We start from the raw sequence: 115,343 nt of genomic DNA on the forward strand, positions 1-115,343 counted from the left end.
TAGTACGGCCCTGGCCACAGGAATCGGTCCATTTATTGGTTTAGTTTTGAGTCGAAATTCAAACTTTGATATGATTTTTTCTTTAAGTCTATTGCTTGGAGTTTTTAGCTTAGCAATCGCATTTTTTCTGAAGTTTCCCGCAACATACAAGATGGAGAACAACAATAAAAAGGGAATAAAAATCTCTGACTTTATTGAGCCAAAAGCAATGCCGATCGCAATTATTATTTTTTTTATGACTTTTTGTTTTTCCGGTATAGTTTCATATTTAAATATTTATGCTTTGGAGTTAGGGTTGATAGACACAGCAAGTTTCTTCTTTATGGTTTATACTTTTTTTGTCTTAATATCACGACCTTTTACTGGACGAATAATGGACAAAAGAGGAGCTAACATTATTATATATCCGGCTCTTATTATATATGGAGTAGGGTTGCTTCTTTTAAGCTCAGTTAACAGTAGCTTTACATTGTTATTGGTAGGAGCATTAGTTGCATTGGGATTTGGTAATATTTCTTCCGTAACTCAAGCCATAGCCATTAATTTGGCTGAACCTCACCGAGTTGGCTTAGCAACTGCGACGTTCTTTATATTTTATGATCTCGGGAACGGATTTGGCCCATCTATTATCGGTTTGATAATTCCAGCTACAGGATATAGTGGTTTGTATGTAATACTCGGATTAATTGTTTTAGCTACATTTTTTCTATATTACATCTTGTATGGAAAGAAAGAAGGTAAAATCCAAAATCAAGTGGTGGACTAAAGAGGTAGTCGGTCAAGAGGACCGGCTACTTTTGTTCAATTTTGGTAGACGATTTCAATTCCTTATTGGCAAACATTAAATAATTAAATATTTTTGCATAATTTTATCATGGTTGTTTAAAAATGAGTAAGGATCATATGCATGAACGCTCAGTGACTAGATACAAATAAATAATCGGAAATAGCACGTAAAAGGCTATTAGCTTAGAGGAGTGATACAGCAATGAAAGCAGTTGTGATTAATCAATATGGAAGTAAAGAAGAGTTAGTTGAGCAGGAAGTAAATAAACCGAGGGCAGAAGCCAATCAAGTGGTTGTAAAATTAGAGGCTACATCCATTAATCCAATCGATTGGAAATTAAGAGAGGGTTACTTAAAAGAAATGTATGATTGGGAATTCCCTATTATCTTAGGGTGGGATGTAGCCGGGGTCATAACTGAAATTGGTTCAAACGTTACCAAATGGAGAGTTGGGGATCGAGTATTCAGTCGTCCTGATACAACACGTTTCGGTTCGTATGCTGAATATACAGCAGTTGATGAGCACCTTCTGGCAAAACTACCTGATTCAATCTCATATGAGGAGGCTGCGGCTGTACCTTTGGCTGGTTTAACAGCATGGCAGGTACTGTTTACTCATGGCGATCTAAAAGAAGGTGAAACCGTACTTATTCACGCTGGAGCTGGTGGTGTAGGTATGTATGCCATTCAATTAGCAAAAAATGCCGGCGCTCATGTTATTACAACAGCAAGTGAAAAAAATCATGAACTTCTTTATTCTTTAGGTGCTGATCAGGTCATTGATTACAAAAAGGAAAACTTTGAAGAGATTCTAAAAGATATAGATTTAGTGTTTGACACGATGGGTGGAGAAGTAGCTGAAAATAGCTATAAGGTGCTTAAGCCAAATACCGGAAGACTGATTACCATTGTTGGTGAACCCAATCATGATACGGCTAAGTCTCACAATGTTTTAGCAAAGGGGATTTGGCTACAGCCAGATGGTGATCAATTGCAGAGAATGGCAGATCTGATGGAAGAGAAAAAGATAAAGTCGATTGTAGGGGCCACATTCCCGTTTAGTAGACAGGGGATTTATGATGCACATGCTTTGAGTGAAACTCACCACGCTGTAGGTAAGATTGTCATTACATTTTAAAAAAGGACCGTAAGTGTTCATCTTCCATCGATGAATGCTTTCGGTCTTTTTATGTTCATCCTGTACTAATGAACGACGGGATCGGTTTCCGCCTCTCTTTGTTAACGTCTTCGAAAGGCTCCGCAAAACCCGCAATAATGTTCCCAAGTACACCACCCGGTACGTCCCGCCCAATCAAGTTGCCGCTTAACCAGCCAATAAGTCCACCAACAATGAGTACCCAGAGCAGATCCATGGATTTTTCTCCTTTCTTCGAGTTTATTACAAGTTATGTTGGGCTGAGTGGAATATACCTCACCTTCCAGTTGGTGGAGGAATCTAAAGTGTCTGTGCTAAGATGGGTTAATAGTTGATTGAAGCTGGTGAAAACAAGGCTAGATAGGGGTGTACAGTTGAAGAAAATCCTAGTCATTGATGATGAAATCGCAATTCGAGATTTAATTGAGCTGGTGCTAAGGCGAGAAAACTACGATGTGCAGACCGCAGAGGACGGCAAAACGGGCTTGCAGCTGCTCGACTCTTTTCAACCCGATATAGTGGTGCTTGATTTGATGTTGCCTGACTGCTCCGGATATGACCTATGCAAGGAAATCACCGGGAAACGTGCCGTTCCTGTGATCATGCTCTCTGCCAAAAACGAGGTAATCGACAAGGTGTTGGGTCTAGAGCTAGGGGCGGAAGATTACATGACCAAACCCTTTGACAATCGTGAATTGCTCGCTCGGATCAAGGTGATTCTGAGAAGAAACGAGAGCAAGGAGGAATCAAGTGAAGGAACAGAAGTGAAATCTACACGCATCATTCATGAAGAGCTGACATTTGATCTGGAAAGCCGCAGGGTGCTAAAAAACGATGTACCCGTGTCTTTAACGGCCAAAGAGTTTAAAATTCTGGAAACGTTACTCAAAAGGCCAGACAAAATCTTTACCCGGGATGAGCTGCTACAGATCGGATGGGGATATGATTTTATGGGAGACAGTCGCAGTGTAGATATGACCATCATGCGATTACGGAAGAAGCTGGAGGATAACGCGGACGAACCGAAGTATGTCAGGACAATCTATGGATTTGGCTATCAACTTGGAGGTGGCGAGGCCTGAAGTACGCAACCCGGTTACTGCTGAATTATTTGTTTTTCTCCGTGCTTTCCTTTGGCATCATCATTTTTGCGGTGAATAAAGCCATCGATTACTACAGCTTCATTACCATTGAGAAACAGATGATGGAGAAGGCGGATCTGTCCGAATTGTCCTTCCGTGAGGTGTTATCTCAGCATAGGTCATCTTCAGGAGAGCCCCAGACCAAGGAAATTGTCAGACTTGCTCTAGAGAAGCTGAAAGCTTCGGGCAAGGAAGTACGTATCTATGACAGCTCCAAGCAGTTGATAGGCTTAGCTGTGGATGGCATCATCATTAATGATGGCAAACCTCTTATTTTTGAAAAAAATATTGAGAAAGCCCTGAGCGGCAGTTATGCCTACACTGTAACGGAAGATCATCTGCTTTATTTTGCGACTCCCATTCAGGATCAATTCTACGAGAACGCTTATGTGTATGAGTTCGTGGAGGACATTTCCTACTTTTATGCGATTATGGATCAAATCCGTTATATCCTGTTTGCGGGTGCAGGCGGATTTATTGTACTGATTACGTTATCCAGTCTGTGGATTGCCCGCAACACTACCAAGCCGATTAAACTGTTGCTTAGCGCTACGCAAAGTTTCTCTAGACAGGAGTTTCGGAGAGTTCATCTCAATCGGAAGGATGAGCTGGGCATGCTGGCAGATGGGCTGGATTCCATGGGGCGGCAGCTTCATGATTACATTCAGTACCAGAGGCAATTCGTCTCCAACGTATCTCACGAGTTAAAAACACCCTTGGCAGCCATTCGTGGTTTCTCTCAATACTTGGTTGAAGGGGAAAACGTGGACAAGGAGTTGCAAAAAATCTATGCTCATCTGCTGCAGGAATCAGATCGGCTGACACGTTTGATTAATGAACTGTTGTTGTTATCCCGATTCGACAAGGCTGGTTCTAACGATTTGGAAGTCGAGAAAACGGAAATGAATGAACTGATTCAGCAAGTCGCAACGAGTATGGGGGCCAAGGCCAAAGATAAAGGAATCGAGATTATGTTCAGGGAGGATGAAGCGGAATCGGAGGATAAGCTTCTGACGAAAGTCCACGCCAACGTGAATCCAATGCTAATGTCCCATGCGATTGCGAACCTTGTGGACAATGCCATCAAATATTCAGGCAGTTCATCGCTAATTGAATTGAAGTTGGAACATACGCCAAGCGAGATAGTTATACGGATACGTGATCAAGGTATCGGTATCGCGGGCGATGAGCTGGATAGAGTGCAGGAACGTTTTTATCGGGCGAAAAATGCAAGCACAGCGAACGGTTCAGGTCTTGGACTTTCCATTTGCAAAGAGATTGTAGAGCGGTTTAATGGATATATCGACATGGAAAGTCAGATCGGGGAAGGAACGACCGTTACGATTGTGTTGCCCCGTGCGGAAACACAATCGTAAATAATTAACGTTACAAGATTGGTACATTTCTGTTATGAGACTAACAAATGTTTTATTTATAATCACTTCATAAGAACAAATCACACATTTATGGAGGGATCATGATGAAATTGATAAACAAAGCAACAGGTGTTATCGTACTAGGTGCTCTACTAACGGTGGCATTAGCGGGCTGTCAGTCCAGTGATGCTACATCTCCAGCAACCGGACAGAACACAGCGAATGAACAAAGCAAAGGCGAAGGAGCAACAAATGCTAATGCGCCTGCTTCCGAAAGTTCTGAAGAAAAGGGTACTGAAGCTATTAAGGAAGGTTCGATGGAGAAGGAAGGTAATGTGGTGCTGAAGGAGCTTGCTTTTGTCTATAATGAGCACACCATTGCGATTTCGGATACAGCGAATGAAGATCAGATGGAACAGATGCTGGGCAAACCGGATAACCTGAAATCTCATACGTATAGTGCCGACGATGGAACAAACATGGATACGTTAATCGGTTTTACAGAAAAGGTCTATACGTATCCTGGTCTGGAGATTAAAACAATCAGTATACCAGAGGGAAAACAAGACTCCATCTTTCATATCGAAATCACAGATCCCAAGTACGCGACAGTGCGAAACATTAAAGCAGGAGATAGCCTGGATACACTCAAGAACGCCTACCCTGAGGGGAAACTGCTTGGTGATGGAGCCCCTAATGAGGAGGATGACTTCCGTTACGAGCCATCCAATTATGTGGATGTGATGTCGTTCCATATCAAGGATGCCAAGGTGGAGAGCATTCAGATCTACAGCCTTTTGGACTAATATTTAATCGATAGACAAGAACATAGTTCTATTGAAGTCGCTAATTTAGCGGCTTTTTTTCTTTGATCGCCATCTTTATGGGACGTGATCTATGAATGAGCTTCGTGCTAGTCTAACATGATTTTCTCGTTAACCATTTGATAGTAATACTCATCCATCTGTTCTGCCGTAACATCTTCTTCAAGATGATATATCCACCACGTCACAAGTAAACTAATGACCCCTGAATGATATTCGGCTAAGAGTTCTATGGGAGGTGAAAATGGTTTACCTCTTCTTTTTAATTCCAGAAAATCTCTTCTGGATATATCTCCGATATAGTTTTTGAAAAAGTCAGTAAATCCCTTGTCATTCTTCTGCTTTTGAACAATCGGCTCCAGTAAATTCTCCAACATGAATCTAGATAGGCTTTGCAAGGGCTGCCGAAGCCGATCTTCTATACTCATTTGTAAATAATCCTGAAGAACCCACGTGAGGGTAGCGGATAACAGAGCAAATTTATCCTCAAAATGTTTGTAAAACGTTGTACGGTGAACCATCGCTTTATCACATATCTCATTAATCGTGATATTGCTGAATAGTTTGCCTTGCTCAGATAACAGATCTCTAAAGGCCGTAATTAACAATTTATGAGTCCTGGCAACTCTTAAATCAAGCTTTTTTTCATTGATTTTCATCTACACCACTTCCATATCGTAGTTTAACTATATGCCATCGCTATATTGATTCTTACTATAAAAGAAATTTTGATTATATATTGGTATTATAAGTAATATTTTGATTGATCTACAAGTGTAGATTAAAATCTAATTTCTAGAAAGGATGAATCTTCAGTGTCTGACATGAAAAAAGCTGTGGTGATCGGAGCAGGGATTGCTGGATTAATTACTGCAAGAATGTTAGCCGATTATTATGAGGAAGTATGTGTGATTGAGAGGGATGAATTCCCTTCGGAGCCAAATAACCGGCAGGGTGTGCCTCAATCTTTTCATCCACACCGTGTACAACCACGCGGCGCGCTGATTATGGAACATTATTTCCCAGGATACAATGACGAATTGATAGAATTGGGGGCGATCTCTTCACACGATGAGAAGCTTATAGTTACTAATCGATACGGTACATTAGTTAACAAGGAGGATCCTTCTTCATTTAAAATTGCATCGTGCAGCAGAGCTTTGCTGGAATGGGTGCTGCGCAAGCGAATCCAAAACCTTCCTCATATAAGCTTTTTAACAAGTATGGAAGTTACCGGACTCATCGTATCTGAAGACCAGCATGCTGTTACAGGCATTTATACCAAAGAAAGAAGCGGTGAAAAAAGGGAAGACCAACTTCCAGTGGATATGGTTATTGATGCCTCAGGACGTTCTTCCAAATTGATTAGGTGGCTTGATAAATTAGGGTTAAATGTGCCAGAACCAGAATTGCTAAAGGTATCTCTTGGTTATAGCACCCGTTATTACAACATAAAATCCTCCATTCCAAACGAATGGGTGATGTCTGATTCAGATCCCGAGCAAGGTATTCGTGCAGGCATATTTACGCGCATTGAGGATGATATCGTTGGACTCATTCTTTTCAATGCTGGAGGAGATGAGTATCCGTCCACTCAGCCGGAAGAATTTCAAGAACAAATCAAGCATCTATTTGCTTCAGATAAAATTGTAAAGTTAATGGAGCAGTTAGAGCCATTGCAAGGGCCTAGGGGGTACCGTATTTCCGAGTCTGTTCGTCAGCATTTTGAACTCATGGAAGATTGGCCCTCTGGTTTACTCGTCCTTGGTGATGCATTTTGTAGCTTTGATCCTATTCATGGACAAGGTATCACCGTTGCTGCGGTCGAAGTTGAGACTATAGGAAAATGTTTGGAAGCACAGCGCTTGCATCCCGATCCGCAGTTTGAACAGAACGTATTGCTACGTATGCAGCAGGCCATCGATCCGGCTTGGTGGCTTAGTTCCGTGGCTGACCTGCGTTGGAGAGGGGTAGAACATGGTGGGCCTTATGAACTGAAAGGAGTGGATTTTGCTCAGAAATATATCAACTTATTTACGAAGCAAGCGATGAAAAAAGCGAATCAGGAAAAAGATAACCATCTCTTTTTTATGCAATTCCTGATGAATGCCTTGATCCTTCCTCCAAGTGAATATTTCAAAGCGGATGTCCTGGACATGATTTTGAACGACAATGGTTCAGAAGAAGAAATGGAATTAAGAGCAGCGCTTCGTGTCCAGGATCCGGAATTGTACCAGCAAAAATTAGATGAGGTAATTCCATTATTCCAACTGGACTATGATGAAGAGATTAAGAAACTGCTGGAAACTCTTCAGCCTGCGATGAGCTAATAAAACAACTTAAAAGCTGTGTGTAGGGGTGAGTACAACCACCACAACTAATAGTCGAGAAACCCAGGTGATTCATAGACCTTGGGTTTCTTTCGTGTTTGAATGAGGACGTACAATTGAATAACGAGGTGACGGTGCTCGCAAGTGAGGAGGCTGCACCCTGTTTGACCGGAGCCATTCCGCTTATTAAAAGTAAAGTTACCCTCGAGCTAGCATGCAGCAATCCTTTGAAACGATGTGTTACTTTTTTGTTACAAATGTGAATCTGTGATACCTAGTACTAAATACGAAATAACATGTATTTTATGAATGAATCTATGTAACATAAGTTGTGAAAACAAATTCATGATAAAAAAACTGATAAAGCGAGATTTGTTTTATATTCAGATCAGCTGAAGGTTTAAAAGAAAGGTGGGCTTACCAAATGAGTCAAACATTTCAATTTCCTAAAGGTTTTTTGTGGGGGGGCTCCGTCGCTGCAAACCAAATTGAGGGTGCATATCTAGAGGACGGGAAAGGACTATCCATTCAGGATATACTGCCAAACGGCATTCAAACACCTCCAATGCCAGAACCAACAGAGGATAATATGAAGTTAATCGCGATTGACTTCTACCATCGATACAAAGAAGATATTAAACTCCTTGCCGAGATGGGTTTCAAAGTTTTTCGCACGTCTATAGCTTGGTCCAGAATCTTCCCCAAAGGGGATGATCTTGAGCCAAACGAAAAAGGTCTCCAATTTTACGACGACCTTTTTGACGAGTGCAGGAAATACGGTATCGAACCACTAGTTACGATTTCTCATTATGAGACTCCATTACATCTCGTTAGAGAATACGATGGCTGGGCGAATCGAAAAATGGTCGATTTCTATGAACGATATGTGCGAACCATTTTTGAAAGATATAAAGACAAAGTAAAGTATTGGCTTACATTTAACGAGATTAATTCGATTCTGGATCACCCGTTTGTAGGTGGTGGGATTAACACACATAAGGATCAACTTAGCAAACAGGCTTTGTACCAAGCGGTTCACCACGAGTTTGTTGCTAGTGCACTGGCGGTGAAAATAGGGCATGAGATTAACCCGGAGTTCAAGATTGGTTGTATGGTCATCGCTATGCCAATTTATCCATTGACTCCTGATCCTAATGATATGATCAGAGTAATGGAAGCTGATCATAAGAACACAGGTTTTACAGATGTTCACGTGCGTGGTTATTACCCAGGTTACATGAAACGTTATTTGAAAGATAACGGGATTACCATTCATTTTGAACCAGGCGACGAAGAAATTTTGAAAAACACCGTTGATTTTATTTCCTTTAGCTATTATCAAAGTTGTTGTGAAACAGCTGATCCTACAAAGCAAATTAAAGGTGAAGGAAATCTGATTGGTGGTGTTCCAAATCCGCTCTTGACCGCGAGTGATTGGGGTTGGCAGATCGACCCTCAAGGTTTACGGTACATCATGAATGCAATGTATGATCGTTATCAGAAACCAATGTTCATTGTTGAAAATGGTTTAGGAGCCGTAGATGAACTCATCACGGACGAACATGGCAACAAAACAGTTATTGATGATTATCGCATTAACTATTTGAAGGAGCACTTGCTTCAAGTGGCTGAAGCCATTCAAGATGGTGTTGAATTAATGGGATATGCTTCATGGGGTTGTATTGACTTGGTGAGTGCAACAACCGCAGAAATGAAAAAACGGTATGGATTCATCTATGTGGATCGTCATGATGATGGTTCAGGAACATTGGAACGTTATCGTAAGAAGTCATTCCATTGGTATAAAGATGTCATTCAGAGCAACGGGAGTAGCTTGTTTCGTGAATAGTGACAGGCACTAATGTTGAAAAAACGCTTTATTACATCTCAGCGTACAGGCCTACAGAATAAAACTAAGAAAGGGCCGCCAGTTGCGGCTCTTTCTTATTCTAATAATTAATATTTGAACGATTAGGGAGCAGAAGATGAGAAAAAAAATGTTTTTAATTATTGCATTATTTGTTGCTACATTGAATTTGCGCCCGGCTATTAATTCCATATCTCCGCTGTTAGATACGATTCGGGAAGATCTGGGTATGAGCGCTGCACTAGCTAGTTTGCTAACTTCAATACCTGTACTATGTATGGGCGTATTTTCACCTTTTGCCGTCAAAGCAAGTGGGAAATGGGGAATAGAACGAATCATTGGCTATTCCCTGATTGTGGTGGGAATCGGAATAGCCACTCGGCTATTTACACAGTCTACGTTCGTTTTACTTTTATCTGCATTGATCGTAGGTATCGGGATCGCTTCGATTGGCCCGTTAACTTCAGGTTTTATTAAAAAGTATTTTCCCGCTCATGTCCCATGTATGATTGCACTCTATAGTATTGCCATCACTGTAGGGGCTGCCGTCAGTTCAATGGTATCCATTCCCTTAGAGGCATACTTCAATTCTTGGCAGATAGCAGTAGGAGGGTGGGCAGTAATTGCTTTTGTAGCAGCGATCATTTGGTGGATCATGGTGAAGCCGCGATCTGAATCTGCTCATGTGAGTGAAATCAAAGAACGTCCGCAAATTAAACTTCCCTGGGGAAATAGAAGCGCATGGACGCTTACGCTTTCATTTGGATTAATGGCTATGTTGTTTTATTCTTTTACAGCGTGGCTCCCGTTAATGATTCAGGAAATGGGGTATAGCAAATCCTATGCAACGCTTTGTCTGACCATATTTGTTGTCATCCAAATCCCGATTAGCTTTGTACTTCCTCTATTATTGAAGAACTTTCCTTCAAGAAGAGTATGGATGGTTGGTGAATCTCTGTTCATGATTGTTGGGTTGATTTTATTGATGATGAATTTCATACCGATGGTTTCCGTTGTTCTCTTTGGAGTTGGAGCAGGGGGCTTGTTCACTTTAAACCTGATGTTACCGATTGATTCTACAACCAATGTAAACGATGCAACTTCCTGGTCAGCGATGCAACAATCTGCCGGGTATGTCATTGGAGCATTGGGACCAATATTGCTAGGTTGGATTCATGATGCTTCCAATAGTTTCACACCTGCTATGATTGGAATGATTGTGATCATCATCCTAATGATTCTAACGCAAATTGCAGCAACACGAGGGGAAAAAGTAATGGAAAGAGTCTAATGTAGTCATCCGTTAAGAGCCATAACAACCAGAAAGAGAGTCCAAATGACTCTCTTTCTGGTGCGTATTTTTAGAAAGAACGAGTTCTCTTTTATAGCTCTGATTCTGTATTTACCATTTCTTTGAAGACCTCTCGTCCCAGCCATTCTAAAAGGAACGTAACAGGAACCTGAGTGGTGATGTTAGTGGATTCGTAATACTCTTCTTTTACATAATAAGGGATACTCACATCTGATATTTTAGCCATGGTGGATTGGCGATTGTTCGTTATCGCCACAATTTTATGTTGCTCCTGCTTGATCCGTTGGAGATAAGGTAGAACATACGGGTTTTCACCTCGCGTAGATAATGCAATCGTAACGCTGTCTTTTTGCATTTTGATATGAACAGGATAATGAGGATCTTTTATGTAGACGGAGCAGATCCCTAGATTTGAGAAAAATCGGGCTCCATACTCACCCATGATTCCAGAGCTCCCGATACCAATAAAAATGACGCTACTGGCTTTAGCAATTAACTTTGCTGCCGTTTGAATTTTTTCCTCCAATTCAGGAGATTGAGAACGTTCAAAAAACTCATACACAGCATGATGTGGACTTTTTAACTCCTGCTTCGTTAGTTTATCCTTTTGGGAAATGAGCATCTTAAGTTTTACTTTAAATTCCGAAAATCCCTCACATTGATTCTTTCTGCAAAATCGCATAATGGTGGCTGTAGATACATGAGTTTCATCGGCCAGCTCTCTAATCCGCATGTACGCCACTTTTTCCATGTTCTGAGAAATATAGTTATATAAAGATAGTTCCAATTCATTATAGGATGAGATTTGTTCACTGGTGAACATGGATATGCACTCCCTTAGACCATAATAAAAATAATAGGTAACCTGCTTAGGCAGTATACATTACCTGTATTCAAAAAACAACACGTTACATTTTTGTTACAAAAATCATTTCGTGTCAAAGGAAACTAAACACTTAAACAATATATATTTTCTTCTCTGTTCTGAGTAACATGACGTTATAACATATGTTTCGCACTTCCATTATAACTGGCTAACGCGTCCATGGTCAGAGAACGAAGGTGGCAACGAATAAACCAACCTACCCTTAACTAGTTCCAGTTTCAAGCTTGTTGAGCTTCCTTAGTCTGCTTAAGAATGTCACAATAGCTGTCATATGAAAACATAATGAGTTTGTTTTGCCATCCTCAAAATTCAGCTTTACTACCTTAATATACGTCGAAGGAGCCTTACATCATGGATAAACAACAATTGTCCAAAGATATTCTCAAACTGGTTGGTGGGGAAGAGAATATCGATCAAGTTACGCACTGTATGACTCGACTCAGATTCAATCTAAACGATAACAATCTAGCAGACAGAACGACGTTAAAAAACACACCTGGCGTTATGGGTGTAACGGAAAACGGTGGACAGTTTCAGGTGATTATTGGCAGTGAAGTTTCCGAAGTGTACAAAGCACTAGTGAACAATATGAGCATGAAGCCTAACGCAGAGAGTGCTCCAAAAGGCGGAAAGAAACAAAGGAATCCGATCAGCGCATTATTTGATTTCATATCGGGCATGTTCACGCCAATCCTGCCAGCAATTGCTGGCGCAGGTATGATCAAAGGGATCGTGTCCATCCTGGTGGCTCTTGGTTGGATGACAAATACAAGTTCAACCTATATCATTTTGTCTGCGGTTGGCGATGGCGCATTCTACTTCCTGCCCATTATTCTGGCCATTAGTGCTGCGAAGAAAATGGGGAGCAATGTTTATGTAGGTGCTGCACTAGCGGCTGGTCTCATGCATCCAACCATTACAGCGTTGCTTCAAGAGGGTAATACTTCGTTTGCAGGCATTACGGTTATTGCCACATCCTATGCATCATCGGTTATTCCCATCGTCATTGCAATCTGGATCGCCGCTTACGTGGAGAGAGCGATTGACCGCATCACTCATTCTTCACTGAAACTGATTGTTGTACCAACTGTTACGTTACTCATCATGGTACCACTAACCTTGATCGCGATCGGGCCACTGGGTGGCATTATTGGAAACGGTTTATCTGGGGGTATCCGATGGTTATTTGATAACGCATCCATTTTGGCAAGTATCTTGATTGGTGGCACAATGTCTGTGCTGATTATTACAGGCATGCATTATGCACTGTTGCCGCTTGCAGTTGGTTCGATTGCAACACTTGGTTACGATTTTATCGTTCCGTTAATGTTCGCAGCTAATATGGCCCAGGGTGGTGCTGCATTTGGTGTGGGCTTCAAGTCTAAAAACACCCAAACCAAATCACTTTCATATTCTACAGGACTGACCGCTCTTATGGGAATTACGGAGCCTGCCATGTACGGAATTAACATGAAATTCAAAAAACCATTTATTGCAGCGCTCATTGGGGGCGCAGTCGCTGGGGCGTTTCTGGGAACCTTTTCTGTTAAAGCCTATTTCATTAGCACTGTAGGTCTTCCGGGAGCTGCCTCATATGTCGGTCCAGACATTAGCAACCTGCTCTTTGCACTGATTGCTGCTTTAATTGCATTCGTTGTAGCTAGCGTAATTACTTATTTTCTGGGCTTCCAGGAAGAGGTACCTGCACTATCAGCAACGTCTGCAACTATACCTGTAGTAGCTGAAGACACTAAATTACAGGATGAACAAATATTCAGCCCTATGAGTGGGGAAGTTAAGCCACTTAGCCTAGTTCCAGATCCTGCTTTTTCAGAAGAAATGATGGGTAAAGGATTTGCCATTCAACCTTCAGAAGGACGTGCAGTTTCCCCAGTTAACGGCACAGTATTCTCTGTTTCTAAGAGTGGTCACGCTATTGGTCTCGTAAGTGATCTTGGCGCAGAGATGCTGATTCACATCGGGATTGATACGGTAAAGCTGAAAGGCCAATTTTTCTCGCCCAAGATTCAGGCAGGAGCAAAAGTATCCGTAGGTGATCTATTGATGGAATTTGACCGTGAAGAGATCGAAAAAGCGGGTTACAATATGATTACCCCGGTCATTATTACGAACATGGTTCAATATACCGATGTCCAATCGGCTGGGCGTACCACAATTAATAAAAAAGAATTGATGTACACAGTCAAAGCCTAATTTGATGTTATTAATAGCGGCAGTGATTCCAAGTTATTTCTGGAACGCTGCCGTTTTTAATAAAACACTGCGTTACTTTTGAGTAACAAATGTGATCTCATGTTAATTCAAACTAAAACGCCGAAATGTATATATTTATTTGAATAATAAAAGTAACATAAGTTTTGCAAAACAAAATTTATTATAGACGGATAAGTAGGATTACTCTGAATGGAGAAATCTCTTACGGAGTTAACACTGAAAGGTGGAACACACAAATGAGTCTAACCATTCAATTAGCGGATGTTTTAATGTGGGAAGGTCTTTAGCTACTAATTCAATAGAAGGGTCTTATATAGAAAATGGTTTTGTCCCAGATGAGTGAATGTAGAATATTTATTTTAGTGAATAGTTAATTAATCTATTTTTCTAGAAATACAGAAATAAGAAGGTGCAATTGTTGAAAAATATGTGGAAAATATATTTATTAGCTGTAATTAGTTTTCTTAATGGCGCATCAGAATATGTTATTGCCGGGATCCTAGACAAAATTGCTGAATCTAGCAACATTTCAGTTTCTTCTGCTGGACAGCTAATTACAGTGTTCTCTATAGCATTTGGCGTAGGTACTCCTTTTTTAATTGCTTTCACATCTAAATTAGATCGAAAAAAACTCTTAGTTTATGCATTAACTGTATTCTCTGTTATTAACATTTTAATTGCAACGATAACAGGATATGAGATGCTTATCGTAGCTAGAATTATTTCAGCACTTAGTGCCGGTGTTATTCAGGTTACGCTCCTTACACTTGCTGCGGTTTTGGCTGCTCCAGGAAAGCAAGGCAGTTCAATTGCTACTGTTATTATGGGAAATAGTACGGCATTAGTTATCGGTGTACCCATAGGCAGGGTTGTAGCTTCCCATTATGATTGGAACATCATATTTATTGGTCTTGGAGTAATAGGACTTATTCTCTTATTCCTAGCGCTGCTGATCATCCCCAAAGTGGTTGCTGAAGAAGTTGTTCCTTTGCGTGATCAGTTTAAATTCATCATGCAACCGCGTATCGCAGCAACGTTACTGATTACGTTCGTGTGGTTAGGCTCATATTCCATTTTATTTACGTACATTTCACCGTATCTCCTTGATATATTTAGCATGAGTGATCAAGGTGTAACGTTAGCCCTGTTTATATTTGGTATCGCTAGTGCTATTGGTTCCAAAATAGGAGGACTCAGTACAGATAAATGGGGTACATTCCGTACACTAGCTGGTGGAATGATACTCCATGCCACTGCATTACTGTTGTTCCCGTTTATAGGCCAATCCATATTTCTTCTATATATATTACTTATTTTCTGGGCAATAGCAGCCTGGTCCTCAGGTACGCCGATCCAATTCCAGCTTATAAGTCTCGCTCCCGCTGCTTCAGGCATTGTACTTAGTTTGCATAGCGCGATTGGACAAGTTGGAATGGCTGCCGGAGCTGGTATCGGGGGTATCGCCGTCAACCACAACCTGTTGAACTACATTCCATGGATCGGTGCGCTTGCCCTTGTGATTGGCATCGTAACAACGCTGCTTGATAACTCGCTATCTAAAAGAAAACAAACGAAACAATCTTTGCAATAAATAAACACTTGTATCATCTTCGTTTGTTACATGCCTCTTAACGATGTATAAAACCTTCTATAACAATAAGAAAGCAGCTGACCCAAGTGATCAGCTGCTTTCTTTGTTTTATAATTCATAACTCATTAACCCAATGATAGTAGGTCCAACTGCACCAAAGTTTGATGTGATGGGATTAAGTTCACAGCGAATGAAGTCAAGCTTATCGACGGTTTCCGCATACATTTATATACCGATTGAGGCGAGTACTAACCTCCAAGCCTTGTTGCACCACAACTAACAGTACGATAATTCCGAGAAAAATCAGCCAGCATACTGGATGACCAAAATTTAATCCCCAGCCGACTCCGAATCTTTTCTCAACGATTAGGTTTGGATCCTTCCGATTGAAATAAATCATACCTAATAGCCATTTATCATCATCATGGACAGGTCTGAAATTGGAGTGATCTGCCGATTGCTCCAATCGGCTTCCGCCCTGACCAGCCCAGAACGATAAGGCTAAGGCGTATAGGATGATAAAGGCTATTATGATTAGGACAATGGGAATAGCGAAATTGATGTTAAGCAGAGATATCATATTTAGTTGCACGACGGACAACAGGATAACTACTAAGAAGCTTGCTGTAATCATAAAACCTGACCAAGTACGGCGGAAAGTTACGTCTTGTCTGATGGAACGGTTCGGATCAGTGGGTTGAACCTGCTGCTTCACTCTGCGAATACTCCAATTCTCAAATATGAACACAAGTATTAAGAACACTTGCATTATCGTAGGCATAAACACAGAACTATAAGATTTAGCTGCATAGCCGTCTACGTTCCAACTGCTGTTGTAATGGATCGGAATCTGGTCAGGAATTAGTTCGTAGTTGAGTAGCACAGTTACAATACCAACAACAATAATGAAAACATGGATGAGGAACCACTTACTAGACAAGTTAATGTTTCTTTTCCGAAAACCAGTGTCCACTGCTATGATCGATGGTTCCAGAGCAATAGGCAGCATAGGTAGTAAACTTTTCATTTTGAAATGATAGCTAATGTTTATGACTAGGGAGATTACGACCATGGCGAGTGAATAAGTGACAATGATCCAACTTTGTTGCTTGGAATGTTCATCACCGTATATTAAGCAGATGATACAAACAATGAATAGGATGGTATGCAAGGTAGCACTAATCCTAGCATATGACTTCCGCATCTGGCGCAGAGGTTCGCTGTGAAATTGTACAGCGCTGACGGTGACCCCAAAACTAATCGTCTCTCTTGTTAAATAAGGCATGCTTATCATGAGTATAATGGAAGGTACAAATACAAAGATCATTACTATAACAGGCATTATCGTCATATCTTTCGCCTCCTCTTATACATAAACATAAGTGTGTATTTGAAAACTCTATAACCTTTAGAGCATATGCGATGCATCACTATGTCTTTTTGCGTATGATTATCCTTTTAACTTAGGGTGGGTAATCGACTTAATATAAATTAATTATAATTGATTTTATTGACTACATGGGTGAAATTAACATTTATCCAGATATTTTTGCTCCGCAGCGATACTCATCTGACAACTAAATTATGGCAAGTACATCGTTTGAAATTTTGTGTAGGTACAGGGCAGTAAGGTTTAGTTATAATCAACTTTATCACCATAAAATAAAGTTCACTTGGTAAAATTGTGAAGTGAAAATCACATTAACTGGAGTGGATACTATGCTTTCTGAATAGGAGAAAATTTTTTGTTAAACTAAGGAGTAGGTTAGTGTAATTTCCCGTTTTAGATAACGTTATAATATAAACAGAGTTCAAGATATGAATACAATAAATGGAGGGGTAGGATTGAACAAGTATGTGTTACATATAGTTGCAAGTGTAGTTTGCATATTGTTACCTGCTGTTGGTCTCTTATATGTTTTGTGGGATAGCCACCAACCCAAAATAGGGCCTGTAGGAGACGGAAAACCAAATTATCCTTCAATATCTCAATGGATATCTATTAGCTCTTCTTTTATTCTTGGAGTAGTTAATTTACCTCTTTCCATAATTCGATATAGACAAAAGGCTAAAGAAGATATTAAAAGTTAATGCTTTATTACGCTAACGTAGAATCTATAATTGAATAAACGACGAAAATGAAGCTGCCTGTGTTAGACCGGCTGCTTCATTACGTTAACGAGCAGGATAGATGAATTTTGTGAATATACGCCAGGTATGCGAACGATAAAAACATAAACTTTTAAGATTAAAGACATGCTACAGTCTTCAGAATTCGCAGAATTCGTCAAAGGAAGTACGATCGAAGAATAAAGAGGTCGAACCCGTCCGAATTTTATGGTTATCAGCCCTTCGATGGTGAAGTGCCTTCATGTACAAGATACGATCATAATCCATTAAACCGGAAGGAATATCTCTTACATGTCTTGAATCACGATAAATCTGAATTAAAGCTGGAGGCGACTGAGATGCTGGAATTAGAGTTTACGACTATAGAGGAGTGGGATGAAGCATTGTGGGCGCGGATGGAGCGAATCTATCATGAGGCTTTTCAAAGCGGCGCTAAGACAAAAGCGATTCTGCGCAGTATGCTGGACCGGAAGATTGGTTATTTACACACGGGCGTGCATCGTGGAGAAGTGGTTGCGATGGCTGTTACTGGACTGGAGGGGAAGGTTGCGGACCGCATCCTGATCATCGATTACCTCGCGGTTGAACAGAAGATGCGTGGGTGGGGCATAGGGACCTGGATGCTTGAGCAGCTCAGAGCCTGGGCGTTAAGGGAGCACCGGATCAAAGGTATGATTATCGAGGCGGAGTTCGGGACAACAGAGGCTCATCAGGAACGCATACAGTTCTGGCAACGCAACGGGTTCATCCTAACCTCCTATGTCCATCAATATAGAATGGTGCCAGAGCCGTATCAGGCAATGATGCTGCCACTGGATACAAGTACGCATGTGCCTGATGATGGTGAAGCACTGTTTCGTTATATTAATGCTTTTCACAAGGTTGCTTACCGGAAGAGTTAGACCGCATTCAATGGACCTGCAGGAAAATACCGTAGAGATTAGGATGTAAAATGATCAGTTCTTGACTGCATGGTCAATAACTGATACATTAATCCCATGAGCAGACCAAGAGAATTTGATGTCGATCGTGTATTACACCAGTCTATGGAAGTGTTCTGGAATCAAGGCTTCAAAGCAACTTCTTATGAGGACCTTACGCGTACTACAGGAGTCAAAAAGCAAAGTTTGTACTGTGTTTTTAAAGACAAGCGATCGTTGTTTCTGAAGGCGCTGGCAATTTACCGTGAACAGGTTATAGCGAAACTGAAAGAGATTGAAGCCCTGGATTCGTCTCCCGTTGATAAACTGGATACCTTACGATATTCCCTTTTAGACGATGAAACTAGCTGCCAAGGGTGTCTAATTGTGAATGCATCACTCGAATTCGGAACAGATGACGAGCAGGTCACACGCGAAGCTGAGCTCATGGCAGAAGAGATTCAACTGGTATTAGAGAAGATCATAAGTAGTGGCCAGAAACAACAGTTAATTTCCAACCGGTATACGAGTATAGAGCTTGCATCTTATCTAAATAACACCATTCTTGGTGTGAGAGTTATGGAGAAATCAGGTTCATCCCGTGAACAGATCGAGACGGTTCTGCGTACTTCATTTGGCATGATCATATCTTGATCTTTTTTTTGTGAAATTCTTGACTACGAAGTCAAAAATAATTGAAGGCGGATTAATACACCACGAAAGCTTGAAGGAGGTGGGGCTTTTCGAGAAAAATCGTGTATTGATTCATTTGGAAATAACGTCTAGCTGTTAACCAGGCTGATTGCTGTTTAACATCTCCTAGGTCAATTTATATAAAAAAACGAAATATGTGGAGGTTATTATGAATTATTCTCAATCCGTAGAAGCATTGTTCCAACCTATAGAGTTAGGTCACTTGAAGTTATCCAATCGGATCGTGATGGCGCCGATGACGCGTCAATTTTCTCCGGACGGTATCCCGGGTTCGAATGTTGCGGGCTATTACCGCCGCAGAGCAGAGAACGCAGTGGGGCTTATTGTGACAGAAGGGACAATAATTAATCATCCGGATGCATCCAATCAAGCCAATGTGCCGCACTTTTATGGCGAAGCTGCAATGAATGGTTGGGCACATGTTGTATCTGAAGTACATGAAGCTGGCGGTCGAATTATTCCACAGATCTGGCATATGGGAGCCAAAGGTCATGTTAATGATTATTCGGAAGCTGAGATTGCTACAATCGTTCAGGAATTCGCACAAGCAGCCTCAGAAGCGAAACGCGTTGGGTTCGATGGTGTTGAAATCCATGGAGCACACGGCTATCTGATCGACCAATTCCTGTATGAGAAAACCAACTCTCGTACGGATCGTTATGGTGGAGATATGTTGGCTCGCACACGTTTTGCAGTTGAAGTGATTGAGGCTTGCCGTAAAGTAGTGGGACCGGAATTCCCTATTGTACTGCGTTTATCTCAGTGGAAGACAGATGATTATCAGGCTAAATTGGCTGAAACACCGGAATTACTGGAGCAGCTTCTCGCACCGTTGGTTCAAGCTGGAGTCGATATCTTCCACTGTTCCACACGCCGTTTCTGGGAGCCGGAATTCGAAGGGTCTGATCTGAATTTTGCTGGATGGACCAAAAAACTGACTGGTAAACCGACAATTACTGTTGGATCGATTGGTCTTGATGGTGACTTTACAAGTCTGTTCACAGAAGGTAAAGGCGCAAGTAACGCCGGTATCGAGGGATTGGTACAACGACTTCAGAATGATGAGTTTGATCTGGTTGCTGTAGGCCGTGCTCTTCTAGTCGACCCTGAATGGGTTAAGAAAATTCAAGAAGGACGTACTGATGATCTGGTTCCATTCACAAGAGAAGCGATGACTGTACTTACTTAATTGTAGTTATAATCATTAGGAATATGTATTAATCAAACACACCTTCAAGATCATCTTGGAGGTGTGTTTGTAATGCCAACCAGAGTGAGTTACCCGGTGGAATTAAAGATGAAAGACATAGAGATGAGACTGGCAGAGGATGCAAAAGAAAGATCGGAATAAGGTCCTCAACTTCATTATTGCTGGTTCCTTAATTTCTACATCATCACTCAACAACACCACTGCTTGGGGAGAGCTCTCCCTCCGAAAGATCAACGCTTCTCTTCACTGAATTCCCAATGCAAGTGACGATCTATTCATTAGTGCTAAGTGACAACAAGTGTTTTAGATTGTCATCAATATATTGATTATCGGCACTGTTGATTCCACGACCGGCAAAGTGGCCCCAGATCGATTGAATTGGTTTCAAGACAGCATTAGGTATACGCTTAGCTTCGTATTCATTATCAGCCGCAGTGCAGAAGAGATCCGTGCTTCCCGGCATGATACAGGCATAAGCTTTTATGCTCTGAAGTGCTTTATCAAAGTCTCCGTTATAGGAGGGGTTTGCACTGATATCTGCATGTTGGCCTGTCCATAACATGGCCAGAACATTATGCGGATCCATATTCATAAAGCTATTTTCCCAGACACCAGCTACAAAATCCTCCAATGTGTCAAATCCCATCTCACGGTAAAGCTCTTCTCTATAAAATGCATGTGATAGTCCCCATCCCGCATACACCCGACCAACGGCACGCATGTCAGAAGAACTTAGATGGTTTAATTTACTTGAGTCGAAGCCGACTGCAGATAGCAGTGAAGCTTTCACGCCTTCCAGGACCACAAATGTGTGAGGCCAAGGTTTGGCGATGCCTCCGAAAGGTGCGATTCGTTCAACCATCTCCGGGTAACTTGCCCCCCATTGAAATGCCTGAATGCCGCCCATCGACCACCCGACGACGAGAGCAATCTTTTCAATACCGAATTTTTCGGTCAGCAGTTGGTGCTGGAATCGAACGTTGTCATAGATGGTTACCTGTGGAAAGTTAGCCCGATCGAATGGAGGAGGCGTGTTACTGGGAGAGGAAGAGAGCCCATTGCCCAGCAAATTAGGAACGATAATAAAATATTTCTCTGGATCCAGTGCCATCCCGCTGCCAATGAGCCATTCATTCTGAATATGCTGATCTCCAAAAGCCGTTGGATAGACAACAACATTATCTTTCTGTTCATTTAATTTTCCGTAAGTTTGATAAGCGAGATAAGCGTTTGGTAACCTCACTCCTGATTGTAGGAGTACATCACCCAAATTAAAAATTTCATAATCCATCGTATAATTGCTCCCTTCAAAATGAAAAACCACATGTCACTGTGATCTCTTGTACTCAGTATAGAGCTGTGATACTCTCAATAAAAGTGAATAGAATTCAAGATAGTATTCAATAAAATTGAAAGATGAAGGAGGGATCATTGGATGGAATTGCGTCAACTGAATACGTTTTGTACTGTTGCAAAAACATTGAATTTCACGCGGGCAGCAGAAGTGCTGAGCTACGTTCCTTCCAACGTCACGATGCAAATTAAAGCATTGGAAGATGAGCTAGGTGTTCGCCTCTTTGATCGGTTGGGCAAGCAACTCGCGCTCACAACTGCGGGTAAACGCTTTTTAACACACGCCCAAGGCGTTCTCGAAAAAATGGACGAGGCTCGTAGTGCTGTCCATGATAATGAAAAACTAAGTGGAACCTTAACGATAAGTGCGAATGAGGTTATTTGCTCCTATCGGCTTCCACCTGTCTTCCAACGGTTTCGTTCGCAGCATCCGGGAGTTCGCTTAATTTTCCGCTCAGTTCCGAATCAAGAGCTCAAGCAAACGCTCTTTGAGGGGACCACGGATATTGTTTATATGTTGGATGAACCTATTCGCTCGAGTGGACTTTCCGTGGAACCTTTGCTGGAAGAACATTTCCGATTGTTAGCTGCTCCAGATCACCCACTCGCCAAACGAACTGTGCTGCAATTGGAAGATTTTCATGATGAAGTGTTCCTGACAAATGAGAAGGGTTGTCCCTATCGAACGATGTTTGATCGGTCATTTGAGAAAGAGGGCATTGATAACATTACATATTTAGAGTTTCAAAGTGCTGAAGCCATTAAACAATGTGCAATTTCAAGAATAGGTATTGCCTTTCTTCCTGAGATCGTCGCGGAATCTGAAGTTGAACGTGGAGAACTTGTTGTCCTCCCCTGGAAAATTCCGGACTTGCAGGTATATACACAGATGTTGTGGCATAAAGACAAGTGGCTTTCACCAATGATGTTATCTTTTATAGAAGCAACCAGGGAAGTTTTTGGTTCACAGAGTGAGAATAAAACCGTATAGCTTATGTACGAGACATCAAACTGTTGAGCACAGTAAAATGCTGTTGAAAGTGAGGAGACATTATTTATGATTCCATTAGTATATAACCAGATTAACCATTGGGGAAAAGACGATGAATTTTTCCTTTCATTGTTAAAGAGATTACAAGTAGAATCTATAGCTGACCTGGGCTGTGGAACAGGAAGATGGACTACTCATCTTGTTCAGTGCGGTTATAAAATTATCGCTATAGATCCCAATGAAGAAGCGATTGAAATGGCGCGAAGTAAAGATAATTCTGGAAGTGTGAATTGGATTATAGGTGATAGTGCGGATTTACAAACCAATACCTATGATGCGGTAATTATGACAGCCAATGTTGCACAGGTATTTCTTACAGATGACAGCTGGAAACGAGTAATCTCAGACGTATTCCGATCCCTAAAAATCGGGGGTCACTTTATTTTTGATACAAGAAACCCTTTGGTAAAAGTATGGGAAGAATGGGAGAAGGACAAAACTCCTGACTTAGCTAAAGATAGACTAAGCGGAGATCCTTTAGAAATTTATACAGAATATGAAGGGTTTGAGGGAGATATTTACACTTTCTATGAAATAGTAAAAAATACTAAAACAGACAAAGTGTTAGTTCATGAAAAAATGCAGCTGAGGTTTCGAAATCAAGAAGAATTCAATGAGTCGCTGAAACAAATCGGTTTTTCAAAAATTAAAACATATGGGGATTGGGAATTTAAACAAGCAAATTCTGAGAATAGATCGTTTATTTTTCATTGTGTAAAATACTAAAATAACTACAAACATGCTTCATTCAAATCCATTCAATGAAATTTGTTCATATATGATGAACTGGAGTATGATGGGGGAAGGCAATGCTGATAATTACCATATAATCAATGCCATGTACAGAGTGTAATTTGATATCGGTCTAAAGCTTTTGGACCCGGCTATACAACACCATACTTCCTTGAAGGGGGACATCTGTTTTGGATGAGCAGTTTCTAGATTTATTGGCCGAGAAATATGATACGGAAGAAAAAATCATAACAGAGATCATCAACCTTGAAGCGATCTCCAATCTCCCGAAGGGAACCGAGCATTTTGTCAGTGATTTGCATGGGGAGTTTCAGGCTTTTCAGCATGTACTACGAAACGGTTCGGGTACCGTCAAAGAGAAAATCAAAGAATTATTCCGGGAGGTTTGGACGGATCAAGAAATCAATGATTTTGCGGCGTTGGTTTATTACCCGGAAGAAAAAATACAGCTGGTTATAGGGGAACTGAGCAATAAACAGGCTTTGAACCAGTGGTATAGACTAATAATTGAACACATGCTTAAGCTTATTTCTTATGCCTCTTCCAAGTATACACGCTCAAAATTGCGTAAAGCTCTGCCGGAGCAATATGTATATATTGTAGAAGAGCTTCTATACAAGACGGATTCGACCAACAATAAGGATCCTTATTACGAGGAAATATATCGGCAAATTATATCCTTGGGCCAGGCGGACAATCTCATTATCGGCCTTGCTTATACGACACAGCGCCTGGTGGTTGACCATCTTCATGTAGTTGGAGATATCTATGACCGGGGGCCGTACCCCGATAAAATTATGGATACGCTGATCAACTACCATTCTGTAGACATACAGTGGGGGAACCATGATGTCCTCTGGATCGGAGCCTACGCAGGTTCTCTGGTCTGCCTTGCGAATATTATTCGGATCTGCGCCAGATACGATAATCTGGACATCATTGAAGATGTATACGGAATCAATCTGCGCCCACTGCTAAACCTGGCGGAGAAATATTACGAAGACAATCCGCCCTTCAGACCTAAGTTACAGGCTGGACATAATGTATCGGAGCAGGAAATTCTGCAGATCACCAAAATTCACCAAGCCATTGCCATGATTCAGTTTAAACTTGAAAGCCCGATTATCAAGAGACGCCCATACTTTAATATGTCTGAAAGACTTTTGCTGGAGCAGATTGATTACGACAACAATGAAATCAACATCTGCGGTAAAACGTACCACCTGGAAAACACCTGTTTCGCAACTGTAAATCCGCAGAAGCCCGAACAATTGCTTGAGGAAGAACGCCAGGTGATGGAAAAGCTGTTGTTTTCCGTTCAGCATTCCGAAAAGATGGCCAGACATATGAATTTTCTCATGAAAAAGGGCAGCCTTTATTTAAAATACAACGGGAATTTGTTAATCCACGGCTGTATTCCTTTGGATGAAGAAGGAAATATGGAAGAAATGCAGATTGAAGACAAGACATATGCGGGCCGTCAATTGCTTGATGTTTTTGAAGATTATTTACGTTACGCCTTTGCGCATCCGGAAGAGACAGAAGATCTGGCGACGGATATGGTATGGTACATCTGGACAGGAGAATGTTCCTCGCTCTTTGGAAAGAGAGAAATGACCACTTTTGAACGGTATTTTATCCAAGATAAAGAAGCACATAAAGAGAGAAAGAATCCTTACTACCATTTACGTGAAAATGAAGAGATCTGTCGAATAATCTTGCAGGAGTTTGATTTGAATCCAGATCATGGACATGTCATTAACGGGCACACGCCAGTCAAAGAAATTAGTGGAGAGAGCCCTGTTAAAGCAAACGGAAAAATGATCGTGATTGACGGCGGTTTTTCCAAAGCCTATCAATCCACAACGGGCATTGCCGGATATACCTTGTTGTACAATTCCTTTGGCATGCAGCTCGTCGCCCACAAGAAATTTAATTCAAAAGAAGATGTGTTATGTAACGGAACGGACGTGTTATCTCTAAAAAGATTGGTGGACAAAGAACTGGCGCGGAAGCTGGTGAGGGAAACCAATGTCGGAGAAAAGCTGTTGCAGAAAATTTCAAATTTGAAGGATCTATTAGACTATCGCTACATGAAATGAAACGATTGCTAAAAGTACACATTCGGATCAACTGTTTGAGTGCAAAATGGCGTAGACGCTCGTATTCGGCAGGGAAGTAAAATCCCCTGTCTGTACGAGCCTTTCTTTTTTCACAGTGCGATTTAACAACAAACTTTATGACTTAACAGTTGAACTAACGGCGGATTTTCAATTGGTGGAGGGGAGAAAGATTTGGACTACAATTCACGGAATGAAGCGGTTTTTGAGACGAAACGGTTCCGTAACTGTACCATAGCAGCAGGTCGTCGTCATACCGTTGCTCTTAAATCTGACGGAACAGTAACAGCTGTGGGTGATAATAAATATGGTCAATGTAAGGTAAGCGATTGGTGCGATATCGTCGCAGTTGCGGCTGGTAATGTTCATATGGCTACGAACACCGGTAATGCACATACAGTTGGTCTTAAATCTGATGGTACGGTAACAGCTATAGGTTGGAATAAGCATGACCAATGCGATGTAAGCGATTGGCGCGATATTGTAACCGTTTCGGCAGGTTGGTGCCGTACGGTTGGGGTTAAATCAGATGGCACCGTGGTTGCGGTGGGGCGAAATAATGAAGGGGAATGCAACGTGAGCAACTGGCGCGATATTGTATCGGTCACGACGGGTGACTGGCATACAGTCGGTTTAAAAATAGACGGAACGGTAACAGCAGTTGGTAACAATAAGTATAACCAATGTAGCGTAAACGACTGGGGCGACATATTGGCTGTTTCGGCGGGGTATCTTCATACGGTTGGGCTCAAATCGGATGGCACGGTATTGGCTGTGGGTAGAAATAATAATGGCGAATGCGATGTAAGCGAATGGCGCGATATTGTAGCAGTTGCAGCGGGGAGTTATCATACTGTTGGTCTTAAGTCCGACGGTACAATGGTTGCTGTGGGTTCGAATAAACATAACCAATGTGATGTACGTGGCTGGCACGGAATTAGAGCTGTTTCGGCGGGGTGTGCCCATACGATTGGACTGAAATCGGATGATACGATGGTTGCTGTGGGTGATAATGATTATGGACAATGTGATGTAAGCGGATGGAGTAACATTCAACCATAAATAAAGGAATTTTATATCGTGGGACAAGATCATGGTCCCATTGAAGTCGCTATTTTAGCGGCTTTTTTGTTTTATCGGTACAAGCTTTATTCCCAAGTCAAGGACAAGAACATGGTCCGATTACCAATCAGCGTATAAATAATCGATTCTTCTCTCCATGAATTCATTGATCTAACGAGAGAGATAGTCCATATAGGGTAGGGGGGTATAAAAATATGTTGACTAATATAGGGTATGGGGGTATTGTATTGTACAAGAGCTTGATGAGACCTGAAAAACTGGCCTCGAGAGTTTAGCCCATCGTTTAGGTCAAACTAAACCAAAAAATCACCCACAAGAAGGGACGAAATAAGATGAAAAACATTGTTTTGAATGTACAAGGTATGAGCTGCCAACATTGTGTAAACTCCATCGAAGGTGCTCTGAAAGAAATTGGAGTGAGTGGCAAGGTGAACCTCAGTGATGATTCGGTTGAAGCGACGTATGATGAAAATCAAGTCTCCTTGGAGCAAATTAAAGAAGTTATTGAAGAGCAAGGCTACGAAGTAGCGTAAGTAATGGACGATGAGGGGAGTGAGTTATTGTGGCAACAGCAGCGGCTCAGACAAAACAGTCGAGTATACAAATTACAGGTATGACCTGTGCAGCTTGTGCAAACAAAATTGAAAAAGGCCTCGGTAAGATGGACGGGGTCACATCAGCAAATGTTAACTTTGCTTTGGAAAAGGCGAGTGTAACGTATGATCCCACGAAAGTGGAAATGAAAGAACTTGAGGAAAAAATCAAAAAACTTGGATATGGTTCCGTATCAGAGGTTGCGCAATTCAATCTTGAAGGCATGACCTGTGCAGCATGTGCGAACAAAATTGAAAAGGGCCTGAACAAATTGCCCGGCGTGACTAACGCTTCAGTAAACTTCGCCATGGAAACGGCTCGAGTTGAATTTTCTCCTGGTGAAGTTTCCATCGAAGACATGAAAGACAAGGTAAGAAAACTCGGTTATACAGCGATCAGCAAAGCAGACGGTTCCAGTGGTGGTGCAAGTGAGCATCGTGCTAAAGAACTGAGCAAACAAAAACGGAAATTACTGATTTCGGCAATTCTTTCCTTGCCGTTGTTGTGGACTATGGTAGGTCACTTCTCGTTCACTTCATGGATCTATGTACCGGAATTGTTTATGAATCCGTGGTTCCAACTAATTCTGGCTACACCAGTACAATTTTATATTGGTAGACAGTTCTATGTGGGTGCGTATAAGGCTCTCCGGAATGGGAGTGCGAATATGGATGTGTTGGTATCACTTGGCACCTCTGCAGCGTACTTCTACAGTTTATATTTGACCATTCAATGGTCAAGTATGGCTGACGGGATGCATCATGGTCCATCCCTGTATTATGAAACGAGTGCGGTCCTTATTACTTTGGTTCTTATGGGTAAATTGTTTGAATCACTTGCGAAAGGCCGAACATCAGAGGCAATTAAATCACTGATGAGTCTGCAGGCGAAGACGGCATTAGTGGTTCGGGATGGCAAAGAACTTACCATTCCAGTGGATGAAGTCATTGTAGGAGATGTTGTCCTTATTCGCCCAGGAGATAAAGTTCCTGTAGACGGAGAGGTGCTGGAAGGGATCTCATCTGTAGATGAATCCATGCTTACGGGTGAAAGCCTTCCAGTAGAGAAAAAAGTCGGAGATGCTGTGATTGGAGCTACGATTAATAAAAACGGTATTCTTCGGATCAAAGCAACGAAAGTAGGTAAAGAAACCGCTCTTGCACAAATTATTAAGGTTGTTGAAGAAGCTCAGGGATCAAAAGCACCAATTCAGCGGGTAGCCGATGTGATCTCGGGCATATTCGTCCCGATCGTTGTAGGAATTGCAATAGTTGCTTTCGTGGTTTGGTACTTCTGGGTTACACCAGGCGATTTTGCAGGTTCGTTAGAAAAAGCAATTGCGATTCTTGTTATCGCATGTCCTTGTGCACTTGGACTTGCCACCCCAACATCCATTATGGCGGGGTCTGGTCGTTCGGCTGAACTAGGGGTGTTGTTCAAAGGCGGAGAGCATCTGGAGCAGACGCATAAAATTGATGCGATCCTTCTGGATAAAACCGGTACTGTTACAAAAGGTAAACCTGAATTGACTGACGTCGTCGCTCTTGGCAATGAAAATGAATTCCTGAAACTTGTTGGAGCTGCAGAGAAAAATTCTGAGCATCCACTTGCAGAAGCCATCGTTGTAGGCATCCAGGAACGAAATATCGAACTACCAGGAACACAATCCTTTGAAGCATTTCCGGGTTTCGGAATCCAGGCAATGGTTCAAGGTAAACAACTACTCGTGGGTACACGTCGACTGATGGAAAAGTATAATATCGATGCAAAAGCAGCTTATCATTCGATGTCACGTTTGGAAGAAGCGGGGAAAACTGCGATGCTGGTTGCCATTGATGGTCAATATGCAGGTATGGTCGCTGTAGCGGACACGATTAAAGAAACTTCGAAAGCTGCAGTGAGCCGTCTGAAAGAAATGGGCATTCAGGTCATTATGATTACAGGTGACAATGAACGGACGGCAAAAGCCATCGCTGCTCAAGTAGGTATTGACCACGTTCGTGCAGAGGTCTTGCCGGAAGGAAAAGCGGAAGAAGTGAAAAAACTGCAATCTCAAGGTAAAAAAGTGGCCATGGTTGGCGATGGTATCAACGATGCACCGGCTTTGGCAACTGCAGATATTGGTATGGCGATTGGTACGGGGACAGATGTAGCGATGGAAGCAGCTGATGTAACACTCATGCGCGGCGATCTATCCAGTATTCCTGATGCTATCTACATGAGTCGTAAGACCATGAACAACATTAAGCAAAACTTGTTCTGGGCACTTGGTTACAACACTTTAGGCATCCCTATTGCAGCTATCGGTCTGTTAGCACCATGGGTTGCAGGCGCAGCGATGGCCTTGAGTTCGGTATCCGTCGTTCTGAACGCCCTGCGATTGCAACGCGTAAAAGTACGTCACTAGTCAAAGTACTAAATAGGAGCGAACATAATGATGATGAGGAGTAAAAAAATCATGCTAATGTTAACCGGTGTTTTAGCTTTCGGTGTGTTGTCTGCTTGCGGAACCCCTAAAGAAAGTGCACATACAGATGGACATGGTGGTATGAATCATACTGAGATGAATTCTGAAACTGAAGGTGCGAGTCATGATCACGCAGGGCCTCATGCTGATTCAACAGCAAGTGCCCTTGAAACCTCGTTCTCCTTTGCATCAGATGTGAAGGCCAATGAAAATTCGCATCTGACAATCCAAATCACGGACGTCGATGGTAATCCGGTTAATGAATTTGAAATGGGTCACGAAAAACGAATGCACCTTATCGTGGTGAGTAAAGATCTTTCTTACTTTAATCACATTCATCCAGATTTTAAAAGCGATGGAAAGTTTGTGATTGAAACTTCATTTCCAGCTGGTGGAGAATACAAAATTCTTGCCGACTTTGTTCCAAAAGGTGGAGCGAGTACTACACCCAGTGAATGGGTGAACGTTGGGGGTCCAGAAAAAACCCAAGAGCCTGTTCAAGCGGATTCCAACCTTATAAAAGAAGTGGATGGTAAAAAAATCGAACTTTCATTGAGTACCAAAAAGACCAACGAAGACGTAAATCTGACCTTTAATATCATGGATGCGAAAACGGACGAAGGGATCAATAATCTGGAACAATACCTCGGTGCTGTAGGTCATGTTGTTATCCTTTCTGAGGATGCAGAGCAATATCTGCATGTTCATCCAACAGAGGAAAAGGTAACAGGTCCAAAAGCGGAGTTTATGACCTTCTTCCCGCATAGCGGAATCTATAAAATTTGGGGCCAATTCCAGCATGATGGGGAAGTCTTTACAGTACCTTTTGTAGTAGATATAAAGTGAGTAGAGAGGTATGAGCATGGGAGATCAAATTAAAATAGCGATTAGTCCAGCAATCCAACTTGGTGGAAGCTTATTCACTCCGGAGCAACTAGTTAAAATTGGCGAGATTATTGGTCCAGACTCAAAAGTGGAGATGACACCCTTTAAGCAACTCTACGCAGAAGTATCGATTGAACAACGAGAGCAGATCAAAAATAAACTTGAGGATCACGGTCTTGAAATAAACCCTGCAGGATTTGTAACCAAAAGTCTGATCGCTTGCAACTTTTGTAGAGGTGCAGAAGAAGCAGGCATGGAAACAGCCAAAAATTTAAATCAGGCCATTTCCGGTATCGAGACGCCTACACCACTCAAGATTGGATATGCTGGATGCGCCTTAGGCACTAGTGAACCGTTGATTAAGGATATTGGGATCGTAAAGATGCGCGATAAGTTCGATGTTTATGTTGGTGGCGAGTCGAAGGGGCTTAAACCCTCCTTCGCCAAGCTTCTACACTCCGGATTAATGGAGGATCAGCTTATTCCTTTCGTTACCGCAATTATTGATTATTATAAGATGCATGCAAAAGGCAAAGAAAAGTTCAGCAAATTCGTTAATCGAATGACACTGGAAAACTTGAAGTCTATGACGCTTGAAAGGGGGTGAAAACAGTGAAAGAAGCAACTGTAAAAATTCAAGGTATGTCTTGCCGTTCTTGTGTATCTAAAATTGAAGGTGCAATTAGCGCTCTTGGCGCTGAAGGCCACGTTAATTTTGAACAAGGAACAGTGGAACTTCGATTTGACGAATCTAAAGTTCAAATCGCTGAAATTGAAGAAACGATCCGTAAAAAAGGATATAACATCGGAGCGTAATATATATTGAAATACAAGGGAGAGTAATTGGGCATGACGGAATCCATTCAGATTTATTCAATCCCAACCTGTAGCGATTGCAATTATGCTAAACGTTACTTTAAAGAGTATGAGATTCCCTATACGGATTACAATTGTGAGGAAGATGCCAAGTACGCTGAGGAAGTCTGGAAGTTGACTGGCAAACAGGTTGTTCCAACCATTGTCATTGGAGATAAGGTCTTTGTAGGCTTTGCCGAAAATCTCACTGAAATCAGCGAGTTAGTTAAATAACTGTTAGGACCCCGGTCAACTTCCGACTGGGGTTATTCTTAATAAAAATATACCTTTGACTGATATATCGTTGTAGGAGTGGAGGGTATAATATGCTTACAAGATGCAGTAGATGGTTGCCCAACCGATTCAATCTTGGTTGATGACAAGCCGTTCTCTTAGCACGTACCATGATACTTCTTGCTCCCTTTACATAGGGTAGGGGGGGATGGTAATGTGTAATAAAGGAGTTGATCTACATGGATGATACGATACTTGAGGACGCCTCATGTGACCATACATCTTCAAACGAGCGGAAAAGCCATCATTCGGAGAGTACGAAGCGAAAATTAATTAGCCGGTTGAATCGGATTGAAGGGCAAGTGCGTGGAGTAAAAGGAATGATTGAGAAGGATACGTATTGTGATGACGTGTTGCACCAAATTGCCTCCATTCAATCCGCGTTGAATGGCGTAGGAAAGCAGCTTTTGGAACATCATATGAAAAGCTGTGTCATTGAACGCATTTCAGAAGGCGATCACAAAGTTTTGGATGAACTGATGATCACTGTAAATAAGTTAATTAAGTAAGCTAGGATAGGGGAGATATCCTCTTGTTGTATTCAGGCAAATGCCCCATCAGTACTTAAATGACCATATTGACAAATTTAACGCCTTCCACTAAGATAATCGTACAAGTAAATAATGAATATAATCAGGATTGTTACTGATCAGCAGGCAAGACCGATTAATATGCAAACATGTAGAGTATAATTACCATGTGTGCACTATTAATGGTCTTTTTTATTTGCTAAATTCTGTTAACGTTTCATTTTAAAAGGAGATTCGTATGAAAATCACGCGAATTATTAATAATAATGTCGTCTGCGCTGTAAATGAAAGACGCCAGGAGATGATGCTTCTAGGAAGTGGCATTGGTTTTCAGAAGAAAAAGGGCGACGATGTGGACACAGAGAAGATTGAGAAAGAATTTTTTCTGAAGTCCAAAAATGTAACTGGCAAATTATATGCCCTGCTCGCGCAGATTCCAATGGAGTACATCCGTGTGTCCGATAGTATTATTCAATATGCCAAGCAGTCCTTGGATAAAGAGCTGAATGAAAATATATATTTGACGCTAACAGACCATATTAACTTCGCCGTATCACGCTATAAACAGGGAATGAACTTCAACAATGCGTTATTGTCTGAAATTAAAGCATTCTACGCCAATGAGTATCGAGTGGCTTTGAAGGCTTTGGATATGATTAATCAAGAATTCAACATTACGTTGCCTGAAGATGAGGCCGGCTTTATTGCGCTTCATATCGTCAATGCAGAACTAGGATCTGAAATGGAAGATACCATGAAGATGACACAATTGATTCAAAAGGTCTTAAATATTATTCGTTATCAGTTCAAAATTCACTTTAACGAAAGCTCCCTTCACTACTCCAGACTGATCACGCATCTAAAGTTTTTTGCCTATCGTCTGTTTAACAATACGGTGATGAAAAGTAATGATAACGATTTCCTCAATATTATTAAAGAAAAATATAAGCTAGAGTACCAATGTAGTCTAAGAATTGCGCAGTTGATTCGGGTAGACTATGGGAAAGAATTAACCGAAGACGAATTGGTGTATTTAACTGTTCATATCAAAAGGGTGACTGATGAAGAAAGGGATTGACCCATCATCGCTCCATAATGACTATACTAGGATTGTTACTGGTGATGCAGGCAAGACCTAGAGTTCCATCGTGTATAGAGCATATCTATATTCGATAGAACTCTAGGTCTTTTTTTGTAGAATAATACATTGAAGGGGGAACAAAAATGAAACATGAACAAACGGCTACCGACATTCTAAAACTTGTTGGTGGTGAAAAAAACATTGAAAGTGTTACACACTGTGCTACCAGGCTGCGCTTTAACTTAAAAGACGAGTCGATTGCAAACAACGAAGCACTGAAAAACTTACAAGGAGTTGTGGGCGTTGCCAGTAGTGGAGGTCAGTATCAGGTCATTATCGGTAATGAGGTCAACAACGTCTATAAAGCCCTTGCGCAACTAGGGAACTTTACAAGCAAGAATGATGCTCCAACTGTGAAAAAAGGAAAAGTCTCCACTGTTCTGGACACGATTTCCGGAATCTTTACACCCATCCTACCGGCGATGATCGGTTGTGCCATGATTAAGGCAGTTCTTCTTATTTTGAAAACCTTTGATCTCGTTGACCTTGACGGTCAATTTAATACGATTATGACTTTCGTCGGGGATGCGGCTTATTACTTCTTGCCAATGCTACTCGCCTGGAGTGCTGCTGTTAAACTTAAAGCTAATGTGGGCTTTGCTTTAACCATTGCGGGTATCTTGTTACATCCTAGCTTTTCGGCGTTAATGTCTGCAGGTGAGCCTGTTACGTTCTTTGGTCTGCCTGTCACACAAGCGACGTATTCTTCTTCCGTTATTCCAATTATTCTAGCCGTATGGATCCTGTCATATGTGGAACGATTTGCTGAAAAGTATTCTCCTTCCGTGATCAAATCCATTTTGAAACCTTTAGTTGTAATCCTTGTTATGGCGCCTCTAACATTAATTATTCTAGGACCATTGGGTGCAATTGCCGGTAACTATCTTGCTTCTGCTGTATCCTATGTCAATACACACGCAGGATGGTTAGTGTCTGGTATTATCGGCGGGGCATTCCCATTCCTGATTCTGACTGGGATGCACTATAGTTTGGGACCTGTTGTCCTCACTGCTTATGCACAAACAAAAACAGATGGCATTGTTGGCCCAGGTATGCTCGTACACAATATTGCTCAAGGTGCAGCTGCGCTCGCGGTCGCATTAAGAACCAAAAATAAAGCGTTTAAACAAGTTGCTTACTCTACCAGCGTAACTGCGCTGTTAGGAATTAGCGAACCTGCATTGTTTGGTGTAAATCTACGGTTGAAAAAACCACTGATCGCTGTTGTCATTGGTGGTATTGTAGGCGGAATATACGTTGGCTTGTTCGGAGTAGCCCGATCTGCTCTAGGCATTGCCGGCTTGGCTACGTTACCAGCATTTATCACAGATAATCCATGGAACCTAATCCATGCAGCAATTGGTCTGGTCATTGGCTTTGTTGTTACCTTCTTGATGACGCTTATTTTAGGATTTGAAGATGTGCCTGAGGATGGAGAGGATCAACAAACACCAGCCAATTCATCTTCAACAAACCGTGTGCCTGTTGTTAGTGTTTCTGAACATGTGCTCATAGCACCAATGACTGGTCGAGTTCTAGAGTTATCAACAATAAAGGACGAAGCCTTTGCAACTGGAGCTATGGGAAAAGGGATCGCCATTGAACCTACAATTGGAAAGCTTGTTTCACCAGCCGATGGTGTCATATCCGCGGTATTCCCTACCTTCCACGCAATCGGTATTAGCTCGAATAATGGCGCTGAACTCCTCGTTCATATCGGCATGAACACGGTGAAGCTGAAAGGTGAACATTTCAAGGTGCATGTACAAGAAGGTGATGAAGTAAAAGCTGGGGATTTACTTATTGAATTCGATACAGATGCAATAGCCGCCAAAGGTTATGATCTGACTACACCTATTATTGTTACGAATTCAGATGACTTTACAGATGTAATTGGTATAGACAAACCATCGATTACGATCGGGGAAAAACTAATTAAGATCATATAAGGAGGAATTTCCAATGAAGAACACAACCGTATTCCCAGACTCTTTTATGTGGGGCGGCGCAACAGCGGCGAATCAATACGAGGGTGCCTGGAACATTGATGGTAAAAAGGCAAGTACAGCAGATATGATGACGGGTGGAACGCATACTACTCCAAGACGGATCACCAAACACATTGAGGAGGGCGTAAACTATCCTTCCCATGAGGCAGTAGACTTTTACCATCATTACAAAGAAGATATCCGTCTGTTTGCAGAGATGGGATTTCGATGCTTCAGAATGTCCATTGCTTGGTCCAGAATATTCCCCAACGGGGACGATGTAACGCCAAATGAAGCAGGACTTCAATTTTACGACAAGGTGTTCAGTGAACTGAAAAAGTATAATATTGAACCTATCGTTACGATCTCACATTACGAAGCTCCGTTTGCGCTAACAGAGAAATTCAATGCCTGGGCTTCCAGAGAGATGATCGACTGCTACGTACGGTATTGTGAGACCATTTTCACCCGTTACAAGGATGTCGTGAAGTACTGGATTACATTTAATGAGATCAATAGTTTAATTGTTCCAGCAGGTGCATATATAGCAGGGGCATTATTAGTTGATGATAGTGGTGTATTTAACAATACGGTTGTGGATAGTACGCAATTAAGATTCCAGGCTTTACATCATCAATTTATAGCAAGTGCAAAAGCAGTCAAGCTTGCTCATGAAATTAATCCGGCGTTCCAAATCGGTTGTATGATTAATTATAGTCATGGTTACGGAAGTACATGTAAACCGGAAGATATGTTGAAGGCTCTGAGAATGGATCAGATTAACAATATGCTGAGCAGCGACGTGCAAGTTAGAGGGGAATACCCTGACTTTGCCAAGAGATATTTTAATGAGAACAATATTCAGATTGAGATGGCAGAAGAAGACGTAGAAGTGCTAAAACAAGGCTGTGTTGATTTCTATAGCTTCAGCTACTACAAGTCTCATGTAGTGGGTACCCGCCCAGAAGGTGATGAGACCCAGGGGAATGTCTTTGGTGGATTCAAAAATCCTTATTTGAAGGCAAATGATTGGGGATGGCAAATCGATCCAGTTGGACTTCGTTACGTACTCAATCATGTGTACGATCGGTATAGAATCCCTGTAATGATCGTTGAAAATGGTCTGGGAGCGGTTGATATCATCGAAGAGGATGGCTCTATCCATGATACGTATAGAATCAATTTCCTGCGAGATCATATCGAACAAATGAGAGAAGCTATCCTCGATGGCGTTAATCTTATCGGCTACACGGCTTGGGGTTGCATCGACATCGTTAGTGCCTCAACTGGCGAAATGGAGAAACGCTACGGATTCATTTATGTAGATAAGAATAACGAGGGCGGAGGTACCCTGAAAAGAAGTAAAAAGGACAGTTTCCACTGGTATAAAAAGGTGATTGAATCCAACGGGGAAAGATTGGATTTGGAAATATAATTTGCACTCGAACGAAAGATGATCCAATCTTTAAATTCCATCAAATAGACCAAGTACTTATCACTTTGTGAGACAAGTACTTGGTTTTTTGTGCATCAATAATAAAACTAAGAATTAATTATTGGGATGGCTAAAGTGGCTGACAATATCCAGTCTACAGTTCATTATGGTGTCCTAGGGTTTTCAAAATCTAAATATAAATATTTACCTCTTGCATAAAGAACATGTGTTCGGTCTATAATGTATACAAACATACGTTCTTAAAAGTACAGGAGTGATTTCAGTGTTGACTAAGCAACGAACCATTATGCTCATTGATATGCAGAGCTTTTATGCTTCAGTCGAAAAGGCAAAAATGCCTCAATACAAAAATAGACCATTAGCTGTTGCGGGAGACCCCGCAAGACGCTCTGGAATTATCCTTGCCGCTTGTCCACTAGCCAAAGCGAAGGGTGTGTCTACCGCGGAACCACTCTGGCAGTCTCTTCAGAAGTGCCCTGAACTGATCATTGTGAGACCACACATGCAAGAATATATCGAAGTATCCACTCAAATCATGTCCATTATTGAAGAGTTCACCGATCTGGTCGAACCGTACAGTATAGACGAATTATTCGCTGATTTTACAGGGTCTATGCATCTATTCGGTAATGATCCAGTTGATTTGGCCAAGCAAATTCAAGACAAAATCTATAATGAAACAGGCGTTTACGCGAGTGCTGGCATTGGTGAAAACAAAATCATCAGTAAATTATGCTGCGATATGATCGCTAAAAAAGCAGAGGGGGGTATTTTCCACTTAAAAAAAGAGGAGTTACACCTCCATATTGGAGATAAGCCCATCCGCGATATGTGGGGGATCGGCTCAAGAATGGAAAAACATCTGTGGAAGATGGGCATCCGAACCATTAGAGACCTGGCTAATACGCCTCTTTCCAAACTAAGAAGTAAGTGGGGGGTTAATGGAGAAGTCATCTGGCGAGTCGCAAATGGAATTGACAATTCACCGGTAACCGTCAACACGCACAGTACACAAAAGGATATCGGAAACGGAATGACCCTGCCTAGAGATTTCACAGAGGCTTGGGAGATCGAAGTGGTTATTCTCGATATCTGCACAGAAGTATGCAGAAGAGCCCGCAAAAAGGGACTGATGAGTAGTGTAGTATCCGTAAGTGTATCTGGAGCGGATTTTGACCACCCCACTGGTTTTCACAGGCAGGTTAAACTGTCTGATCCTACAAACATAACCGTTGATGTATGCAAGATAGCCAAACGCATATTTCATCAACACTGGGATGGGCAACCTGTGCGCCGTGTAGGCGTATCCCTGTCTCAATTATCCAAAGCGGATACATATCAACTATCTTTTTTTGATGATCAAGAGCAGAAACGGGCCATTGATCAGGTGATGGACGACATTAAGGATCGATTTGGCGACATTGCCATTCTACGAGCGAGCTCCATTACGGCTGCGGGTCAAGCGATCGATCGAGCATCTAAAATTGGGGGGCATTATAAATGAGCAAAAAACTGGAGGCCAATGGATTATGGGAATCGAGCCGCATGATGCTTCCTCAACATAAAGAACGAATTATACAGCATCGTACTCAAGTTCATTATCTAACGAAACCGCTGATCCATGAAGATGAGTGGGAGATTATTACACAAAATATAGATATGTCGCTCAATTATACATTGCAAGCCACCTTTGAAATATTTACTGAGTCAGGCAATCGGGATATACACGGGATCGTCACTTCAGTCAGTACCTTTGGAAAGAAAATCAAAATTGAAATGGAGAATGGATTTGAATGGGTCGATTTTGATCAATTGGTCGCTGTAAAACTTGAAGAAGGAGGCGTGTAAAGTGCGACAGACTTTCGAGGAACTTTCACTCGTGAAGAGGGTGGTAGAGCTCCCTTATCTTTTAGGTGCTCTGGAGGTAGATAAACATAAAATATACGCTTCAAACTTCAAAATGAAATCTGTGTATGTTGACTACCTGGACGGTACCCAAAAGAAAATTGCTTTAGAAATGTACAAATCAAAACAAAGGCTAAAGGAACATCATATTAAAATCATAGATGAAGTGAGATCTGAGCTGAGTTTAACGGTAGATTATTCGGTGAGAGGTTACATTCATAAAATGACATTATTATGGAGCAAAGTGAAAGTGGATGTAACCTTAATGCTTACCGAACATATGAACGTTGATATTACTGATTTGCTCAAATGAACATAGAAAATAAGAGTCTAACTTATGGGTGCGGCAACAAATACGAGCAGATCTTTCGGTAAACCGGGAATCACAAAAAAGATAAATAAAGAGGCAGAGTAAACTATGTTTGGATGTCAAAGATAAAAAACTTCATTATTATAAATCTGCCCCTGTATTCAGTAAGGACATTCAAAAGAAAAGCCACGAAGGAGGAGGAATAGCAGCAGGTTTAAGACAGTCGAGAAATCAGTAGGATGCCCAATTTCCCGGTTCGCTTGTGGGACGTAATTTTCAAGTCGTCATTTCAAGTAGCATGAGAAATTTTAAGATAAAACGCAAGAGGAGAAGTGGGCATAAAAGTAATTGAGGGGATGGTAGCGTCATGCCAATTGAAATCAAAGACATTGTGTCTAAGAAAATATTAAGTGAAGTAAAAGGTTATCTAGATATTGGTTTTACTCATTCACTAAATCCCTATACGGGTTGTGCATTTGCTTGCGAATACTGTTACGTCAGAGAAATGCCTATTCAAAAGTTTAAGGATATTCCTTGGGGATCGTGGGTGGATGTTAAGAAAAATGCAGCAGAAAACTATCTAAGGGAAGTCTCTCTTCTAAGACGTAAAAATAAACCCATAAGTATATTCATGTCATCAGCCACAGATCCTTATCAACCTGTAGAGCAGAGGGCAAACATTACAAGAAGCCTATTGGAAGAAATGGATAAAAACCCACCAGATTCACTTCAAATTCAAACTAGAAGCCCGCTGGTTGCCAGAGACCTTGATATACTGCTGAAATTAAAGGAAAAATGTAGAATTATGGTTTCAATGACAATCGAGACAGATCGCGAAGACGTGAAACGAATTTTTTCGCCCTATGCTCCTGGAATAGATTTACGAGTTAAAGCCTTGAAAAAGATAAATGATGCAGGGATACATACACAAGTATCTATTTCCCCTGTGCTACCTTTTTCACCTAATTTCGCTAACATGTTACAAGGCATAACTGATCGAATTTGGATTGATACGCTATTGATTGGTGATGGTCAAATGGGGATGAGATCTAAGCGGTTAGGGATGCCACAATTATTTGAGGCGAACGGCTGGGAGAAATGGTACGAGAAAAGAATTCATCTGAAAGTCGAAAAATATTTTAAGGCAAGGTTTCCATCTGAAATTATTCATGTATCCAAAAACAGTGCATATCCATTTTGATTTTAAATAGCCATTCATTTAATGAGGATCTTGCCCGTTTTTTCTTCATGCAATAGAAATATTGCAGAAACTGGTGTTCGAAGATCAACTCTCTCATACGAGTCAATGGAGGACGTATGAGTCCTCCATTGATTTAACTTGAAGATGTAGAGGGATTCATTCTATTTTGAAATGACCGTGGAGTAACAATTTGACATCATTCACTCTGATGAATATCGTTTGGAAGTTCATCATTGAGTTTCTGGTACCCGAGCCCCCATGTTTCCATAGAGAATATAATTGGCTTCAGTGAATTTCCTAAATCACTTAAGCTGTATTCGACTCTCGGAGGGACTTCTGCAAAAACAGTACGAATGACAATTCCGTCCTCTTCCATTGAACGTAAATTTTCAGTGAGAACCTTTTGACTGATCTCCGGGATACTTTTACGAAGTTCTCCGAATCGATGAGTTCCCTTCAAAAGATCCCTCATAACCAATAACTTCCACTTGTTACCTATCAATCCAACTGTCGTTGCGACGGGACACAACGGCAACTCTTTTTTTGAAATCACTACATTATCACCTCCAATAGTTACTATTAGGTTCCTATATAACAAAAAGGTGCCTACTTTCAAAACAATACATTGCTTATATTATAATTCTGTCGATGAAAAATCAAATGAGAATGAATGAAGAGAGGAGGGAGCTTGCAAGAGAGTTTATGCAACTGAGTGACTATTTTTTGAATCATATGTTAACGTTCTTGAATTCTTGGAGACAGCATTTAGAGATCAGTTTATTGGCTCTGCAACCTAAAGATAAAATACTAGTTACAAAAAGGTGCCTATGCAACATTAAGGTGCCTACTTACCAATTATCTAAAGTAGAGATAAAATTTTAATGAAGGCATATGCTCACGAAAATAGAAAGGGGTTTAAATATGACGATTACAGAAAACAAACAATTGATGTATCGTTTCACGAACTTCATTAATACGGCAAGCAAGGAACTTGCTGAAGAATTGATTGCTCCAGATGCTGTTTTTTATGTACCTATGCAAAAAGAACCAATGAATGGTCCAAGTGGTTATCTCTCCATAATTCATATGATGAGATCTGGTTTTTCCGATATACAATGGACTGTTAAGGAGCTGGTAGCAGAAGAGGATCTAGTAGCAGCTCATTTTGTCATGAAGGGCACACAAGACGGAGAGTTTCTCGGGTTTCCACCAACGAGCAAAAAAATCGAAGTAAATGCAATGAATTTTTATCGGATCTCTAATGGCCAAATTATTGAAGAGTATGGTCAACCCGATATGCTTGGCTTGCTTCAACAAATAGGGGCAATTCCAAAAGCATAATTAGATTAAAGTAGAAGAGGGACTGCATTTTGCAATCCCTCTTCTTAGTGATTTTACAATTAGGAAATATAAACTACTAGTTTTAGCCTAGTTTTTGCGAACCATTGAACCACACAGATTTGATTGACAAGGTATCTGAAATATTAGTGATCGGATCACCGTTTATGAGAATAAGATCAGCACGTGCACCTTCGGTAATCCGGCCACGATCTTGTAGACCAAAGCAACGGGCCGGTTTGGAAGTAGCCGACTGAAGAGCTTCGATCGGAGTGAACCCAGCCTTCACCAGCAGCTGCATTTCGTGGTGAACACTGGCCCCATGAGCAAGGCCACCAAGGTTCGGAACGGGAACCGGTGCGACATCCGTCCCTACAAGAATATCAACTCCGGCACGGTGAAGATCCATCACATTTTTGAAGCTGTTCTCCATGTTACCTTGTGGGAATGTATTGAAGCTTGAGTTCAAGATATCGATCCAATCCGGACTTAATTTGGAATGAACTCGTGGATCATTAGCCAATTCTGATGCCGGATTACCTATAATCGATGAATTTAACACCAAGCACGGTGTAACAAAAGCTCCAGAATCAGCTATGGATTTAACCAATTCGGACGTGTACTCGGGTCTGTCGATAAACAAGTGGCCCAAACCGTCGACTCCAAAATCGATGGCTGCTTTCGATGAAAGAGCCGTCAAAACGTGGGCAATGACCAACTTATCGAACTTGTGGGCTTCAGTAACGGCTGTTTTTAGAATCTCGTCACTTAGAACAGGCAGGCCGGGTGCACCCATAACCGTTCCCTCTTCAATCATGATCTTAATATAGTCAGATCCATTCTCCACTTGGGTATGCACATGTTTGATCGCTTCATCAACCGTCGTCACTTGAGGTATTTCGTCGTGATCGTGAGCGTAGGCGGCTAACATTGCTTCCCGGTCTTCCTCCGATAGCTTCTCTAGTTCCTTTAATACGAATTCAGGTATTTCATCTCCATCAGGTAGTAATTCATCTGGGTGCCCACCAGGAGCGGTAATCGCTGTCCCAGCAGATCGGACGTCTGCGATGTCATCCACATTTTTTAGCTGAATTTCGCGCCCTCTTTTAGTAAAATCGCCGTTCATTTCTAGTTCTGTTGTAACACCGAATTTTAAGGCATCTCGTAATCCACCAATGGAGGTATGGACATGTGCATCAATCAGACCAGGTATTAATGTCGCATTTTCTCCATCGATAATTGTTGCATCGCTTGGGATGTCTCCGCCCACTGAAATAATGGAAACCCCTTTAATGACAATATGTCTGGGAGCAATAATCTGATATCCATCAAAGATTCGTACATTTGTAATCGCCGTAATTTCTTCTAACCCAGCATTCTGATTTAATTTCTCCATCATAACTCCTCCTAATGTGTTTGTGTTTCAACACTTCGGAGTATAACTGTTAGATATCTAACAGTCAATAGTCTAACTTTTGTTTGACAAGCCTACTGGGATCACTGTATATTTTAGCTACTTACAATTAGATTCCTAACAATTACAGAGGGGACGATGGACGGTCATGCCTTCCCGAGAAGATACGCCTTATATGGAGTTGTTTCAAATTATCGGTCTTAAGTTAAAGAAAAGAGCGGATGAGAGTATAAAAGAACTAGGATTAAGTTCTCAACAAGGAAAAGTAATCGATTATATTTATGAGAATCAAGATAATCATATTATTCAAAAGGATCTTGCAGATCGGTTTCATCTGCGTGGGGCAAGCGTTACAAGCATGCTTCAAGGTCTAGAGCAAAAAGGTTTCATCGAACGTAAAATCCCGGCCAATAATGAACGGCAAAAAAATATTTATGTATTACCAAAAGCGGTTGACTTGATTGAAGACTTCAATAACTCATTTCAAAAAGTGGAGGATGAAATCGTTCAAGCCCTTAATGACGAGGAGAAGCAAATCTTAAAGAAATTACTGATCAGAATTAATGAACGCATATAATAGACTGGCAGGCAGAGGTAACTGGTGGCCATAGAACACTGATGACATTGATTTCTCATCAGGAATTATTACTTACAATGGAACGGAAATCTTGGATCAAGAAGATATTTTTCAAGTCAATACTGCATCGTTTGAAAATCTTTCTATTTAAGGCGGTATATTAATGAACAAACTTGAAATTAAAGTATCTAACTATAATCCCAAGTATGCTGAACATACAGTGAAAATGTGGAGAGATAGTAAGGAACGGGCAATTGGTCAGGCTGAAACCCATAGCTTCGAAAACCATCTATATTTTTTAAATCATATACTATCTAAACAGTATCAAATAGATTTAGCGTTAATTGATGAAAAAGTAGTTGGAATGATTGCCTATAGTGAAACTGAGATAAGCCAACTTTATATTCATATTGATTATCAAGGGAATGGAATAGGGCGAACCTTGCTTAATAAAGCAAAAGCACAAGCAAATGGAAAATTAACTTTATATACATTTGAAGTGAATAAAGATGCCCAAAAATTTTATGAGAATAATGGATTTGAAATTACTGGTAGAGGACAAGAAAATGAAGAGAATTTACCTGATATACGATATGAATTGAAGTTGTAAAAATCGAATATAAAGTTACATTCAAAAAAGTGAACAGTCTGCAGGTTAGCAGGATGCTTGACCACCCAACCATTTTCACTGGAAATGTGATCCCATGTATTTATCTTGACAGTAATTGAGTCTGACTCGTAATATTTGAAGTGGAGATGTAGGAAAGGGGACTCGCCGGACCATGTGGACTTCCTTGTAATGGTTATCTAAACTGGATCGCTCGACTTGGTGTTTTGGTTATAACCACACGCCTCGTTTGTGATGCCGATCCGCAATCATTCAAGGGACGCGAGGAACCGTTTGAATCAAACCCGGGCGCGGATACTTGATGTATCCGCTTTTTGTTATACCTAGGATAATTCCATCTCCAATGAAAAATGGTTTTCTCCCTCCCTTATTAAACGGAGGTAATAAAATGACCAAACTATACGGAAAAACCGCTATTGTGACAGGCACAAGCCGCCCCGGAGGTATTGGAACCGCTGTCTGCCGCACGTTGGCACAAGAAGGCGCTAATGTGTTCTATACCCATCTGTACGATTACGATAAAACAGAGAATCCGGGGGATGCCGACAAAAACTGGCCGGATCTCTTTGCCGAAGAACTTCGCTCCTATGGCGTTAAGGCAGCGCATATGGAGGTCGATCTTACCGATCCCAATTCTCCAGCGCAACTGCTTGATGCATGCCGATCGGCTCTCGGGCTGCCGACCATTCTCGTCAACAATGCTACCTACAGCGTATCAGCTGATTTCCGTCAATTGACTGCATCACTGATCGATGCGCACTGCGCCATGAACATTCGAGGTACGTTCATGTTATCGGCCGAATTTGCGCGTATGCTGGAGGTTGAACTGGCCGGCCGTCAGGACCTTTGCGGCGGCCGGATCATCAACCTCACGTCCGGTCAAGGTAAGGGGCCGATGCCTGGCAATCTCGCTTATGCCGCAACAAAAGGCGCTGTCTCCACCTTTACCGAATGTCTATCTGCTGAACTGGCTCCGTTTCACATTACTGTGAATGCGGTTGATCCCGGTCCTACCGATACGGGTTGGATGTCGGAAGAAGTGAAAAAAGCTTTGCTACCGGGATTTCCGATGGGCAGGATCGGTCTTCCTGAAGATGTATCCCGTCTGATTGCTTTTCTGGCAAGCGACGATTCCCAATGGATCACCGGACAAATCATTCATTCTAGAGGTGGATTCTAATTTCCATAAAACCAAAGGAGGCCGCCGATCAACAGGATCGGCGGCTTTATTCGACTACCGGGTGGAAACTACGCTTTGTGAAGAAGATGATGCAACGGTGGCGAAAGAAGCTTTACGTCAATACCCAATCAATTGGGTAAAAACTTGTCGTCTCCGCCTGTTAACGTCTTCGGAACGCTCCAGCGCGCGCCAGAGCATAGAAAATCAAGAGAGCAATGATTGACCCGACGATCGCGGGTATGATATGAAATCCACCCACCACCGGCCCCCTCGGTCCCAACAGTTCATACCCTAACCACGATCCAACAAAACCAGCAATGATATTTCCAAGTACGCCTCCCGGCACGTCCCGTCCAATCAGATTTCCACTTAACCAGCCAATTAGCCCACCGACAATAAGTATCCAGATTAAATACACGAATTGGTCTCCCTTCCATTGATTTATTACAAGTTATGTTTCGTTAGGGGGAATGTTGCGGATCATCTGCGAATCGACCACTAAACCATTTCCATTTTAATCCAAGGGTAGTAAAATCGGTTGTACCACCACGAGTATGAATGCTGATGCAGATGGGGATTGGAGATCGCCAGTATAGGAAGGAGGCACTTAGGTGTTCATGTTTCGAAGTCCTTTTATTATAGCCTTATTGATGATGTGTCTGATGTCAGGCTTAACTGCTTGTTCTGAGTCAGAGCAATCGGAAGATAGGGGTGCTTCGACAAAGGTTGACTTCACGGAGCAGATACAGAGCCTTAATCTGAATCAGGAAGAACCGTCATGGAAGCTGGATACCACCCCCGTGAATCTAACGTGGTTCGTTGGAGCCGAATGGTACGGGCACACTTGGGGTGAGAGCCTAACTTCCAAATATGTCACCCAAAAAACAGGGGTCAATATCGAATTTGAAGTATCAACTGGTGAACCAAGCGAGATGTTATCACGGATGTTGACGACCGGTAGTCTGCCGGATCTGATAACCATCGGCTCTTGGGAGAGTGCGGTTAACAAACTTCGGGAGAGTAATCTCATCTATGCCCTGGATGAGCTAGCCAACAAGTATGATCCTTACTTTTACAAGGTAGCAGGTGACGGTGCTCTACAATGGTATCGGCAAGAAGACGGCCATACCTATGTCATCCCCAATGATGCGTACAGTCCCGAACAGATGCGTTCAACCGGCTTGACGGGAGCGAACCAAACCTTTCTCGTACGTAAAGATCTGTATGAGTCGATGGGCAAACCGGACCTTACCACACCGAAAGGTTTTCTAAATGTATTGCAATTGCTGAAGAATCAATATTCTGTTTATAAAGGTCAGCTGATCAGTCCGTTTTGGGCACAGGGGAATGCATCCTATGGGATGACCGAATATTTGCAAAATCTGCTTGCGATCCCCCATGAACAGAACGGTAAAGTATACGACCGAATGACAGATCCCGATTATATGGAGTGGCTGAAAACATTTCGTACCGCTTACGAGCAGGGCCTGATTAATGTTGATTTTCTGGTCGACTCCAGTGCACAGGTGCAGGAAAAAACCAACCAAGCCCAATATTTTATGATGATTCGGGAATGGACAGACATATCGGACCTTAATTCGAAATTGGAAGTCCTTACGAATCAGAATTCATACTATATTGCTGTAGATGGACCCCGGAGTAGCAGGGGGGAATCCGCCAAACTGTTTCCCGGCAGCATGGATGGCTGGATGGTTACGATGATTAGCAAATCAACGGAAAACCCTGAACGGGCCATTCGATTTTTGACCTATCTGGCCAGCGAAGAAGGCCAAAGGGATTTATTTTTGGGCAAAGAAGGTGAAACCTGGGCGATGAAGAACGGCAAACCGCAGTTGACGGCGGCAATGGTTCAGTTGCATGACACGGATCGGGAGCGGCTGGAAAAGGAATATGGCATTATGGATACCTACTGGATGCTGCGAAACCCTGCTTTCGTTAACAAGTGGAGACCAGAGAATGCCCCATCCATTAAGCAAATGGAGGAGTTCGCCAACCAACAGGCCGATCTGAACAGCGGCATCTATAAGGGACTAGATCCTATAGGGGATTCCGATATCGCGTTAGCCTGGTCACGTATTTCTCAGAATTGGGAAGAAGTGCTGCCAGAACTGATTACAGCGAAGGATGAAGCTGCCTTTGACAAAATTTTTGAGAATTTTCTGATACGTCGTGTGAACTACGGCTTTAACCAGGTGATGGAATATCGCCAGGCTGAACTGGAACTGCGAAAAGCCAAGATAGCCAGATAACCATTCCTACTACATTGTTAATTATCAGCTAACTAGTAATATATGGTATAACCAAAGGTGGTGAATACATCAGAATGAAATACCTACTAACGAGATTGAGGAAGCTTTATCGCAATGCCCGTATATCCCAAAAGCTGTTTCTGGCATTTAGCCTGATGATTGCCATACCTGTTATTTTGATATCCTTTGTGTATATCCGCATGCAAGAAACCCAGCTATATAAGGATGCTATGGCAACGGGCAACAGCCACGTTTCATGGCTGAATGAACAATTGCGCAGAAGAATGGATATGATTGAGAACGCTTCCAATACAGCCCTTACTCAAAAGTCATTTGTGGATTTTATTCATTCCAATATGCTTGTGGATGGACTGCGTCTGGTGAAGTTTAAGCAGAACCAGTTTGAGCAAATGCTTAATATCATTCAAAGCAATGCGATGATCAGTGAGCTTAGCTTTTACGTTGATAACCCAAACTTGTATGAAATCTGGCCTGAAATCTATCATTATAAGAAATTTTGGCCGCAGGATTACTGGGTAAAGCTTCGGGACGAAGGTGGTGCGGCTTACCGTTTATTTTCTTTTAGGGATGGTGAACACACATTATCCTACTATCGTCTGGTTCGCCTTCAAGGGCAGGAGCAAAAACGCCCTAGTATTATGGAAGTGCGAGCCCCGCACAGCATGTTTTTCAGCGACCTGCTCCAGGAGAGCAAGGGGGACTTCTTTTCGGTGTTGATGAACGCAAGCGATCCTCCCCAATATGTTTACAATCCCCAACATGAGTTTTCTGAGAAATACGGGCAGGGGATGGAGGAGATCCTTGGCAGTATTCATCGCCAGCTGGATATATTGCCGCAGGAAAGCCCGCTTCAGGTTAAGGTGGGAGATCAGAGCTTCTATGCATTGTATCGATACATCGCTCCGTTGAACACTTATGTGGTCGAGATTGCTTCCCATCAGGCATTGATGAAGGGGCCGCGCAGTTGGTATGCATTTGTGGTAACGATTACATTATGTGTTTTGCTGCTCATTATGTTACTCGTATCCCAAACGACGCGGCGTATTTTCCGGCGGTTGGACAGCGTACTGGTATCCATGCGTCAGGTAGGGAAAGGCGAGCTGGATGCAATGATTGATATAGGCCTTGATGAGAACGAAAGAGGGGATGAAATCGATGAGGTGGCGGTGAATTACAATAAAATGTTACATGAGGTCAAACGTCTAATGACACAGGTCGTGGATAAGCAGTTAATTGCCAAAAACGCACAGTTGCACTCCCTGCATTCGCAGATTAATTCTCATTTTTTATATAACGCCCTGGAATCGATCCGTATGGTGGCAGAGGTACAGAGGCAGCCTGCGATAGCCAATTCATTGGTGTCATTGGGCTCCCAGCTACGTTACAGCATGCAGTGGCACAGCGATACCGTTGCTTTTCGTGAGGAGCTTGCCAATATCCAAAGTTATATTGAATTTATCAACTTTATGGAAGGCGGCAGTATCGTTATGACGGCGGATATTCCTCCGGAGATACTTCGCTACGCCATTCCCAAGATGTGTATGCAGCCTATCGTTGAAAATGTAGTTCATCACGGGGCACCTTCAGGCGGCAGGGTAACTATAGAGATTACCTTTTCTGTGGAGAATGACAGTCTGCTTTTCATTAACATAAGAGATGACGGAAAGGGGTTAGAGCCTGAGATGTTACACCGTCTTCAGGCATTACTGCGGAGCGAATCGGATACACCGATGGTTACTAGCAGGAGCGGACTTGGTTTGGAAAACGTGAATAAGCGATTGCAGCTTCATTATGGCAAGAATTGCGGTCTTTGGATTGATAGTGTGCAAGGTGCATATACCTGCGTAACGATACGCTTGCCTTGGGAAAATGTAAATCTTGGAGGGTGGTAGAGCATGATTAATATCCTGATTGTGGACGATCAAAAACACATTCGTGACGGCCTGCAGGCCATGCTGCATCAATTTCCTCTGGAGCTGAACAACATATACTGTGCCGCGAGTGGGATTGAGGCGCTGTCCCTATTGCAGCAGCATTGCATTCACATCGTTATTACCGATATTATGATGCCCGATATGGATGGGTTGACGCTCATGGCTCAAACCAAAGAGGAATACATGGATGTGGAATACCTCATTATCAGCGGTTATAGTGATTTTACATATGCCCAACAAGCTATCGGGCTTGGTGCAAAGGGTTACTTGCTCAAACCTTTGAAGCGAGAGGATCTGCAACATTCCCTGGAGCATGTATGGCAAGAGATCCAGACACGGCAGGCACTTACGCATAATATGCAGCGTGTATCCCGCCTCGCCCAAGAGACCGATCGTAAAGAATTAAGAATGTTTATGCAAGGTGCGTTAAGTGATGACTCATGGATCCTTCAGATTGAGGAACAAAATGATGCGTTATGGCGTAATTATCGTCTAGCCCTGCTGCGGGAAGAAGTTTGCATTAACCAGCCCGGAGCCAGCAGCGCCCATAGCATGGAAGCCATTGCTTATCGTGTGTTTGGCAGACAAGGTTGTATTTGCCTGCAGCATCGCCCATACCTGATCCTTGCGGTGGATGCGTCCATAGATTCAAGTGTTTTGCCTGCAGCGCTCAAGGAAGGAAAGATCAATGTCATAACAGCCATGACTAACCCGATGCAGGGGTTAAAAGAACTACCCGACAGCTATACCCAAGTGCTTGAGCTCTATCGCCACAGTTACCTGTTTCCTGATCAGTACAGTATCTCCCCAGCACATATTGAGCATATGGAACAGCAGTGGCAACTGCCCTATGAAGACTTATATGAACTGTTCCAGTCGATTGGAACAGATAACAGCGGAACAATTACTCAGGGTATTTCTGCAATATTTCACAAAAAGGTGCTGCAACGTTATCCTATTCGCTATACCCAACAGCTCTGCGCCGCCACCGTTCAGATGATGGAGGAATACCAACGAGTTATCCACCCTTATATGAGGGAAGAAGTGCTGGATCTTGAATCCTTGCGTAACCTCTTTGATTATCAAGGGATGCGTGAGTATATACAAGCACTGCAACAGCAGCTGCTTCGGCTGAATCAGTTATATTATGACTATAAGTGCAGCTATCGCCATTCGCAGGATCTTAATGAAGCCATTCGTTTTATACACGAGAGTTACCACAAACCGCTGGACCTCGCGATGGTATCCAATCATGTATCGCTTAATTATGCTTATTTTTCAAATCTGTTTAAGAAGAATATTGGTAAAGGTTTTGCTGAATACCTACGAGATGTGCGTCTGGATAAAGCGCGGCGGCTTCTCGCCGAAACCGATCATAAAATTGTGGAGGTGGCTGCTATGGTTGGATATGAAAGCTACAAAAGCTTTACACGCGCGTTCCGACTTGTGATGCAGATCCAACCCACAGAGTACCGACAGATGATGCGGCAGAAGGCAGATTGAATCAAAAGCCAAAAAAATGGGATACCACAAAAACAATTGTACCTTTTCAGCAAATGAACCTATTCGATAGAATAAAGATACTCCCACTTGTAAGCGATTACCTTTATGCGCATAGATTGGGAGAAACTATTATCCTATCAAAGGAGGGCAATCATGAAACCATCTCACTTTACGGCGAAACGGTTTATGAAAAAGGTACTCGGTATGTTCCTTGTGGTTGTGATGCTGGCTAGTATTGGCATACTGCCAGCTTCAAAGGTTCAGGCAGCGGGAACTACCGTAACCTCAATGGAGTACTTCTCACCAGCAGACGGGCCTGTTATTTCTAAATCTGGGGTTGGCAAGGCCAGCTACGGATTTGTTATGCCTAAGTTCAATGGAGGCTCTGCGACATGGAATGATGTTCACAGTGATGTGGGCGTTAATGTAAAAGTGGGAAACAACTGGGTTGATATCGACCAGGCAGGCGGTTATATTTATAACCAAAACTGGGGACACTGGAGCGATGGCGGTTTCAACGGCTATTGGTTCACCCTCTCCGCAACAACCGAGATTCAGCTGTACTCCAAAGCGAATGGTGTTAAGCTGGAGTATCAACTTGTATTCCAAAATATTAACAAAACAACCATCACAGCGATGAATGCGACACAAGGTCCACAAATCACAGCAAGTTTCACAGGCGGTGCAGGCTTTACATATCCAACGTTCAACAATAAACCTGCAATCACTTATGAAGCTGTTGCGGATGATTTGAAGGTCTATGTCAAACCTGTAAACAGCAGCACTTGGATTGATATTGACAATAACGCAGCCAGCGGCTGGATCTACGATCACAATTTTGGCCAATTCACGGATGGCGGCGGTGGGTATTGGTTTAACGTAACCGAGTCGATCAATGTCAAATTAGAATCAAAGACTTCTTCGGCTAATCTTGTTTATACCATTACGTTTAATGAACCTACAAGAAATTCATATGTCATTACGCCATACGAAGGAACAACCTTCACAGCAGATGCGAATGGTTCCATTGGGGTTCCGCTTCCCAAAATTGATGGGGGCGCGCCAATCGCCAAGGAACTAGGCAACTTCGTATACCAGATTAACATCAATGGGCAATGGGTTGATTTGAGTAACTCCAGCCAGAGCAAATTTGCATACTCCGGTAATGGGTATAACAATATGTCCGATGCCAACCAGTGGGGTTACTGGGCCGATTATATCTATGGTCTTTGGTTCCAGCCAATCCAAGAAAATATGCAGATCCGTATCGGATATCCGCTGAACGGACAGGCGGGTGGAAATATTGGCAACAACTTCGTGAACTATACTTTCATCGGCAATCCAAATGCTCCGCGTCCGGATGTATCCGATCAAGAGGATATCTCAATCGGAACGCCAACCGACCCGGCAATCGCGGACATGAACCTCATTTGGCAGGATGAATTCAACGGAACTACGCTGGATACAAATAAATGGAACTATGAAACAGGATATTATCTCAATAACGATCCCGGTACTTGGGGATGGGGAAATGCAGAACTGCAGCACTACACAAACAGCACTCAAAATGTTTATGTACAGGACGGCAAGCTAAATATCAAAGCCATGAACGACAGCAAATCTTTCCCACAAGACCCGAATCGGTATGCACAGTATTCTTCGGGAAAGATTAACACCAAGGATAAGCTGTCCTTGAAATACGGCAGAGTCGATTTTCGTGCCAAGCTTCCTACAGGTGATGGTGTATGGCCAGCACTGTGGATGCTTCCAAAAGATTCAGTATACGGCACTTGGGCTGCATCAGGTGAAATTGATGTTATGGAAGCGAGAGGCCGTCTGCCTGGATCAGTAAGCGGTACCATACACTTTGGTGGACAATGGCCCGGGAACCAGTATTCCGGCGGCGATTATCACTTCCCGGAGGGGCAAACTTTTGCCAATGATTATCATGTATACTCGGTAGTCTGGGAAGAGGACAACATTAAATGGTATGTAGACGGCAAGTTTTACTATAAAGTCACTAACGAGCAGTGGTATTCCGCAGCTGCACCGAATAATCCGAATGCACCTTTTGATGAGCCGTTCTACCTCATTATGAACTTGGCAATCGGTGGAAACTTTGACGGCGGCCGTACCCCGAACGCCTCCGATATCCCGGCGACGATGCAAGTGGATTATGTACGCGTGTATAAAGAACAGTAATTTGCGATTTCGGATACAGCGAATGAAGATCAGATGGAATAGATGCTGGGCAAACCGGACCTGAAATCTCATACTCTAAAATAGGCTTACGACCGATTCCCAATATTTCTACCTGGGAATCGGTCGTTTAAATTTAGACTTGATACTGTAGTTCATCGGCTGCAACTCTTGTCGAAGGACAAGAACATTAGGAGGAAATATGAATCAGAAAGAATTTGAATCAGTCATCAATCTCCCTGCAAATATTCGTTATGAATACTTCATCAAAAAAGTAGTGGATTCAGAAGAAGTGTGGGGGCTTTATGAGAATGCTTGGTCAGTTACTGAAGATGATAAAGGTAATAAATTACTTCCATTTTGGCCTAAAAAAGAATTCGCGGAATACTGTGCAACTGATGGTTGGGAAATTTACTCAAGTAAAAGTATGGATTTGTACGAGTTCATAGACGATTTTCTACCCAATTTAAAAAAAGAGGGTTTTAAACCTTCAATATTCTTAAATAATGCTGATTCTGCTGTATTAGAAGTCGATATACTAATTGAGGATTTAAAGACAGAACTTGAAAAATACTAACTTAAAACCTCAACGAAGGAGTTTGGAAAACCATGAAAAATACGAGACGTAAACGAATAAAATTGGGTGATATCTACGCTATACTTCTGCCTAACGCTAAGTTTGCCTTTGGGAGAAGGCTTAAAGATGCCAGCATTGCAATCTATAATGTGATAAGTGACACGATAGAAGAGATACCTCAAGAAGAGGAATACCAATTTATCGTGGGTGTATATGATGATGTACTGAAATCAGGTGATTGGCCGGTCGTTGAAAATCGTCCATTCCCGGATGAAAAAGAGGCTTGGCCCCCACCTGCCTGTATCATTGATAAGATATCAGGAGGGTATGAAATATATCATCTGGGAGAGATTAGACCTTCTACTCGCGAAGAATGCGAAGGATTAGAGATTGCGGCTGTTTGGGAAGCCCATCATATTGTTGATAGAATAATGGGAGATGATAAGTGGCACCGAGACCCGAATAAATAGTGTACGAGTATACCATCTGTGGTTCCAGAAATCAGGTGTAGCGGTTTAAACCGCTTTTTCACTTTCCAATACAAACATTAAGTCACGGCCTACACACGTTTCTATAGGGGTAACACCAAGCGCTTCAACCATTTGCTCTGTTAAAGTACACTCTTCTGGCATCTTATATAAACAAAATCAACCGAGCCAAGCCCTCCTTTTACAAAGAGGGGCTTGGCTTGTTTTGCATTCAGATGTAAGTAATAATGCAAAGTGAACTTGACACATAATGCAAAGTGAACTATGCTAAAAATGCAAAGTAAACATTGCAAGGACGTGATCACTTGAAGACAAGAATTGCAGAACTGCGTAAGCAGCATAAGCTGTCACAGGAAGAGCTGGGACGAATTGTTGGTGTTACCCGGCAAACCATCACCTCTCTTGAAAGGGGAAAATATACGGCTTCCCTTATTCTTGCTTACAAAATTGCCAATTTTTTCGGACTCGCCATTGAAGATGTTTTTGATTTCAGCGAAGTGGAGGAAATGTAAATGGACAAATACAAGATTAAAATAAAAACTCGCAAAAACGTACTGTCACTGGTAGCCGCTGCTACCCTATTGATCTATGTAGGACTTATATTTTACCGAGGTGGACTACCCGATTTACCTAGTTTTATAAAGGGTTTTCACACAGGCGCTTTTATCGGGGTTGAAGTGGCCGTCGCTTTTTTCCTGGTCAGGTATATAAAAGCCAGTAATAATGAAGCCGAGCTGAAGAAGCAGTATATTGAGGAGAATGACGAGCGGAGTGTAATGATACTCCAGAGAGCCGGCACACTCAGCACAGCAATCATTCTCATTGGTATGGGCATTGCCTCCGTGATCGCCGGTTTCTTTAATCCCTTGATATTCTACACCTTACTAACTTGCTTATTATTTATTTTAATCGTATTTTTTGCACTGTGGATGTATTATGCGAGAGAAATTTAAGGTTTAGATCAATGTTGCTCATACAACCAAAACGAATATACTTAATAACAAAGTTGTCGAGGGACAAAAACATGATCCCATTAAAGTCGCTATTTAGCGGCTTTTTTGTTTTATCGGTACAAGAACATCTTCCGCTTATCGATTAGATGAATATCTATAGGCCGGTGAGACTTTCTCAACAGCATGGAAGCAGGAATTTCCCCGCTGTTCTGATAATATAGGGCCTTGACCTTCACATGGGCTACCCAGGAATATTCGTAATGGCTAATTTTGCATTATGCATAAAACAAGACATAAATAGTTTTGATCTTTTATGATCAAGTTATCGTTAATTAGTTTGAGGGGGTGAGGGAGCGTTGGATGATGAAGAGTTAATTCATGAGATTCGTGAAGGTAGTCGGGCTGCAATGGAAGTTTTGGTGAAGCGGCATTACAAGTCGATATTTTCATATGTGTACCGAAAAACGGGAGATTATCATATCTCTTTTGATCTAACTCAAGAGGTATTTGTAAAAATGATGAATTCATTGGAGAATTATCGAGATAACGGAAAATTCAGTCACTGGTTATTGAAAATAGCAGTGAATCATTGTATGGATTATTTTCGTGGGCGCGAGTTCAAGCAACAACTCAGAGAGAGTGAGTTAACAGAAGAGGCGCTCCCAGCAAGTGAGCACCAGAATGTGTGGAACATATTCTATAAACGGCTTCAGAACGATAAGGTCAGGCTGGCGGTACAAAGTTTGCCTGAGCACCAGCGGGACGCAGTCATTCTGAACTATTACAACGGGCTAAAGATCAAAGAGGTTGCCGAGCTGACGGGATCGAATGAGTCGACAGTGAAATCACGTATACGCTTGGGCATAACAAAGTTAAAAGAGATCATTGTGGGAGGTGAGCGGGATGAAACGTACAGAAAACGAAGATAGAAGGAAGCGTCGAGCTGAATTAGAGATGGAGGAGTACGCCGAAATTGCCCCTTTTTTGGATGACTATGTGGTTGAATATCCATCCGAGATGGAGATCGATAGGACGATAAGGGCCTTGGATGCACATATGCCGGGACAGATGAATGTTCATCTGGAGCAATCACCGGGGAAATCATTTACTGAACTGTTCCAACTCGTTCGGGGTGAGGTTATGGTTTTCCACAAATCGTACTGGCTAGTTTGCGCATTGCTTCTGTTGTGCGGATTCTGGTTGGGAACCCGCAGCACAATATCCCCATACATGAGTGGACTTATTCTGGTACCTGTACCTTTTATTCTCGGATTACTGGAAGTATTCAAAGGTCGGGATCAGGGGCTGATGGAGATCGAACTGACCTGTAAAATTACGGCACAACAGCTAATGCTGACTCGTCTGATCGTCGTGCTTGCAGGAAATATGGTATTTGTTCTGCTTCTTATGCTATTGGTATCTGGCGGAAGAGGAAGTTTCATCTCATGGAGTGGCGTCGGTCTGTGGTATACCCAACTGATGATTGCGGCAGGGGCTAGTTTGTGGCTGGCTATGCGTGTTCGGGGTGGAACAGCTGTTAGTATTTTCTTGGTCGCATGGTTTGGGCTTTTCTGGCTTATGTTAAGCAATCCCCGATTTGTTACTTTAGTACAATCTATCCAGACCCCAGTACTTATTGCAATCGCATTATGTGGAGTGGTTCTGTTGATCAGTCAGATCCGGCAGATGACGCGAAAATATACATCACAAACGGAAAGAGGTTATTCCTTTGAAATTGACCATGGATAACGTATCCAAGAAGTATAGAAACAAGTGGGCCGTGAAATCGTTCACGCTAGAGCTGTCCAGCGGTGGCGTCTATGGCCTGCTTGGACCAAATGGAGCGGGCAAAACAACGCTGCTTCGCATGCTTGTAGACATCGCCAAGCCAACGTCCGGACAAATTATGCTGGATGGGCAACCCATTGAACAGATGGGGGATCGTTATCGCGATATATTGGGCTATATGCCGCAGCGCTTTGGATTTTATAATCGTTTCAGTGCTCATAAATTTCTCATGTACATGTGTTCGTTAAAAGGACTGAGTACGAATCAAGCCGCTATTCGAGTGCAGGAGACATTACGTATGGTTGATCTGGAAAAGCAGGCACAACATAAAATTCGTACGTTCTCTGGCGGTATGAAACAGCGGCTCGGAATTGCACAAGCCTTGCTAAATGATCCGCAAATTCTAGTTCTCGACGAACCTACGGCTGGCCTTGATCCGAAGGAACGTATTCGATTTCGTAACATTATCGGTGAGTTGGGAAGAGACCGGATTGTACTGTTATCGACGCATATTATCTCTGATCTGGAGTTCTCGTGTAAGGAAATGATCCTGATGAATGAAGGTCAACTGATTACTCAGAACACACCGGAAGCGATCATGAACAGTATGCAAGGCAGCGTTTGGACTGCAACGTTAACAGAACAGCAGCTTGCCGAACTCACCTCTCGTTTCAAGGTAAGCGGATTGTCCTATCAGTCCGATGGTATTGTGGCGAGAATCTTGGCAAAAGAACGGCCTGTCCCACAAGCTATGCCAGAGGCCCCTCGGCTTGAAGACGTATATATGCACTATTTTGATGAGGAGGCGACATCGTGATTCGTTTGACCGGATATGAATTTGTTAAAATAATGACGCGTAAAAGTATCTATCTTGCACTCACCGGGCTACTAATGCTGCTTGTTCTGTATGCCTATCTCGGACATCCGGGGCCGATGAAGGGTACATCGTTCTACAAACCCTATGAAGGAGCCATTACGGCTGAGAAGGTTCAGGCTGCACAGGAACAGTTACAAAACAAGGGTTATAGTGATGAAGCGAATCAGAATCGATATGGCGTATTTTATGAGATTTCCATGTTTTCGCCGGAATTCATAAAAAACTACACCAAAACTGATGATAGCGGAAATGTCATGGAACGGACCGTAAACGTCACTGAAATTCACTACAATAAACCTTGGGGTTATCTGTTGGAATACATTGATCAATTTGGCGTGCTTTTTATGATGATCATGATTTTGCTGGGACTGGCTCCCGTATTCGCAGAGGAATATGCATTGGGAACGGCAGCATTGGTACGCAGCAGCAAGCGAGGGAAGAGCCAAATCGTATCGGCTAAATTGATGGCTTCAATAGTATATATTGTCCTATGCGTCATCTTGTTTACAAGTATCAACTTGCTAATCTACTGGTTGAGGTTTGGGAATTTGGCTGGAGCAGATACTCCAATACAGAGTGTAGGCATGTACTTTCAAAGCTTCGATTATGAGTACTCGCCTTATAGGTTGTCTGCGCTCCAGTATTATGTAGTTCAGTTGGTCACACACTTGGCAGGCAGCCTGATTTTTGGATGCGTTGTGCTATGGGTTTCTTCGCTCAGTTCAACGGCGTTTGTTGCCATAATCATTAATGTGGCTATTGTAGGCGTGCCCTATCTGGCATTTGATGTGATGAACTTTAACCCGGGATGGGCGAAGTGGATTGAGGAATTTTCCTTCAGTACGATGATGCGGGTAACGAGACTGTTTCAAACTCCAGTAAACTACTCCATATTCAGGGTGGAGGTGTCATATCTACAGTTGTATTTGCTTATTATGACTGTAGTTACAGCTGTAGTTGTACTTGGTACATATCGAGCGTTCCGTAATCGTGAGGTATTTTCTTGATTTGAAGCACTATGAGGAACATGATGTATTACACAATTAGGTCCGCAGATTCTGCGGACTTCTTTTCATATGAATAAGCATGGCAGTGTCCCCAGCTGAGGACAAGAACTTGGTTCCATTGCCAAAAGGACAAGAACATTGTGTCATATTAGATTAGATATTCATCTAAATAGTAGCATGATGGAACTCCTATGGCGAGATAAAACCCACATTAATATAAGACTTCGTTTGAATAACGATTTTAAGAACATGGTACCGATGTCGATTAGAACATTTATCTGTTTCATTAAGCTAACGGGCAGAATAGTTTCGGTATGTGGTATTATTTGTTTGATGTAGTAAACTAAAGCTTGAGACAAACATCAGTCAGTGTTTTCCAAAAAAAAGGTAAGCATAACGATCAAAGTTTTAAAAGGGAGTGAACTATATTAATATACAGCATCCCTATTTACGACAAATTCAGCTTAAGCGGCAACAAGTACCCACCTATAATCGTTACCCCTTTGATTTGGCGGTCATTCGAAACCTAAATACTCTTGATTTTCACCCCAAGGTAACCTATATCGTAGGTGAAAATGGGATGGGCAAATCAACACTGATGGAGTCCATTGCTGTCGCATGGGGATTTAACCCGGAGGGTGGGACGATCAACTTTTCCTTTTCAACCCAGGCTACTCACTCGAGCTTATACGAATATATACAATTGATCAGAGGTCCGCGACGCCCGAAGGATGGCTTCTTCTTCCGGGCAGAGAGTTATTATAATTTAGCCACAACGATCGATGAGTTGGACAGCCAACCATCATTCGCTCGCCCTATTATAGAATCTTACGGTGGCAAGTCCTTGCATGAGCAATCTCACGGAGAGTCGTTCTTTTCCACTTTCATTCATCGGTTCGGAGAGAATGGATTATATATACTGGATGAGCCTGAGGCTGCATTGTCTCCCCTTCGCCAAATGGCGATGCTGACACGAATCCATGAACTTGTTTTGCAAAACTCTCAATTTATAATTGCGACCCATTCCCCAATCCTTATGGCATACCCAGATTCGATTATTTACAATCTAAAGCCAGATGGTATCGAAGTCCAAGTATTGGAAGAAACCGACCATTATATGATTATGAAAGAGTTTGTGAATAACAAGGATAGGATGCTCAGAGAGTTATTCGAGTAAGCTAAATATTAATTCCACTGTTATCCTATAGAATCTAAAAGCTTAAGAGAGATCGTTACAAAGAAAGCGATCTATTGTCGAGATTAAGCTAACGGGAAACGTTAGCTTAATCAAACTTAATAAGGCATCAAATTGATCATCTGCTGATTTCAACTAGCGGACTGACAACAGGGATCGTTGCAGAAATGCTAACGATCCTTTTTTGTATATGTTTACGTATGAGTATTTAAATCACGAAAAAGGGCTCCTCCGTAGACTAGGAGCCCCAAGTGCAGGTCAGCGATCACGTACCTGGATATAAAGGGAAAACAGTGGGTGTTGCCCGGCAAAGTGATGTTTTTATTTTTCACAGTCCGATCGGTAATTTTGTGATGCTGAGTATCTTACATGCTGTAAGCTTAGTAGAAGTGACTTTGTAGAACCATTCAAACGCTCTACACAGAGAAACAACGGATCGAACAGGAAGAACGGTACGGTATACTTCAATTACTTGAAGAACGGTTTATGCCCATTATATAAGCCTATTGGCAAGAAGATGGGGAGATGTATAACTATATTGGATTTTTATGGAAATACAAGGTATAGAAAACCGCTGCCTCTATATATTTTAAAACAGAAGATTCGATTTTCTGGCATGGGTGCTTGTAGGTGGGAATGCATGTTTCATTATTTTCTGAAGATAAGCAGAAACATTGTTAGGATTGCAACTGTGAAGCATTCGTCCTAAATCGAGGAAGTATAAATATACTATTCTCTATTTTCATCATCTAATCGCCGACGAAATATCAAAGCCGAAACAGCAAATATAATAAAAGATAATGTTGAAGCAGCAGTAACCATCTTCAACACACTTCCTATTGGAGGGTTAAACAACAGAGCAATTGAGATGATTAAAACAGCACCTGTTAAACCCATTCCCAAAATCGAGATCGCTAAAATCTTGTTCATCAAATCACCTCACAGATTGAAATAGAGTTTCTCATTGCATAATAATAGTTTAATACATGATGAATTAGTATAGAATGTAACAAAAAGTATAGCAAAGATTTAGTAGCGATTGCTTCCGAGAATGGGGAAGCAATCGCTATGTTTTTTTGCGGATTTTTTTATTTTTTTGTCCGCCACATGTGTACAAAAAATAAAAATGATGATACATTGAATTTAGTTTATTTCCTTTTGTAACAGGGTTTTTTCGAAGAATACTGTGTCTCCTGTACGAGGACATGCGTATATCGAGGAGGGAATGGAATGTCAAGTCAAGCATTGGACCAATTTTTAAGTTCGAACATCGAAGATCTAAAGACTAAAGGTCTATATAACGTCATCGATACGCTACAGGGTGCAAATGGTCCTGTTATTCGTATCAACGGAAAGTCCTTAATCAATTTGTCTTCCAATAACTATTTGGGACTGGCAACAGATCACCGCCTGATTGATGCTTCAGTTAAGGCGTCGCAGACATACGGGGCAGGCGCAGGGGCTGTGAGAACAATTAATGGTACGATGGATCTTCATATTGAGCTTGAAGAAAAACTGGCCCGTTTCAAAAAAACGGAAGCCGTTATCGTGTATCAATCGGGATTTAACTGCAATATGGCTGCTATATCCGCGGTAATGGACCAGCATGATGCGATTTTATCAGATGAGCTGAACCACGCTTCGATTATTGATGGTTGCCGCCTGTCGAGAGCCAAGGTGATTCGCTTTAAGCATTCGGATATGAATGATTTAAGACAGCAGGCGAAAGATGCCAAGGAATCCGGTCAGTACCATAAAATTATGGTCATCACCGACGGGGTTTTCTCCATGGATGGTGATATAGCAAAGCTGCCTGAAATCGTGAAAATAGCAGAAGAATTCGATCTGATTACTTATGTGGATGATGCCCACGGTTCGGGCGTTCTCGGAGCAGGTGCGGGAACCGTGAAGCATTTTGGATTGTCCGACCACATTGACTTTCAAATTGGTACTCTTTCCAAGGCGATTGGGGTTGTCGGCGGTTATGTGGCGGGTAAAAAACAACTGATCGAATGGTTGAAGCTGAGAAGCCGTCCGTTTCTGTTCTCGACATCGCTACCTCCGGCTGCAATCGCTTCTTGTAGCACTTCTGTCGACATTTTGATGAATGACAAAGAGCTGATCGAGAAGCTGTGGGAGAACGGCAATGATTTGAAAAATGGCTTGAGCCGGCTTGGATATGATGTAGGCCAAAGCGAAACGCCGATCACACCTTGTATCATTGGCGATGAAGTAACCACCCAACAGTTCAGCAAACGGCTTTATGAAGAAGGCGTTTACGCCAAGGCAATCCTGTTTCCGACGGTTCCGAAAGGAACCGGAAGAATACGCAACATGCCGACAGCTGCCCATACCAAGGAGATGCTCGATCAGGTGATCTCCGTTTATGAGAAAGTTGGCAAGGAAATGAAGCTGATTTAGCTGCATTCGCGGGAGTACATTTCGGGAGGAATGTCTTATGAACAAGATTTTGGTGACCGGAGCACTGGGCCAAATCGGTTCTGAGTTAGTTGTTAAATTACGTGAAATTTATGGTGCGGATCACGTCATTGCTACAGATCTCAGGTCATCAGCCCACGAAATTACCCGATCCGGGCCATTCGAGCTGCTGGACGTGACGAATGATAAGGCGATGTTCGAAATCGCCAAGCGGTACGAAGTTGATACCGTCATCCATTTGGCTGCGCTGCTGTCGGCTACCGCAGAGGAGAAACCGCTGCTTGCCTGGAATTTGAATATGGGTGGATTGATGAATGCACTTGAAATATCCAGGGAGCTCGGCTGCCAATTTTTCACTCCAAGCTCCATTGGATCTTTTGGTCCTTTGACTCCGAAAGACAATACCCCTCAGGATACGATCCAGAGGCCCAATACGATGTACGGCGTGAACAAAGTGTCCGGCGAACTGCTTTGTGATTATTATTTTCACAAATACGGCCTGGATACTAGGGGACTGCGATTCCCGGGTTTGATATCTTATATGACGCCTCCCGGCGGAGGAACGACGGATTACGCCGTGGAAATTTATTACGCAGCCGTGACGGCTGGCCGGTATACATCTTATATCGCCAAGGACTCAAACATGGACATGATGTATATGCCGGATGCCCTGAACGCTATCATCGATTTGATGGAAGCGGATTCTTCCCGGTTGATGCACCGAAATTCATTTAATGTCACCGCAATGAGCGTGGATCCGGAGGCGATCGCTGCAGCGATTCGGGATGAGCTTCCAGGCTTTATCCTCGATTATGACGTTGATCCGAAGAGACAGGCGATTGCCGATAGCTGGCCGCATTCCATTGATGCGACGGCAGCGAAAACAGAATGGGGATTTCATGCTCGCTACGACCTGAAGGCCATGACGAAGGATATGCTTTCACATCTAAGCGAGAGACAAATGCTTCGCAAGGCTTAAAGTTATTATGAATTCGATCGAAGAGTGACATCGCTAAAAAAAGCAAGAAAGGGGAACTTATAAAAACAAAAACAGAACGAAATTGTCGAGGGACAAGAACATTGTTCCATTAAAGTCGCTATTACAGCGGCTTTTTTTGTTTTAAGGACAAGAACGTTGTGTCATTTCGGATTAGGTATCTATCTAAATAGCATCATGATGAAGATCATGTGGCAAGAAAAAAGCACATGAATTTAAGAATTCGCGCGGAATAACGTTTTTTTAAAAATAAGTTTTTTTCTGGTAAAGGCCAATCAATCTGCGCCAACCATCGGGACGCGAATATGTGCTTAGGGGTTCCACCTAAGATCGTGAATGCAAATTTCATAAGTACAAAAAGACACTTGCCGCATTCAAGCTCAACATCATAAAGGAAGCAACCGATTATTTGCTATTTTGGATTAAGATTAATTTTACAAAATATGGATTATAAATAATCTTCGGTTTAATGAAATCAATTGTATGTAAGTGAGAATTTATACTTAACGGGGATATTCTGCTTTGTAGTGGTGGTAATTACCCATTAAGCAAGTTGATTCAAAGTATGGTGAAACAGGCGGGCCATCCTACCAACCTGAACTCTCTCGGCTGCAAACATTATTCTATGCCTGCCTAGTTCTGACAGATCTAAGCAGGGAGTCGAGCCAGATCAGATTCGGCAAGAATAGCCTTTCTGTTCAGATCATACTAGTTTATTATCAAGTATCCTTCAGCAAGTCAACCATGTTAGAATAGTGAATTTCACTCAGTTGCTCGATAAAGTTATCTACCCTGTAGTTCTCCGGTTCAACTATCCAGAGACAAATTACTCCTACCAATCCAGATATCATGTATTCGATGCCAATTTTTATCTTCTCATCGTGGCGATGATCGCCGATTCCCGAAAAAATGATCGTTTTAAAAGCCTCTTTCAAGTAAACGGAGAAGTTTGGATAAATATTTTGAGTGATCATTGTCTTAAAGAATATCATATTGGCTTCAATATCGTCGAAAATCGTTTTTAACATGGTCGCAAACATATCTTTATCCATCTCATGAATTGAACTCACTTCCAGGCTTAAGCAAGCATTTAAACTCTCCACGTTTTCCTGAAATAACTTCTCCATGAATTGAGGTTTATCTACATAGTGCAAATAAAATGTGTTGCGATTTATCATCGCTTCTTTGGCAATGTCCTGCACAGTAATTCGTTCATAGCCTTTGGTTTGTACTAATCTCAGAAACGCTTCTTTAATGGCTTTCCGCGTTTTGAGAATGCGCAGATCCACTTTATCTTTACCCAATTCGTGCTTCCCCTCCATAAATAATAGTCGGATTTATCAAAAGTGATGTTTAATTAACACATTGAATTATATCAACCATTGAGCCCTTTAAGGGTACGTTTTACAATTAAAACTGTCAATTGAACTCACTAACTCATTCATAAAAGGAGAATCATAAATGAAAACACTGGCGATTGTTGGTGCAGGTAAGGGATTAGGATTATCTATTGCGAAGAGCTTTGGCAAGCGCGGCTTCCAAGTGGCATTAGTTGCAAGAAATGCTGCAAAACTGCAAGATATGGTGGAGGAACTGAAAGCGGATGGTATCGAGGCATCTTATTTCGTAGCAGATATTTTTAACAAGGAACAGATTGAACAGGCTATGACCAACATGAAAGAAAAGTATGGTCAGATTGATGTGTTGGAATTCAGTCCAACAGCAGGCAATTATCCTCCCACTTCTGTATTGGAGTTAACGGCGGAGAACGCCAGGGACGCATTTGAGGCGAATGTGGTTAGTGCCATCCATGTCGTCAATACGGTTCTCCCTGATATGCTCGCCAGGAAAGAGGGAGCCTTGCTCTTTACCTCAGGATTATCCGCCATGTACCCTGTGTCCATGATGGGGAATATCGGTATTGCTCTTTCAGGGTTACGCAATTATGTTACTAATCTTCATACTTCATTGTCTGCTCAAGGGATTTTTGTGGGCCACCGCTCATTAGGTTTATTGATCAAGGAGTCAGGTACCGGCGCAATTAATGATCCGGATGTAATTGCAGAGATGTGGTACCAGGCCTATGTAGAGAAAAACGTATGGGAGGAAGAGTATCCTAAGGGTGTTACCCCCGAAACCATTCTGTTTTAAAATTGGTGATGATTTTAGCGTTATATGCAGCTAACAAAGCCAGAATTGGTTGATCTACTGATTCGGATGGAACAGTATATTGCATATCAGAATCAGCATTGGCTGAAAAGTGAATTTGAGAAGTTTGTCAACGAATGAATCCTATCTCTATCGCTTTAACAAGCAATAACCTCCAAAGAAAAGGGCAGATTAACTAATTTCTGCCCTTTTAAGAATTTAACATAAATGTTAATTGACGGAGCAAGTTGAGTGTGATAGCATAGCTTTAACTTAAAACGAAAAGGCTATGATGAGAAATAGTAGCTATTAGGGATCTCACAGAGAGAAGATGGTTGGTGCGAATCTTCATTGATCTAATAGCGAAGCAGTCTCGGAGCTGTGAACCGAACAGAGGAATCTCAGTAGGCTTCAACGGAGTTCCACCGTTATTCAGGAAACAATATCGGAGATATCCCGTATTGATCGAGTGCAGAGAAATCTGAATTTAGGTGGTACCACGGACATAATCGTTCGCCCTAAGTTGACATGAAATATGTCAGCTTAGGGCTTTTTTGTTTTATTCTTTTTCGTTTAAACATATGCAAAATCATTTTTCAAGTATAAATAATAATAAAATGGAGGTATTGAGCATGGTTAAAATGACACCAGATGAATTAAGAAAATCATACATTGACTTTATGAAAGGAATAGGGGCTAGCCAAGTGCCCTCTTCTAGCTTGTTGCCAGAGAATGATCCCTCAACACTGTTTACGGGAAGCGGAATGCAACCTATGGTTCCATATTTATTGGGGGAAAAGCATCCAATAGGCAATGACATTGCTAATATTCAGAAGTGTTTAAGGACAGGCGATATTGATGAAGTAGGAGATACGTCGCATCTGACATTTTTTGAAATGGTAGGTCGATGGGAGTTTAAAGCAAATGAAAATCACTATAAGAAAAAGCAAATCGATGCCGTTTGGAATTGGCATATTAAAGAATTAGGAATTGATCCTGGCAGACTATATATCAGTGTTTTTATAGGAAGTGATGATTTGAATATACAGAAAGATACGGAAACCATTCAAATCTGGTCAGAAAAATTTAAATCAGTTGGTATAGAACCTATCGTTGAAGATGATCCGTATCAATATGGGGCATCTAGAGGTGGGAAAATATTCTTATACGATGAAAAAGAAAATTGGTGGAGTCGATCCGGAAGTCCAGTGGATATGCCTGTTGGTGAACCCGGTGGGCCTGATAGTGAAATGTTCTACGATCTTGAGCCAGATGGTGATTCACTGGATCATCCTGCTTCTGAAAGCGAGAGATTTTTAGAAATTGGGAACAACGTATTTATGTGTTACAAAAAAGAAGACACAGGATTTGTAAAAATGCAAAATCCCAATATTGATTATGGAGGTGGATTAGAAAGGGTTGCAACAGCCCTTAATAGTGACAAGGATATTTATAACACGGCTTTCTTCTTTAATCCCAAGATAAAATTGATGGAGATAAGTGGTAAACAATATACTGACGATTTAAAGTCGTTTAGAATCATACTTGATCATGTGAGAGCGGCTACTTTTTTAATTAATGATGGTGCAGAACCAGCGAATAGTGATGCAGGGTATATAACAAGAAGATTATTAAGAAGGGCGATTCGAGCAGGTAAAAAGATAGGCATACAAGGCAGTTTTGTGGGTAAGTTGTCTGAAGTTTATATCGATGAAGCAACAACTTATGAAGATTTGACGGATAATAAAAAGAAAGTTATCGAAATAATAAATAAGGAAGAAAATCTTTTCTATAGAACTTTACAGCAAGGAGAATTTGAAATACAAAAACATCTTAAGAATAAGGGTAAAGTTACAGGTGCAGATGCTTTTTATTTTTACGAAACATATGGGTTTCCCTTGGAGTTGACGGAAGAGTTTCTAACTGAAAGTGGATATAACATGGAGGATAAGGCTTCTTATTTAGAGGCGGCAAAGAAACATGCCGAAAAGAGCAGAACTGCTTCTGCGGGTAAATTTAAAGGTGGACTCGCTGAACATTCAAAAGAAACAACAGCGCTGCACACGGTATCTCATTTATTACTTGCTGGTTTAAGGGAAGTGTTAGGTGATCATGTTCATCAACAAGGCAGTAATATTACTTCAGAACGATTACGGTTTGACTTCAACCATGATGAAAAACTTACGCCAGAGCAAATAGCTGAGGTGGAAAAGTATGTGAATGATGCGATTTCATCAAAAGCAGTTACCTATATTTCCGAGATGCCTAAAGTTGAAGCAAAAGAAAGTAATGTGGAAGGGAATTTTTGGGATAAATATCCGGATATCGTTAAAGTGTATACAATCAAAGATAACGAAGGGAAAGTTTGGAGTCGAGAAGTATGTGGAGGACCTCATGTAGAAGATACAACAAACTTAGGAAAGTTCAGTATTAAAAAAGAACAATCTTCTGCTGCTGGAGTTAGAAGGATTAAAGGAGTAATTAATAAATATTTCCAAAACATGGAACAATAGCTGATGTTTTAGGATTGCCATTTGCAACAACGTTATGAGTTGCCGGGAATCCAGGATGAATGATAAATCCGGCAATCGAAGAGGGTTTGAAATCGCTTGGCCTTTCCGTTGGCGGGATTAAGTCCGAATTGCTTTTTTAATGCAAGAAAGGGGAACTTATAAAAACAGAACGAAAATCGAGCTATATAGTGTATGACACTAAATGTTGAGGGACAAGAACATGATCCTATTGAAGTCGCTATTTTAGCGGCTTTTTATTTTATCGGACTAAGTTCTTGTCCCGAGCCAAGGACAAGAACTTAGTCCGATTGCCGATTAGGCTAAAATCTAATTGTTATTTTGCCTGTTAATTCATTAAGCTAACGGGCAGGTGGTTTAACATGAAAGCTCGTTATTATATAATTAGAAAAATCATTTTTCCTGGAAGATAATAACGAAAGAACACACAAAAAATAACGGTTGCGATCCAGAGGAGAAGAAGTAATCATGTGTGACAAGACAACGCAAAAAAGTTGACTTCATTGAAGTATTCTTATTTAAGATATAAGAATGTATATGTTTCACCTCATAACTTATCTTTGTATGGGGAGAAGATCTGTTACAAAGTTTGCGGCCTGTAATAGAACTCACCAAAAATGTCCCGCCGGGTAAACAAAATGCGAGCAATTGGTGTATATTTCCAATATAATGAGATGGGCGGGAATTGTACATTTTTTCGGGGGGGAAGATCTTTAGTATGTGTATAGGAAAAAACAAGCGGGGCTTATACAATAACATTAGAAATTGTAAGCGCTTGCTTTTAATTCAGAGGGAGAGTACGATGCATTCAATGAATTACCGTAATCCCGTAATCGCCGGAGAATTGAGCGCTATTCCTGGAGCGAGCGCGGGAATGCCTACATGCTAGATGATGAGGCGCTCCCGTGTTCGCGTGCCTCAGCCAGCGGCTTCACCGGCATCTACCTGGGGCTGCGCGCCTCGGGCAACGGTACAGAGAACGCCAGCCCTACTTATTATGAAGTATTTTATTATTCCAATACCAAAGGAGATGCCTTATGAATCAACAACAACTACCTAAGCCCCACCAGCCGCTCGTAACCCACATCTTCACTGCTGACCCGTCCGTCCATGTCTACGAGGGCAAAATCTACATCTATCCTTCCCATGACCTCGATCATGACGAGCCGAGCAACGATAACGGCGACCAGTATAAAATGGAAGACTATCATGTCCTCTCGATGAACAACTTCGATTCCCCGGTGGTTGATCACGGCGAAGCGTTGCATCTGAGAGATATTCCGTGGGCCTCCAAGCAGCTCTGGGCACCAGATGCCGCTTATAAGAACAATACCTATTACCTGTTTTTCCCGGCACGGGATCATGACGACATCTTCCGTCTGGGTGTGGCAACATCAGAGTCTCCGGCAGGCCCGTTCACACCGCAACCGAATTATATGGAAGGTAGCTTCAGTATCGATCCGGCCGTACTGGTGGATGACGACAATCAGTCATACATCTATTTCGGCGGACTCTGGGGTGGCCAGTTGGAGAAATGGCAGACCGGCAGCTTCGTGCCAGATGCAGAAGGACCTGCTCCTGACCAGCCGGCGCTTGGACCGCAAGTTGCACTGCTTAGCGACGACATGCTATCCTTCCAAGGCAAACCTGCCGAGATATCTATTGTCGATGAAGACGGGAATCCGATTCTGGCTGGGGATGAGGAACGGAGATATTTTGAAGGCCCATGGGTGCATAAATATAACGGCTATTACTACCTGTCCTACTCTACAGGAAACACGCATAAGCTCGTATATGCGATCGGCAAGAACCCGATGGGACCATTCACGTTCAAGGGCGAGATTCTCTCTCCGGTTATCGGCTGGACAACCCATCACTCCATTGTGCAAGTTGAAGACAAGTGGTATCTGTTCTATCACGACAGCTCCCTGTCGGAAGGCGTCAACCACAAGCGCTGCGTTAAATATTCCGAGCTGAAATACAACGAAGACGGAACGATCCAGAAGATCAACCCTTATCCGGGTGCTGAGTAAGCTGACAGGTTAGCGGAAACAGATAAGATTACAATATAAGGCATAATACATGAGGCAGCTCCTGACGGGGCTGCTTTTTTGATAGGAGGAGGATCAGTTGTTTCACTCAAACTTGGAGAAAATCTCTGCTGAACAAAGAATACTTCAGCAGTATACTGATTGAATTAATAAATTTAACTTAATTAAACATTAGGATTAAATCCAAAAATCTGTCTTCTATTACCAATGAAGAGAAAATACAGTTAACCGATCTTCTCAAGAAACTTGGACTAGGTGCCAGTAAGATCAACGAATGAATTGAGATGAAACCAACTTTTGGTTTCTAGGCCTCCATGGAACTCATATGGAAGGACAGACAAAGATGGAACAATATCGTATTCACCAAGAAAAAGGTATGGAAATCGGTCTCTATTTTATTTAACAGGCCAGCGCATCTCTGCACAGCAACGGATTTATGAAGACTTTGCAACGTTGGATCTGATTTCAAATGGACGTGCGGAAATTGTAGCAGGACGTGGTTCACGTCTAGGTGCGTATGAGTTATTAGGTTTTGATGTGAGTAACTATGAAGAATTGTTTGAAGAGAAATTGGCTTTACTGCTGAAGATTAACGAAGAAGAGCGTGTTACATGGCAAGGTGAATTCCGGGCACCACTACATCATGCCGAAATCATCCCCCAACCATTACATGGGAAAATGTCGATATGGCGTGCAGTAGGAGGACCACCAGCAAGTGCGATTAAAGCAGGTTTAGCAGGATTACCCATCTCCACAACGAGTGTCATGTACGTAGCTAAAGATAGCCAAACAGCCTTAAGTGAATACTACCCATATATTAATAACGTTACTGTTCAATTGAGAGGCAGTGGTTACCCTGAGCAACAATTCTTGGCTGCTACCGATTATCGAGATGCACTCTCGGATGACTATAGCGCTGCTGCATCAAAGCGGATTAGCGCCTCTAAACAGTATGCTACGAAGAATGAAATATGTCGCTGTTAGGTGTTTTCAAAAAATGTCATGTTATATTCCTTAATAATAGTGAAATAATGTCGATAAAATTATATAGTCCAATAGGAGAGGGGAAAACAATGCAAGTTTATAAGGGGCAACCCTATTGAATCTTACTCCGGTTATGAAGTATCAATTCAAAAAGGAAAGTTGAGGTTTTCGTATGAAAAAGAAGTTAATCAGTCTCATGGTAGCTACCCTGGTTTTTGCAAATGTTGGTGGGGTGGTGGCTGCTAAGAATTATGAATCCTTGCCACAAGCGGTTTGGACTCAAACACCGAATGAAGATTACATACCGATTCAACCAGAGAGTTTTTATGTGCCAGGAAAAGATACGCTGTACTTACATGTTGGAGAAGAAAGATTCTCTGAGACAAAAGCTTGGTCACCCGATACACTTCGAGCCGTAGATCCCAAAACAGGAAAGATTAAATGGGTATTCTCGTTTGCAAAGGCGGGATACGGATGGCCAAGTACAGAATATCCTTTTGCTTATGCACCAGACGGTACGGTATACGCCTATTTCTCATTTCCAGGAATTCTTTATTCTGTGAGCCCTGCAGGGAAGGAAAATTGGAGTAAGCGCGTAGGACAAGATCTAGGGGCATTTGACGGCAAGTTATATCGCATGAGTGACGGAAACTTAATTATTGCAGGTCAGAAATCGAATACAATCGGTGCAGAAACGGTACAACTACTATCTTTCGATAAAAATGGCAAGCAGAAAGCAAGTAAGGTGGTATCCGGAAAGCTAACTACTGTGTCGAAGAACCAAATCGCCATAGAGCTGTTAACAAAGCAAGGCAATGCTCAAAAAGTTGAAGTATACAACTCTTCCTTACAGCGCTCATTTCAATACACATTCCCAAAGGGAGCAGGAGTCAACTTTTATACTGCTTTTGCACTCGATGATGGTACTTTTGTGTTTTCAGTATATCAAGCAAATACGCGTAAACTAATAGCTTTATCTCCAAAAGGTTCCGCTATCTGGGGAAGAACAATCGATCAATTTGGGTTTGCTTTCCAAGCTGGGGATGATTATATGGTATTTAATCCTCAAACCAAAAAATTAAGATTGTTCAACCAGAAGGGTTTAGTAAAGGATAGGGTACTATCGAATTTTAATATGTCTGAGGGAGACGGTCTGCCGACAGCAAAGAAAACGGTAGAAGGAAACCTATATGTAGATTTGCTTACCACCCAGTATATTTTAGATGTAAAAACTTTGGCCTCTATTCACGAATTTAATGGAGTAAAAGGGTCTGTATTGGACTACCGTGAGAATAGTGTCTTAGTATACGACTGGAATGAGAATAGGATCTCAAAGCATTTATTGAAATAAGGTTTTAACAAATTCTAAAAAACAAACCGACAACTGAAACAAGTCAGTTATCGGTTTGTTTGATATCATATGATCCAGGTGACCTGTGCTACTCCTTAATAAAGTCAGCCATCAATTCATGAATGATTTCTTTACTGCTCTTCACTTCAGTGATCAGATCAAAAATAGTCCGATTAACGATTAGATGAGTATCAAAATAAAAAAGCTATATAGAGGAGAGTGGGCTTTAACTCGGGTCAGTAGCGCTACAGGGGAATACTTAACCCATAGAAAGGGATGAAATAGTTGTTTACTTAGATACGTATTGTGTCTTATAATTTTTGAAAAGATACATATTGTATCTTGAAAAAGTTTGTATCGCACAAGTAATGTAAGGGTGCTCGCATCTTGGTTCCAGTTTTTGTAGAAAGAGGGGACGACCGATGGAAACGAAAAAAACGCCTTGGCAGGCACCGGAATTAGAGGTGCTGGAATATGATCCATCGTCCTGATGATCATACTTCAAATTGAAAATCGTATTCTTGCTCAAAAGGTCGCCTGTGGGCGGCTTTTTCGATGCTCAGATGAGGGATAAGAACGTAGCCAGCCTCCTGTTGATGTAACATTTGTTCGAATACATTGCGAAATTCGTTACGCCGCTCGACAAACATTGTCCAATTGAGGCCTCCACGAAAAAATGATATCTCCAAAACGGCTTATACAGACAGTTCATAATTATAACGGAACCTGTTCTTTCAAATCCAGTGGTTGAAACACATGTGATGCATCATCGTAAACGGCTCTTTTTTTGTCAGCTTCAAATGGACGGAGGTGAAGGAGTCAAAAAATACTCTTCTCTAAATACGATTGAATTGTGCATGATCAGATTCCCTTCGCTTCGTAAGTCATTTGGAAGGAAGCATTGCTTACGGACAGTATGTCTGTATTTTTCGGCGCATTCAACCATATATTGGATTCGTTTATTATGTTAAAGAGGTTCTACACCATTTATAGCGTTGTGAGAGGGGAGTGATCATTTTGAATACTTCTAAACAAATGATGTCTCATAATTCCAATGATCGTTTTAGTAAACTTGGAATTTATAGCGTCCAAAGTGTCTTTATTATTCTGTTCTTGCTGTTAACCCCTATCTACTATTTGAACAAATGGGACTTTAAACGTCACAAAAAGCGGAATCCTTTCTACACCAGTAAATTGGTTCGATTGCAAGAGCGTTATCCGATTTTCTACGAATTGGCCATGTACGTTCAAAATTTTCCTATTCCTCGTAATGTTTATAAAGTTTTACCCCCTTTAAAGGGCGATGTTCTTCAGGTGGGCTGTGGTACAGGTTTATTGAACAAGTATCTTCGCAAGCAGAAGGATGTTCGTTTTCTCAACATGGATCCGAATATAAATGCTCTAAAACTTGGAAAGAAGTGGGGAAGGTTTAATTCTTATATCCATGCTTTCATTGATAAACCGACTTCTTTACCTGATCATAGTTGCGATATGATTTTGTTTGCAAGAAGCTTTCATCACATTCGCTATCACAAAAAAGCCTTCATAGAGAGCTGCAGACTGTTACGTGACGGTGGATCTATCATTATTGCGGACCCGGTTGTTCTCAAGTCTCTTTCAGGTTCTGTAACGGACGGTGGTTATATGGCGAACTCTTCGATTGATGGTGTAATTTGGAGATTTACCAAAGAAACATTAATTACTCACATAGAGCGCTGTCTTCCTCCTGAATTAAAGATAGAATCAGTAACCGAAACGAGACAAGTGCATGTAACGAATTATAATTTATTTGTACCTCAGACAGATATCGTAGTGGTACTGCGAAAAAGGGAGGCTGTATACAATGACAACTAAATTTATTTATGGTGTTTGAAATCTGCAACATTATTCAATGTTTATCCGTTGCTCAGCCAGAAACATGTCTTGCGGATAATATAGCTAAAGGTATCTCTCCACAGAGGTGCCTTTTTTTGTTTTTAGGAACCAAGTCTTGTCCCAAGCTGAAGACAAGATCATTGTGTAGGCTGCAACGTTTGTCGTGTCAAGGGAAGATGAGTTGCACGGGAATAACGGCGTTCTTAGGAGAATAGATATCATCCATTTGTTCACGTAACAGCTTTACGGCTGTTCGTGCCATTTCCTGTTCATCCTGCTGCACATAAGCTACGCCTGAAAGATGTGGATTATCAAAAGATAGCAAGTCGATATTTGAGTGAACGTTCAGAAGACTGATCGCGGCGGATGTAAGGCGTGCTGTTTCTTCAGTCAAGGAAAAGGCTGCCGAAATTTCACTGTGGTTCTGCAAGAAGTTGCTTACATAGTCCAATGCTTGCTCGCTGCGTAGAATGTCGAGAGGGATGTGACACCACAAGCTCTTGTCAATCGAGATGCCTTGATCTGTGTACGCCTGCTCAAAGCCGAGCGTGCGATCCTCGACGGCTGTATTGGCATTTTCAGGTGAGATGAGCGCAATCTGCTGATGACTCTTGGATAACAAATGGGATACAGCTTTATACGCACCGCCGTAATTGTCGGATGTAATGGTGTACGTCTCAATGTTGCGCAGATAGCGGTCGATGAACACACACGGGAATTTATCGAGCGACAGACCCAGTAATGATTCGTTATACTTCTCATCTTCTGTTGGAAAAACGATCAACCCCTTCACACCGAGCTCCGTTAGTGTACGAATGACGTTTGATTCGATAGAGGAGGACTCGCGCGTGATGCTTAGTACCATGCTGAGGCAGGCTTCTTGTAGGAAGTGTTCCGTGTAGTCAACGAGCTTCTGAATGACACGGGTTCTCATCGTCGGAATGATGAAGCCGATGAGCGGCATGGAGCACGCGCTGCTTGGGGATGGCGAGAAATTGATGCTAGAAACAACAAGACTAGAAGACACGAATGAGCCTTTGCCTTGTACGCGTATAATTAATCCTTCGTCAGCTAGTAGGGTTAGGGCGTTCCTGACGGTTATTTTACTTACTCTGAATTCGTCCATTAGTTCTTGTTCAGAAGGAATGCGGTCCGTTGGCCGAAGCTGCCCTGATTTAATTTTCTGTATAATGTTTTCTCGAATTTGTTTGTAGAGCGCCAGCTTTTTCAAAGAGTAGCATCTCCCCATAAACTTTATGATTTTATAATCAATTGGTTATATAAAGCTTATTTCATATATATTATAATACGGCATGTAAAGCGCTTACAATATGGAATCTGAGAAATTGTTGCGAAGGGGTCTTTTCTTTGAAAGGTTAGAATTATGTTAAGGATGGTGGTGCCAAGATGGATTGTAACCGCTTAAATTAACAGAACTAACTAGTCAGCCGACTTTTCAAATGCATAACAAAAAAGAGAGGATGACGAACAAATGAAAAAACGCAGTGCTTTAATCTCCATCGTTACTCTCCTGATTATGTCACTTGTTTTTACTGCATGTGGTAATCCTTCTGGTTCAAAAACGGAAACACAGCAATTAGGCGCTAATGCCGGTGAGAATGCAACAGAATTATCATTTTGGACATTCGCAGATTTGCACGGCAAGCATTTGGATAAAATGCTGGGGTTATGGAACCAACAGAACCCAGACAAACAGATTAAGTTGAATGTAACGGTTATGCCTTACGATGATATGCACAACAAGCTCTTATTGGCAGTTACAAGCGGAAAAGGTGCTCCTGATATCGCGGATATTGAGCTTGGTCAATTCCCTAAATTCTTGGAAGGTGACAACGTTCCCCTGGAATCTTTGAATGATGTATTTGCACCATACAAAGACGTTGTTGTTTCTTCACGTGTCGAGATTTACTCCAAAGCTGATCAGGTTTATGGCTTTGATTATCACGTAGGTGCTACGCTTGCTTTCTACAACACTGAAATTCTCGAACAAGCAGGTGTTGACTACAAGACAATCAAAACGTGGGAAGATTACAAACAAGCAGGTATCAAGGTTTACGAAAAGACTGGCAAGTACTTAGGTACTGCTGATACATCAGCTTCGTGGCAAGCATCGCTGCTACTAGCTCAGCAAAATGCCGATTTTACAGATGAAAATGGTAATCCAAAAGTGAACTCGCCTGAAATGATTAAAGCGTATGAAATGTTAGTCGATCTGCAGAAGAACAATGTTATTCATACGATCCCTGGCGGACAACCCGACACAGAAGAAGCAAAAGGTGAATATAACAAAGGCAACTACGCAAGTGCATTGATGCCTGAGTGGTACATGTCCCGCTTTGTAAACGAAATGAAAGACCTTAAAGGTAAGTATGCAATAGCTCCATTGCCTGTATTCGAAGAAGGTAATCCTCGTTCCGTTGGCTTAGGCGGTACTGGCACAGTTGTTACTAAGAATGGTAAAGACGTTCAGTTGGCAAAAGAATTTGTAGCCTTTGCTAAGCTTTCGAAAGAAGCTACTACAGAAATCTGGAATACACTTGGATTTGACCCAATCAACATGGAAGTATGGAAAGATGATGCAGTTACGAAAAACCCTGAAAATGAATACGTCCAATACTTTAAAACAAATGCATTTGATACTTTGAATGAAATCAAAGACGAAATTAGAGCGATTAAGTCCGTTAAAGCTTCACCAACCATCGGCAATATATTCAATACGGTTACTTTGAATGCTATCTTTGAAGATGGCCAAGACGTGAAGGAAGCGTTGGATGAAGCACAAGCAGCAATTGAACAAGAATTGAAATAAATATAATAAGTAAATGATTTGATTAAACCTGTCGGCAGGTACAGTGGTCGGCAGGTTTAACCATAGTCAAGGGAGATTGAGAATATGATAAAGAAATTTGTATACTCTCAAAAAGTTGCACCTTATGTTTTTGTATTGCCATTTATACTCATATTTTTGATATTCTGGTTTTTTCCGCTTGTAAATTCATTCGTAATGAGCTTTCAAGATAGGATGCTGGGACAGGATCCTAAATGGATTGGTGAAGCAAATTATTCGAAATTACTTACTGATAAAGTGTTTTTGACATCTATTAAAAATAGCGTTGTGTACATGTTAGGAACCTTAGTGCTGTTGATTCCTTTTCCCATGTTATTCGCCGTTATGATCAACAGTAAGTTAATGATGGGAAGAGAGTTTTTTAAATCTTCTTTCTTTCTCCCTGCATTGACATCTGTCGCAGTTGCGGGTACCATTTTCCGTCTTACATTCGGTGAGATGGAAGGTTCATTAATGAACAGTTTCCTAGGTCTATTTGGTGTAGAGCCTATCAAATTTTTGAAAGACGGAAATTGGAGTATGGCAGCACTGTTAATCCTCGCATGTTGGAGATGGACAGGCGTTAATATGCTTTACTATCTATCGGGTTTGAAAAGCATTGACAATGAATATTATGAGGCTGCTTCAATTGACGGTGCATCTGCTTGGCAGAAGTTTAGAACGATCACAATGCCATTATTGAAGCCGACCACGGTATATGTTACAACAATTAGTGTTTATGCAGGTTTAGCAATGTTTACCGAGAGCCTGATGATGTTCAACGGTAACAAATCACCCCAAAATATTGGCTTAACCATTGTTGGATATCTGTATAGACAAGGGATTGAGCAGAATAAGCTGGGTTACGCAGCTGCAGTTGGTATCGTTCTGTTAATCATTGCTATGGTTATCAATTTAACGCAATTGAAATTTAGTGGAATGTTCAAAAAGGAGGAGGATTAAAGTGGGCAGAAGTCAGACGAGGAGTGATTTCATCTCTAGAATAGTAATTATTTGTTTATTCATTATACTATTCGTTATAATTATGATCCCATTCTACGCAGTGGCCCTATCTTCCTTTAAACCAGGTGAATCATTAGTTAGATATGGTCTTAACCTAAGTTTGGATTTTGAAATCATGAGTTTTGATAATTTCATCTTTCTGTTTACTGGAGAACATGATTATTTTGTGTGGTTTTGGAACAGTATGATTTTAACAATCGTTCAAGTGGTTTTAACACTTTTTGTAAGCGCATTTGTTGCATATGGTTTTGCAACATATCATTTTAAAGGTAAGAACTTCCTCTTTATATGTGTTTTGCTCATTATGATGGTGCCTTTCGAAATACTGCTGGTTCCTTTGTACAGCCTAATTAATGATTTGGGAATGGTGAATAGCTATTCGGCAATCATTCTGCCCGGTATAGCCAATGCCGCGACAATATTTTTCTTCAGGCAATATCTACGAAGCATACCCAAAGAGATTATTCAATCTGGGCGGGTTGATGGTGCAAACGAGTATGCGATTTATTTCAGACTAATTATGCCGATTATGAAGCCATCGTTTGCAGCAATGGCCATATTGAATGGTATGAATAGCTGGAATAATCTATTGTGGCCATTCATGGTGCTCGGAGATCAGAGTAAATATACACTTCCAATCGGTTTGAAAACGTTGTTAACTCCTTATGGCAATAACTATGACTTATTGATCGTGGGCTCCTTCTTCTCCATCATTCCAATTTTCATACTATTCATTGCTTTTCAGAAATATTTCATAGACGGTATGACTGCAGGCGCTGTTAAAGGGTAATCTATATTATGATGAAACAGGTGATAAGATGGAAATCCAACAACGAGCGTCACACGACATTCAACCATTAATTGAACAGAGAGCTGATCCTTTTATTTACAGACATTCGGATGGTTATTATTACTTCGTAGCATCCGTTCCGGAGTATGATCGGATTGAAATCCGTAGAGCCCAGAACCTTGAGAAGCTTGTTACATCAACTCCTGTAGTGATCTGGAGAAAGCGCGAGAATGGTATCCTTAGTGCCAATATTTGGGCACCCGAACTGCATTTTATTGATGACAAATGGTACGTGTATTTCGCTGCCGCACACACGACGGAAACGAATGAAGGCTTGTTCGACCATCGGATGTACGTGCTAGAGAATGAAAATGCCAATCCGCTCGAAGGCAGTTGGATGGAAAGAGGGCAGGTTCGTACCGAATGGGAAAGCTTCGCCCTCGATGCCACTACCTTTGAGCATAATGGCAGCCGTTATTACGTATGGGCACAAAAGGATCCGAACATCGGAGGTAACTCTAATCTGTATATATCTAAAATGAGCAATCCGTGGACGCTGACTGGGTCGCAAACGATGATTTCGATGCCGGAATATGACTGGGAGATCATTGGTTATAAAGTGAACGAAGGCGCGGCATTTCTTCGCAAGGGTAATCGGGTATTCCTCTCTTACTCGGCTAGCGCCACCGATTTCAATTATTGCATGGGCTTACTTGAAGCCGATGCGGATGCTGATTTGCTCGATGCCACCTCATGGCGTAAGTCGCAAACAGCGGTTCTCTCGACAGATGAGAGCATCTCAATGTATGGTCCCGGTCATAATTCCTTCACGGTGTCAGAGGACGACGAAGAGACACTATTTGTGTTTCACGCAAGAACGTACAAGAACATTATAGGAGATCCGCTGTACGATCCGAATCGCCATACATTTGTGACAGCGCTTTTGTGGACGGCTGACGGCAGACCCGATTTCCGCGGTTCTGTTGCAGCACTTGCACATTCTTTACAATGAACAAGTGTCCCAACAAGGTTGGTTGATGGATTTGAGTTCGTTTATCCAACTTGCCACAGAGAGATAGTAAGAACATCGAAGGCACCCTACTGGGTGCCTTCGATTTCGCTCTACAGATAATACGCCGAACCGTATCATAAGGGCAGGATAGTTTAACAAATAAGTCGAAGAGTTGAGTGGGGCTAACCTTGCTTAAAGAGGAAAGAGATAACGTTAAATTATAAAAATGTTGTTCACACTTAAATTAACCATGAATTAACCAAAAGTGAGGAAAAAATACTTGTGATAATTTTGGGTTTTATCGAGCAATGGCTTTAAGTAATGATGTTGATGTTCGAAATGTTGTAAGTGTATCAGTTATGGCTCGGTTAGGCGACGATACAACAGTTCTGACTAACGACTTGAAAGAGACTAGGAGAAAAAAATTCCAGGGAAGCCTGCGCTAGCTTGAGCATATGAAAACACCAAAAAGCAGCTGATCAACGTGATCGGCTGCTTTTGTTCGAGTCTTAGATAAGGGTAGTAAAGCATGAGAGAGCTTAGTCATGACCGATTAGTAGGTTATCGGCATTGTGTCTGTAAGGCTATCTCTGAGCCAGCCTGAAATCATTTCTTCCTGAATCCTAAATAATTTAGTTAGGATTAATAATGAATATTGAAATAACCACCACCGAGGCCATCCGGAGAATTTGCATATATTTGTTGATAACCATAGGCCCCTTCAATTATTACTTTTTGACTTCCATATTGAATGGCTTCATGTCTTACAGGATATAATGCTCCATTCTCACTTCTGAGTTGGAATTTGTAGGTGCCTAGAACATTAGCTTGAAAAGTTATTTCAATTCTCCCCGTCATATAAATATATGGAGTGTACACTCCATTATCAAAATAACCGGGGTATGGATTGCTTGCAAATATACCGATTCCATCTTTCACTTGTCTCTGCATAAGAATATCTTGTGAGACAGGGGGAGAGGGAGTCAAATCTTGATCAGCAAAAGCAGCTTGAAAAGGGACTATCATAGAGATGGCTGAGAGTAATGCAATCGTTGTTTTTTGATATTTTTTCACGATCAACATCTCCTTGAGAGTTTTTGATTTTACATTTTAGACATGATTCTTACAAGTAAAACAACAAGGAACAATACAAAGGATGCTAATGGATGTTTTCCTCACCCCCTAGATATAAATTGGATTTTACAATAATAACAATACAAATATTTCCATAATAAAACAGTTACAAAAATCACAATCACTCTAGTTTTTTTAGTATTTTCTTGTGTCATATAATTGTCGAGGGACAAGAACATGGTCCCATTGAAGTCGCTATTTTAGCGGCTTTTTTGTTTTATCGGTACAAGTTCTTGTCCCGGGCCAAGGACAAGAATTTGTACCGATTACCGTATTGGACAAGAACATGTTCCTATTGCCGATTAGGCGTGTATCTAATCGTCATCTTGTCCTTCAATTCCTTAAACTAACAGGCAGGATAGTTTAAGCGCGAACCGTACCCACAAGGAAGGGCAGTTTTTTTATTGTACTACACACCGATTAGGTTTGAATGACAGACTCATTCTTTAGAATAGGACGTAACCCCCTTTGAATAGAGGTTGTCCACTAACTTGAAAAACTCTTCTGACGATAAATCCTTTTGTCGCTGGAGCCAAAGACGAAATAAGGAAAGGGAGGTTGACAGGTAAAACTCAATCAAGTATGGCGTTAAGGCAGGGTTTTGCGGAACATTTAATTCCAACTGATTTAGAGTAATTTCTTTTTTTAAGCGTTTTAAAAAACGGGGACTTCCATAATCTCCTAAAAGGGCATGGAGAACCAAAAGATGTTCTTTTTTGTCCAGACAATGGAGCGCATCTTGAACCGTATGCATCGATAGCTCTTTTTTCGCCAATTCTTCTTTTATGTCGTTCAATAAGTCATTTTCAAGAGCATCTAACAATTCGTAAATATCAGTAAAGTATTGATAAAAGGTGCTACGGTTATATCCTGACTTATTCGCGATTTCTTGAATTGAAATTTTCTCGATTGGTTTTTGGCTATATAACTCACAAAAAACTTCAACAAAGGTTTGTCTTGTTTTTTCTGTTATTTGGGGTTGCTTTTTCATGTTTTCCTCCTACTAGCGTCTAAGAATATCATCCGACAAATCATAAAAAACTGATGGTTGATCAATGAATATTGAAAATTTATAATCACATCATACAACATGTTGTCGGATGATTAAACAAGAAATGATAATAGGTAGGAGTGATTTTGATGTTAAATAAACAAGATCGAATTTTAATTTTTGGTGCAGGTGTCATCGGGAGCATGTACGCAATTAAGCTTATAGAAGCAGGGTTTGACGTTACCCTATTTGCCCGTTCTGATAGATATAAATCATTAAGAGAAAATGGCCTGCGATATACGGAAAAAGGTACAGTTAGATCGATAAAAGTGAATGTCATTGATACACTCCAAAACGACGACATATACGATTTTATTTTCGTTACCGTTCGTTATGATCGGTCCGAATCAGCGTTGTTAACGCTAAAAGATAATCAAAGCAAAAATATAGTTACGATGACTAGTAATTCAATGGGATTTTCTTCGTGGCTGGATATCGTAGGTGATAGACTATTACCCGCTTTTCCGGGTTTCGGTGGACAGATTAAAGATGGAGTATTGCATGCTCGATTTCTACCAAAGATTATAGCGGCAACTGCATTCGGAGAAATTAATGGTGTAGTGACAGAACGAATAGAAAACCTCGCAAAAATATTAAAAACAGCAAAGCTTCCTTACGTCATTAAAAAGGATATGCAAGCGTATCTAATTACACATTCGGTATCAGACATTGCCATGTTAAACTTTTTGCATTCTGAAAATAAGATCATTGACAAAAAAACTGCCAGAACCAGAAAAACGGCACGAAAAATAACATTCACTTTAAAAGCGCATCTAAAGGCAATACAAAAAGCTGGCGTTTCGATTGATCCACCAATGCTTAAAATGGTGCTTAAATTTCCAAACTTATTTTTGGATCTTTTCTTTATGACATGGCTACGAACTAAAATGGTTAGAGATATGATGTTGCCGGATTATGCGAATCATGCTAACAATGAGATTGTGCAGCTGAGTAATGATTTAATAAAATTTTTAAGTCAAAATGGTATCAAATCGGAAATGGATTAACGAAAATTGTTACTGATGGTGAATACGATAGATTGTCGAACTATCCAAAAGCTATAAGGAGAGTTAAAGACAACAAGATGAACTACAAAATCATCCCTGATTCAGGCCATGCAATTAATTATGAACAGGCTGATCTGATCAAAATAAGGAGTTATTCGCTTTTTACAATGAACGAGCTAAAGCCGAGAGAGGGAGCAAATGATCGTATTCTGCATTAAAGTGTGTTTTTTATACTTATGGGAAGTAATAGCACAATAAGAACAGAAAAGAAGCCGATCATTGTGATCGGCTTCTTCTTAGTCCTCCGATGAAGAGGTAAAAGAATATTGTGGCATTCCCGATTAGATTATTACCTAAATAGTTTAGTATTGGAAATCATATTACGTAAAGAAAGCGAATTTACATGAAAAGTCACGGAATATCATTGTATTCCTATGAAAAATTAAATGTTTTGACCACCAGAGATCTCGATTCTCTGTGCATTCACCCAGCGATTGTCAGGATCGAGTAGGCTGGCAACTGCAGGACCAATGTCATCAGGTACACCCACATGACCAAGGGGAACCATTGAAGCAAACGCATCATTGTAGGATGGCGTATCACGTACAGCGCCGCCTAAAAAATCGGTTTCGATTGCACCAGGGGCAATCGTATTCACAGTGATACCGCGGTGGCCGAGCTCTTTTGCCATATAGATGCTTAGAATTTCTACTGCACCCTTAGCTGCCGAATAAGCTGAGAAGCCGGGATAAGAAACACGAGTAAGACCCGTTGAGAAGTTAACGATACGACCACCATCTGCAAGAAGCGGCAGTAACGCTTGAGTCAAGAAAAACACGCCCTTTACGTGTACATTGAACAAGCTATCGAATTGGGCCTCTGTTGTTTCGGTAAAGCTAATCATTTCTCCATGACCTGCATTATTCACGAGATGATTGAAAGTGGCGCTACCCCAATTCGTTTGTAAAATAGAACCAACGGTTTCAGCAAAGTCAGCGAAGCCGGATGTGTTTTCTATATCAAGTTGTAGAGCGATCGCTTTTCGTCCCAAAGCTTCGATCTCAGCAACGACTGATTTTGCTTCTTCTGCTTGGCTTCGATAAGTCAAAATGACATCGCCACCATGACGAGCAATGTTAATGGCCGTATTACGACCAATTCCTCGACTACCACCAGTGACGATTGAAATAGTGGTTTGTGTAGCTTCATGTACGATGTGTTTCTTTTCCATCTGCATGCATCCTCTCAAAAAATGTTTTTTAATTCACCTTGCTATCATAGTCTGTGAAGTTCACTTCAAGTCAAAGGTTTTTTTCGACGAATAAAAGCAGTATAATAAGACCTGATTTAATCATAGTTTTTTTCATTTTCAGTATAAAATTAGAGAATTCAATGAGTAAAGTTAAAGGATTTTCTTTAAAGTGTACTTTAATAGGAGGCGAAGAAAGTTAATTATGTTGACTATAAAAGAAGTTACTGAAATAACGGAAATAGCCGCACACACCCTCCGATATTACGAAAAAGAGGGATTGCTCCCACATGTTAAAAGAAACGAAAATGGAAAGCGATTATACGATGAAGAAGATCTAAGTTGGATACACTTTGTTACAGCACTTCGGGCAACAGGAATGCCTATTGCCCAAATTCAACAATACGTTTACTTATACAAAGAAGGGGACTCCACCATTTCAGAACGAAAATTGATGATGCTCAATCATAAAAAAGAAATCGAACGGAGTATAAGGGATCTCTATTTTAACTTGGATAAAATAAATTATAAGCTCGCTCTATATGATGTTCTGGAATCTCAAATTGAACGAACTAGTATTAAAATTTAGGATTAACATAAGAATTAGCGGTAGATATCTTTATTACCAAGTTCTTCGTGGTAACCAAATATAATGGGGGAATTTAAACTTCATAGTTGAGTGCGCTCTTCAGAGACGCCCCTAAAAGGGGCGTTTCTTCGTTTCTTTTTGTCGTTTTTAGGGAAGTTACATGTACATGATTTGAAGCTGAGTACATAGTAAGCAGGTGTAGGAATCGAAATGAAGCGGTACGATTGATGGGATGTTTGGAGAATGTCTATAATACGTAAATAATATACACTAGTGGATCTGACTCTCAGATAAATACAACTCTCTAGCGGTCCGAAGGAAGAGTTTTACTCCGTGCGAAGATTCCTTCAACGAAGGGACAGCTAGGTGAATCTCTCTAACAGGTTGCGGATCAATTGTCCGGATACGCACATTGGGCGGTATTGAAGATAGTGATAAAGAAGTTCTTGAAACAATTGAGATGCCAAGCCCTTCTTGAATCATACTCAACGCCGTGTTTATGTTGTGGCCATTATATTTGGCGTACAAAGTGGTTCCGAATTCTTTGAATATCTCAATAATCGGCGTTACAAAACCACCTTGACACACAATCATAGGCTCATTATCTAAATCAATGATATGAATGGTTTCACGACTTTGCAATGGATGGTCATCCCGATGAACCAGACATAATTCATCACGAAAGAAAGGAATCGTTTCGAGTTCATTGCTTGGCGGAATAATCCATCCGACATCGATTATTCTGGATTCTAACCCATGTTTAATCTCTTCGATGGTTCCTTCAAACAGTTCGAATGCCAGCCCCGGATGTTTCTCCCCAATAATTCGCATTATTTTTGGCAAGAAGTGCGCGGACACCATTGGGAATACACCAACACGAATGGTGCCAACTTCAAATCCTTTTTCAGCAGTAACCTCCTGCTCAACCTTATTAACTCCATTTAAAATCTCTCTGAACATGACAAGCAGGCGCGTACCAATATCGGTAAGGTGAATAACCCCGTTTCTTCGTTCCCGTATCAGGAGAGTAACTCCTAATTCTGATTCGAGTGTAGAGATGGCACGGCTTACAGCAGGCTGCGACATATGCAGTTGTTCTCCAGCTTTGGTAAAGCTACCGGTCTCAACGATCTTCACAAACAAGTTAAGTTGAGAAATATTCATAACAAATTTGATATCTCCTTAATAATAATAATGCATTTTATTTATTTTTCAGAGCATTGTACCATAAGTAAACATCATTATACAAAGGAGTCTGATCAATTATGCAGCTTTCAAAGACACATACTTTTTTGCTTTTAACGTTTTTAGTAGCGATGTGGGGGGTGAATTGGCCGCTATCTAAATATGCACTCGAATATGCAACACCATTGCTCTTCGCCGGTTTGAGGATCACGATCGGTGGTTTTATTTTGCTTCTGTTCGCTTTACCACGTTATAAATACATTAATTTGAAAGATACTTGGCATATTTACCTGATCTCCGCATTGCTAAATATTATTCTCTTTTTCGGTTTCCAAACGTTTGGACTTAATATGATGCCTGCTGGTTTATTTTCGACGATCGTATTTATGCAACCCGTTTTACTTGGAATCGGAGCATGGTTGTGGTTAGGTGAATCCATGAACGGTTTCAAAATCGTTGGTCTTATTCTAGGCTTTATAGGCGTTGCTGTTATAAGTATAAATGATGGCTCTAGTCATATTTCGATTCTTGGTATCTTGCTTGGTTTAGCCAGCACCATTACTTGGACATTCGGAACAATTTATATGAAGAAAACATCTACCAAAGTCGATGCGATCTGGTTAACTACTCTGCAGATGATATTTGGTGGGATTGTTTTGTTAAGTGCGGGGACAACCGTTGAAACCTGGACGGATATCATATGGAATCAGCAATTCATCACGACGTTGTCGATTATTGCGATCTTCTGTACGGCCCTAACCTGGCTCGTTTTCTTTGTGCTTGTCAGATCGGGTGAAGCTGGAAAAATCGGATCATATAATTTTCTGGTTCCACTCATTGCAATAGTGATCAGTGTTACCTTTTTGGGAGAAACGATTACTACGAAGATGGTATTTGGACTTGTTCTGATTATCATTGGTATTGGACTAGTAAATCTTAAAATAAAATCCCTGCGAATTCATAGTAATATGAGGAGATAAATAGACACCTGGAATATCACAACGAATGCTAGCTTTACAGTTCGGGTAACTTGAAGCGGACGGAATTGTGAAGAGGGAGGTAGATAATTGAAAGACAAAATACTGAATGAACTGAAGTTTTTCTTAACGAATAGTTTGGAACATATTTATCTCGGTAATATCACAATGAATAAGGAAGAGGTCACCAAAAAGATTGCATTATTTATAACGGGTAGATCTCATTTTTCGAAGGAAAGATTACACAAACAGACAATCATAGGATGGAACTGTGAAAGGACAGTTCCATCCCCTAAGTCTCCATTAATGTAGCCAACGATTTAAAATGAGAGATAAGAGAAAAATAAAGTTTTGATGAAATAGGGTTGCATTATAGGAACAGATAAAATAAAATATCAACAGGTTAGTGATTGATCAATTACAAACTTTTATAACAGCGTAGTAAGCAGAGACTACAACCGATTGAATAAGGTCAACGATCCTCTCGAAGCGTTTATCGTGGATCCTCCATCCTTCTCACTGACTCAGGTTTACTGAGATACGTCACCATAAAGAGTGGATGATAACATAATTTGAGGAAGGCAGTTCCTAAGTTTTTAAAGACAAAATACTCAATTTTTATGTAATGTAATCGATCAATCAATAACTATCATTATGTTTGCAAAATGAAAGGAGTCATCCCTATGAACCATTTGATTGTATATGCCCATCCGAGAAAAGAAAGTTTTAACCATGCCATTATGGAGACTGCGGTCCAAGGCCTTCAGGAAAAAGGTCATGAAGTTGTCGTGCGTGATTTGTACGCGATGGAGTTTGAACCTGTCATCAGTAACAGTGAAATTTTGGGTGGGATTGGCGAAGATATTGAACAGGAGCAGGAATATCTGAAGTGGGCGGACGTCATCATTTTCATCTATCCAATATGGTGGACCGGACTGCCTGCAATCGTCAAAGGTTATATTGAGCGGGTCTTTACTTACGGATTTGCTTACCGTTATGTGAATGGGGAGCAGATGGGGTTGTTGAAAGGCAAAAAAGTCATAATCATCAACACACAAGGAAAATCGCATGCCCAGTATGCTGCTAACGGCATGGATCAGGCGCTACTTTTGACTTCCGACAAAGGGATATTTGAATATTGCGGCTTAGAAGTGTTGCATCATGAATTTTTTGAGTCCGTACCGAGTTCTGATGAGGCGACGAGAACGGCTTGGTTGAAACAGATTAAAGAGATGGCAGGCAAAGCGTAAATAGTTGTATTGTGGCTGGTATGCAAACCGTAATAGACATGAATTAGAATCACGATTATGCAATATTCCAGATGGGATTCAGGCCATAGGGCGAGGATTGTCCTCAACAGTAATTGATCAGTCACTAACAATAGGATATGGGATCCATCACGATTCTCTAAATCCCCACAAAATATTAAATTTATCTTGGTAGCCGACTAATATTGAGATGTAACAGGTCCATGTGTAAGGAGGGATTATAATGTGGAAAGTAATCGTGATGAGAGCCGCACCACCTTGGGGAAGCGGGCTCGTCAAATGTCTATTAGAGGCAGGGGTGGAAGTCATCGCGCATTCCCGTTCAGAACGGAAGCTGGAGAGGCTGAAGAAAAGGTTGGCTTCTCCTTTCCAACTTCAGACGATCAGCGGGGCTGTGGACTTGAAGCAGTTACTGACATTGGCTCAAGGGGCGCAAGTTATCTTTTACGATGCTTACCTCACCTATGATGATAGACCGGAGAAGGTACAGCATCATCTCGAAGTTCTAAGAAGCCAAGCTTATATTGGTTCGGACTCGAATATGTTACGAATTTTCAGCCCGGAATTGTATGGTGCGGAAGCCTCGGATACGTTTGTATACTACGCGTTTCAAAGGATGGTACACTGCAAAACTATCAAGCAACTGTTTGATCCTGCGATAAGGCAGGAGTATGCGTTCTTCGAAGATGCCTTGCGGGATACACTTGAATTGGCAATCTCATCAGCAGCGTACGGAAGAACCTGGAAACTTCACACAAACGGGCCGATCTCTCAGACGGAGCTCTTGACCGCTGCGTATCCAGATGCAGCACTGCCACGATTCAAGCGAGTAGCGCGATGGAAGATCGGTCTGCTGTTTTTGGCAGAGCCAAAGATCAGGCAGCTGATGAAAAAATACAGTAGTAAGAACCGAGGAGCCATCACTTCAGCGATCAATTACGTTGGCGGTCACCTTACTTCCTACGAGGTGGGGGCTACGATAACGATGGAGAGACTGAAGCAAAGCGTGAAGATACGAAGGAGGCAAGCAGAACATGAATGTCGTAGTGTATACGTTAAATGCGTTTGCCAAAGGGGAGCGTGGTGGTAATCCAGCAGGTGTTGTCTTGGAAGGAGAGGACCTTTCACTGGATGCTTCTGAAATGCAGCTTATAGCGAAGGAATTAGGCTTTTCGGAGACGGCCTTTATGGAGAAATCCAAGCTAGCGAATTACAAAATCAGCTATTTTACCCCCGCTAGCGAAGTTGATCTGTGCGGGCACGCCACGATTGCTGCATTTGGACTCATGCATTCGCTGGGTTTGGCTGAAGTAGGAGCCTCCTATACGATAGAAACAAAGGCAGGAATATTGGATGTGGATATTAATTCTGAGGGACTTGTTTATTTATCACAGGCTTTACCTCAATTTTTTGAAAGGGTTTCTTGTGAGGAAATCGCCCCATCTTTGGGGATGGATCCTGAGACTCTGGAATCCGAGTTGCCCATCCAGATTGTTTCGACGGGGCTGCGGGACATTTTGATTCCGATTCGCAGTAGAAAGCTCTTGAATGAGGTTCATCCCAATTTTGATGCCATAACCGCCATTAGCAAAAAATATGATGTGGTGGGATATCATCTGTTTACGCTGGATACTCCTGACAATGCTACTGCGGAATGCCGAAATTTTGCTCCGTTGTACGATATTCCTGAGGAGAGCGCGACAGGAACATCCAATGGTGCACTACTCAGCTATTTGTACCAGCATGGTCAACGATCTTTGGAAGAAGTAGAACATGTCATGTTCAGGCAAGGGTATTCGATGGGTTGCCCATCTGAAATTAAGGCAGAATTGCGACTAAGCGAGCGCGGTGTAATCAAACAGGTTCGGGTTGGCGGTACAGTAGCTGGGATTGAACGAAGACATATCATGATATGAGCAGAATCAAAAAGCCTGTTTGCGCCCACAGTATCACAGGGGCAAGCAGGCTTTTTTTGCTGCTGAGAATTGAGACTTAGTCGCTGTTGAGGAAATGGGTGCATGGCGGTTGTTTGTATGGAACAAGAACGAAGTCTTTATCTGGGGATCTTATTCTTATCATTGACGAGTCCTTTGTTGTGACAGCTTTTGAGACAGCACCGGCAGAATGCAGTAATAGCCGAGGAGAGCAATACGTTTTATGAAAATATCGGTCAAATGGTCGGGAAAATACATAAGTTTTCACTTCATTATTCGTCCCAACATTCACGCTATGAATGGAATGATAATGCCCTATTAGCCTCATTTAAGAAGTATTGTCCGTTAGAATTACACGATAACTTTGATCGTTTAATTACTGAAGTTAGCGGTCTAGCCAAGGTAAAATATACGTACGGTCTTATTCATGGGGATATGAGCCCTGGCAATTATCTTAATGATGGGGACAAAGACACTATTATTGACTATGACGATGAGGAATATAACTGGTTTGTTTCTGATATTGCTACTCCATTATTCTATGAAATCCCTATTCCTTGGGTTGTGTCTGGATATGTAAGGAAGGAGATTGCAAAGCGTTACTATTGCAACTTCTTAGAAGCAGAGATTCTAACGCTCTATTATTGAAACATTAGATGTTGAATTTGCTCTTACAGTGTTTGGGTTTTGATTGGTACTGTTGTCAATAATCTGAGACCTATTAACCAGACCGATTCTGTATCACAAACAAATAAGGAGGATATGGTTGAACAACAATTTAGAGACTTTTCTAAAAAATGTCCCTTTAGAACTACCTCGTTTGTTATACATATATAAACTTCATCGCGAATACCTGGGAGGTGCCTTAAAGAAACATGGATGAGGAAACCGAATACAGAATTAAAAGAGTACAAGCGGGCGAAATTCAGGACTACGTTTATATCGTTCAAAAATACCAAAAACAGATATTTATGTATTGCTGGAGACTTATTTCAAACAAACAGGAAGCCGAGGATGCTGTTCAAGACGTTCTGGTTAAGGCCTATGAAAAAATAGATCTTTATAAACCTGAGGTGAATTTCTCCGCCTGGCTCTACAAAATAGCCTATCATCACTGCATAAACATAATCCGTCGAAAAAAAATGCAACAGAAATGGAAGTTCAGACTAATGGCTCAAGATCAATCTGCCATTAGTCCTGCAGAGATGCTGGATAACCAACTCTTTAACGAACCACTAAGCCGGGCGCTTGAAAAATTAAATGTGATTGAACGGAACCTACTGATTCTGCGCGTTTTTGAAGAAAAATCGTTTGTAGAAATAGCTGGAATTTTAAATAAAAGTCCCGATGCCGTCAAGAAAAAGTTTGCTAGAACCAAAATCAAACTCAAAAAATGGATGAGGCCAAAGGAGGAAGAACTATGCCAAAATTACAACGTACTTCTCAAAACGAAAATCTGAAAGAAATGGATCTCTTGATCCAAGAGGAGTTTCAGAATTTTGATGTCACTGACAAAGTCATGACTCGGGTCCATAAGCTGGCAGTTCACAAGAGAGGCATGCATGCCAGAGCACGAGTTCGTCAAAGATTCGTGGTTCCCGGGCTAACCGCAATGTTCGTTCTTGGAGTATCAGTGACAGGGTATGCGGCCTCGCAATATATTGAATTCCTTAACAATAAAGGAGAGGTGGTACTAAACACTGCCGCCGCAAAAGAGCCTACTGACTTTGTTACCAATTACACAAAAAGACTGGGCTTTTACACAAATCAGATTAAAGAACAATTGCAACCTGGGGATTATGTAGCCTATTATGTCAAAGATGAGTTAATTAACAACGCGGATAAATTAACCCCCGTAAAATTTGAATATAAGTGGATCGAGTATTCAAATTTCAGCAGTTTGCAAGCTGAAATTACACGGACGCAAGCTCCAGTTTTAAAATCAATAACGCAACTTCCTCAAGGGTACCAGTTTGATTACGGATACGTTTATCCTGCCGATCTGTATACAAACCATCTCTCAGATGCTGCTTACCTGAAGTTAACAGACGACCTTAGAAGACAAGCTGAATCTTCTTCGGATGGGCAACGGGTCTATATTCAAAAACTGAATTGGAATAAGGCTGATTTCTCTTTGGCACGCTATGTCAAGGGGAAGAACGTTGTAACTGTAATGGCAACAAGAATATTCCCCGACTCCAAAGTGACCATATTCCAGGACGATCACGCTAAATCCGAGAAGCTGAACATCCAAGGTAATGAGGTCTATTATATTCAATCCGATATTAAGGATAGGGAAACTAATTCTGTTCCTTACCATCGGATTGGATGGAGGGACGATCACAATCATTTGTTGTATGAAATATCCAATAATGGGGACAGCAATTTAGGTAAAAAGGATCTGGTCAAAATTGCTGAAGAGATGCTTACATCTCCTTAGTGTTCTAAACAACAAAGGGATAAACAAGGCACTTTAGACATTAGTTCTGCTTTACTGAAGGACCCAAGTAATCTTCCAGCCAGTTATAATTTGAATAATGCTAACAAAACCTATAAGGCAGTATTATTAATGGAGGAATATGTACAGGAAGGGCCATCCCACAAAGAAGGATGGCCTTTAAACTTGCCGTTGAACTGTTAGTTATTATTTGTCGCGGGACAAGAACTTGGTTCCTTTATATAGAATACTTTATCTCTAAAAGGGAGGGGAAACATTGCATAATATGATGAATAAGAGACAATTTATTGAGATGACAGTTAAAGAACAACGTTCAGTAGTATTTAAAGTTAATTTACTTCAAAAGACTTATTTGGGGCAAGGGTTAGATCATTAATCAACTAACGGGAAACTTTAGTTAAATAGCCCCAAATTAAAATCTTCTATTTGAAGCAAACTAAAATTAATTGCTCTTAATAGGAGGATTTTATTATGAATTTAAGTGAACTTTGGAATCATTATGAGGCAGATAAACGAATTCAAGGGTTGAGCCTGAATACATTGGGTGCGTATGCTTTACAACTCAAGATGTTGGTTTCTGATCAAGGGATTGTAGATATTTTGGGAGTAACTCTAAATCTCCTGAAGGAATACTTAGCAAAGCAATCTGATCGTCTAAAACCAAGCAGCCTAGGGCACCGTATCCGTTTTGTACGCTCCTTATTTTGCTTTACATATGAAGAAACCTATCTATCTAGCAATCCTTCTATTAAACTGCGTGAGCCAAAACATGGAGAAGCGGGTATCTAAGTTTTTGATGGAACTAGATGTGATTCATTTAAAGATCTCTTGTCAGACCTTACGGGAAGGAGTTTAAATTAAAATAGTATGCCTTCATAAACTGTTAAGAATTGCTCTCTATAATTCAAACTGTAAGCATTAAAACAAATTATTAGGAGGGCATTAATATGAAAAGAAAGAGTTTGAAGTGGGTTGGATCAACAGCATTATCACTGGTACTGGTAACTAGCATATTACCAGTGGCAGGGGCGACTGGTGTGTCTAAAGTTAATAGAGTTACGGAAGTGAATGGAACTGTGACTACAAAAAGTGAGAAAAACAATGTATATGTAGAGAGTGAGTTCGCCACGCTAAAAAGAGTTGTATTGACACAATCTGAAGCTTTTATGCACTTCAATTTTGATGATTTTCCAGAAGGAGACATGCCTATGCCTGAAGGAGGCATGTCTATAATGAATACGGATCCGGCAGAGGCACAGAAAAAGTGGGAAAAAGAGCGTGAAGATCTTAAAAAGGTTCTTGAAAAATACGGGGTTGAGGTTCAACGTCCACGCCTTTTAACTGAAAAAGAAAAACAACTAGGGGCTGTGAAAGATGGCATTACAGGTGGCGAAGGAGTAACTAATTTCTTTGTCAGAGATCCATTCTTCACAATCGGAAATCATCTAATTGAAGGTTCATTTAAATCGGCTTACCGGAGACTTGAGGTTTTACCTGTTAGAAGTATTCTGGATAAGGAAGCAGCCCAAAATAACGTTCCGCATGTAGCTGTCCCACAACCAGACGTTTCTAAAGGAATCAACTCTGCTGCCGGTCCTTACCTTGAAGGTGGAGATATCCTCGTGTATGGAAAGACTGTATTCGTCGGTAATTCTGGTCTAGCTTCAAACAAAGCCGGTATTGATTGGCTCAGAAACTATTTGACACCATCAGGTTATAAGGTGGTTGAGGTGAAGCTAGAGCCTGGCACATTGCACCTGGATTGTGCTATCAGTTTTGTAAGAGATGGATTAATGATTGTTAGCATGGATTCGTTAGCCAATGGGCTCCCAGAAGAACTTAAAAATTGGGACAAAATCGAAGTGAGTTACAAGGATGCTCAAGATTTGGCGGTAAATGGATTGCCAATCAGTAGCACAGTATATGTTACGGACATTGCATTCAAAAATACAATTGGAAAAGAGCTTGAGAAAAGAGGAATCCAAGTAGAATATGTTGATTACGAAATTTCTCGTTCTTTCGGCGGAGCTTTCCGTTGCAGTACACAGCCATTGCTTCGCACGGATAGCTAAAAGTTAAATCAAGTATGAGGTGAACTATGACAAGCCGGATTTTAGTGGTTGAAGATGATCAGGAAATTCGTGATCTGCTACGTATGTCTCTTGTCCGTGAAGGTTATGAAGTAACAACAGCTAAAGATGGAGAACAGGGAATTGAATTAGTAAATGAGTCATTGGATTTGGTGATTCTGGATATTATGATGCCTGGAATAAACGGACTGGAGGCTTGTATACGAATCAGAGAACGATACAATGTTCCTATTCTTTTTCTAACTGCTAAATCCGGAACTTTGGACAAAACGGAAGGTTTGCTTGCTGGTGGAGATGATTACTTAACTAAACCTTTTTCTGTACAGGAGCTTCTGGCAAGAGTTATTGCTTTGTTGCGTAGGTATACGATTTATCAAGATAAAAAGGATTATGGCGAAACATTTCTTATCGGGGGACGCTTAAAAGTAAGTGAACAATTTAACGATGTATGGAAAGGCAGTCAGAAGATTGAGCTTTCCGATCTGGAGTACGGTCTACTTAAACTGTTGATGACCAGAAGAAATAAAATTTTCTCTGCCCAAAATATTTATGAGAGTATTTGGAAGGAACCTTATTTCTACAGTTCAAATAATACGGTAGTAGTACACATCCGAAAATTACGATTGAAAATCGAAGACGATCCAGCAAAACCAGCGTATATCTTAACGGAATGGGGAAGAGGTTACCGTTTTGGCCACTCATAAACTTACTATAACTAAAAAGTTGACTGTTTTAATAATTATTGCTCTCACCATAAGTGTTATTTGTTTTTTACTTTTGCAGTCCATAAGCAATCGGGTTATGGATCATTATTTTACTTCTGATGAGCGTTTAAAGTCCGAATCTCAAGTTTACGTCCAAAAATTTTCAGAATATGTTTCAGCAAACGATCTGTCAACGACAGATCGTATTGCGTTTTCAGACTGGATTAAAAGTCAGAAGAGTAATTTATTTTTATACGTATTTCAGAACCAGGTGCTTCAATATGATTCCTTGTACCATGCTGATGACGAAGTAGCATATGGAAGTCAGCCTGAAACTGATTATGATCGACGGAACTCTTACCCAGTACAATTTAAGGATGGGACAGGTAACGTTTCAATCTATGGATTTTATTTTTCTCACTACTATAATGTGGCCTATATGCTTGAAATATTGCTGTCCGCAATGTTATTTATAACCATTATTTTATTTGGAATACGTAGAGGGATCAAATATTTACGCACAATTAATAATGAAATTCATATCCTTGAAGGCGGCTCATTAGACTATTCTATAACGGTACGAGGGTATGATGAATTGGCGATGATTGCGGAAAGTATAGAGGAACTACGTAAAGCATTTTTAGGCAGGTTAGAAAGGATAGAAAATTTGCAAAATGAGAGTAGAAATCTTGCAACCGAAATGTCTCACGATATGCGTACGCCACTGACATCTCTCATCATGTATTTAGAGTTTGCCCGTAATACACCAGAAGATTTAAGTGTAGAAACAAGGTATCAAATCGAGAGTGCGTATCAAAAGGCTCTCCAACTTAAGAATCGTACAGACGATCTGTTTTCATATTTTTTATTAGATAAAGAAAGGGAGGCAGACTTAGTAACCCTTTCAGTTCGGGAATCAATTCATGATGTATTGTCAGATATTACAGCTGTACTTAGAGCGGAAGGATTTCAGGTACTTGTAAATGCCTCCCCTACGGATGTCATAATTATTGTGGATATGGAAAATATTGGACGTGTATTTGATAATTTTCTGTCGAACATACTAAAATATGCAGATCGAGAGCAAAAAATTAATTTATTTACTTATATAGAAGATAATCATTTTGTGATTTGTGTAGAAAACAAATTAAAAATAAAGAATGAATCTGTAGAAAGTTATAAATTGGGTGAAAAAATCATAGAAAAAGTTATGCATCGGATGATAGGACAATTCTCTTCATCTGAAGATCAAGAGAATTACAAGATTATCCTGAAATTTAAAATAAGTCGAGCTTTTAAATAGCTGACTAAAATTGCATGTAACATGTTTTCGTAGATCTATCACGTTGACTGTATTCAATTCGTTCGACGATGAAGTTATGCGCGGGGTTGTTACAACAAAACGGGTAATTCTGTTGGAAGAAGGTACAGCAGAGATGAAAGGGCTAATGGGCAGTAAAGGGGCTCAACGAAGCGAGCACTGGAAATCTGCCCACAAAGATCCAGCCACAACTCATGTTCACCTTTATAATTGGACTGATGAAGTGAAAGAGCTGAAGGTACTGGCCCATGCTGATCGATCGACCACAGGATGCCCTGACATCACGAGAATCAATATTTTTCCAGCCCATTCCAAAATGAATTGTCGAGGGACAAGAACATATTCCCATTGAAGTCGCTATTTTAGCGGCTTTTTTATTTTATCGGTACAAGTTCTTGTCCCAAGCTAAGGATAAGAACTTGTACCGATTGCCGATTAGGTGTATATCTAAATAATCAGCATATGCACTTATTTGGGAACAACTATAAATATTGTTACATTAATTAAATCCAAACCCCCGAGTTAGCTGTCTATATAACAGGAGGTGAACGACAATGATCGATGCACAGCAACAAATCAACGCCGCACAAAACGGAGATCACGATGCCTTCGTTTCTCTTATAAAGGATCGAATGGATAAGTTGCACCGAGTGGCTCGCCATTATGTACGGGAGTCCAAAGATGCGGAGGATATCGTTCAGGATGCCCTGGTTAAGGCTTATGAGTCACTGCAAACGCTGCAGCAAGCCGAAGCGTTTGAGAGCTGGCTTACCAGAATTGTGGTGAACCGGGCGCTCAATCATTTGAAGAAATCCAAGCGTGTTCACCTGAGCGAAGACCCGCAGGCGCAAGAGCCATTGGTCGTTAATGATATCGATCAAACCCTGGATCTGGAGCGTGCATTGGCCAGTCTGAATCCGAAGCTGCGTCAGCTCCTGTTCTTAAAATATAAGAAGGACCTGACCCAGCAGCAAATCGCCCATCTCCTGGATATGCCATTAGGTACTGTAAAAACACAATTACGGAAGGGGCTGGAACATTTGCGCAACGAAATGGCTCAAGATTTTCTCGAACGAGACCTGGATACATTACGCCTGCAGTTAAGACAACAGGCAGAGCACCAGTTTGCCGTTTCACCGGATTATGATCTGATCGTCAATGACTATCAAGAGAACACCGGGAGGGGAACAGGGAAGGGAGAAGCGGGATTCTTATGGGTTAAAACGGGGAGTGATGACGCCGTTTCTGCCACGCTCTCCAGGGGCGGCAACTTGCTAGACTATGCCATTTCCTGGGCCTCATTGGACAACGAGACACGGATATCTGAGGAGGAGCTCAAACAGCAGGCAGAGCAATTCCTGGAAGATCATTATCCCGGCGCACTGCGTGATTTTCCGTATTGTGAGATGGAGTGGATGGAAGGGATGTTTGTGTACACACGACAGCAGAAGGCGATGGGGCTGCCGCTTCCTGAGACGGGATGCCTGATTATGGTTCATCCCAGCGGTCGCGTGGTCGGATTTAGGTACTATGGAACCGTTCCAGGGCCAGCACTCCCAACCATGATCACACCAGAAGAGGAACAGATGGCGTGTATGAAGGCGAATTTTTTGCTACATGTGGAATATTGCGTATTGGACAAAGCCGTGTACACGGATGGTGACGATCAGGTCCATCTTGTTTACGCCCCCCGAAGTAGAGGGCTAATCTATACTGCATCATCACAGGAGGAAGTTCCGACAGCCTATAGGGCAGAAGCTGTCCCCTCTGACCCAAGAACTCTGGACGAGTGGCCAGGTGAGTTCCCGCCCGCACGAAGCCTAGAAGAGTGGATTGGCGTAAACAACGACCAATTTCAGTTAGTACAAGACGACAATATTGGCTCGAACACCAAGTTGATGGTGTGGAAGCAACAGAATGAAGAGCGTCCAGCCAAGAATGACCGGTCTTGGAAGGCCTATTGGGCTGATCAGATGGAGGGAGCGGTCAAGGCGCGAGTAGACAGCCAAACCGGACAACTGATTGACTTTGTTTCGCATGGTAAGCCAGATCAACTAGCTCCATTAACCTGGGATCGAGACGCATGTATAGAAGTAGCTATGGACTATGTCCGAGGACTAGCAGCTGAAATGTTGCCGTATCTCAGGCTTCTAACTGAAGAGACCGACGACGAAGATCGTTTGGAAATCATTCGCTTTGGTGTATATGTTCAAGACGTATCTGTCAGGGATGAATGCTATCAACTAGCTGTTGACCGCTCTAATGGGAGGGTCAAAAGTTTGATGTCCCCCTCCATAAGGCCAGAACAGTTAAAGAAGCTGGAGACCGTGCCTTCATTTGATTACCAGACAGCTATCCTCCGATGGACGGCACAGGCCAAGCTGCGTCTGCAATGGGAACGGATGCACAATGCTAGGGCGGAAGAGGCCCCGTACGAACTAGTGTATCGAATGATTGGTAGCGAGCACGAGCGGACGCCCGAAGTGCTTGATGCGCATACGGGGAAGTTATACGAAAATACTTTTTACTGACAAACAAAAACATCTAGCCCGAAACTAAGGGCTGGAAGGCATTCAAAAACCTGCGGACGTAGAACAGCATTGGAAGGAGGTTGGCGTCCATTCCAGAATGCCCATCGATGGTTCCTTATGGAAGGACGATCCCATCCTTTCTTCCTATCCACCGTCCCGTGTATACAAGGTAATCGAGCGAGATCATGCAGGAAGAGCGATGGAGTTTTTGAGAAAGCCAGAGAAGCGGTCTTTGCGTTCAACCGTAATATTGCTGTCGAGGGACAAGAACATGGTCTCATTAAAGTCGCTATTTTAGCGGCTTTTTATTTTATCGGTACAAGTTCTTGTACCGAGCCAAGGACAAGAACTTGTACCGATTGTCGGAAAAGACAAGAATATAGTCCGATTACCGATTAGGCCTGTATCTAATCGTCATCTTGCCCTTCAATTCATTAAACTAACGGGCAGTATAGTTCCAATATGTGGTATATTTGTTTAGGCAATGATGGGAAAATTGTAGTCATTAAGGGGGGAGGTATGGCGACCACAATAGGTCTTATTAGACATGGGGTTACTGAATGGAATACTCTTAGCAAGGCTCAAGGAATATCTGATATACCGCTAAACGAAGAAGGAATAGAGCAAGCAACTGCACTGGCAAAAAGACTTTCAAGCGAAGAGTGGGATGTTATATTCTCCAGTAATCTTACGAGAGCTAGGCAAACTGCCGAAATTATTCAGCAATGTTTAGGAGTACCCGTATTCACTGATGAACGTATTAGAGAGATTAATTGCGGGCTAATTGAGGGCACCGCCGAGGAAGAGCGTATCACTCGTTGGGGAGCAAATTGGCGTGAGCAAAATCTTGGTATGGAAGATTTCAAAGTGGTCGCAAAGCGAGGTCTAACTTTTCTCGAGAAACTGATTAAAGAATATGTTGATAAAAGAATATTAGTTATAAGTCATGGAGCATGGATTGGGCTGTCATTACAACATCTTTTGCCGCAACATTTCCAAAAAACGTATATAGATAATACTTCTATAACCATTCTTACACACACTAACAAAAAGTGGGCATGCCAATTATATAACTGTACCAAACACCTTTAGCTATTGTGGACTAAGCTAACGGGAAACGTTAGCTCAATAAAACAAAAAAAAGCAGCCGATCATTGTGATTGGTTGCTTTATTCAACTAACGGATAGAATACTTTCAAGATTAGACGCGGTGAACCACACTAAAAGTATCGACGAGTTTATCGTCGTTAGCAACTATTAAGCAGGATAATACAGTTTCTGGGTCGAATTTGGTTGGCGGTAAGTTAGAATAGGGGGGGGATAAGATATGGAAAAGTACGGAAGTGACAAGGCACGTTTTCTAAAAGAAATAATGGATTTGATGGTACCCATAGAAGGCGGATCAATTGAACTATGCGATTTTCTTAATACAGATAAATGGCTTAGCACTGATTACACTTTATCTAACCCAGGAAGTAGTAAAAAGACTATAACGTGGACTGAAGCTATAGAGCCATTCCGAGTAATGAAGTATCCAGTAACACAGCAGTTATATCATTTTGTCATGCATGAAGAAGAAATAGAGCCGATTGTGAGTAAGCTGCCAATTACGGAAGTTTCGTGGATGGATGCTATTACTTTCTGTAATGAGTTATCGAGAAAGCTTGGCAGGATGGAATGTTACACAGTTACAAACGAAAGTGAGAACACAATATTTAACAAAATAGCGAATGGATTTCGATTACTGTCAGACGCTGAATGGCAGTATGCGTGTAAAGCAGGATCAACGGGATATCGGTATGCAAGAATTGATCATATTGCATGGTATCAAGGAAATTCCAATGGATCTGTTCATAAAGTAGGACAGTTGCTTCCTAATCCATGGGGACTTTATGACTTGATCGGTAACGTCTGGGAATGGTGCTGGGATCTATATGATGCTGAACGATATGGGAACTATAGAGTTTTCAGGGGAGGCAGTTGGGCTGAAGTGGAGAACAATTGTGGTTCTACGAGTAGAAGGAAAAGCATGCCCAATTTTAAAATAGATGATCTTGGTTTTAGAATAGCACTTACAAATCCTTGAGAAAACGACACATCGAGTATGCTCAAGTCGTTGAGCTGACGGTAGGTGTTCAACTATCCGAAAATATAACTTACTGATGACCAGAAGGCAAGATTATAGAATCACCAAATGTCGCGGGACACAAACATTGTTCCATTCAAAGTCGCTATTTTAGCGGCTTTTTTGATTTAAGGAACCAAGTTCTTGTCCCAAGCCAAGGACAAGAACTTGTACCGATTACCGTAATAGACAAGAACATCGTCCGATTGCCGATTAGATGTGTACTTAAGTAAAAAGTACATAAGCCCTCATTAGTACCAAATATTTTATATAAGAACATTCACATTAAAATATATTACTTATGTAACATTTCTCAAAGAAAGACTCTTAAATTATAGTTCTCTTTTTTGTCTCAGACTCTCAATAAAAACAGGTAGTTATCTGGATAAACTTAATTGAGCGCGTAAATGAATTAATAATTGCTTCTCGATCGTGTATGCGATATATTGCATATAAGAATAATTGTATTGAGGATGAAAACAATGCCAATACCTAAAGATTTTTCCTTACCAGTCCGTATGTCCGCAAAAGAAAGAGCCTTTTCTCAGATTCAACGATGGATTATTGATGGAACACTGCAACCAGGTGAAAAGCTTATTGATGCGGAAATGGCTGAATCGCTTGGAGTCAGCCGGACACCGATTCGGGAGGCATTTCAGTTACTCGAAGTTCAAGGCCTCGTGTCCATGCATCCAGGAAAAGAAACAAAAGTAACGAATATTGAGAAAAACGATATTTTTAAGATGTATTCAACGATGGCTGCTCTTCAGGCCATAGCTGCTGAAATTACCGCCCAAACTATTGTTCCAGAACAGATTGAGAAACTAAGATCACTAAATTTGGAATTTGCAAGTTCCATTAAGAATGGCCAAGTTTATCAGGCTATGGAGGTGGATGAGCAATTTCATAATTATATTGTGGAGCTCTCAGATAATCCTTATGTAGCTACATTTAATACATCTCTTCAGATTCACATTAGGCGATTTAAATACGTATTTTTAAAACAACCTATTACGGCTACACTAGCTTCAGTTGAAGAACATGATCAGATTATTAAAGCTTTTGAAGGCAAAAATAGCAACGATGCCCATAATTTAATGAAACAAAATTTTATTCGACCGATGCAGGAACTGAACGAAATACTTTGAAATGAGGGAAGAAACATGGAAAATAAAAAAGATCTTCGCATTCGAAGCAAGGTAATCAGTGAAGGTGCTAACCGGGTACCGAACAGAGCGATGCTGCGTGCAGTTGGATTTCAAGATGAGGATTTTAAAAAGCCAATGATCGGAATAGCAAGTACGTGGAGTGAAGTAACACCGTGTAATATGCACATCAATGATTTAGCGGTGCAAGCTAAGCGGGGCGCACGTAATAACGGCGGTGCTCCACTAATTTTTAATACGATTACCGTTTCTGATGGGATCTCGATGGGGCATGGCGGGATGTTGTTCTCGCTACCAAGTCGGGAAGCTATAGCTGATTCGATTGAAATTGTGACCGGAGCCGAGCGTTTTGACGGCGTTGTTGCAATCGGTGGGTGTGACAAGAATACGCCTGCATGTTTGATGGCTATTGGACGGATGAATATTCCTTCTGTTTATGTATATGGAGGAACCATTCAACCTGGTAATCTCGACGGTAAAAAAGTGGATATCGTTTCAGCTTTTGAAGCCGTTGGGCAATATCAAGATGGAAAAATAACAGATGAACAATTGCATAAGGTCGAATGCAGTGTTTGTCCAGGTCCAGGGGCTTGTGGGGGGATGTATACCGCTAATACGATGGCCGCAGCTGCAGAAGCAATGGGTATGTGTTTGCCTGGTTCTTCTTCGACATCAGCTATCTCAGCGGATAAAGCATTGGAATGCGAAGCAGCCGGTAAGCAGGTCATCTCACTTCTTGAACAGGAAATCTACCCAAGAGACATTATGACGAAGAAAGCATTTGAGAATGCGATCACCGTTGTTATGGCTCTAGGGGGATCAACCAACGCATTTCTCCATCTGCTAGCTATTGCGCACTCCGTAGAAGTGGATTTAACCTTGGATGATTTTGAACGAATTCGCTTGCGTGTTCCTCATTTGGCAGATCTGAAGCCAAGTGGTCAGTATGTCATGCAGGATTTGAATGATATTGGTGGTGTTTCCGGGGTAATGAAGCTATTGCTCGCTGAGGGATTACTTCATGGGGATTGCCTCACCGTAACTGGTAAAACGTTGGCGGAGAATTTAGCGGAAGCTGCTCCACTACAGAATGATCAAGAGATTATACGTCCACTCAATAATCCGCTTAAACCAAATGGACCACTGGTTGTGCTTCGAGGAAACCTAGCTCCTGAAGGCGCTGTTGCCAAAATGTCAGGCATGAAGATACAACAGTTTTCCGGACCGACAAAGGTCTACGATAGCGAAGATGAAGCGACAGAAGCGATCATGAATGATGAAATTCAAGAAGGGGACGTATTGGTCATACGCTATTGTGGACCGAAGGGTGGACCAGGTATGCCTGAGATGCTTTCCGTTACAGCACTCATTGTAGGGAAAGGTCTCGGTGGGAAAGTTGCTCTCATAACAGATGGTAGGTTCTCGGGTGGCTCGCATGGATTTGTAGTTGGCCATGTATCCCCTGAGGCACAAGTAGGTGGACCGATCTCTTTGCTCCAAAATGGAGATATTATCACCATCGATAGCGACATTCAGGAAATTAAGGTTGAAGTGCCAGAAGAAGAGTTGGCCGCTCGAGCGCAAGCTTGGGTACAACCGCCACTGAAAGTGAAATCCGGTGTACTTGCCAAATATGCTAAATTAGTTTCCTCTGCTTCAAGAGGTGCAGTAACAGATTTGATGAAATAGACAATTAAACATTGATGCTACATATAAAATGGGAGGGGAGAAGCTACTACAACGAATGCATGAAGCGCGCTAAACAAAAAAACGCCAGCTTTAAAGATCAAGAATGTCGCAAGAAAAAGATGAAGAATTTAGTTTCATCATTTGAAAATGAAGTGCACCCCCTAGAATAGACATTGGAAAAACCCCTGGGTTTAGCCGATGAAATTCTAGGGGGTGTATTTTTGCTGGTACCGTTTCTCGACTTTCATTAATTGGGGGTTGGCTACGAATAGCAGGCAGGTTCCGGCTAGTGTTTGGATGGTCTAAATCTCGAATGAGTAAATATTGCCAATGCAAGTCGCTAGCCCGTTAGGCAATCCAAACTAGCTGCTTTCAATATTAAATTAAACTCTCGAAGAAAGGGAAACAGAAAAATGTCGAGGGACAAGAACATAGTCCGATTACTGATTAGATGAATATCTAAATAGTATCATGACAGAACTTATGGCGAGACAAAAGCACAATTCGCTTTCTGAAACCAAGAACTCAGTTCCATTGCTGAAAAAAATGACGCTGTCAAAGGTGAGTATAGTTATAAAGTTCTTGTCAAAAGAAACTTGGAGCCATGAAATTTATAAGGGTTACGGGTATACGAGCTCCTAAAACGAAACCCTTTTACTTATGTTCAAAATCTAATCTGAAATAACCCTGTATTCTGGTCCCAAAATGGAACATGAGTTGTCGAGGGATAAGAATATGGCACGATTAGGAAAATACCTAATCGGTTTTCCCTAGCTAATTCATGCATCTATCGCTCAGGATAGTGTAACTATGGCGATACGAAAAACTGGAACCGCAATCAATATATATTCGCAGATAAGGTTTCTTTTAAAACATCTTCAAATATAAAAAGAAAGTTATCTATTCTAAATAAGAATTAGTACTTTTTTGCAAACAATTTAATGACCATTCTTTATAAAGAATGATGCAAACATCAGTGATTGTTGGACAAGATTTAAATTTTTTCTTCTATTATAGATCTACTCTCATTTGTTCGTTAGTGCAGTTCAACATGTAGTGTTTTGATTCGGTCAGATAACAGGTACAGGAACATCAATTTGTACATTGCGATTGATCTCCTTAATGTACAAATTGTAGATAGGCGCTGGGGCACGTTTAATCTGTCAGCCATTAAACTATTTGAGCAGAAGAACTCGCATATACAAAACAAACATGAGGAGTTGCAACCGGGCAAAGTTCCTTAGAAGTATATAAAATGTTAGTGCGCGCTCCTCTGGTATCCTATACTTAGCAGCTATCATAACAAATTCTCGATGTTGGGTAGGATCACCCCCAGAAACAAGAATAAATTATTCTTCCACATATTACCTTGTTGATCGCTAGAAGGGAACCACAAACGGTTCATCTTCGTTTACTAGTTCCAACTGCGCAAGTTCCAAACAGCCCTTGGAAATGCTCCAAGTCTTGTTCGGAAATTTTTGGATTATTGCTATATGTGTAACGATAGAATTCACAAATAGCTTTCTCCTTACATCTCTAAGTCTAAAGAGATGTATATTCTTTCATAGAAGATTGTGGTCTTAATCCTCTTTGTCTTATGCTGCTAAATGAGATACCGCATAAAATAATAATCACTCCAAGCCATTGAGACCAACCTACTAATTCTCCTAGTACAAGTGAAGACATTATAACGGCCATGGGTAATTCAGATGCGGTCATAATTGTACCCATTCCTGAACCGATATGGGGCATACCTATGGAGTACAGAAGTGGAGGCAATACAACGCCAAAAACTCCGAGAACTAATCCATATGGACTCAATCCTGCCAGCACATCCAGGTTGAATAAGAAGGTTGGAGGGAAAACCACAAAGACAGTAATAACAGCTCCAGTTGAGAGAAGGGCGCTTTTCAATACGGGCGAAGTATCTTTCGCAACAGAACCACTGAGGAAAATAAATAAAGCGAAAGTTGAAGCAGCCAGTAGTCCCCAAATTGTTCCTTTCCACGATAACGAGAGATTTCCTTGAGAAGAGACGTTAGCCGCTAGTAGGGAACCGAAAAGCAGTACACCAATCGAGATTAGTTTGCCCCCGGTAGGTTTTTTCTTCTGAAGGACCCATTCGTATAATGTTCCAATCCAAACAAACTGAAATAGTAAGACAATAGCTAGAGAAGCATTTATGCTCTGTAGTGATTGATAATAAAACATACCTGTCAGTCCAAAGGGGATTCCGGATAATAGAAGTTTTGTAATTTGCTTGAGAGTAAGGCTTCTCTTTTTGACAAAGATCACAAATATCCAACTTAAAACTGCACCAAAGAAATATTGTGCGCCAGTGACTTCTGGTGTTGAAAAGCCAGCGTTATAAGCCAGTTTAACAAATGTGGAAAGTATGCCGTAACAACAGCCTCCCAAAAATACAATAAGTGCATAATGCCATAATTTCATAAATATTCCTCCTTTTTTGCATACAAAAAAACCACACAAATGCGCATAGGCATTCGTGTGGCGAAAATAGAGATCACTCTCTAGAAAAATCCACATCCATCGGGTTTTAGTATTTCGTTCATTTCGGTATCAGTATAAAAGCAAAGGTTTGTTCTTGTCAATAACCTGTGACAGAGAATGAGGATAAAAGTCAAAAGGAAACCTACACCTTCAGTAACAGTTGAGTACATAGTAATGTGCTTGTATAGCAAATATTCTAAAATTCATATGGAATATGTGAACTAAATTTTCTTTCATATATGAAATGTAAGTATGGTCATGTGAATACCTTTTTATAAGTCAAGTCCTAGTAAAAAAACACTTGCATTTTTTGAAAAAAGTGTTTTATTATTGTCCGCAAAGAGAGCTTGTACATCAACTGGGTTGTGACTGTTCAATCAGGCAATACCATTTCTGGCCAGAAAATACGTACTTTTTGCTAACTTTTCACAAAATTTGAAGGCTGTTGACAAATTTGAAATTACTAAAATAGCCTTGCAGAATTGAGCGTCGTTGTGCAAAAAAACAGAACGCTGAACTTCAGCATGGAAATGATGTTTAGAGTCTATCCACTGGACAGCCATACAGTTTTTTTGATGCAAAGTCACAGCCAGAGAGGAAGAGCACTCATGAATTATGATCAGTTGGCCAAGGAGATTTTGTCTCGAGTTGGCGGTGTTGAAAACGTTAACAGCGTTGTTCATTGTATAACACGATTGCGATTTCAATTAAGGGACGAAGGAATGGCCCAAACAGAAGAATTAAAGAAACTGTCTGGGGTCATTACGGTCATGCAAAGTGGCGGTCAATACCAAGTTGTGATAGGGAATGAAGTTCCGGATGTATATAAGGCCATCACTAAACTTGGAAATTGGTCTGTAGAGGGTGAAGAGACTTTAAGTTCCGATGAAAATAAAACAGCCAAAGGAAATATCTTCAATCGTTTTATTGATATGATTTCAGGTGTTTTTCAGCCATTACTTGGTTTGTTGGCTGCGACAGGAATGATTAAAGGGTTCAACGAACTGTTTTTATCTTTTGGATGGATTACGGAAACATCTGGAACATATCAATTGTTAAAAGCAACTGGAGATTGCCTGTTTTACTTCTTCCCCGTATTTTTAGGGTACACTGCAATGAAAAAATTTGGTGGGTCGTCCTTTATAGGAATGGCTATAGGGGCATCACTCGTATACCCAACGTTATCTAGTTTAAGTGAAGGAGATCCTCAATTCATTTTGTTTGGAGGGACAATTTTTGAATCTCCAATTCATATTACGTTTTTGGGTCTGCCAGTAATTTTAATGACGTATTCCTCCTCAGTCATACCCATCATTTTAGCTTCGTTCTCTGCATCTAAATTAGAAAAAGTTCTAAAAAGAGTTACACCACAAGTGGTACGAACGTTCTTGGTTCCCTTTTTTACGATGCTTATCATCGTCCCAGCTACTTTTTTGGTAATAGGGCCTATATCTACATGGGCAGGAAATTTAATTGGAGCGGGCGCTACTGAAATTTACGGATTTAGCCCTATTTTAACGGGTATAATAATAGGCTCCATGTGGCAGGTTTTGGTTCTTTTTGGACTTCATTGGGGAATCATCCCCATCGCGCTGCTGAATATTGGAACACTTGGATCAGATCCAATTATGGCGCTTTCTTTTGGGGCTTCATTTGCGCAAATCGGTGCGGTTCTAGCAGTTCTGATCAAAACTAAAAATCGAAAAATAAAAGCGTTGAGTGTACCGGCATTCATTTCTGGGATTTTTGGTGTCACGGAGCCTGCTATATATGGTTTAACCTTACCTTTAAAAAGACCATTCATTATGAGTTGTATTGCCGGAGGGATCGGTGGAGGTCTTTTGGGATATGCTGGGTCAAAATTTTACATTCTTGGAGGCCTCGGTGTGTTCGGCTATCCCAACTTTGTAAATAAGGTAGCCGGTATTGATTTCAGTTTTTATATGTCACTCATTGCAACTGCCGTCGCCTTTATTTTTGGGTTTGTCTTAACCTACTTTATTGGTTTTAAAGATCCAACAGAGACGATATCAACCAATATTGCTGAAAAACAAGAATTCGTTCCTAATACAAGTCAATTAAATGACCAACCCTTTGAAATCGTTAGTCCGATGACAGGTACTGTAGTTAGACTCCAAGATATTAAGGACGAAACTTTCGCAGGAGAGTATATGGGCAAAGGGATAGCCATCCTCCCTACAACGGGACGTGTTGTATCTCCAGTAAACGGCATTGTACAAACGATTTACCGTACGAAACATGCCATTGGTCTTATCAGTGATGATGGAGTAGAAATACTCATTCATATTGGACAAGATACCGTTCAGTTAAAAGGTCAGCACTTCAATTCATTCGTGAAAGATGGGGATCGGGTTAAGGTTGGGGATGTCATTGTAGAGTTCGACTTGCTGGCGATCCAGGATGCCGGTTATGAAATGGTAACCCCCATTGTTATTACAAATACGTCCATGTATCACGACATTGTAGGAATTGCAAATGACAGGGTAGATGAAAAAGAACCGTTACTCAAAGTATATGCACAAAAATAGGGAGGTAATTGGATATGTTTAATAAAATCACTACATTTCCGGATGGTTTTCTGTGGGGTGGTGCTACGGCTGCCAATCAAATTGAGGGGGCATACCTAGCTAATGGTAAGGGACTAACGACCATTGATTTGATGCCGAAGGGGCCTAAACGTGATCAGGTTTCGATGGGTAACTTAAATTCGTTTGAACCCGAGGAAGGCGAGATTTATCCTTCCCACGAAGCTATCGATTTTTATCATCGTTATAAAGAGGATATCGCTCTTTTTGCGGAAATGGGCTTCAAATCGTTTCGAATGTCGATTTCATGGGCTCGCATCTTTCCCAATGGTGACGATGTAACCCCGAATGAAGCAGGATTGCAATTCTATGATGACGTGTTTGATGAACTTCTGAAGTATAATATTGAGCCTGTCGTTACTATATGTCATTTTGATTTACCTGTGAACTTGGCGAAAACGTATGGCGGTTGGAAAAACCGAATTATGATTGAGCTATTTGAAAAATACTCCAAAACATTGTTTGAACGCTATAAAACCAAAGTGAAATACTGGATGACATTTAACGAGATTAATATGTTATTGCATCTGCCTTATACAGGAGCTGGCATTATTTTTGAAGAAGGAGAGAATAAACAACAAGTTCTGTATCAAGCAGCGCATCATGAACTGGTTGCAAGTGCTCTGGCGGTTAAGGCTTGTCATGAAATTATTCCTAACGCCATGATCGGATGTATGTTGGCAGCTGGAAATGTGTATCCATACAGTAGTAATCCAGAAGATTACTGGGAAGTTATGGAAATGGAACGAGAGTCCTACCTCTTGATTGATGTACAATCTAAAGGGGAGTATCCCGGATATGCAAAACGCTTTTTCATCGAGAATGGAATTCAACTTCAGTTTGAGCCTGGAGATTTGGGAATTTTGAAGAAATATACAGTGGATTACATTGGTTTTAGCTATTATTCCAGCCGTTGTACCAGTGCTGATCCTGAAATACTGAAGAATTACACAGATGGGAATGTTTTTGGTTCTGTAATCAACCCTTATTTGGAAACCTCAGAATGGGGATGGACAATTGATCCAAAGGGCATGCGGATTACTTGTAACCAGTTACATGAGAGGTACAATAAACCATTATTTATCGTAGAGAACGGACTTGGTGCGAAAGATACTCTTCTGGATAATGATACCGTTGAAGATGATTACCGCATTAAGTATTTAGATCTTCACTTTGCAGAGATTGCTGAAGCAATAAAAGACGGAGTTGATATTATAGGGTATACAAGTTGGGGACCGATCGATCTTGTGAGTAACGGTACCGGCGAGATGAAAAAACGGTATGGGTTCATTTATGTTGACAAAAACAACGATGGCTCTGGCACGCTTCGAAGAATCAGAAAGAAAAGTTTTCATTGGTACAAAGACATTATTGCTAATAATGGGGCAGGGTATTTCCTTGATTAATTGATCGGTAGTATTCGCGTGTTAATTTAATGAAGCAGTATGACAAAAATATTTCAAGTATGTGTGCTAAATAAATACTTGAGGGGAAACAAGGCAGGCCACATAAGAGAATCTCTATATGTGGTCTTCTTTTAACTCCAAAAGACTTTGAGATGTATAATTCAATGTCCTCATGTCGAGAGACAAGAACATGGTCCCATTGAAGTCGTTATTATAGCGGCTTTTTAATTTATCGGTACAAGTTCTTGTCCCGAGCCAAGGACAAGAACTTGTACCGATTACCGTATTGGACAAGAACATGTTCCTATTGCCAATTAAGCGTGTATCTAATCGTCATCTTGTCCTTCAATTCCTTAAACTAATCACAAGGAGGGCAGTTTTTTTATTGTACTACACACCGATTAGGTTTGAATGGCAGACTCATACTTTAGAATAGGACGAAACCCCCTTTGAATAGAGGTTGTCCACTAACTTGAAAAACTCTTCTGACGATAAATCCTTTTGTCGCTGGAGCCAAAGACGAAATAAGGAAAGGGAGGTTGACAGGTAAAACTCAATCAAGTATGGCGTTAAGGCAGGGTTTTGCGGAACATTTAATTCCAACTGATTTAGAGTAATTTCTTTTTTTAAGCGTTTTAAAAAACGGGGACTTCCATAATCACCTAAAAGGGCATGGAGAACCAAAAGATGTTCTTTTTTGTCCAGACAATGGAGCGCATCTTGAACCGTATGCATCGATAGCTCTTTTTTCACCAATTCTTCTTTTATGTCGTTCAATAAGTCATTTTCAAGAGCATCTAACAATTCGTAAATATCAGTAAAGTATTGATAAAAGGTGCTACGGTTATATCCTGACTTATTCGCGATTTCCTGAACTGAAATTTTCTCGATTGGTTTTTGGCTATATAACTCACAAAAAACTCCAACAAAGGTTTGTCTTGTTTTCTCTGTTATTTGAGGTTGCTTTTTCATGTTTTCCTCCTATTAGCGTCTAAGAATATCATCCGACAAATCATAAAATACTGATGGTTGATCAATGAATATTGAAAATTTATAATCAATTATACAACATGTTGTCGGATAATTAAATAAGAATTGGTAATAGGTAGGAGGGGTTTTAATGTCAAATAAACAAAATCGAATTTTAATTTTTGGTGCAGGTGTCATCGGGAGCATGTACGCAATTAAGCTTATAGAAGCAGGGTTTGACGTTACCCTATTTGCACGTTCAAATAGATATAAATCATTAAGAGAAAATGGCCTGCGATATAAGGAAAAAGGTTCAGTTAGATCGATAAAAGTGAATGTCATTGATACACTCGAAAACGGCGATGTGTACGATTTTATTTTCGTTACCGTTCGTTATGATCGGTCCGAATCAGCGTTGTTAACGCTAAAGGATAATCAAAGCAAAAATATAGTTACGATGACTAGTAATTCAATGGGATTTTCTTCGTGGCTGGATATCGTAGGTGATAGACTATTACCCGCTTTTCCGGGCTTCGGTGGACAGATTAAAGATGGAGTATTGCATGCTCGATTTCTACCAAAGATTATAGCGGCAACTGCATTCGGAGAAATTAATGGTGTAGTGACAGAACGAATAGAAAACCTCGCAAAAATATTAAAAACAGCAAAGCTTCCTTACGTCATTAAAAAGGATATGCAAGCGTATCTAATTACACATTCGGTATCAGACATTGCCATGTTAAACTTTTTGCATTCTGAAAATAAGATCATTGACAAAAAAACTGCCAGAACCAGAAAAACGGCACGAAAAATAACATTCACTTTAAAAGCGCATCTAAAGGCAATACAAAAAGCTGGCGTTTCGATTGATCCACCAATGCTTAAAATGGTGCTTAAATTTCCAAACTTATTTTTGGATCTTTTCTTTATGACATGGCTACGAACTAAAATGGTTAGAGATATGATGTTGCCGGATTATGCGAATCATGCTAACAATGAGATTGTGCAGCTGAGTAATGATTTAATAAAATTTTTAAGTCAAAATGGTATCAAATCGGAAATGGATTAACGACAAATTGTTCCTGATGGTGAATACGATAGATTGTCGAACTATCCAAAAGCTATAAGGAGAGTTAAAGACAACCAGATGAACTACAAAATCATCCCTGATTCAGGCAATGCAATTAATTATGAACAGGCTGATCTGATCAAAATAAGGAGTTATTCGCTTTTTACAATGAACGAGCTACAACCGAGAGAGGGAGCAATTCTGCTTTAAAGTGTGTTTTTTATACTGATGGGTAGAAATATTCAAAAACTGAATTGGAACAAGGCTGATTTCTCTTTGGCACGCTATGTCAAGGGGAAGAACGTTGTAACTGTAATGGTCACAAGAATATTCCCCGACTCCAAAGTAACCATATTCCAGGATGATCAGGCTAAATCCGAGAAGCTGAACATTCAAGGTAATGAGATCTATTATATTCAATCCGATATTAAGGATAGGGAAACTAATTCCGTTCCTTACCATCGGATTGGATGGAGGGACGATCACAATCATTTGTTGTATGAAATATTCAAAAATGGGGACAGCAATTTAGGTAAAAAGGATCTGGTCAAAATTGCTGAAGAGATGCTTACATCTCCTTAGTGTTCTAAACAACAAAGGGATAAACAAGGCACTTTAGACATTAGTTCTGCTTTACTGAAGGACCCAAGTAATCTTCCAGCCAGTTATAATTTGAATAGAGCTAACAAAACCTATAAGCAGTATTATTAATGGAGATATCTGTAAAGGAAGGGCCATCCCACAAAGGATGGCCTTTAAACTTGCCGTTACAGATTGTATGGCTTAAAGAGTCCAGTCCCACGGGCAGTCGGTTTGTCTTTAATATCTCCAGCGCTTTACCCAACGTCCATACGAATATCTGAAAGATGAATATATTATTCTATCTGAAACAGATAGGAGGTATATACGTTGACTCAATTTCTGGATGCAAGATCATCGCAAAATGCTGCGTTGTTTAATTCTATTTCCATACCGATTCCAGTGATTAACACGCCTCAATTATTCGGCCAGATTGGTCTGCAAACGGCTGGAGCCGGAACCAATCTGAGGGTCTCCCTAAAAGGAACCATAACAGTACAACTACCTCTTGCTCTATTTCAAGTGAGAATTATTATTGTAAGAGGCACTGTTGCTACTGATCCGATCGTTTACTCTGCTAACTTCACGTATGGTTTAAGTGGTCTCCTCAACCCCGAAGTTATCATGTTTTCTGCCAACGACTATAATCCACCGATCTCTGCTCAAATAACGTACACTGCATTTATCAGTAGCAACCTGCTCGGAACGGTTCGGGTCGGCCCTGAAAGTTTCGACGGATTTATCGTTTCGAATTAGAATGAATACGTCCACCCCCGTACTTTATCCTGTTTTTACATAGGGTTAAGGTAATGGGGGTGTTTCATTTAATTTAAATTAGTTTCCAAAATAAACATCCAGCTTACCCGTGGGTGGCGTTGTCGCCATCCAGACAGCTGCCAAATTATCTGGACTAACTGTAGCCGCAGTAATATAGTCTCCAATGAGTACTGTGGGCATCGGAGAGTTGCCATTCGGATTAAAAGATGTATTTGTGATGCGACGATTAGTGAAGCTCGCACCTCCATTAAACGATTCTGCAACAAAAACGTCCAGCAGGAACCCGTTAATTTGATTGCTGTAATATATGACGCGGATCGTCCCGGCAAACGGCGATACGCTTATCGACGGGAAAAAATTCTGTGTACCCGTTGGCGCGCCTGTGATACTGATGGGGTCTGACCATAAAAGGCCATCCGGAGATTCGCAGAGTAAAACATCGGTATATCCGGCACGGGCATCATTCCAGACGGCATATAACGTAC

The 115,343-nt window shown here is 41.3% G+C and carries 100 protein-coding genes, 3 pseudogenes and 1 other annotated feature (2 of these 104 running past the window's edge); of the genes and pseudogenes, 85 read left to right on the plus strand and 18 right to left on the minus strand.

Annotated features, from left to right (window positions below):
• Both MKY01_RS16625 and MKY01_RS16630 read left to right on the plus strand, forming a co-directional pair.
• Nucleotides 1-766, plus strand: the 3' portion of a protein-coding gene (locus MKY01_RS16625; RefSeq protein WP_127549325.1) for an MFS transporter. The gene continues 419 nt to the left of window position 1, outside the view; 766 of the gene's 1,185 nt are visible here — the last part of the coding sequence; its start codon lies beyond the left edge, outside the window; the stop codon is at nt 764-766.
• Nucleotides 767-988: 222 nt separating this feature from the next.
• Complete coding sequence (locus tag MKY01_RS16630) at nt 989-1,924, plus strand: NADP-dependent oxidoreductase (protein WP_127549323.1); 936 nt, start codon at nt 989-991, stop codon at nt 1,922-1,924.
• 124 nt (nt 1,925-2,048) lie between these two features.
• Here MKY01_RS16630 and MKY01_RS16635 read toward each other — a convergent pair.
• Nucleotides 2,049-2,159, minus strand: a pseudogene (locus MKY01_RS16635) (GlsB/YeaQ/YmgE family stress response membrane protein); the annotation flags it as partial.
• Between the two features lie 157 nt (nt 2,160-2,316).
• On the opposite strand from MKY01_RS16635, the gene MKY01_RS16640 reads away from it, so the two are divergent.
• The 3 genes from MKY01_RS16640 (at nt 2,317) to MKY01_RS16650 (ending at nt 5,266) form a co-directional block, all read left to right on the plus strand.
• On the plus strand, nt 2,317-3,024 hold the full coding sequence (locus MKY01_RS16640) for a response regulator transcription factor (RefSeq protein WP_282321257.1): 708 nt from the start codon (nt 2,317-2,319) through the stop codon (nt 3,022-3,024).
• A 71-nt stretch (nt 3,025-3,095) separates the two neighbouring features.
• Complete coding sequence (locus MKY01_RS16645; RefSeq protein WP_339282676.1) at nt 3,096-4,460, plus strand: HAMP domain-containing sensor histidine kinase; 1,365 nt, start codon at nt 3,096-3,098, stop codon at nt 4,458-4,460.
• Between the two features lie 101 nt (nt 4,461-4,561).
• On the plus strand, nt 4,562-5,266 hold the full coding sequence (locus MKY01_RS16650; protein WP_339282678.1) for a hypothetical protein: 705 nt from the start codon (nt 4,562-4,564) through the stop codon (nt 5,264-5,266).
• A gap of 107 nt (nt 5,267-5,373) precedes the next feature.
• Here the strand turns inward: MKY01_RS16650 and MKY01_RS16655 are convergent, their stop codons facing one another.
• Complete coding sequence (locus MKY01_RS16655) at nt 5,374-5,943, minus strand: TetR/AcrR family transcriptional regulator (RefSeq protein ID WP_339282680.1); 570 nt, start codon at nt 5,941-5,943, stop codon at nt 5,374-5,376.
• Between the two features lie 165 nt (nt 5,944-6,108).
• Between MKY01_RS16655 and MKY01_RS16660 the strand changes: the two genes are divergently transcribed.
• From MKY01_RS16660 to MKY01_RS16670, 3 genes are all read left to right on the plus strand, one after another.
• Entirely contained in the window at nt 6,109-7,614 is a 1,506-nt protein-coding gene (locus MKY01_RS16660) for an FAD-dependent monooxygenase (RefSeq protein ID WP_339287196.1), read from the plus strand.
• 424 nt (nt 7,615-8,038) lie between these two features.
• Nucleotides 8,039-9,463: a 6-phospho-beta-glucosidase gene (gene ascB / locus MKY01_RS16665; protein WP_076210423.1), complete on the plus strand. Its 1,425-nt coding sequence runs from the start codon at nt 8,039-8,041 to the stop codon at nt 9,461-9,463.
• Between the two features lie 136 nt (nt 9,464-9,599).
• On the plus strand, nt 9,600-10,772 hold the full coding sequence (locus MKY01_RS16670; RefSeq protein ID WP_339282683.1) for an MFS transporter: 1,173 nt from the start codon (nt 9,600-9,602) through the stop codon (nt 10,770-10,772).
• Nucleotides 10,773-10,863: 91 nt separating this feature from the next.
• Here MKY01_RS16670 and MKY01_RS16675 read toward each other — a convergent pair whose 3' ends face one another.
• Nucleotides 10,864-11,616 carry a MurR/RpiR family transcriptional regulator gene (locus tag MKY01_RS16675; protein WP_127549308.1) on the minus strand — a complete coding sequence of 251 codons (753 nt, stop codon included), beginning with the start codon at nt 11,614-11,616 and terminating at the stop codon, nt 10,864-10,866.
• A 414-nt stretch (nt 11,617-12,030) separates the two neighbouring features.
• Between MKY01_RS16675 and MKY01_RS16680 the strand changes: the two genes are divergently transcribed.
• Complete coding sequence (locus MKY01_RS16680; protein WP_339282685.1) at nt 12,031-13,893, plus strand: beta-glucoside-specific PTS transporter subunit IIABC; 1,863 nt, start codon at nt 12,031-12,033, stop codon at nt 13,891-13,893.
• A 448-nt stretch (nt 13,894-14,341) separates the two neighbouring features.
• Nucleotides 14,342-15,505 (plus strand): MFS transporter, encoded by a 1,164-nt coding sequence (locus MKY01_RS16685; protein WP_339287197.1) that lies wholly within the window; start codon nt 14,342-14,344, stop codon nt 15,503-15,505.
• 202 nt (nt 15,506-15,707) lie between these two features.
• Here the strand turns inward: MKY01_RS16685 and MKY01_RS16690 are convergent, their stop codons facing one another.
• Nucleotides 15,708-16,856 (minus strand): DUF5808 domain-containing protein, encoded by a 1,149-nt coding sequence (locus tag MKY01_RS16690; protein ID WP_339282687.1) that lies wholly within the window; start codon nt 16,854-16,856, stop codon nt 15,708-15,710.
• Nucleotides 16,857-17,350: 494 nt separating this feature from the next.
• Between MKY01_RS16690 and MKY01_RS16695 the strand changes: the two genes are divergently transcribed.
• The 4 genes from MKY01_RS16695 (at nt 17,351) to MKY01_RS16710 (ending at nt 20,458) form a co-directional block, all read left to right on the plus strand.
• A complete protein-coding gene (locus MKY01_RS16695; protein ID WP_076327461.1) occupies nt 17,351-17,596 on the plus strand; it encodes a hypothetical protein in 246 nt (81 codons plus the stop codon).
• Nucleotides 17,597-17,973: 377 nt separating this feature from the next.
• The gene (locus tag MKY01_RS16700; RefSeq protein ID WP_339282689.1) at nt 17,974-18,537 is read left to right on the plus strand and encodes a GNAT family N-acetyltransferase; all 564 of its coding nucleotides are present in this window, start codon (nt 17,974-17,976) and stop codon (nt 18,535-18,537) included.
• A gap of 96 nt (nt 18,538-18,633) precedes the next feature.
• Nucleotides 18,634-19,209, plus strand: a complete 576-nt coding sequence (locus tag MKY01_RS16705) for a TetR/AcrR family transcriptional regulator (protein WP_339282690.1) — start codon at nt 18,634-18,636, stop codon at nt 19,207-19,209.
• A gap of 208 nt (nt 19,210-19,417) precedes the next feature.
• Nucleotides 19,418-20,458, plus strand: a complete 1,041-nt coding sequence (locus MKY01_RS16710) for an NADH:flavin oxidoreductase (RefSeq protein WP_339282692.1) — start codon at nt 19,418-19,420, stop codon at nt 20,456-20,458.
• A 292-nt stretch (nt 20,459-20,750) separates the two neighbouring features.
• Here MKY01_RS16710 and MKY01_RS16715 read toward each other — a convergent pair whose 3' ends face one another.
• Nucleotides 20,751-21,770 (minus strand): alpha/beta fold hydrolase, encoded by a 1,020-nt coding sequence (locus tag MKY01_RS16715; RefSeq protein ID WP_339282693.1) that lies wholly within the window; start codon nt 21,768-21,770, stop codon nt 20,751-20,753.
• A gap of 144 nt (nt 21,771-21,914) precedes the next feature.
• On the opposite strand from MKY01_RS16715, the gene MKY01_RS16720 reads away from it, so the two are divergent.
• From MKY01_RS16720 to MKY01_RS16805, 18 genes are all read left to right on the plus strand, one after another.
• Nucleotides 21,915-22,823, plus strand: coding sequence for a LysR family transcriptional regulator (locus MKY01_RS16720; RefSeq protein WP_339282695.1), 909 nt, complete (start codon nt 21,915-21,917; stop codon nt 22,821-22,823).
• Nucleotides 22,824-22,889: 66 nt separating this feature from the next.
• Nucleotides 22,890-23,609 carry a class I SAM-dependent methyltransferase gene (locus tag MKY01_RS16725; RefSeq protein WP_339282697.1) on the plus strand — a complete coding sequence of 240 codons (720 nt, stop codon included), beginning with the start codon at nt 22,890-22,892 and terminating at the stop codon, nt 23,607-23,609.
• 197 nt (nt 23,610-23,806) lie between these two features.
• On the plus strand, nt 23,807-25,738 hold the full coding sequence (locus MKY01_RS16730; protein WP_339282699.1) for a fructose-1,6-bisphosphatase: 1,932 nt from the start codon (nt 23,807-23,809) through the stop codon (nt 25,736-25,738).
• 192 nt (nt 25,739-25,930) lie between these two features.
• The gene (locus MKY01_RS16735; protein WP_076250554.1) at nt 25,931-26,818 is read left to right on the plus strand and encodes a chromosome condensation regulator; all 888 of its coding nucleotides are present in this window, start codon (nt 25,931-25,933) and stop codon (nt 26,816-26,818) included.
• 353 nt (nt 26,819-27,171) lie between these two features.
• Nucleotides 27,172-27,372, plus strand: a complete 201-nt coding sequence (locus MKY01_RS16740) for a cation transporter (RefSeq protein ID WP_047843207.1) — start codon at nt 27,172-27,174, stop codon at nt 27,370-27,372.
• A 29-nt stretch (nt 27,373-27,401) separates the two neighbouring features.
• Complete coding sequence (locus tag MKY01_RS16745; RefSeq protein WP_339282700.1) at nt 27,402-29,840, plus strand: heavy metal translocating P-type ATPase; 2,439 nt, start codon at nt 27,402-27,404, stop codon at nt 29,838-29,840.
• A 27-nt stretch (nt 29,841-29,867) separates the two neighbouring features.
• Complete coding sequence (locus tag MKY01_RS16750) at nt 29,868-30,746, plus strand: hypothetical protein (protein ID WP_339282702.1); 879 nt, start codon at nt 29,868-29,870, stop codon at nt 30,744-30,746.
• Between the two features lie 16 nt (nt 30,747-30,762).
• Nucleotides 30,763-31,392, plus strand: coding sequence for a nitrite reductase (locus MKY01_RS16755; RefSeq protein ID WP_339282703.1), 630 nt, complete (start codon nt 30,763-30,765; stop codon nt 31,390-31,392).
• A 5-nt stretch (nt 31,393-31,397) separates the two neighbouring features.
• Nucleotides 31,398-31,601, plus strand: coding sequence for a heavy metal-associated domain-containing protein (locus MKY01_RS16760; protein WP_339282704.1), 204 nt, complete (start codon nt 31,398-31,400; stop codon nt 31,599-31,601).
• A gap of 33 nt (nt 31,602-31,634) precedes the next feature.
• The gene (locus tag MKY01_RS16765) at nt 31,635-31,874 is read left to right on the plus strand and encodes a glutaredoxin family protein (protein WP_339282705.1); all 240 of its coding nucleotides are present in this window, start codon (nt 31,635-31,637) and stop codon (nt 31,872-31,874) included.
• A 239-nt stretch (nt 31,875-32,113) separates the two neighbouring features.
• On the plus strand, nt 32,114-32,443 hold the full coding sequence (locus MKY01_RS16770; RefSeq protein ID WP_127549284.1) for a metal-sensitive transcriptional regulator: 330 nt from the start codon (nt 32,114-32,116) through the stop codon (nt 32,441-32,443).
• Nucleotides 32,444-32,702: 259 nt separating this feature from the next.
• Complete coding sequence (locus tag MKY01_RS16775; protein WP_076250546.1) at nt 32,703-33,542, plus strand: PRD domain-containing protein; 840 nt, start codon at nt 32,703-32,705, stop codon at nt 33,540-33,542.
• A gap of 146 nt (nt 33,543-33,688) precedes the next feature.
• On the plus strand, nt 33,689-35,554 hold the full coding sequence (locus tag MKY01_RS16780; protein WP_282321242.1) for a beta-glucoside-specific PTS transporter subunit IIABC: 1,866 nt from the start codon (nt 33,689-33,691) through the stop codon (nt 35,552-35,554).
• Nucleotides 35,555-35,567: 13 nt separating this feature from the next.
• Nucleotides 35,568-37,028: a glycoside hydrolase family 1 protein gene (locus MKY01_RS16785; RefSeq protein WP_253508822.1), complete on the plus strand. Its 1,461-nt coding sequence runs from the start codon at nt 35,568-35,570 to the stop codon at nt 37,026-37,028.
• 286 nt (nt 37,029-37,314) lie between these two features.
• On the plus strand, nt 37,315-38,553 hold the full coding sequence (locus MKY01_RS16790; protein ID WP_282322162.1) for a DNA polymerase IV: 1,239 nt from the start codon (nt 37,315-37,317) through the stop codon (nt 38,551-38,553).
• Nucleotides 38,550-38,897 (plus strand): YolD-like family protein, encoded by a 348-nt coding sequence (locus MKY01_RS16795; RefSeq protein WP_100527527.1) that lies wholly within the window; start codon nt 38,550-38,552, stop codon nt 38,895-38,897. Before MKY01_RS16790 ends, MKY01_RS16795 begins: the two co-directional genes overlap by 4 nt.
• A gap of 1 nt (nt 38,898) precedes the next feature.
• A complete protein-coding gene (locus tag MKY01_RS16800) occupies nt 38,899-39,267 on the plus strand; it encodes a hypothetical protein (protein ID WP_091029878.1) in 369 nt (122 codons plus the stop codon).
• Between the two features lie 364 nt (nt 39,268-39,631).
• Nucleotides 39,632-40,465 carry a radical SAM protein gene (locus MKY01_RS16805; protein WP_339282708.1) on the plus strand — a complete coding sequence of 278 codons (834 nt, stop codon included), beginning with the start codon at nt 39,632-39,634 and terminating at the stop codon, nt 40,463-40,465.
• Nucleotides 40,466-40,661: 196 nt separating this feature from the next.
• On the opposite strand, the gene MKY01_RS16810 is transcribed toward MKY01_RS16805, so the two are convergent.
• Nucleotides 40,662-41,018, minus strand: a complete 357-nt coding sequence (locus MKY01_RS16810; protein ID WP_036613919.1) for a helix-turn-helix domain-containing protein — start codon at nt 41,016-41,018, stop codon at nt 40,662-40,664.
• Between the two features lie 368 nt (nt 41,019-41,386).
• On the opposite strand from MKY01_RS16810, the gene MKY01_RS16815 reads away from it, so the two are divergent.
• Nucleotides 41,387-41,806, plus strand: a complete 420-nt coding sequence (locus tag MKY01_RS16815) for an ester cyclase (RefSeq protein WP_076317746.1) — start codon at nt 41,387-41,389, stop codon at nt 41,804-41,806.
• Nucleotides 41,807-41,888: 82 nt separating this feature from the next.
• On the opposite strand, the gene MKY01_RS16820 is transcribed toward MKY01_RS16815, so the two are convergent.
• Complete coding sequence (locus tag MKY01_RS16820) at nt 41,889-43,199, minus strand: amidohydrolase family protein (protein WP_127549440.1); 1,311 nt, start codon at nt 43,197-43,199, stop codon at nt 41,889-41,891.
• A 166-nt stretch (nt 43,200-43,365) separates the two neighbouring features.
• Between MKY01_RS16820 and MKY01_RS16825 the strand changes: the two genes are divergently transcribed.
• The 3 genes from MKY01_RS16825 to MKY01_RS16835 all read left to right on the plus strand — a co-directional run bounded on the left by MKY01_RS16825 (nt 43,366) and on the right by MKY01_RS16835 (nt 45,602).
• The gene (locus MKY01_RS16825) at nt 43,366-43,794 is read left to right on the plus strand and encodes a MarR family transcriptional regulator (RefSeq protein WP_036613915.1); all 429 of its coding nucleotides are present in this window, start codon (nt 43,366-43,368) and stop codon (nt 43,792-43,794) included.
• A gap of 163 nt (nt 43,795-43,957) precedes the next feature.
• On the plus strand, nt 43,958-44,404 hold the full coding sequence (locus MKY01_RS16830; RefSeq protein ID WP_127549270.1) for a GNAT family N-acetyltransferase: 447 nt from the start codon (nt 43,958-43,960) through the stop codon (nt 44,402-44,404).
• A gap of 406 nt (nt 44,405-44,810) precedes the next feature.
• Nucleotides 44,811-45,602: an SDR family oxidoreductase gene (locus tag MKY01_RS16835; RefSeq protein WP_339282711.1), complete on the plus strand. Its 792-nt coding sequence runs from the start codon at nt 44,811-44,813 to the stop codon at nt 45,600-45,602.
• A gap of 160 nt (nt 45,603-45,762) precedes the next feature.
• On the opposite strand, the gene MKY01_RS16840 is transcribed toward MKY01_RS16835, so the two are convergent.
• Complete coding sequence (locus MKY01_RS16840; RefSeq protein WP_036613911.1) at nt 45,763-46,020, minus strand: GlsB/YeaQ/YmgE family stress response membrane protein; 258 nt, start codon at nt 46,018-46,020, stop codon at nt 45,763-45,765.
• Nucleotides 46,021-46,219: 199 nt separating this feature from the next.
• Between MKY01_RS16840 and MKY01_RS16845 the strand changes: the two genes are divergently transcribed.
• From MKY01_RS16845 to MKY01_RS16905, 13 genes are all read left to right on the plus strand, one after another.
• Nucleotides 46,220-47,872, plus strand: a complete 1,653-nt coding sequence (locus tag MKY01_RS16845) for an extracellular solute-binding protein (RefSeq protein ID WP_339287199.1) — start codon at nt 46,220-46,222, stop codon at nt 47,870-47,872.
• 74 nt (nt 47,873-47,946) lie between these two features.
• A complete protein-coding gene (locus MKY01_RS16850; protein WP_339282713.1) occupies nt 47,947-49,785 on the plus strand; it encodes a histidine kinase in 1,839 nt (612 codons plus the stop codon).
• Nucleotides 49,786-49,788: 3 nt separating this feature from the next.
• A complete protein-coding gene (locus tag MKY01_RS16855) occupies nt 49,789-51,330 on the plus strand; it encodes a response regulator (RefSeq protein WP_339282715.1) in 1,542 nt (513 codons plus the stop codon).
• A gap of 153 nt (nt 51,331-51,483) precedes the next feature.
• Nucleotides 51,484-53,532: a glycoside hydrolase family 16 protein gene (locus MKY01_RS16860; protein WP_339282716.1), complete on the plus strand. Its 2,049-nt coding sequence runs from the start codon at nt 51,484-51,486 to the stop codon at nt 53,530-53,532.
• A 199-nt stretch (nt 53,533-53,731) separates the two neighbouring features.
• Nucleotides 53,732-54,106, plus strand: a complete 375-nt coding sequence (locus MKY01_RS16865) for a DUF2750 domain-containing protein (RefSeq protein ID WP_127549260.1) — start codon at nt 53,732-53,734, stop codon at nt 54,104-54,106.
• A gap of 32 nt (nt 54,107-54,138) precedes the next feature.
• The gene (locus tag MKY01_RS16870) at nt 54,139-54,576 is read left to right on the plus strand and encodes an Imm26 family immunity protein (RefSeq protein WP_339282718.1); all 438 of its coding nucleotides are present in this window, start codon (nt 54,139-54,141) and stop codon (nt 54,574-54,576) included.
• Nucleotides 54,577-54,899: 323 nt separating this feature from the next.
• The gene (locus MKY01_RS16875) at nt 54,900-55,106 is read left to right on the plus strand and encodes a helix-turn-helix transcriptional regulator (protein ID WP_036613900.1); all 207 of its coding nucleotides are present in this window, start codon (nt 54,900-54,902) and stop codon (nt 55,104-55,106) included.
• Entirely contained in the window at nt 55,107-55,547 is a 441-nt protein-coding gene (locus tag MKY01_RS16880) for a hypothetical protein (RefSeq protein WP_339282720.1), read from the plus strand.
• A 356-nt stretch (nt 55,548-55,903) separates the two neighbouring features.
• Nucleotides 55,904-56,476: a sigma-70 family RNA polymerase sigma factor gene (locus MKY01_RS16885; RefSeq protein ID WP_339282721.1), complete on the plus strand. Its 573-nt coding sequence runs from the start codon at nt 55,904-55,906 to the stop codon at nt 56,474-56,476.
• Nucleotides 56,451-57,296: a hypothetical protein gene (locus tag MKY01_RS16890; protein WP_221821440.1), complete on the plus strand. Its 846-nt coding sequence runs from the start codon at nt 56,451-56,453 to the stop codon at nt 57,294-57,296. Before MKY01_RS16885 ends, MKY01_RS16890 begins: the two co-directional genes overlap by 26 nt.
• Nucleotides 57,277-58,152 (plus strand): ABC transporter ATP-binding protein, encoded by an 876-nt coding sequence (locus MKY01_RS16895; protein ID WP_221821441.1) that lies wholly within the window; start codon nt 57,277-57,279, stop codon nt 58,150-58,152. The genes MKY01_RS16890 and MKY01_RS16895 overlap by 20 nt, the downstream gene beginning before the upstream one ends.
• Nucleotides 58,149-59,219, plus strand: coding sequence for a hypothetical protein (locus MKY01_RS16900; RefSeq protein WP_339282724.1), 1,071 nt, complete (start codon nt 58,149-58,151; stop codon nt 59,217-59,219). The genes MKY01_RS16895 and MKY01_RS16900 overlap by 4 nt, the downstream gene beginning before the upstream one ends.
• Nucleotides 59,220-59,646: 427 nt before the next feature.
• Nucleotides 59,647-60,396, plus strand: a complete 750-nt coding sequence (locus tag MKY01_RS16905) for an AAA family ATPase (RefSeq protein ID WP_047844356.1) — start codon at nt 59,647-59,649, stop codon at nt 60,394-60,396.
• A gap of 747 nt (nt 60,397-61,143) precedes the next feature.
• On the opposite strand, the gene MKY01_RS16910 is transcribed toward MKY01_RS16905, so the two are convergent.
• Complete coding sequence (locus tag MKY01_RS16910; protein ID WP_076250515.1) at nt 61,144-61,344, minus strand: hypothetical protein; 201 nt, start codon at nt 61,342-61,344, stop codon at nt 61,144-61,146.
• Nucleotides 61,345-61,644: 300 nt separating this feature from the next.
• On the opposite strand from MKY01_RS16910, the gene MKY01_RS16915 reads away from it, so the two are divergent.
• Together MKY01_RS16915 and MKY01_RS16920 are read left to right on the plus strand one after the other, a co-directional pair.
• Nucleotides 61,645-62,835 carry a glycine C-acetyltransferase gene (locus MKY01_RS16915; RefSeq protein WP_339282726.1) on the plus strand — a complete coding sequence of 397 codons (1,191 nt, stop codon included), beginning with the start codon at nt 61,645-61,647 and terminating at the stop codon, nt 62,833-62,835.
• Nucleotides 62,836-62,872: 37 nt separating this feature from the next.
• Nucleotides 62,873-63,832: an L-threonine 3-dehydrogenase gene (locus MKY01_RS16920; protein ID WP_076250511.1), complete on the plus strand. Its 960-nt coding sequence runs from the start codon at nt 62,873-62,875 to the stop codon at nt 63,830-63,832.
• Nucleotides 63,833-64,569: 737 nt separating this feature from the next.
• Here the strand turns inward: MKY01_RS16920 and MKY01_RS16925 are convergent.
• Nucleotides 64,570-65,154, minus strand: coding sequence for a TetR/AcrR family transcriptional regulator (locus tag MKY01_RS16925; protein ID WP_051447337.1), 585 nt, complete (start codon nt 65,152-65,154; stop codon nt 64,570-64,572).
• A gap of 157 nt (nt 65,155-65,311) precedes the next feature.
• On the opposite strand from MKY01_RS16925, the gene MKY01_RS16930 reads away from it, so the two are divergent.
• From MKY01_RS16930 to MKY01_RS16955, 6 genes and pseudogenes are all read left to right on the plus strand, one after another.
• The gene (locus tag MKY01_RS16930) at nt 65,312-66,001 is read left to right on the plus strand and encodes an SDR family NAD(P)-dependent oxidoreductase (RefSeq protein WP_339282728.1); all 690 of its coding nucleotides are present in this window, start codon (nt 65,312-65,314) and stop codon (nt 65,999-66,001) included.
• Between the two features lie 277 nt (nt 66,002-66,278).
• Nucleotides 66,279-66,522, plus strand: a binding site (T-box leader).
• 108 nt (nt 66,523-66,630) lie between these two features.
• Nucleotides 66,631-68,511, plus strand: a complete 1,881-nt coding sequence (locus MKY01_RS16935) for an alanine--tRNA ligase (RefSeq protein ID WP_339282729.1) — start codon at nt 66,631-66,633, stop codon at nt 68,509-68,511.
• A gap of 1,055 nt (nt 68,512-69,566) precedes the next feature.
• Nucleotides 69,567-70,562 (plus strand): glycoside hydrolase family 43 protein, encoded by a 996-nt coding sequence (locus tag MKY01_RS16940; RefSeq protein ID WP_339282730.1) that lies wholly within the window; start codon nt 69,567-69,569, stop codon nt 70,560-70,562.
• A gap of 394 nt (nt 70,563-70,956) precedes the next feature.
• Nucleotides 70,957-71,480: pseudogene (locus tag MKY01_RS16945) on the plus strand (LLM class flavin-dependent oxidoreductase); the annotation flags it as partial.
• Nucleotides 71,481-71,736: 256 nt separating this feature from the next.
• On the plus strand, nt 71,737-72,915 hold the full coding sequence (locus MKY01_RS16950; protein WP_339282732.1) for a hypothetical protein: 1,179 nt from the start codon (nt 71,737-71,739) through the stop codon (nt 72,913-72,915).
• 1,017 nt (nt 72,916-73,932) lie between these two features.
• On the plus strand, nt 73,933-74,769 hold the full coding sequence (locus tag MKY01_RS16955; protein ID WP_076250501.1) for a class I SAM-dependent methyltransferase: 837 nt from the start codon (nt 73,933-73,935) through the stop codon (nt 74,767-74,769).
• A gap of 187 nt (nt 74,770-74,956) precedes the next feature.
• Here the strand turns inward: MKY01_RS16955 and MKY01_RS16960 are convergent, their stop codons facing one another.
• Entirely contained in the window at nt 74,957-76,021 is a 1,065-nt protein-coding gene (locus MKY01_RS16960; RefSeq protein ID WP_339282734.1) for a GntR family transcriptional regulator, read from the minus strand.
• A gap of 261 nt (nt 76,022-76,282) precedes the next feature.
• On the opposite strand from MKY01_RS16960, the gene MKY01_RS16965 reads away from it, so the two are divergent.
• From MKY01_RS16965 to MKY01_RS16980, 4 genes are all read left to right on the plus strand, one after another.
• The gene (locus MKY01_RS16965; RefSeq protein WP_315372013.1) at nt 76,283-77,620 is read left to right on the plus strand and encodes an extracellular solute-binding protein; all 1,338 of its coding nucleotides are present in this window, start codon (nt 76,283-76,285) and stop codon (nt 77,618-77,620) included.
• Between the two features lie 84 nt (nt 77,621-77,704).
• Nucleotides 77,705-78,601, plus strand: a complete 897-nt coding sequence (locus tag MKY01_RS16970) for a sugar ABC transporter permease (RefSeq protein WP_315372012.1) — start codon at nt 77,705-77,707, stop codon at nt 78,599-78,601.
• 1 nt (nt 78,602) lies between these two features.
• Nucleotides 78,603-79,451 (plus strand): carbohydrate ABC transporter permease, encoded by an 849-nt coding sequence (locus tag MKY01_RS16975; RefSeq protein ID WP_339282737.1) that lies wholly within the window; start codon nt 78,603-78,605, stop codon nt 79,449-79,451.
• Nucleotides 79,452-79,479: 28 nt separating this feature from the next.
• Nucleotides 79,480-80,463, plus strand: coding sequence for a family 43 glycosylhydrolase (locus MKY01_RS16980; protein ID WP_339282738.1), 984 nt, complete (start codon nt 79,480-79,482; stop codon nt 80,461-80,463).
• A gap of 642 nt (nt 80,464-81,105) precedes the next feature.
• Here the strand turns inward: MKY01_RS16980 and MKY01_RS16985 are convergent.
• Nucleotides 81,106-81,537, minus strand: coding sequence for a hypothetical protein (locus MKY01_RS16985; RefSeq protein ID WP_315372009.1), 432 nt, complete (start codon nt 81,535-81,537; stop codon nt 81,106-81,108).
• A 499-nt stretch (nt 81,538-82,036) separates the two neighbouring features.
• The gene (locus MKY01_RS16990; RefSeq protein ID WP_127549230.1) at nt 82,037-82,588 is read right to left on the minus strand and encodes a TetR/AcrR family transcriptional regulator; all 552 of its coding nucleotides are present in this window, start codon (nt 82,586-82,588) and stop codon (nt 82,037-82,039) included.
• A gap of 149 nt (nt 82,589-82,737) precedes the next feature.
• Here MKY01_RS16990 and MKY01_RS16995 point away from each other — a divergent pair, with 149 nt between their 5' ends.
• Entirely contained in the window at nt 82,738-83,655 is a 918-nt protein-coding gene (locus MKY01_RS16995) for a 2-dehydropantoate 2-reductase N-terminal domain-containing protein (protein WP_339282740.1), read from the plus strand.
• Nucleotides 83,656-84,097: 442 nt separating this feature from the next.
• On the opposite strand, the gene MKY01_RS17000 is transcribed toward MKY01_RS16995, so the two are convergent.
• Complete coding sequence (locus MKY01_RS17000; RefSeq protein WP_339282742.1) at nt 84,098-84,886, minus strand: SDR family oxidoreductase; 789 nt, start codon at nt 84,884-84,886, stop codon at nt 84,098-84,100.
• A gap of 223 nt (nt 84,887-85,109) precedes the next feature.
• Between MKY01_RS17000 and MKY01_RS17005 the strand changes: the two genes are divergently transcribed.
• A complete protein-coding gene (locus tag MKY01_RS17005) occupies nt 85,110-85,493 on the plus strand; it encodes a MerR family transcriptional regulator (protein WP_339282744.1) in 384 nt (127 codons plus the stop codon).
• 270 nt (nt 85,494-85,763) lie between these two features.
• On the opposite strand, the gene MKY01_RS17010 is transcribed toward MKY01_RS17005, so the two are convergent.
• Nucleotides 85,764-86,657: a LysR family transcriptional regulator gene (locus tag MKY01_RS17010; protein ID WP_339282746.1), complete on the minus strand. Its 894-nt coding sequence runs from the start codon at nt 86,655-86,657 to the stop codon at nt 85,764-85,766.
• A 98-nt stretch (nt 86,658-86,755) separates the two neighbouring features.
• On the opposite strand from MKY01_RS17010, the gene MKY01_RS17015 reads away from it, so the two are divergent.
• The 17 genes and pseudogenes from MKY01_RS17015 to ilvD all read left to right on the plus strand — a co-directional run bounded on the left by MKY01_RS17015 (nt 86,756) and on the right by ilvD (nt 104,941).
• Complete coding sequence (locus tag MKY01_RS17015; RefSeq protein WP_339287201.1) at nt 86,756-87,658, plus strand: DMT family transporter; 903 nt, start codon at nt 86,756-86,758, stop codon at nt 87,656-87,658.
• A 680-nt stretch (nt 87,659-88,338) separates the two neighbouring features.
• Entirely contained in the window at nt 88,339-88,905 is a 567-nt protein-coding gene (locus MKY01_RS17020; protein WP_339282748.1) for an NAD(P)H-dependent oxidoreductase, read from the plus strand.
• Nucleotides 88,906-89,146: 241 nt separating this feature from the next.
• A complete protein-coding gene (locus MKY01_RS17025; RefSeq protein ID WP_339282750.1) occupies nt 89,147-90,013 on the plus strand; it encodes a hypothetical protein in 867 nt (288 codons plus the stop codon).
• Nucleotides 89,958-90,839 (plus strand): PhzF family phenazine biosynthesis protein, encoded by an 882-nt coding sequence (locus MKY01_RS17030; protein WP_339282752.1) that lies wholly within the window; start codon nt 89,958-89,960, stop codon nt 90,837-90,839. Before MKY01_RS17025 ends, MKY01_RS17030 begins: the two co-directional genes overlap by 56 nt.
• A 189-nt stretch (nt 90,840-91,028) precedes the next feature.
• On the plus strand, nt 91,029-91,505 hold the full coding sequence (locus MKY01_RS17035) for a phosphotransferase (protein ID WP_339282754.1): 477 nt from the start codon (nt 91,029-91,031) through the stop codon (nt 91,503-91,505).
• A 227-nt stretch (nt 91,506-91,732) separates the two neighbouring features.
• The gene (locus MKY01_RS17040; RefSeq protein ID WP_339282756.1) at nt 91,733-92,317 is read left to right on the plus strand and encodes a sigma-70 family RNA polymerase sigma factor; all 585 of its coding nucleotides are present in this window, start codon (nt 91,733-91,735) and stop codon (nt 92,315-92,317) included.
• A complete protein-coding gene (locus MKY01_RS17045; RefSeq protein ID WP_339282758.1) occupies nt 92,278-93,297 on the plus strand; it encodes a DUF4367 domain-containing protein in 1,020 nt (339 codons plus the stop codon). The genes MKY01_RS17040 and MKY01_RS17045 overlap by 40 nt, the downstream gene beginning before the upstream one ends.
• A 489-nt stretch (nt 93,298-93,786) precedes the next feature.
• Nucleotides 93,787-94,104, plus strand: coding sequence for a hypothetical protein (locus tag MKY01_RS17050; protein ID WP_339282760.1), 318 nt, complete (start codon nt 93,787-93,789; stop codon nt 94,102-94,104).
• Between the two features lie 158 nt (nt 94,105-94,262).
• Nucleotides 94,263-95,387 carry an arginine deiminase family protein gene (locus tag MKY01_RS17055; protein ID WP_282321214.1) on the plus strand — a complete coding sequence of 375 codons (1,125 nt, stop codon included), beginning with the start codon at nt 94,263-94,265 and terminating at the stop codon, nt 95,385-95,387.
• A 26-nt stretch (nt 95,388-95,413) separates the two neighbouring features.
• Entirely contained in the window at nt 95,414-96,109 is a 696-nt protein-coding gene (locus MKY01_RS17060) for a response regulator transcription factor (RefSeq protein WP_282321213.1), read from the plus strand.
• A complete protein-coding gene (locus MKY01_RS17065; RefSeq protein WP_282321212.1) occupies nt 96,096-97,412 on the plus strand; it encodes a HAMP domain-containing sensor histidine kinase in 1,317 nt (438 codons plus the stop codon). The genes MKY01_RS17060 and MKY01_RS17065 overlap by 14 nt, the downstream gene beginning before the upstream one ends.
• A gap of 572 nt (nt 97,413-97,984) precedes the next feature.
• Nucleotides 97,985-99,961, plus strand: coding sequence for a sigma-70 family RNA polymerase sigma factor (locus tag MKY01_RS17070; RefSeq protein ID WP_339282763.1), 1,977 nt, complete (start codon nt 97,985-97,987; stop codon nt 99,959-99,961).
• Nucleotides 99,962-99,998: 37 nt separating this feature from the next.
• Nucleotides 99,999-100,216: pseudogene (locus tag MKY01_RS17075) on the plus strand (DsbA family protein); the annotation flags it as partial.
• Nucleotides 100,217-100,480: 264 nt separating this feature from the next.
• Nucleotides 100,481-101,053 (plus strand): histidine phosphatase family protein, encoded by a 573-nt coding sequence (locus MKY01_RS17080; RefSeq protein ID WP_339282765.1) that lies wholly within the window; start codon nt 100,481-100,483, stop codon nt 101,051-101,053.
• A 235-nt stretch (nt 101,054-101,288) separates the two neighbouring features.
• Nucleotides 101,289-102,047: an SUMF1/EgtB/PvdO family nonheme iron enzyme gene (locus MKY01_RS17085; protein ID WP_339282767.1), complete on the plus strand. Its 759-nt coding sequence runs from the start codon at nt 101,289-101,291 to the stop codon at nt 102,045-102,047.
• 521 nt (nt 102,048-102,568) lie between these two features.
• The gene (locus MKY01_RS17090) at nt 102,569-103,234 is read left to right on the plus strand and encodes a GntR family transcriptional regulator (RefSeq protein ID WP_339282770.1); all 666 of its coding nucleotides are present in this window, start codon (nt 102,569-102,571) and stop codon (nt 103,232-103,234) included.
• 15 nt (nt 103,235-103,249) lie between these two features.
• Nucleotides 103,250-104,941: a dihydroxy-acid dehydratase gene (ilvD, locus tag MKY01_RS17095; RefSeq protein ID WP_339282771.1), complete on the plus strand. Its 1,692-nt coding sequence runs from the start codon at nt 103,250-103,252 to the stop codon at nt 104,939-104,941.
• Nucleotides 104,942-106,483: 1,542 nt separating this feature from the next.
• On the opposite strand, the gene MKY01_RS17100 is transcribed toward ilvD, so the two are convergent.
• Complete coding sequence (locus MKY01_RS17100; protein ID WP_339282773.1) at nt 106,484-107,392, minus strand: DMT family transporter; 909 nt, start codon at nt 107,390-107,392, stop codon at nt 106,484-106,486.
• Nucleotides 107,393-108,060: 668 nt separating this feature from the next.
• On the opposite strand from MKY01_RS17100, the gene MKY01_RS17105 reads away from it, so the two are divergent.
• Together MKY01_RS17105 and MKY01_RS17110 are read left to right on the plus strand one after the other, a co-directional pair.
• Complete coding sequence (locus MKY01_RS17105) at nt 108,061-110,001, plus strand: beta-glucoside-specific PTS transporter subunit IIABC (RefSeq protein WP_282321205.1); 1,941 nt, start codon at nt 108,061-108,063, stop codon at nt 109,999-110,001.
• 14 nt (nt 110,002-110,015) lie between these two features.
• Nucleotides 110,016-111,464, plus strand: coding sequence for a 6-phospho-beta-glucosidase (locus MKY01_RS17110; RefSeq protein WP_339282774.1), 1,449 nt, complete (start codon nt 110,016-110,018; stop codon nt 111,462-111,464).
• Nucleotides 111,465-111,884: 420 nt separating this feature from the next.
• Here MKY01_RS17110 and MKY01_RS17115 read toward each other — a convergent pair whose 3' ends face one another.
• On the minus strand, nt 111,885-112,436 hold the full coding sequence (locus MKY01_RS17115; RefSeq protein ID WP_339282776.1) for a TetR/AcrR family transcriptional regulator: 552 nt from the start codon (nt 112,434-112,436) through the stop codon (nt 111,885-111,887).
• Nucleotides 112,437-112,584: 148 nt separating this feature from the next.
• Between MKY01_RS17115 and MKY01_RS17120 the strand changes: the two genes are divergently transcribed.
• From MKY01_RS17120 to MKY01_RS17130, 3 genes are all read left to right on the plus strand, one after another.
• On the plus strand, nt 112,585-113,502 hold the full coding sequence (locus MKY01_RS17120; RefSeq protein WP_339282778.1) for a 2-dehydropantoate 2-reductase N-terminal domain-containing protein: 918 nt from the start codon (nt 112,585-112,587) through the stop codon (nt 113,500-113,502).
• 228 nt (nt 113,503-113,730) lie between these two features.
• Nucleotides 113,731-114,084, plus strand: a complete 354-nt coding sequence (locus MKY01_RS17125; protein WP_282321201.1) for a DUF4367 domain-containing protein — start codon at nt 113,731-113,733, stop codon at nt 114,082-114,084.
• A 327-nt stretch (nt 114,085-114,411) separates the two neighbouring features.
• The gene (locus tag MKY01_RS17130; protein WP_062329837.1) at nt 114,412-114,837 is read left to right on the plus strand and encodes a hypothetical protein; all 426 of its coding nucleotides are present in this window, start codon (nt 114,412-114,414) and stop codon (nt 114,835-114,837) included.
• A gap of 78 nt (nt 114,838-114,915) precedes the next feature.
• On the opposite strand, the gene MKY01_RS17135 is transcribed toward MKY01_RS17130, so the two are convergent.
• A protein-coding gene (locus MKY01_RS17135) for an exo-alpha-sialidase (protein WP_339282782.1) crosses the window boundary here: on the minus strand, nt 114,916-115,343 show its 3' portion. Its footprint extends 805 nt past the window's final position; 428 of the gene's 1,233 nt are visible here — the last part of the coding sequence; its start codon lies beyond the right edge, outside the window; the stop codon is at nt 114,916-114,918.

The organism is Paenibacillus sp. FSL R5-0486 (assembly GCF_037975155.1).
Lineage (GTDB): Bacteria > Bacillota > Bacilli > Paenibacillales > Paenibacillaceae > Paenibacillus > Paenibacillus amylolyticus.

Excerpts from the sequence above, each read along its gene's own strand:
- MKY01_RS16630 (WP_127549323.1), top strand. The coding sequence starts at position 989 with ATGAAAGCAGTTGTGATTAATCAATATGGAAGTAAAGAAGAGTTAGTT.
- MKY01_RS16650 (WP_339282678.1), top strand. The coding sequence starts at position 4,562 with ATGATGAAATTGATAAACAAAGCAACAGGTGTTATCGTACTAGGTGCT.
- MKY01_RS16655 (WP_339282680.1), bottom strand. The coding sequence starts at position 5,943 with ATGAAAATCAATGAAAAAAAGCTTGATTTAAGAGTTGCCAGGACTCAT.
- MKY01_RS16660 (WP_339287196.1), top strand. The coding sequence starts at position 6,109 with ATGAAAAAAGCTGTGGTGATCGGAGCAGGGATTGCTGGATTAATTACT.
- ascB (WP_076210423.1), top strand. The coding sequence starts at position 8,039 with ATGAGTCAAACATTTCAATTTCCTAAAGGTTTTTTGTGGGGGGGCTCC.
- MKY01_RS16670 (WP_339282683.1), top strand. The coding sequence starts at position 9,600 with ATGAGAAAAAAAATGTTTTTAATTATTGCATTATTTGTTGCTACATTG.
- MKY01_RS16675 (WP_127549308.1), bottom strand. The coding sequence starts at position 11,616 with ATGTTCACCAGTGAACAAATCTCATCCTATAATGAATTGGAACTATCT.
- MKY01_RS16680 (WP_339282685.1), top strand. The coding sequence starts at position 12,031 with ATGGATAAACAACAATTGTCCAAAGATATTCTCAAACTGGTTGGTGGG.
- MKY01_RS16685 (WP_339287197.1), top strand. The coding sequence starts at position 14,342 with ATGTGGAAAATATATTTATTAGCTGTAATTAGTTTTCTTAATGGCGCA.
- MKY01_RS16690 (WP_339282687.1), bottom strand. The coding sequence starts at position 16,856 with ATGACGATAATGCCTGTTATAGTAATGATCTTTGTATTTGTACCTTCC.
- MKY01_RS16700 (WP_339282689.1), top strand. The coding sequence starts at position 17,974 with ATGCTGGAATTAGAGTTTACGACTATAGAGGAGTGGGATGAAGCATTG.
- MKY01_RS16705 (WP_339282690.1), top strand. The coding sequence starts at position 18,634 with ATGAGCAGACCAAGAGAATTTGATGTCGATCGTGTATTACACCAGTCT.
- MKY01_RS16710 (WP_339282692.1), top strand. The coding sequence starts at position 19,418 with ATGAATTATTCTCAATCCGTAGAAGCATTGTTCCAACCTATAGAGTTA.
- MKY01_RS16715 (WP_339282693.1), bottom strand. The coding sequence starts at position 21,770 with ATGGATTATGAAATTTTTAATTTGGGTGATGTACTCCTACAATCAGGA.
- MKY01_RS16720 (WP_339282695.1), top strand. The coding sequence starts at position 21,915 with ATGGAATTGCGTCAACTGAATACGTTTTGTACTGTTGCAAAAACATTG.
- MKY01_RS16725 (WP_339282697.1), top strand. The coding sequence starts at position 22,890 with ATGATTCCATTAGTATATAACCAGATTAACCATTGGGGAAAAGACGAT.
- MKY01_RS16740 (WP_047843207.1), top strand. The coding sequence starts at position 27,172 with ATGAAAAACATTGTTTTGAATGTACAAGGTATGAGCTGCCAACATTGT.
- MKY01_RS16750 (WP_339282702.1), top strand. The coding sequence starts at position 29,868 with ATGATGATGAGGAGTAAAAAAATCATGCTAATGTTAACCGGTGTTTTA.
- MKY01_RS16755 (WP_339282703.1), top strand. The coding sequence starts at position 30,763 with ATGGGAGATCAAATTAAAATAGCGATTAGTCCAGCAATCCAACTTGGT.
- MKY01_RS16765 (WP_339282705.1), top strand. The coding sequence starts at position 31,635 with ATGACGGAATCCATTCAGATTTATTCAATCCCAACCTGTAGCGATTGC.
- MKY01_RS16770 (WP_127549284.1), top strand. The coding sequence starts at position 32,114 with ATGGATGATACGATACTTGAGGACGCCTCATGTGACCATACATCTTCA.
- MKY01_RS16775 (WP_076250546.1), top strand. The coding sequence starts at position 32,703 with ATGAAAATCACGCGAATTATTAATAATAATGTCGTCTGCGCTGTAAAT.
- MKY01_RS16780 (WP_282321242.1), top strand. The coding sequence starts at position 33,689 with ATGAAACATGAACAAACGGCTACCGACATTCTAAAACTTGTTGGTGGT.
- MKY01_RS16785 (WP_253508822.1), top strand. The coding sequence starts at position 35,568 with ATGAAGAACACAACCGTATTCCCAGACTCTTTTATGTGGGGCGGCGCA.
- MKY01_RS16795 (WP_100527527.1), top strand. The coding sequence starts at position 38,550 with ATGAGCAAAAAACTGGAGGCCAATGGATTATGGGAATCGAGCCGCATG.
- MKY01_RS16805 (WP_339282708.1), top strand. The coding sequence starts at position 39,632 with ATGCCAATTGAAATCAAAGACATTGTGTCTAAGAAAATATTAAGTGAA.
- MKY01_RS16815 (WP_076317746.1), top strand. The coding sequence starts at position 41,387 with ATGACGATTACAGAAAACAAACAATTGATGTATCGTTTCACGAACTTC.
- MKY01_RS16820 (WP_127549440.1), bottom strand. The coding sequence starts at position 43,199 with ATGGAGAAATTAAATCAGAATGCTGGGTTAGAAGAAATTACGGCGATT.
- MKY01_RS16825 (WP_036613915.1), top strand. The coding sequence starts at position 43,366 with ATGCCTTCCCGAGAAGATACGCCTTATATGGAGTTGTTTCAAATTATC.
- MKY01_RS16830 (WP_127549270.1), top strand. The coding sequence starts at position 43,958 with ATGAACAAACTTGAAATTAAAGTATCTAACTATAATCCCAAGTATGCT.
- MKY01_RS16835 (WP_339282711.1), top strand. The coding sequence starts at position 44,811 with ATGACCAAACTATACGGAAAAACCGCTATTGTGACAGGCACAAGCCGC.
- MKY01_RS16845 (WP_339287199.1), top strand. The coding sequence starts at position 46,220 with ATGTTTCGAAGTCCTTTTATTATAGCCTTATTGATGATGTGTCTGATG.
- MKY01_RS16850 (WP_339282713.1), top strand. The coding sequence starts at position 47,947 with ATGAAATACCTACTAACGAGATTGAGGAAGCTTTATCGCAATGCCCGT.
- MKY01_RS16855 (WP_339282715.1), top strand. The coding sequence starts at position 49,789 with ATGATTAATATCCTGATTGTGGACGATCAAAAACACATTCGTGACGGC.
- MKY01_RS16860 (WP_339282716.1), top strand. The coding sequence starts at position 51,484 with ATGAAACCATCTCACTTTACGGCGAAACGGTTTATGAAAAAGGTACTC.
- MKY01_RS16865 (WP_127549260.1), top strand. The coding sequence starts at position 53,732 with ATGAATCAGAAAGAATTTGAATCAGTCATCAATCTCCCTGCAAATATT.
- MKY01_RS16870 (WP_339282718.1), top strand. The coding sequence starts at position 54,139 with ATGAAAAATACGAGACGTAAACGAATAAAATTGGGTGATATCTACGCT.
- MKY01_RS16880 (WP_339282720.1), top strand. The coding sequence starts at position 55,107 with ATGGACAAATACAAGATTAAAATAAAAACTCGCAAAAACGTACTGTCA.
- MKY01_RS16890 (WP_221821440.1), top strand. The coding sequence starts at position 56,451 with ATGAAACGTACAGAAAACGAAGATAGAAGGAAGCGTCGAGCTGAATTA.
- MKY01_RS16910 (WP_076250515.1), bottom strand. The coding sequence starts at position 61,344 with ATGAACAAGATTTTAGCGATCTCGATTTTGGGAATGGGTTTAACAGGT.
- MKY01_RS16915 (WP_339282726.1), top strand. The coding sequence starts at position 61,645 with ATGTCAAGTCAAGCATTGGACCAATTTTTAAGTTCGAACATCGAAGAT.
- MKY01_RS16920 (WP_076250511.1), top strand. The coding sequence starts at position 62,873 with ATGAACAAGATTTTGGTGACCGGAGCACTGGGCCAAATCGGTTCTGAG.
- MKY01_RS16930 (WP_339282728.1), top strand. The coding sequence starts at position 65,312 with ATGAAAACACTGGCGATTGTTGGTGCAGGTAAGGGATTAGGATTATCT.
- MKY01_RS16935 (WP_339282729.1), top strand. The coding sequence starts at position 66,631 with ATGGTTAAAATGACACCAGATGAATTAAGAAAATCATACATTGACTTT.
- MKY01_RS16940 (WP_339282730.1), top strand. The coding sequence starts at position 69,567 with ATGAATCAACAACAACTACCTAAGCCCCACCAGCCGCTCGTAACCCAC.
- MKY01_RS16950 (WP_339282732.1), top strand. The coding sequence starts at position 71,737 with ATGAAAAAGAAGTTAATCAGTCTCATGGTAGCTACCCTGGTTTTTGCA.
- MKY01_RS16965 (WP_315372013.1), top strand. The coding sequence starts at position 76,283 with ATGAAAAAACGCAGTGCTTTAATCTCCATCGTTACTCTCCTGATTATG.
- MKY01_RS16970 (WP_315372012.1), top strand. The coding sequence starts at position 77,705 with ATGATAAAGAAATTTGTATACTCTCAAAAAGTTGCACCTTATGTTTTT.
- MKY01_RS16980 (WP_339282738.1), top strand. The coding sequence starts at position 79,480 with ATGGAAATCCAACAACGAGCGTCACACGACATTCAACCATTAATTGAA.
- MKY01_RS16990 (WP_127549230.1), bottom strand. The coding sequence starts at position 82,588 with ATGAAAAAGCAACCCCAAATAACAGAAAAAACAAGACAAACCTTTGTT.
- MKY01_RS16995 (WP_339282740.1), top strand. The coding sequence starts at position 82,738 with ATGTTAAATAAACAAGATCGAATTTTAATTTTTGGTGCAGGTGTCATC.
- MKY01_RS17000 (WP_339282742.1), bottom strand. The coding sequence starts at position 84,886 with ATGGAAAAGAAACACATCGTACATGAAGCTACACAAACCACTATTTCA.
- MKY01_RS17005 (WP_339282744.1), top strand. The coding sequence starts at position 85,110 with ATGTTGACTATAAAAGAAGTTACTGAAATAACGGAAATAGCCGCACAC.
- MKY01_RS17010 (WP_339282746.1), bottom strand. The coding sequence starts at position 86,657 with ATGAATATTTCTCAACTTAACTTGTTTGTGAAGATCGTTGAGACCGGT.
- MKY01_RS17020 (WP_339282748.1), top strand. The coding sequence starts at position 88,339 with ATGAACCATTTGATTGTATATGCCCATCCGAGAAAAGAAAGTTTTAAC.
- MKY01_RS17025 (WP_339282750.1), top strand. The coding sequence starts at position 89,147 with ATGTGGAAAGTAATCGTGATGAGAGCCGCACCACCTTGGGGAAGCGGG.
- MKY01_RS17030 (WP_339282752.1), top strand. The coding sequence starts at position 89,958 with ATGAATGTCGTAGTGTATACGTTAAATGCGTTTGCCAAAGGGGAGCGT.
- MKY01_RS17040 (WP_339282756.1), top strand. The coding sequence starts at position 91,733 with ATGGATGAGGAAACCGAATACAGAATTAAAAGAGTACAAGCGGGCGAA.
- MKY01_RS17045 (WP_339282758.1), top strand. The coding sequence starts at position 92,278 with ATGCCAAAATTACAACGTACTTCTCAAAACGAAAATCTGAAAGAAATG.
- MKY01_RS17050 (WP_339282760.1), top strand. The coding sequence starts at position 93,787 with ATGAATTTAAGTGAACTTTGGAATCATTATGAGGCAGATAAACGAATT.
- MKY01_RS17055 (WP_282321214.1), top strand. The coding sequence starts at position 94,263 with ATGAAAAGAAAGAGTTTGAAGTGGGTTGGATCAACAGCATTATCACTG.
- MKY01_RS17060 (WP_282321213.1), top strand. The coding sequence starts at position 95,414 with ATGACAAGCCGGATTTTAGTGGTTGAAGATGATCAGGAAATTCGTGAT.
- MKY01_RS17070 (WP_339282763.1), top strand. The coding sequence starts at position 97,985 with ATGATCGATGCACAGCAACAAATCAACGCCGCACAAAACGGAGATCAC.
- MKY01_RS17080 (WP_339282765.1), top strand. The coding sequence starts at position 100,481 with ATGGCGACCACAATAGGTCTTATTAGACATGGGGTTACTGAATGGAAT.
- MKY01_RS17085 (WP_339282767.1), top strand. The coding sequence starts at position 101,289 with ATGGAAAAGTACGGAAGTGACAAGGCACGTTTTCTAAAAGAAATAATG.
- MKY01_RS17090 (WP_339282770.1), top strand. The coding sequence starts at position 102,569 with ATGCCAATACCTAAAGATTTTTCCTTACCAGTCCGTATGTCCGCAAAA.
- ilvD (WP_339282771.1), top strand. The coding sequence starts at position 103,250 with ATGGAAAATAAAAAAGATCTTCGCATTCGAAGCAAGGTAATCAGTGAA.
- MKY01_RS17100 (WP_339282773.1), bottom strand. The coding sequence starts at position 107,392 with ATGAAATTATGGCATTATGCACTTATTGTATTTTTGGGAGGCTGTTGT.
- MKY01_RS17105 (WP_282321205.1), top strand. The coding sequence starts at position 108,061 with ATGAATTATGATCAGTTGGCCAAGGAGATTTTGTCTCGAGTTGGCGGT.
- MKY01_RS17110 (WP_339282774.1), top strand. The coding sequence starts at position 110,016 with ATGTTTAATAAAATCACTACATTTCCGGATGGTTTTCTGTGGGGTGGT.
- MKY01_RS17115 (WP_339282776.1), bottom strand. The coding sequence starts at position 112,436 with ATGAAAAAGCAACCTCAAATAACAGAGAAAACAAGACAAACCTTTGTT.
- MKY01_RS17120 (WP_339282778.1), top strand. The coding sequence starts at position 112,585 with ATGTCAAATAAACAAAATCGAATTTTAATTTTTGGTGCAGGTGTCATC.
- MKY01_RS17125 (WP_282321201.1), top strand. The coding sequence starts at position 113,731 with ATGGGTAGAAATATTCAAAAACTGAATTGGAACAAGGCTGATTTCTCT.